The 113,511-nt window shown below is 62.2% G+C and carries 108 protein-coding genes and 1 pseudogene (1 of these 109 only partly in view); 36 read left to right on the top strand and 73 right to left on the bottom strand.

Annotated elements, in window-relative coordinates; all coding sequences use genetic code 11:
* The 7 genes from glyS to AC1RLZ_RS05320 form a co-directional block, all read right to left on the bottom strand.
* On the bottom strand, nt 1-1,920 hold the 5' portion of the coding sequence (gene glyS, locus AC1RLZ_RS05350; protein WP_493187767.1) for a glycine--tRNA ligase subunit beta. The gene continues 339 nt to the left of window position 1, outside the view; only the first 1,920 of its 2,259 coding nucleotides appear in the window; the start codon lies at nt 1,918-1,920; its stop codon lies off the left edge, out of view.
* Nucleotides 1,920-2,357 (bottom strand): endonuclease domain-containing protein, encoded by a 438-nt coding sequence (locus AC1RLZ_RS05345; protein WP_493187766.1) that lies wholly within the window; start codon nt 2,355-2,357, stop codon nt 1,920-1,922. Before AC1RLZ_RS05345 ends, glyS begins: the two co-directional genes overlap by 1 nt.
* Nucleotides 2,358-2,410: 53 nt before the next feature.
* Nucleotides 2,411-3,352 carry a glycine--tRNA ligase subunit alpha gene (locus AC1RLZ_RS05340; RefSeq protein ID WP_371421726.1) on the bottom strand — a complete coding sequence of 314 codons (942 nt, stop codon included), beginning with the start codon at nt 3,350-3,352 and terminating at the stop codon, nt 2,411-2,413.
* Between the two features lie 436 nt (nt 3,353-3,788).
* Nucleotides 3,789-3,980 (bottom strand): hypothetical protein, encoded by a 192-nt coding sequence (locus AC1RLZ_RS05335; protein WP_493188000.1) that lies wholly within the window; start codon nt 3,978-3,980, stop codon nt 3,789-3,791.
* 108 nt (nt 3,981-4,088) lie between these two features.
* Nucleotides 4,089-4,973, bottom strand: a complete 885-nt coding sequence (locus tag AC1RLZ_RS05330; RefSeq protein WP_493187765.1) for a S49 family peptidase — start codon at nt 4,971-4,973, stop codon at nt 4,089-4,091.
* 236 nt (nt 4,974-5,209) lie between these two features.
* Nucleotides 5,210-5,974, bottom strand: a complete 765-nt coding sequence (locus tag AC1RLZ_RS05325) for a tRNA1(Val) (adenine(37)-N6)-methyltransferase (RefSeq protein ID WP_493187764.1) — start codon at nt 5,972-5,974, stop codon at nt 5,210-5,212.
* Between the two features lie 4 nt (nt 5,975-5,978).
* Nucleotides 5,979-6,206: a putative signal transducing protein gene (locus AC1RLZ_RS05320; RefSeq protein ID WP_371421729.1), complete on the bottom strand. Its 228-nt coding sequence runs from the start codon at nt 6,204-6,206 to the stop codon at nt 5,979-5,981.
* Nucleotides 6,207-6,431: 225 nt separating this feature from the next.
* Between AC1RLZ_RS05320 and AC1RLZ_RS05315 the strand changes: the two genes are divergently transcribed.
* On the top strand, nt 6,432-7,442 hold the full coding sequence (locus AC1RLZ_RS05315; RefSeq protein WP_371421730.1) for a polyprenyl synthetase family protein: 1,011 nt from the start codon (nt 6,432-6,434) through the stop codon (nt 7,440-7,442).
* 175 nt (nt 7,443-7,617) lie between these two features.
* Here AC1RLZ_RS05315 and AC1RLZ_RS05310 read toward each other — a convergent pair whose 3' ends face one another.
* The gene (locus AC1RLZ_RS05310) at nt 7,618-8,463 is read right to left on the bottom strand and encodes an alpha/beta hydrolase (protein WP_493187763.1); all 846 of its coding nucleotides are present in this window, start codon (nt 8,461-8,463) and stop codon (nt 7,618-7,620) included.
* Between the two features lie 148 nt (nt 8,464-8,611).
* Between AC1RLZ_RS05310 and AC1RLZ_RS05305 the strand changes: the two genes are divergently transcribed.
* From AC1RLZ_RS05305 to AC1RLZ_RS05295, 3 genes are all read left to right on the top strand, one after another.
* Nucleotides 8,612-10,036, top strand: a complete 1,425-nt coding sequence (locus AC1RLZ_RS05305) for an amidase (protein WP_493187762.1) — start codon at nt 8,612-8,614, stop codon at nt 10,034-10,036.
* A 307-nt stretch (nt 10,037-10,343) separates the two neighbouring features.
* A complete protein-coding gene (locus AC1RLZ_RS05300; RefSeq protein WP_493187999.1) occupies nt 10,344-11,678 on the top strand; it encodes an MFS transporter in 1,335 nt (444 codons plus the stop codon).
* A gap of 30 nt (nt 11,679-11,708) precedes the next feature.
* On the top strand, nt 11,709-12,386 hold the full coding sequence (locus AC1RLZ_RS05295) for a sulfite oxidase-like oxidoreductase (RefSeq protein ID WP_493187761.1): 678 nt from the start codon (nt 11,709-11,711) through the stop codon (nt 12,384-12,386).
* 89 nt (nt 12,387-12,475) lie between these two features.
* On the opposite strand, the gene AC1RLZ_RS05290 is transcribed toward AC1RLZ_RS05295, so the two are convergent.
* The 4 genes from AC1RLZ_RS05290 to AC1RLZ_RS05275 form a co-directional block, all read right to left on the bottom strand.
* Nucleotides 12,476-13,042 carry a DUF2478 domain-containing protein gene (locus tag AC1RLZ_RS05290; RefSeq protein ID WP_493187760.1) on the bottom strand — a complete coding sequence of 189 codons (567 nt, stop codon included), beginning with the start codon at nt 13,040-13,042 and terminating at the stop codon, nt 12,476-12,478.
* 139 nt (nt 13,043-13,181) lie between these two features.
* Nucleotides 13,182-13,556, bottom strand: a complete 375-nt coding sequence (locus AC1RLZ_RS05285; protein WP_493187759.1) for a winged helix-turn-helix domain-containing protein — start codon at nt 13,554-13,556, stop codon at nt 13,182-13,184.
* 278 nt (nt 13,557-13,834) lie between these two features.
* Nucleotides 13,835-14,434, bottom strand: coding sequence for an NAD(P)H:quinone oxidoreductase (gene wrbA, locus AC1RLZ_RS05280; RefSeq protein ID WP_493187758.1), 600 nt, complete (start codon nt 14,432-14,434; stop codon nt 13,835-13,837).
* Nucleotides 14,435-14,500: 66 nt separating this feature from the next.
* Nucleotides 14,501-15,199, bottom strand: a complete 699-nt coding sequence (locus AC1RLZ_RS05275) for a pirin family protein (protein WP_493187757.1) — start codon at nt 15,197-15,199, stop codon at nt 14,501-14,503.
* Between the two features lie 118 nt (nt 15,200-15,317).
* Here AC1RLZ_RS05275 and AC1RLZ_RS05270 point away from each other — a divergent pair, with 118 nt between their 5' ends.
* Nucleotides 15,318-16,244 (top strand): LysR family transcriptional regulator, encoded by a 927-nt coding sequence (locus AC1RLZ_RS05270; protein ID WP_371421738.1) that lies wholly within the window; start codon nt 15,318-15,320, stop codon nt 16,242-16,244.
* Here AC1RLZ_RS05270 and AC1RLZ_RS05265 read toward each other — a convergent pair.
* A complete protein-coding gene (locus tag AC1RLZ_RS05265; protein WP_493187756.1) occupies nt 16,241-17,332 on the bottom strand; it encodes a glycosyltransferase family 4 protein in 1,092 nt (363 codons plus the stop codon). The genes AC1RLZ_RS05270 and AC1RLZ_RS05265 overlap by 4 nt on opposite strands.
* A gap of 398 nt (nt 17,333-17,730) precedes the next feature.
* Between AC1RLZ_RS05265 and AC1RLZ_RS05260 the strand changes: the two genes are divergently transcribed.
* Nucleotides 17,731-18,699 (top strand): ABC transporter substrate-binding protein, encoded by a 969-nt coding sequence (locus AC1RLZ_RS05260; protein WP_493187755.1) that lies wholly within the window; start codon nt 17,731-17,733, stop codon nt 18,697-18,699.
* A gap of 25 nt (nt 18,700-18,724) precedes the next feature.
* On the opposite strand, the gene AC1RLZ_RS05255 is transcribed toward AC1RLZ_RS05260, so the two are convergent.
* The 4 genes from AC1RLZ_RS05255 to AC1RLZ_RS05240 are packed head-to-tail and all read right to left on the bottom strand — an operon-like array spanning nt 18,725 to nt 22,366.
* On the bottom strand, nt 18,725-19,621 hold the full coding sequence (locus tag AC1RLZ_RS05255) for an efflux RND transporter periplasmic adaptor subunit (protein WP_493187754.1): 897 nt from the start codon (nt 19,619-19,621) through the stop codon (nt 18,725-18,727).
* On the bottom strand, nt 19,618-19,827 hold the full coding sequence (locus AC1RLZ_RS05250) for a DUF1656 domain-containing protein (RefSeq protein WP_371421742.1): 210 nt from the start codon (nt 19,825-19,827) through the stop codon (nt 19,618-19,620). Before AC1RLZ_RS05250 ends, AC1RLZ_RS05255 begins: the two co-directional genes overlap by 4 nt.
* Nucleotides 19,824-21,890 (bottom strand): FUSC family protein, encoded by a 2,067-nt coding sequence (locus tag AC1RLZ_RS05245; protein WP_493187753.1) that lies wholly within the window; start codon nt 21,888-21,890, stop codon nt 19,824-19,826. The genes AC1RLZ_RS05250 and AC1RLZ_RS05245 overlap by 4 nt, the downstream gene beginning before the upstream one ends.
* Entirely contained in the window at nt 21,887-22,366 is a 480-nt protein-coding gene (locus AC1RLZ_RS05240) for a MarR family winged helix-turn-helix transcriptional regulator (protein ID WP_371421744.1), read from the bottom strand. The genes AC1RLZ_RS05245 and AC1RLZ_RS05240 overlap by 4 nt, the downstream gene beginning before the upstream one ends.
* 308 nt (nt 22,367-22,674) lie before the next feature.
* On the opposite strand from AC1RLZ_RS05240, the gene AC1RLZ_RS05235 reads away from it, so the two are divergent.
* The gene (locus AC1RLZ_RS05235; protein WP_371421745.1) at nt 22,675-23,430 is read left to right on the top strand and encodes a P-loop NTPase family protein; all 756 of its coding nucleotides are present in this window, start codon (nt 22,675-22,677) and stop codon (nt 23,428-23,430) included.
* A 48-nt stretch (nt 23,431-23,478) separates the two neighbouring features.
* Nucleotides 23,479-24,147: a hypothetical protein gene (locus AC1RLZ_RS05230; protein WP_493187752.1), complete on the top strand. Its 669-nt coding sequence runs from the start codon at nt 23,479-23,481 to the stop codon at nt 24,145-24,147.
* A gap of 42 nt (nt 24,148-24,189) precedes the next feature.
* On the opposite strand, the gene AC1RLZ_RS05225 is transcribed toward AC1RLZ_RS05230, so the two are convergent.
* The 9 genes from AC1RLZ_RS05225 to petA form a co-directional block, all read right to left on the bottom strand.
* The gene (locus tag AC1RLZ_RS05225; RefSeq protein WP_493187751.1) at nt 24,190-24,735 is read right to left on the bottom strand and encodes an adenine phosphoribosyltransferase; all 546 of its coding nucleotides are present in this window, start codon (nt 24,733-24,735) and stop codon (nt 24,190-24,192) included.
* Between the two features lie 28 nt (nt 24,736-24,763).
* On the bottom strand, nt 24,764-26,926 hold the full coding sequence (locus tag AC1RLZ_RS05220) for an anthranilate synthase component I (protein WP_493187750.1): 2,163 nt from the start codon (nt 26,924-26,926) through the stop codon (nt 24,764-24,766).
* A 207-nt stretch (nt 26,927-27,133) separates the two neighbouring features.
* Nucleotides 27,134-27,613 (bottom strand): GNAT family N-acetyltransferase, encoded by a 480-nt coding sequence (locus AC1RLZ_RS05215; protein ID WP_493187749.1) that lies wholly within the window; start codon nt 27,611-27,613, stop codon nt 27,134-27,136.
* Between the two features lie 61 nt (nt 27,614-27,674).
* Entirely contained in the window at nt 27,675-28,349 is a 675-nt protein-coding gene (locus tag AC1RLZ_RS05210) for a dienelactone hydrolase family protein (protein WP_493187748.1), read from the bottom strand.
* Between the two features lie 49 nt (nt 28,350-28,398).
* Nucleotides 28,399-29,676 carry a flavin-containing monooxygenase gene (locus tag AC1RLZ_RS05205; RefSeq protein WP_493187747.1) on the bottom strand — a complete coding sequence of 426 codons (1,278 nt, stop codon included), beginning with the start codon at nt 29,674-29,676 and terminating at the stop codon, nt 28,399-28,401.
* Nucleotides 29,673-30,641, bottom strand: coding sequence for an SDR family oxidoreductase (locus AC1RLZ_RS05200; RefSeq protein WP_493187746.1), 969 nt, complete (start codon nt 30,639-30,641; stop codon nt 29,673-29,675). The genes AC1RLZ_RS05205 and AC1RLZ_RS05200 overlap by 4 nt, the downstream gene beginning before the upstream one ends.
* Nucleotides 30,638-31,567 (bottom strand): bile acid:sodium symporter family protein, encoded by a 930-nt coding sequence (locus AC1RLZ_RS05195; protein ID WP_493187745.1) that lies wholly within the window; start codon nt 31,565-31,567, stop codon nt 30,638-30,640. The genes AC1RLZ_RS05200 and AC1RLZ_RS05195 overlap by 4 nt, the downstream gene beginning before the upstream one ends.
* Before the next feature lie 169 nt (nt 31,568-31,736).
* Nucleotides 31,737-33,806, bottom strand: a complete 2,070-nt coding sequence (locus AC1RLZ_RS05190; RefSeq protein ID WP_493187744.1) for a cytochrome c1 — start codon at nt 33,804-33,806, stop codon at nt 31,737-31,739.
* 69 nt (nt 33,807-33,875) lie between these two features.
* Nucleotides 33,876-34,403 (bottom strand): ubiquinol-cytochrome c reductase iron-sulfur subunit, encoded by a 528-nt coding sequence (gene petA, locus AC1RLZ_RS05185; protein ID WP_116661343.1) that lies wholly within the window; start codon nt 34,401-34,403, stop codon nt 33,876-33,878.
* Between the two features lie 693 nt (nt 34,404-35,096).
* Here petA and AC1RLZ_RS05180 point away from each other — a divergent pair.
* Nucleotides 35,097-35,258, top strand: a pseudogene (locus tag AC1RLZ_RS05180) (PepSY domain-containing protein); the annotation flags it as partial.
* A gap of 86 nt (nt 35,259-35,344) precedes the next feature.
* A complete protein-coding gene (locus AC1RLZ_RS05175; protein ID WP_493187743.1) occupies nt 35,345-35,794 on the top strand; it encodes a tRNA (cytidine(34)-2'-O)-methyltransferase in 450 nt (149 codons plus the stop codon).
* Here AC1RLZ_RS05175 and AC1RLZ_RS05170 read toward each other — a convergent pair whose 3' ends face one another.
* A complete protein-coding gene (locus AC1RLZ_RS05170) occupies nt 35,795-36,337 on the bottom strand; it encodes a hypothetical protein (RefSeq protein WP_493187742.1) in 543 nt (180 codons plus the stop codon). It abuts the gene before it with no gap.
* A 191-nt stretch (nt 36,338-36,528) separates the two neighbouring features.
* Here AC1RLZ_RS05170 and queE point away from each other — a divergent pair, with 191 nt between their 5' ends.
* The 4 genes from queE to AC1RLZ_RS05150 all read left to right on the top strand — a co-directional run bounded on the left by queE (nt 36,529) and on the right by AC1RLZ_RS05150 (nt 38,682).
* On the top strand, nt 36,529-37,161 hold the full coding sequence (gene queE, locus AC1RLZ_RS05165; protein ID WP_493187741.1) for a 7-carboxy-7-deazaguanine synthase: 633 nt from the start codon (nt 36,529-36,531) through the stop codon (nt 37,159-37,161).
* Nucleotides 37,162-37,192: 31 nt separating this feature from the next.
* Complete coding sequence (locus AC1RLZ_RS05160; protein ID WP_493187740.1) at nt 37,193-37,558, top strand: 6-pyruvoyl trahydropterin synthase family protein; 366 nt, start codon at nt 37,193-37,195, stop codon at nt 37,556-37,558.
* Between the two features lie 67 nt (nt 37,559-37,625).
* Entirely contained in the window at nt 37,626-38,348 is a 723-nt protein-coding gene (locus tag AC1RLZ_RS05155; protein WP_493187739.1) for an aspartate/glutamate racemase family protein, read from the top strand.
* 82 nt (nt 38,349-38,430) lie between these two features.
* Complete coding sequence (locus tag AC1RLZ_RS05150; protein ID WP_371421760.1) at nt 38,431-38,682, top strand: YodC family protein; 252 nt, start codon at nt 38,431-38,433, stop codon at nt 38,680-38,682.
* A gap of 47 nt (nt 38,683-38,729) precedes the next feature.
* Here the strand turns inward: AC1RLZ_RS05150 and AC1RLZ_RS05145 are convergent, their stop codons facing one another.
* Genes AC1RLZ_RS05145 through AC1RLZ_RS05125 form a run of 5 tightly spaced genes read right to left on the bottom strand, consistent with a single transcriptional unit; the run spans nt 38,730 to nt 42,430 of the window.
* Nucleotides 38,730-39,593 (bottom strand): serine hydrolase domain-containing protein, encoded by an 864-nt coding sequence (locus AC1RLZ_RS05145; protein WP_493187738.1) that lies wholly within the window; start codon nt 39,591-39,593, stop codon nt 38,730-38,732.
* 14 nt (nt 39,594-39,607) lie between these two features.
* Nucleotides 39,608-40,861 carry a CCA tRNA nucleotidyltransferase gene (locus AC1RLZ_RS05140; RefSeq protein ID WP_493187737.1) on the bottom strand — a complete coding sequence of 418 codons (1,254 nt, stop codon included), beginning with the start codon at nt 40,859-40,861 and terminating at the stop codon, nt 39,608-39,610.
* Nucleotides 40,858-41,121 carry a DUF6111 family protein gene (locus AC1RLZ_RS05135; protein WP_493187736.1) on the bottom strand — a complete coding sequence of 88 codons (264 nt, stop codon included), beginning with the start codon at nt 41,119-41,121 and terminating at the stop codon, nt 40,858-40,860. Before AC1RLZ_RS05135 ends, AC1RLZ_RS05140 begins: the two co-directional genes overlap by 4 nt.
* Nucleotides 41,118-41,783, bottom strand: a complete 666-nt coding sequence (locus AC1RLZ_RS05130; RefSeq protein WP_493187998.1) for a CoA pyrophosphatase — start codon at nt 41,781-41,783, stop codon at nt 41,118-41,120. The genes AC1RLZ_RS05135 and AC1RLZ_RS05130 overlap by 4 nt, the downstream gene beginning before the upstream one ends.
* Nucleotides 41,784-41,818: 35 nt before the next feature.
* The gene (locus tag AC1RLZ_RS05125) at nt 41,819-42,430 is read right to left on the bottom strand and encodes a DUF1285 domain-containing protein (RefSeq protein ID WP_493187997.1); all 612 of its coding nucleotides are present in this window, start codon (nt 42,428-42,430) and stop codon (nt 41,819-41,821) included.
* A 247-nt stretch (nt 42,431-42,677) separates the two neighbouring features.
* Here AC1RLZ_RS05125 and AC1RLZ_RS05120 point away from each other — a divergent pair, with 247 nt between their 5' ends.
* The 4 genes from AC1RLZ_RS05120 to AC1RLZ_RS05105 are packed head-to-tail and all read left to right on the top strand — an operon-like array spanning nt 42,678 to nt 49,512.
* Nucleotides 42,678-43,682 (top strand): AAA family ATPase, encoded by a 1,005-nt coding sequence (locus AC1RLZ_RS05120; protein WP_493187735.1) that lies wholly within the window; start codon nt 42,678-42,680, stop codon nt 43,680-43,682.
* Nucleotides 43,682-44,626, top strand: a complete 945-nt coding sequence (locus AC1RLZ_RS05115; RefSeq protein ID WP_493187734.1) for a DUF58 domain-containing protein — start codon at nt 43,682-43,684, stop codon at nt 44,624-44,626. Before AC1RLZ_RS05120 ends, AC1RLZ_RS05115 begins: the two co-directional genes overlap by 1 nt.
* Nucleotides 44,626-47,439 (top strand): DUF4159 domain-containing protein, encoded by a 2,814-nt coding sequence (locus tag AC1RLZ_RS05110; protein ID WP_493187996.1) that lies wholly within the window; start codon nt 44,626-44,628, stop codon nt 47,437-47,439. Before AC1RLZ_RS05115 ends, AC1RLZ_RS05110 begins: the two co-directional genes overlap by 1 nt.
* Before the next feature lie 9 nt (nt 47,440-47,448).
* Nucleotides 47,449-49,512: a hypothetical protein gene (locus tag AC1RLZ_RS05105; protein ID WP_493187733.1), complete on the top strand. Its 2,064-nt coding sequence runs from the start codon at nt 47,449-47,451 to the stop codon at nt 49,510-49,512.
* Nucleotides 49,513-49,534: 22 nt separating this feature from the next.
* Here AC1RLZ_RS05105 and AC1RLZ_RS05100 read toward each other — a convergent pair whose 3' ends face one another.
* Nucleotides 49,535-50,521, bottom strand: coding sequence for a Bug family tripartite tricarboxylate transporter substrate binding protein (locus AC1RLZ_RS05100; RefSeq protein WP_493187732.1), 987 nt, complete (start codon nt 50,519-50,521; stop codon nt 49,535-49,537).
* Nucleotides 50,518-52,236: an FAD-dependent oxidoreductase gene (locus AC1RLZ_RS05095; RefSeq protein WP_493187731.1), complete on the bottom strand. Its 1,719-nt coding sequence runs from the start codon at nt 52,234-52,236 to the stop codon at nt 50,518-50,520. The genes AC1RLZ_RS05100 and AC1RLZ_RS05095 overlap by 4 nt, the downstream gene beginning before the upstream one ends.
* Before the next feature lie 101 nt (nt 52,237-52,337).
* Here AC1RLZ_RS05095 and AC1RLZ_RS05090 point away from each other — a divergent pair, with 101 nt between their 5' ends.
* The 3 genes from AC1RLZ_RS05090 (at nt 52,338) to AC1RLZ_RS05080 (ending at nt 56,322) form a co-directional block, all read left to right on the top strand.
* A complete protein-coding gene (locus AC1RLZ_RS05090; protein WP_493187730.1) occupies nt 52,338-53,264 on the top strand; it encodes a LysR family transcriptional regulator in 927 nt (308 codons plus the stop codon).
* Nucleotides 53,265-53,465: 201 nt separating this feature from the next.
* A complete protein-coding gene (locus tag AC1RLZ_RS05085; protein WP_493187729.1) occupies nt 53,466-53,843 on the top strand; it encodes a DUF2946 family protein in 378 nt (125 codons plus the stop codon).
* A gap of 124 nt (nt 53,844-53,967) precedes the next feature.
* A complete protein-coding gene (locus AC1RLZ_RS05080) occupies nt 53,968-56,322 on the top strand; it encodes a TonB-dependent receptor (RefSeq protein ID WP_493187728.1) in 2,355 nt (784 codons plus the stop codon).
* A 74-nt stretch (nt 56,323-56,396) separates the two neighbouring features.
* Here the strand turns inward: AC1RLZ_RS05080 and AC1RLZ_RS05075 are convergent, their stop codons facing one another.
* Together AC1RLZ_RS05075 and AC1RLZ_RS05070 are read right to left on the bottom strand one after the other, a co-directional pair.
* On the bottom strand, nt 56,397-56,909 hold the full coding sequence (locus tag AC1RLZ_RS05075; protein ID WP_371421773.1) for a GNAT family N-acetyltransferase: 513 nt from the start codon (nt 56,907-56,909) through the stop codon (nt 56,397-56,399).
* Between the two features lie 57 nt (nt 56,910-56,966).
* Nucleotides 56,967-57,455, bottom strand: a complete 489-nt coding sequence (locus tag AC1RLZ_RS05070; protein ID WP_493187727.1) for an NUDIX domain-containing protein — start codon at nt 57,453-57,455, stop codon at nt 56,967-56,969.
* Between the two features lie 138 nt (nt 57,456-57,593).
* Between AC1RLZ_RS05070 and AC1RLZ_RS05065 the strand changes: the two genes are divergently transcribed.
* Complete coding sequence (locus tag AC1RLZ_RS05065; RefSeq protein ID WP_371421775.1) at nt 57,594-58,475, top strand: metallophosphoesterase family protein; 882 nt, start codon at nt 57,594-57,596, stop codon at nt 58,473-58,475.
* A gap of 102 nt (nt 58,476-58,577) precedes the next feature.
* Here AC1RLZ_RS05065 and AC1RLZ_RS05060 read toward each other — a convergent pair whose 3' ends face one another.
* The gene (locus tag AC1RLZ_RS05060; RefSeq protein WP_493187995.1) at nt 58,578-59,084 is read right to left on the bottom strand and encodes a hypothetical protein; all 507 of its coding nucleotides are present in this window, start codon (nt 59,082-59,084) and stop codon (nt 58,578-58,580) included.
* A gap of 295 nt (nt 59,085-59,379) precedes the next feature.
* Entirely contained in the window at nt 59,380-59,589 is a 210-nt protein-coding gene (locus AC1RLZ_RS05055; protein ID WP_371421776.1) for a DUF4170 domain-containing protein, read from the bottom strand.
* 212 nt (nt 59,590-59,801) lie between these two features.
* Between AC1RLZ_RS05055 and AC1RLZ_RS05050 the strand changes: the two genes are divergently transcribed.
* The 5 genes from AC1RLZ_RS05050 (at nt 59,802) to AC1RLZ_RS05030 (ending at nt 65,441) form a co-directional block, all read left to right on the top strand.
* Complete coding sequence (locus AC1RLZ_RS05050) at nt 59,802-61,247, top strand: helix-turn-helix domain-containing protein (protein ID WP_493187726.1); 1,446 nt, start codon at nt 59,802-59,804, stop codon at nt 61,245-61,247.
* A gap of 46 nt (nt 61,248-61,293) precedes the next feature.
* Nucleotides 61,294-62,193: an HNH endonuclease gene (locus AC1RLZ_RS05045; protein WP_493187725.1), complete on the top strand. Its 900-nt coding sequence runs from the start codon at nt 61,294-61,296 to the stop codon at nt 62,191-62,193.
* A gap of 60 nt (nt 62,194-62,253) precedes the next feature.
* Nucleotides 62,254-63,489, top strand: a complete 1,236-nt coding sequence (locus AC1RLZ_RS05040; protein ID WP_493187724.1) for a lytic murein transglycosylase — start codon at nt 62,254-62,256, stop codon at nt 63,487-63,489.
* A 168-nt stretch (nt 63,490-63,657) separates the two neighbouring features.
* The gene (locus tag AC1RLZ_RS05035; RefSeq protein ID WP_371421779.1) at nt 63,658-64,161 is read left to right on the top strand and encodes a DUF1993 domain-containing protein; all 504 of its coding nucleotides are present in this window, start codon (nt 63,658-63,660) and stop codon (nt 64,159-64,161) included.
* A gap of 179 nt (nt 64,162-64,340) precedes the next feature.
* Entirely contained in the window at nt 64,341-65,441 is a 1,101-nt protein-coding gene (locus tag AC1RLZ_RS05030) for an alkene reductase (protein WP_493187723.1), read from the top strand.
* 215 nt (nt 65,442-65,656) lie between these two features.
* Here AC1RLZ_RS05030 and AC1RLZ_RS05025 read toward each other — a convergent pair whose 3' ends face one another.
* The 3 genes from AC1RLZ_RS05025 to AC1RLZ_RS05015 form a co-directional block, all read right to left on the bottom strand.
* Nucleotides 65,657-66,640, bottom strand: coding sequence for a Bug family tripartite tricarboxylate transporter substrate binding protein (locus AC1RLZ_RS05025; protein WP_493187722.1), 984 nt, complete (start codon nt 66,638-66,640; stop codon nt 65,657-65,659).
* Nucleotides 66,641-66,706: 66 nt separating this feature from the next.
* On the bottom strand, nt 66,707-67,609 hold the full coding sequence (locus tag AC1RLZ_RS05020) for an NAD(P)-dependent oxidoreductase (protein WP_493187721.1): 903 nt from the start codon (nt 67,607-67,609) through the stop codon (nt 66,707-66,709).
* A gap of 39 nt (nt 67,610-67,648) precedes the next feature.
* Nucleotides 67,649-68,263, bottom strand: a complete 615-nt coding sequence (locus tag AC1RLZ_RS05015; protein ID WP_493187720.1) for an RraA family protein — start codon at nt 68,261-68,263, stop codon at nt 67,649-67,651.
* 167 nt (nt 68,264-68,430) lie between these two features.
* Here AC1RLZ_RS05015 and AC1RLZ_RS05010 point away from each other — a divergent pair, with 167 nt between their 5' ends.
* A complete protein-coding gene (locus tag AC1RLZ_RS05010) occupies nt 68,431-69,108 on the top strand; it encodes a GntR family transcriptional regulator (RefSeq protein ID WP_493187719.1) in 678 nt (225 codons plus the stop codon).
* 105 nt (nt 69,109-69,213) lie between these two features.
* On the opposite strand, the gene AC1RLZ_RS05005 is transcribed toward AC1RLZ_RS05010, so the two are convergent.
* The 20 genes from AC1RLZ_RS05005 to AC1RLZ_RS04910 all read right to left on the bottom strand — a co-directional run bounded on the left by AC1RLZ_RS05005 (nt 69,214) and on the right by AC1RLZ_RS04910 (nt 93,586).
* Nucleotides 69,214-71,007, bottom strand: a complete 1,794-nt coding sequence (locus AC1RLZ_RS05005) for an ABC transporter substrate-binding protein (RefSeq protein WP_493187718.1) — start codon at nt 71,005-71,007, stop codon at nt 69,214-69,216.
* Between the two features lie 62 nt (nt 71,008-71,069).
* Complete coding sequence (locus tag AC1RLZ_RS05000) at nt 71,070-71,399, bottom strand: DUF2160 domain-containing protein (protein WP_371421782.1); 330 nt, start codon at nt 71,397-71,399, stop codon at nt 71,070-71,072.
* Nucleotides 71,400-71,408: 9 nt separating this feature from the next.
* Nucleotides 71,409-72,215: a carbohydrate ABC transporter permease gene (locus tag AC1RLZ_RS04995; protein ID WP_493187717.1), complete on the bottom strand. Its 807-nt coding sequence runs from the start codon at nt 72,213-72,215 to the stop codon at nt 71,409-71,411.
* Nucleotides 72,215-73,117 carry a carbohydrate ABC transporter permease gene (locus AC1RLZ_RS04990; protein WP_493187716.1) on the bottom strand — a complete coding sequence of 301 codons (903 nt, stop codon included), beginning with the start codon at nt 73,115-73,117 and terminating at the stop codon, nt 72,215-72,217. The genes AC1RLZ_RS04995 and AC1RLZ_RS04990 overlap by 1 nt, the downstream gene beginning before the upstream one ends.
* Nucleotides 73,117-74,202, bottom strand: a complete 1,086-nt coding sequence (locus tag AC1RLZ_RS04985) for an ABC transporter ATP-binding protein (protein ID WP_371421785.1) — start codon at nt 74,200-74,202, stop codon at nt 73,117-73,119. Before AC1RLZ_RS04985 ends, AC1RLZ_RS04990 begins: the two co-directional genes overlap by 1 nt.
* Nucleotide 74,203: 1 nt before the next feature.
* The gene (locus AC1RLZ_RS04980) at nt 74,204-75,292 is read right to left on the bottom strand and encodes an ABC transporter ATP-binding protein (RefSeq protein WP_493187715.1); all 1,089 of its coding nucleotides are present in this window, start codon (nt 75,290-75,292) and stop codon (nt 74,204-74,206) included.
* A complete protein-coding gene (glpD, locus tag AC1RLZ_RS04975; RefSeq protein WP_493187714.1) occupies nt 75,289-76,833 on the bottom strand; it encodes a glycerol-3-phosphate dehydrogenase in 1,545 nt (514 codons plus the stop codon). The genes AC1RLZ_RS04980 and glpD overlap by 4 nt, the downstream gene beginning before the upstream one ends.
* Before the next feature lie 138 nt (nt 76,834-76,971).
* Nucleotides 76,972-77,790 (bottom strand): DeoR/GlpR family DNA-binding transcription regulator, encoded by an 819-nt coding sequence (locus AC1RLZ_RS04970; protein WP_371421788.1) that lies wholly within the window; start codon nt 77,788-77,790, stop codon nt 76,972-76,974.
* A gap of 73 nt (nt 77,791-77,863) precedes the next feature.
* Nucleotides 77,864-78,061 carry a hypothetical protein gene (locus tag AC1RLZ_RS04965; protein WP_493187713.1) on the bottom strand — a complete coding sequence of 66 codons (198 nt, stop codon included), beginning with the start codon at nt 78,059-78,061 and terminating at the stop codon, nt 77,864-77,866.
* An 85-nt stretch (nt 78,062-78,146) separates the two neighbouring features.
* Nucleotides 78,147-78,578 (bottom strand): acyl-CoA thioesterase, encoded by a 432-nt coding sequence (locus tag AC1RLZ_RS04960; protein ID WP_493187712.1) that lies wholly within the window; start codon nt 78,576-78,578, stop codon nt 78,147-78,149.
* 27 nt (nt 78,579-78,605) lie between these two features.
* Entirely contained in the window at nt 78,606-80,702 is a 2,097-nt protein-coding gene (locus AC1RLZ_RS04955; RefSeq protein ID WP_493187711.1) for a 3-hydroxyacyl-CoA dehydrogenase NAD-binding domain-containing protein, read from the bottom strand.
* 7 nt (nt 80,703-80,709) lie between these two features.
* A complete protein-coding gene (locus AC1RLZ_RS04950; protein WP_493187710.1) occupies nt 80,710-81,993 on the bottom strand; it encodes an acetyl-CoA C-acetyltransferase in 1,284 nt (427 codons plus the stop codon).
* A gap of 13 nt (nt 81,994-82,006) precedes the next feature.
* Complete coding sequence (locus AC1RLZ_RS04945; RefSeq protein ID WP_493187709.1) at nt 82,007-84,283, bottom strand: acyl-CoA dehydrogenase; 2,277 nt, start codon at nt 84,281-84,283, stop codon at nt 82,007-82,009.
* A gap of 237 nt (nt 84,284-84,520) precedes the next feature.
* Nucleotides 84,521-85,144, bottom strand: a complete 624-nt coding sequence (locus AC1RLZ_RS04940) for a flavin reductase family protein (protein WP_371421794.1) — start codon at nt 85,142-85,144, stop codon at nt 84,521-84,523.
* 35 nt (nt 85,145-85,179) lie between these two features.
* Nucleotides 85,180-85,779: a TetR/AcrR family transcriptional regulator gene (locus AC1RLZ_RS04935; RefSeq protein ID WP_371421795.1), complete on the bottom strand. Its 600-nt coding sequence runs from the start codon at nt 85,777-85,779 to the stop codon at nt 85,180-85,182.
* 19 nt (nt 85,780-85,798) lie between these two features.
* Complete coding sequence (locus AC1RLZ_RS04930) at nt 85,799-88,939, bottom strand: efflux RND transporter permease subunit (RefSeq protein WP_493187708.1); 3,141 nt, start codon at nt 88,937-88,939, stop codon at nt 85,799-85,801.
* Nucleotides 88,940-88,966: 27 nt separating this feature from the next.
* Nucleotides 88,967-90,073: an efflux RND transporter periplasmic adaptor subunit gene (locus tag AC1RLZ_RS04925; protein ID WP_493187707.1), complete on the bottom strand. Its 1,107-nt coding sequence runs from the start codon at nt 90,071-90,073 to the stop codon at nt 88,967-88,969.
* Nucleotides 90,074-90,184: 111 nt separating this feature from the next.
* Nucleotides 90,185-91,531 (bottom strand): MFS transporter, encoded by a 1,347-nt coding sequence (locus AC1RLZ_RS04920; protein ID WP_493187706.1) that lies wholly within the window; start codon nt 91,529-91,531, stop codon nt 90,185-90,187.
* Between the two features lie 115 nt (nt 91,532-91,646).
* Nucleotides 91,647-92,228 carry a TetR family transcriptional regulator C-terminal domain-containing protein gene (locus AC1RLZ_RS04915; protein ID WP_371421921.1) on the bottom strand — a complete coding sequence of 194 codons (582 nt, stop codon included), beginning with the start codon at nt 92,226-92,228 and terminating at the stop codon, nt 91,647-91,649.
* Between the two features lie 104 nt (nt 92,229-92,332).
* A complete protein-coding gene (locus AC1RLZ_RS04910) occupies nt 92,333-93,586 on the bottom strand; it encodes an Hsp70 family protein (protein ID WP_493187705.1) in 1,254 nt (417 codons plus the stop codon).
* 239 nt (nt 93,587-93,825) lie between these two features.
* Between AC1RLZ_RS04910 and AC1RLZ_RS04905 the strand changes: the two genes are divergently transcribed.
* On the top strand, nt 93,826-96,168 hold the full coding sequence (locus tag AC1RLZ_RS04905) for a Tex family protein (RefSeq protein WP_493187704.1): 2,343 nt from the start codon (nt 93,826-93,828) through the stop codon (nt 96,166-96,168).
* A 53-nt stretch (nt 96,169-96,221) separates the two neighbouring features.
* Here AC1RLZ_RS04905 and AC1RLZ_RS04900 read toward each other — a convergent pair whose 3' ends face one another.
* Nucleotides 96,222-97,403: an amidase gene (locus AC1RLZ_RS04900; RefSeq protein ID WP_493187703.1), complete on the bottom strand. Its 1,182-nt coding sequence runs from the start codon at nt 97,401-97,403 to the stop codon at nt 96,222-96,224.
* Nucleotides 97,404-97,435: 32 nt separating this feature from the next.
* On the bottom strand, nt 97,436-98,671 hold the full coding sequence (locus AC1RLZ_RS04895; RefSeq protein ID WP_493187702.1) for an amidohydrolase family protein: 1,236 nt from the start codon (nt 98,669-98,671) through the stop codon (nt 97,436-97,438).
* A gap of 268 nt (nt 98,672-98,939) precedes the next feature.
* Between AC1RLZ_RS04895 and AC1RLZ_RS04890 the strand changes: the two genes are divergently transcribed.
* Nucleotides 98,940-99,371 carry a nuclear transport factor 2 family protein gene (locus tag AC1RLZ_RS04890; protein ID WP_493187701.1) on the top strand — a complete coding sequence of 144 codons (432 nt, stop codon included), beginning with the start codon at nt 98,940-98,942 and terminating at the stop codon, nt 99,369-99,371.
* 53 nt (nt 99,372-99,424) lie between these two features.
* Here AC1RLZ_RS04890 and AC1RLZ_RS04885 read toward each other — a convergent pair whose 3' ends face one another.
* The 5 genes from AC1RLZ_RS04885 to AC1RLZ_RS04865 form a co-directional block, all read right to left on the bottom strand.
* Nucleotides 99,425-100,384 carry a Bug family tripartite tricarboxylate transporter substrate binding protein gene (locus AC1RLZ_RS04885; protein WP_493187700.1) on the bottom strand — a complete coding sequence of 320 codons (960 nt, stop codon included), beginning with the start codon at nt 100,382-100,384 and terminating at the stop codon, nt 99,425-99,427.
* A gap of 175 nt (nt 100,385-100,559) precedes the next feature.
* Nucleotides 100,560-101,525, bottom strand: a complete 966-nt coding sequence (locus AC1RLZ_RS04880) for a Bug family tripartite tricarboxylate transporter substrate binding protein (RefSeq protein WP_493187699.1) — start codon at nt 101,523-101,525, stop codon at nt 100,560-100,562.
* Between the two features lie 79 nt (nt 101,526-101,604).
* Nucleotides 101,605-102,954 carry a hemolysin family protein gene (locus AC1RLZ_RS04875; protein WP_493187698.1) on the bottom strand — a complete coding sequence of 450 codons (1,350 nt, stop codon included), beginning with the start codon at nt 102,952-102,954 and terminating at the stop codon, nt 101,605-101,607.
* Nucleotides 102,955-103,009: 55 nt separating this feature from the next.
* The gene (gene aroB, locus AC1RLZ_RS04870) at nt 103,010-104,152 is read right to left on the bottom strand and encodes a 3-dehydroquinate synthase (protein ID WP_493187697.1); all 1,143 of its coding nucleotides are present in this window, start codon (nt 104,150-104,152) and stop codon (nt 103,010-103,012) included.
* Nucleotides 104,149-104,790, bottom strand: a complete 642-nt coding sequence (locus AC1RLZ_RS04865; RefSeq protein WP_371421994.1) for a shikimate kinase — start codon at nt 104,788-104,790, stop codon at nt 104,149-104,151. The genes aroB and AC1RLZ_RS04865 overlap by 4 nt, the downstream gene beginning before the upstream one ends.
* A gap of 175 nt (nt 104,791-104,965) precedes the next feature.
* Between AC1RLZ_RS04865 and AC1RLZ_RS04860 the strand changes: the two genes are divergently transcribed.
* Nucleotides 104,966-105,112 (top strand): histidine kinase, encoded by a 147-nt coding sequence (locus AC1RLZ_RS04860; RefSeq protein ID WP_092139789.1) that lies wholly within the window; start codon nt 104,966-104,968, stop codon nt 105,110-105,112.
* On the opposite strand, the gene AC1RLZ_RS04855 is transcribed toward AC1RLZ_RS04860, so the two are convergent.
* Nucleotides 105,102-105,680 carry a TetR/AcrR family transcriptional regulator gene (locus AC1RLZ_RS04855; RefSeq protein ID WP_493187696.1) on the bottom strand — a complete coding sequence of 193 codons (579 nt, stop codon included), beginning with the start codon at nt 105,678-105,680 and terminating at the stop codon, nt 105,102-105,104. The genes AC1RLZ_RS04860 and AC1RLZ_RS04855 overlap by 11 nt on opposite strands.
* 100 nt (nt 105,681-105,780) lie before the next feature.
* Here AC1RLZ_RS04855 and AC1RLZ_RS04850 point away from each other — a divergent pair, with 100 nt between their 5' ends.
* The 3 genes from AC1RLZ_RS04850 to xerD all read left to right on the top strand — a co-directional run bounded on the left by AC1RLZ_RS04850 (nt 105,781) and on the right by xerD (nt 108,302).
* Complete coding sequence (locus AC1RLZ_RS04850) at nt 105,781-106,821, top strand: SDR family oxidoreductase (protein WP_493187695.1); 1,041 nt, start codon at nt 105,781-105,783, stop codon at nt 106,819-106,821.
* Nucleotides 106,822-106,853: 32 nt separating this feature from the next.
* The gene (locus tag AC1RLZ_RS04845; protein ID WP_493187694.1) at nt 106,854-107,273 is read left to right on the top strand and encodes a nuclear transport factor 2 family protein; all 420 of its coding nucleotides are present in this window, start codon (nt 106,854-106,856) and stop codon (nt 107,271-107,273) included.
* 75 nt (nt 107,274-107,348) lie between these two features.
* Nucleotides 107,349-108,302, top strand: coding sequence for a site-specific tyrosine recombinase XerD (gene xerD, locus AC1RLZ_RS04840; protein ID WP_493187693.1), 954 nt, complete (start codon nt 107,349-107,351; stop codon nt 108,300-108,302).
* Nucleotides 108,303-108,305: 3 nt separating this feature from the next.
* Here xerD and AC1RLZ_RS04835 read toward each other — a convergent pair whose 3' ends face one another.
* Nucleotides 108,306-109,088: a class I SAM-dependent methyltransferase gene (locus AC1RLZ_RS04835; protein WP_371421935.1), complete on the bottom strand. Its 783-nt coding sequence runs from the start codon at nt 109,086-109,088 to the stop codon at nt 108,306-108,308.
* Nucleotides 109,089-109,213: 125 nt separating this feature from the next.
* Between AC1RLZ_RS04835 and gloB the strand changes: the two genes are divergently transcribed.
* Both gloB and AC1RLZ_RS04825 read left to right on the top strand, forming a co-directional pair.
* Nucleotides 109,214-109,981: a hydroxyacylglutathione hydrolase gene (gene gloB / locus AC1RLZ_RS04830; protein WP_493187692.1), complete on the top strand. Its 768-nt coding sequence runs from the start codon at nt 109,214-109,216 to the stop codon at nt 109,979-109,981.
* Nucleotides 109,981-110,415 (top strand): cupin domain-containing protein, encoded by a 435-nt coding sequence (locus AC1RLZ_RS04825; protein ID WP_493187691.1) that lies wholly within the window; start codon nt 109,981-109,983, stop codon nt 110,413-110,415. Before gloB ends, AC1RLZ_RS04825 begins: the two co-directional genes overlap by 1 nt.
* Here the strand turns inward: AC1RLZ_RS04825 and yddG are convergent.
* The 3 genes from yddG to AC1RLZ_RS04810 form a co-directional block, all read right to left on the bottom strand.
* Nucleotides 110,412-111,272, bottom strand: coding sequence for an aromatic amino acid exporter YddG (gene yddG, locus AC1RLZ_RS04820; RefSeq protein WP_493187690.1), 861 nt, complete (start codon nt 111,270-111,272; stop codon nt 110,412-110,414). The two genes, AC1RLZ_RS04825 and yddG, sit on opposite strands and share 4 nt — an antisense overlap.
* Before the next feature lie 33 nt (nt 111,273-111,305).
* Nucleotides 111,306-112,031: an acetoacetyl-CoA reductase gene (gene phbB / locus AC1RLZ_RS04815; RefSeq protein WP_493187689.1), complete on the bottom strand. Its 726-nt coding sequence runs from the start codon at nt 112,029-112,031 to the stop codon at nt 111,306-111,308.
* A 202-nt stretch (nt 112,032-112,233) separates the two neighbouring features.
* Nucleotides 112,234-113,412: an acetyl-CoA C-acetyltransferase gene (locus AC1RLZ_RS04810; protein WP_068732966.1), complete on the bottom strand. Its 1,179-nt coding sequence runs from the start codon at nt 113,410-113,412 to the stop codon at nt 112,234-112,236.
* Nucleotides 113,413-113,511: the final 99 nt, after the last annotated feature.

Here is a 113,511-nt window from a genome sequence, read left to right as displayed (position 1 = left end):
GCCGGCGAGCAGGTTCTTGCCGTCATCGCTGTCGAGAAACTTGCCGAGCGCGTCGACGCGGCGGACCACCATCAACAGATCGTCCTGCCCACCGAGCGCAAACACTGCATCGACGAGATCGTGACGCGCGCCCTGATCGCGGAGCTGGACTTTGAGACGATCGGCGAAGAAGGCGAGGAGATCGTTGATACCCGCGCCGAGGCTTTTCTTTACTTCGTCACGGATGGCACCTTTGCCATCCGTAGCTTTCAGCTCTGAGTAACGTGTGACTACGTTTTCCACTTCAGTGAAATCGGACCCAGCCGCTTCCAACTCGTCTTCAAACTTCAACCGTAACTCCGCAACTCTCATGATGCGATTCATCATGATTTTCCCCGAAACGGTTGCGGTGGCAGCAGCTAAAGTTTGATGAAGCTGGATGCGCAGGTTGTTCTCAACGATCAATCGGATCACGCCAAGCGCTGCACGACGCAGCGCGAATGGGTCCTTCGAACCTGTAGGCTTCTCGTCCATGGCCCAAAAGCTGGCGAGCGTATCCAGTTTATCGGCAAGGCCCACCGCGACGCTCACCGGATCAGTCGGCACGCTGTCGCCAGCGCCTTGCGGCTTCCAATGCTCCTCACTCGCGGCAGCAACAGCGGCATCCTCGCGCTGTGCCAGCGCGTAATACTTGCCCATCAGGCCCTGCAGCTCAGGGAATTCGCCGACGACTTCGGTCAGCAAGTCCGCCTTCGCAAGCTTTGCGGCGCGTGCCGTCTTAACCGGATCCGCGCCGACCAGCGGAGCGATTTCGGCAGCAAGTTTTTCAATGCGCTTGATCCGTTCCGCCTGGGTGCCGAGCTTTTCGTGAAACACGATCTGCTCGAACTTCGGCAGCCGGTCTTCCAGCTTCGTCTTGAGATCCGTCTCGTAGAAGAACTTCGCATCCGACAGGCGCGCGCGGATGACGCGCTCGTTGCCGGCGACGATCGCGGCGCCGCCATCGCTGGCTTCGATATTGGCGGTGATGATGAACTTGTTGGTGAGCTTCCCGGTCTTGGGATCGCGGACCACGAAGCATTTCTGGTTGGCGCGAATCGTGGCGCGGATCACCTCGTCCGGGATCGACAGAAACTCCTGGTCAAACGACCCCATCAGCACCACCGGCCATTCGACCAGCCCCGCCACTTCGTCAAGCAGCGCGGGGTCCTCGACCAGTTCATAGCCCTGCGCGAAAGTAAGCTGTCGCGCGTCGGCAAGAATGATCTCCTTGCGGCGCTCGGAATCGAGCACGACTTTCGCGGCCTGCAGCTTCGCCACGTAATCGTCGAAACGGCGCACCTGGATCGCATCAGGCGCGAGGAAGCGATGGCCGTAAGTGGTCTGGCCGACGCTGACGCCGCTGAGGTCGAACTGCACCACTTCCGGTTCTTCGGTCTCGATGCCGAAGGTCGCAACGATGGAATGCAGCGGGCGCACCCAGGTCAGCGCGCTGGATTTCGCGGAAGCCGCACCCCAGCGCATCTGTTTCGGCCACGGGAAGGTGCGGATGATGATCGGCAGGATCTCGGCCAGCACATCGACCGTCGGCTTGCCCGGCTTTTCCGTCAGCGCGATATAGAAATCGCCCTTGGGGTCGCGCTGGATCTTGGCTTCATCCAGCGAAGCGAGGCCGGTGGCCTTCAGAAAACCCTGGATCGCGGCTTCGGCGCCGCCGACGCGCGGTCCCTTGCGCTCCTGCTTGAGGTCCGACTGGCGTGCAGGGATGCCGTGCACGGTCAGCGTCAGACGACGCGGCGTCGCAAAGGCCTTCGCGCCTTCATAGACGAGGCCTTCGGCCACCAGACGATCGGTGACCATGCGGCGCAGGTCTTCCGCCGCCTTGGCCTGCATGCGGGCGGGGATTTCTTCGGAGAACAGTTCGAGGAGAAGATCAGGCATTACTGGTTCTCCCCATGGGAAGACTTACCCTCCCCTGGAGGGGGGGGAGGGTCGCCCGCCTCTTGCGGGCGGGGTGGGGTGACAGCGGTCATGTTATGGATAACTTCCAGCACAGCGTCGGTCCTGCTCATCACGTCATTGTTCCAAAATCGTATCACTCGGTAACCTTCGCACTGCAGCCAGTGCGTGCGGCTTTCGTCGCGGGCAAGCCCCTCGTCGTCGCCGTGTTGCGAACCATCGACCTCGATAATCAGCCGCGCCGCGAGGCAGGCGAAATCGGCGATATAGGGTCCAATCACAACCTGCCGTCTGAAATGGCTTCCCTTCACATCGAGTCTTCGCAAATGTCGCCAGAGAATTTGCTCGGCGACCGTCGTATTTTCGCGCAGCCGTTTCGCGCTTTGGCGTTTGAAGTCGCTGATGGGCCGCTTGACCATATCGCTACCGCTGTCACCCCACCCCGCCCGCAAGATGCGGCCGACCCTCCCCCTCAAGGGGAGGGTAAAGAAGAACCGGCTTCGGTATGCACCCATGCTTCGCCGCAGGCCTTGGCGAGATCGCGGACGCGCATGATATAGCTCTGGCGTTCGGTGACCGAGATCACGCCGCGCGCATCGAGCAGATTGAAAACGTGGCTGGCCTTAATGCACTGGTCATAGGCCGGCAGCGCCATCAGGTGCGCCTCGCGCTTGCCGTCTTTCCAGCCTGCGTCGAGATACTTCTTGCAGGCGCCCTCGGCCATCTTGAATTGCTCAAACAGCATCGCGGTATCGGCATGTTCGAAATTGTGCCGCGAATATTCCTGCTCGGCCTGCAGGAAGACGTCGCCATAGGTCACCTTGTCGGCGCCGTCACGGCCGTTGAAGTTGAGATCGTAGACGCGGTCGACGCCCTGCACATACATTGCGAGGCGTTCGAGGCCGTAGGTCAGCTCGCCCGCCACCGGTGCGCATTCGACACCGGCAACCTGCTGGAAATAGGTGAACTGGCTGACTTCCATGCCGTCGCACCAGCATTCCCAGCCGAGACCCCAGGCGCCCAGTGTCGGGCTTTCCCAGTCGTCCTCGACGAAACGCACGTCATGCAAGGCGGTGTCGATCCCGATGGCTTTCAGCGACTGCAGATAGAGGTCCTGCAGGTTCGCCGGCGACGGCTTCATGATCACCTGGAACTGGTAATAATGCTGCAGCCGGTTCGGGTTCTCGCCATAGCGGCCGTCCTTCGGCCGGCGCGACGGCTGCACATAGGCGGCCTTCCAGGGCTTCGGCCCCAGCGCGCGCAGCGTGGTGGCGGGATGGAAGGTGCCGGCGCCCATTTCCATGTCATAGGGCTGCAGGATCACGCAGCCCTGCTCGGCCCAAAACCGCTGCAGAGCGAGAATGAAGCCCTGGAACGAGCGTTCCGGGCGCATGTGCGGAGGCAAGGAATCCATGGAGACCATAAGGGTGTTTTCTGGGCCGTTTTGAAGGATTCGCCCAAGGTTTAAGGATTCGCCAAAGGATTGAGGCGGATCGGAGCGCGCGGACCGTATCGGCGCGGCCCCCCGGAATCAAGGCAATGCGGCCCGATTTGGCGGTAACCGGCGGGTAACCGCACCGGCAGATGGCCCGATCAGGTGGGCCAGTCGTTAAGTCCTGCGCGCTATTCTGGTGGCATCGGTGGGAACGAACCCGGTCGTCGGGACTTGCCTCATCGAAAGGCCCGAAACGACGCAAGTCGCACGGGCCGGAGACCTCCAAGTCTTCAAGTTGTCCAAACGTCCAGGGCCAAGGGACCTCCAAGCCTGAAAGCCCAACTTTGTCGCCGGCCTCAAGGACGTGCCCCGTCCTCGGGCCGGCGCAAATGTTTTGGAACCCAGCCTATGGCGGCTAGCCCGGCCGATATGCGCCGGTAACGGGATCGCGGCGCAGGGTCGGGACATCCGCGGTCCCGCTGCGTTCGGCCACCCGCGCCTGGCGGGCTTCTTCCAGTTCGTGATTGATCCGCTTGGCGGTTCGGTAAGCCCAGCGGACGACGGCTGCGCTCCCGAGCGCGCCTGCGAGTGCGACCAGCGGCGGCATCTGACGATTCCTGTCGTTCATCTCAAGCCCCCTCCCAATAGTCTTGCGCAACTGCCGGTTTCCCGCAATTGGCTTTTGCGACGCCAAATGCCGCGGAACCGCGACCCGTTAAAAGCCGTATTTGGACCACAGCGCGCGCGTCTCCAATGCCGAGATCAATTGCTCCGGCAATCCAGACAGCCCCTCCATCGAAAGCTGCGAACCCGCTCCCGGTTTGCGGCCGAGTAGACTGGACAGCATGCCCGAGGGCTGCGCGATCACCGGCATCTGCACCTTGTCGCCATAGCGGGCACGCAACACCGAGCGCAGATCGCCGATGGCATCGCTGAGACCGAGCGCGATCGATTTTTCGCCGGCCCAGTATTCGCCGGAGAACAGCACCTCCTCGGCGCCCTTCAACCGGGCACCGCGGCTCTCCTTCACGAGGTTGATGAAGATCGCGTGGATCTCGCGCTGGAGCGATTTCAGCCGCGCCACATCATCGGGATCTTCCGGCAGGAACGGATCGAGCATCGCCTTGTGCTCACCCGCCGTATAGAGACGCCGCTCGACACCGATCTTCTTGATCAATTCCTGAAAACCGAAGGTGCCGCCGACAACGCCGATCGAGCCGACGATGGACGATGGATCGACAAAAATTTCGTCGCCCGCGCAGGCGATCATATAACCGCCGGACGCCGCGACATCCTCGACGAAGGCATATACGGGAAGTTTCTTCTCGGCCGCGAGCTGGCGGATGCGCAGATAGATCTGCCGCGACTGGACCGGCGAGCCGCCCGGCGAATTGATCACCAACGCTACAGCCTTTGCATTCTTGGTCGCAAATGCCTTGTCAAGCAGCTTTGCGACACCTGCAAGCGACAATCCCGGACGCAGCGGCGTCACCGCACCGATCGTGCCGGACAGACGCACGACCGGGACCACTGCGGAAGCGCGACGGAAACGCGCAGGCAGCAGCCTTGTGATCGCCGTTTTCAGATTGGATTCGCTCATTCGAATTTCCTCGAGATTAACCAACTTTTATCACGCTGCTGTCATTGAACCGAGAGACGCTTCCAGCGTTGGGAAACCATAACAGGCCGCAGCGCCACAGCGGGAAGAAGACATGAAAATCTATCTGCTGATGCTGATTATCGGGACCCTGCTCACGGCGATCCACTTCACATCGACGCCGCAGAAACGTTCCGAAACAGCTCCTCAATAAACCAACACGCTGACTGCGGCATCGCCTAGAGCGACGCCCAGGATAAAGCCACCTGCCCGGCCAGCACCTGCCGGATATGGAGGTCGGGCGCGCCATTCGCATCCCGCAGCGAGATGCCCGGCTCAATTGCCGCAGGCGCACGGCCACCCTTCACAGCCCGTACCAGCACCCTGATCGCCGGCATTGCCGTGTCACCATACACCGGCATGATCGCGACGCTGCCGAAGCCGCGATCCAGCGCGGCCAGCACATCGGCCAGACCATCCGCACGCCAGATCAGCGTCAGCACGCCGCCCGATTTCAGCAGGCGGCGCGCCGCGTGAACCCATGTCGGCAACGTGTCTTCCGTCGCAACATGGGCGATCCCACGCGATTTGTTCGGCGAGGCGCGGTGGCGCGCGGGATCGTTGAAGGGCGGATTCATCAGCACCCCATCGGCGCTGTCTTGCGGCAAGCCTGCGGCAGCGAAGATATCCGCGCTGGCAGCGATATCGAGCGTGACGACATCCGCCGCAATACCGTTCGCCGCGGCGTTTTCCTTTGCCAGTTCAGCAAGTTGCGGATCGATTTCAACCAGTGTCAGGGACACGCCAGAGACCCGTCTGGCCAGCGCCAACCCCGCCGTCCCGACGCCCGAGCCGAAATCGACGACCTTGTCACCGTCCTGCGCCGAGGTTGCGGCGGCCAGCAAAATCGCGTCATGGCCGGCGCGATGACCCGATTTCGGCTGCCGCAGCCGCAATTGGCCGCCCAGGAAGCCGTCTTCCGTTGTCACGATCGCGTCAGCCATCACTTCAGTCCTGCACCCGCAGCTCGTGGGCCAGCCCGGCATCGGTCAGCACGCGGCGCGCCTGCGCGTCATCGTCCTCATGGACGAGAATCCGGCGCGGGATGATGCCCAGCGATCCCTCGATCACGCTCATATTCTGGTCCAGCACCAGATGGTGGATATTCGCGCCGTCGAGCAGCGCACCCACCGCCGAAACCAGCACCACATCGTTCGTCCGCATGATTTCGCGCAATTGGAGGTCGCTCCCTGTCAGTAGCCGGGTATGTATCTGGGGGAAGTCAAGGTTCCGATGCCCTTGCCGCGCCGCTGCGCAGTTTCTATTGTGCAGTCGCGGTCAATTCAGCAGATGGGGACACCTGTTTTCAACGTGAATTCGCCCTATTTGGACATAAGCGCTGCCGGTGCCGCCCTTTTTTTGCGGTCCGACGAAGCGCCCTCGTAATTCGGAGACCCCAGCGTGGCGGTGATTGTTCCCTTCGAGAGTCACGCGACAGCGTCGATCGACCAGTTGGTCAGCCTTGTCGCCTCTGACATGGAGCGCGTCAATGCGACGATCCTGTCGCGGACCGGCTCGGAAGTCACCATGATCCCCGAGGTCGCCAATCACCTGATCTCCTCGGGCGGCAAGCGCCTGCGTCCGATGCTGACACTCGCGATGGCCAACCTCACCGGCTACACCGGCGATGGCCATATCAAGCTCGCAGCCTCCGTGGAATTCATGCACACCGCGACGCTGCTGCATGACGACGTGGTCGACCAGAGCGAACTGCGCCGTGGCAAGCTGTCGGCGCGGATGCTGTGGGGCAATGAGGCCAGCGTGCTGGTCGGCGACTTCCTGCTAGGCCAGGCGTTCCGCATGATGGTCGAAGTCGGCTCGCTGCGCGCGCTGGACATTCTCTCTTCGGCTGCTGCGACCATCGCCGAAGGCGAAGTGATGCAGCTCGCCGCCGCCAAGAACACCGCCACCACCGAAGACGAATATCTCGCCGTCATCCGTGGCAAGACCGCCGAGCTGTTTGCTGCCGCCTGCGAAGTCGGCCCGGTGATCGCCAACCGTCCGAAGGCCGAACAGACCGCGTGCCGCTCGGTCGGCATGAATCTCGGCATCGCCTTCCAGCTCATCGACGACGTGCTCGACTACGGCGGCAAGGCCGCCAAGCTCGGCAAGAATGTCGGCGACGATTTCCGCGAGGGCAAGATCACCCTGCCCGTGGTGCTTGCCTTCCGCCGCGGCAACGACGCCGAACGCGAATTCTGGATCAAGGCGCTGGAGCGCGGCGAGATCGGCGAAGGCGATCTCGACCACGCCATCGGCCTGATGACCAAGCACCGCGCACTGGAAGACACCATCAATCGCGCCCAGCATTACGGCGCCATGGCGGTGGACGCGCTGGCGCTGTTCCCGCAGTCGCCGATGAAGACCGCGCTGGAGCAGGTCGTTGCGTTCTGTCTGGCACGGACGCATTGAGATCGAGTGTTGCTCACACTCCGCCCTCATGGTGAGGAGCGCGGTCTCCGGCGGTGCGCTTGCTCCGCCGCCTCGCGCGTCTCGAACCATGAATTAGCCGGGCTCCAGAGTGTGCCGCCATCCTTCGAGACGCACGCCTTCGGCGTGCTCCTCGGGATGAGGATTGAGTGTTCGGCTAAATCCGCGCCAGCAATTCCTTGATCAGCGTCGTGATCCGCCCCGTCGGGGATTCCAGTTCTTTCATGATCGAGAAGTGATCCGCGCCCGGGATTTCCTCATAGCTCACCGGCAGGCCATGCTGCACGCGATGCACCGCGAGGTCCGCCGTCTGCTGGCGCAGGATCGGTAATTCGCCGCCGCCGACCACCAGCGTCAGCGGCTTGTTCGGGCCGCCATCCTGCATCAGCGGCGACTGGCGCTTCGACATGGCTTCATCGAGCTTCAGTTTCTCGTTGAGATAGGACGCGCGGATCGGTTCGAGATCGTAGATGCCGGAGATCGCCACGCCGCCTTTCACCTTCGGATGCGACAAAGTCGTCGCGGTGAGATGGCCGCCGGCGGACCAGCCGGAGACCACGATACGGTTCGGATCGCCGCCGAGCGACGGCAGTTTTTCGGCGAGCGCATCGACGCCCGCGTGCATCTCGGCGACGATCTCGTCCAGCGTGGCATCCGGCGCCAGCGTGTAGCCGATCGCGGCGACGTTGATGCCATGGGCGATTGGGCCGGCGGCGAAGCAGGTGAAGAAATCCTTCGAGCGCATCTGCCAGTAGCCGCCATGGATCAGCAGCAGCACCGGCCCGCCCTCGGCGGCCTTGATGAAATCGAACCTGTTGCGCTCGCGCGGGCCGTAAGCAACGTCGAGATGCGCGGGATACTTCGCCTTCATGGCGTCGGAGCGCCGGCCCCAACCTGCAGTGATATCGGCGCTACCCACAACGGCGGTCGAGTTGTTCAGGCCGGCATCGAGCTGCTCGCGCGACATCGCGCGCCAGTTGGAATCGCCGAAAGGCTTACTCATGGTTGCATCCCTGCATTGTGTGAGGCGACTTGGGTTAAGGAGATTTGGCCTGCGGGTCCCATTTATCCAGAAAATGGTCTACACGGCTACGTCGGGATCGACATCCCAAGCATACGAATTGCTCTGCATCCGAAAATTGGAGACGTGCGTGGCCCCTCAGCAAGACCTTATCAAAGCAACGGCCTGCGCCGTGGTCGATCAACTCAATGCAGGGACCGTGACGCCACTCGATCTGCTCGACGTTCTGGAAGCGCGCATCAAGGAAGTCGACGGCCAGGTCAATGCGCTGCCGATCCTGTGTTTCGATCGCGCGCGCGACGCTGCGAAAGAGCTGATGAAGAAGCCGCTCGGCGAACGCGGCATCCTCGCCGGCCTGCCGGTGCCGATCAAGGATCTCACAGCAGTTGCCGGCGTGCGCACCACGCAGGGATCGCCGATCTTCAAGGACGTGGTGCCGACCAAGTCCAACGTGCTGGTCGAACGCCTCGAAGAAAACGGCGGCGTGATCTACGCAAAATCCAACACGCCTGAATTCGGCGCAGGTGCCAACACGTTCAACGAAGTGTTCGGCGCCACGCTGAACCCCTGGGACCTGTCCAAGTCCGCGGCCGGCTCGTCCGGCGGCGCCGCGGCAGCACTTGCCAGCGGCACGGCCTGGATTGCCCATGGCTCCGACATGGGCGGCTCGCTGCGCAACCCCGCCAGCTTCTGCGGCATCGTCGGCCTGCGCCCGAGCATCGGCCGCGTCGCCACGACGCCATCGGTGGCGCTGGGGCGGACGCTCAGCGTGCAGGGCCCCATGGCCCGCACCGTCGAGGATCTCGCGCTGATGCTTGACGCCATGAGCGGCGAATTTGCTGGCGATCCGCTCTCGATCCCGCTGCTGCCGGCCTCATTCCGCTCGGCGGTCCGCGCCGGCACCAAGCCGAAGCGCATCGCCTATTCACCGGATCTCGGCATCACCCCGGTAGATCCGGAAGTCGCCGCCATCACCCGCAAGGCAGCCGAAGCCTTCGCCGACGCAGGCGTCATCGTCGAGGAAGCGCATCCCGATCTCAGGGAAGCACACGAGTGCTTCCACGTGCTGCGCGCCTACGACTTCGCGCTCTCCAAGGCAGTCTTGCTGCGCGACAAGCGCGATATGCTCAAGCCGGAAGTGATCTGGAATATCGAAGAAGGCCTCAAGCTCAAGGTCAGCGACCTCGAACGCGCCGAAGGCCAGCGCATCGCGATGATGGCGCGGGCCTACGAGTTCTTCCAGACCTACGACCTGCTGCTGTGCCCGGCGACCATCACACCGCCATTCCCGATCGAGCAGCGCTATCTCGCCGAATGCAACGGCACCACATTCGACAACTACGTGCAGTGGCTTGGCATCGTCTATGCGATCACGCTGACCTGCTGCCCGGCGCTGTCGATGCCATGCGGCTTCACCTCAAAGGGTCTGCCGGTCGGATTGCAGGTCGTAGGCCCGCCGCGCGGCGAAGCCTCGCTGCTCGCCGGCGCACGGGTGCTGGAAGACATTCTGGGCCTGCGTGATTCCACGCCGATCGATCCGCGCCCGGCGACGTAACGAAACGCTGTCACGGCCGGGCCGCAGCGCGAAGCAAGGCTTCGCGTGCTGACCCGGCCATCATCGTTAGTCTGCCGTTCTCAGTGGACGGATGTCCGGGCCACGTCAGGGAATGATCGACCCTGCGGCCCGCCCTTCATTCGACTTTCGTCGATAGTGCGCCGCAACAATTCCACGATATCGCGACATTGCGCCGCAGGCTGCCTGTGCTACAGGCAATCGGAGGTTCTTTTGCCACCAACAATGCATTCCGCGGCATTGGCTTTTCGTGCCGCGCGTGGCAACGGAGCTTTTCATTTCACGGAATATGAGGCTTTACGTGGCTGAACAATTTGCACCCCCGGCGGACGGCAAACTCCACTTCGACGATGCGAAAAAACGGATCAAGGCGATCTTCATCGGCTCGATGGGCAATCTCGTCGAATGGTATGACTTCTACGCCTACACGGCCTTCGCCTTGTATTTCGCCCCGGCCTTCTTCCCGAACAGCGACCCCGTCGTGCAGCAGCTCAATGCGGCGGTGCTGTTCGCCGCCACCTTCCTGATGCGGCCGCTCGGCGGCTGGCTGTTCGGCTATCTCGCCGACACCTATGGCCGTCGTATATCGCTGACGATCTCGGTCCTGTGCATGTGCTTCGGCTCGCTGATCATCGCCTGCACGCCGACCTATGCCACCATCGGCATCGCGGCACCGATCCTGCTCGCGCTCGCGCGTATCATCGAAGGCCTCAGCCTCGGCGGCGAATATGGCGCCAGCGCTACCTATCTCTCGGAAGTTGCCGATCCCAACCATCGCGGCTTCTATTCGAGCTTTCAGTACGTCACCCTGATCGGCGGCCAATTGACCGCGATCATCGTGCTCCTGCTGCTGCAGAAGGTGTTCCTCACCGAGCAGGAGCTGAAGGACTGGGGCTGGCGCATTCCGTTCGTGATCGGCGCGGGTCTTGCGGTCTTCACTGCCGTGATGCGCCGCGACATGCACGAGACTGACCAGTTCGTCGAGGCCAAGAAGCAGGCCAAGCCGATGGGTTCGCTGCGCGCGCTGATGGCCTATCCGCGCGAATTGCTGCTGGTTGTCGGCCTCACCGCCGGCGGCACCGCAGCGTTCTATACCTTCACCACCTATATGCAGACCTTCGTGAAGCTCTCGGTCGGCCTCACCGCGGACCAGACCACGACGGTGATCTTCGGTACGCTGGTGTTCGCCTGCCTGCTGCAGCCGATCTATGGCGCGATCTCCGACCGCATCGGCCGCAAGCCGCTGCTGATTTTCTTCGGCGTTGCCGGCACGCTCAGCACGGTGCCGATCCTCACCACGCTGCAGACCACCAAGTCGCCGTTCACCGCATTCCTGCTGATCTGTGGCGCCTGGGTGTTCGTGGCGGGCTATACCTCGATCAACGCCGTGGTAAAGGCCGAACTGTTCCCGACCAATATCCGCGCCCTTGGCGTCGGCGTGCCTTATGCGCTGACGGTATCAATCTTCGGCGGTACGGCGCCGGCGATCGCGCTGTACTTCAAGCAGATCGGTCATGAACAGTGGTTCTACTATTATCTGTCGGGCATGATCTTCCTGTCCCTGCTGATTTACGCCACCATGCGCGACACCAAGCACAAGTCGGCGATGCACCGTCACGAGTGACGACAACGATTTAGCGAAGGAGCGTCAGCCATGACCGAGGACCACACCCCGCCGGATTCCAAGCTGACCGAATCCAAGCTGACCCAATCCAAACAGCGCTGGGCGCGCGAGGGCCGGTTTCTCACCGGCGAGGTTGCGCGCCCAGGAGAACAGCGGCTTCCACCCGGCCAGCACCTGACCCAGGACTGGCCGGTGCTGGATCTGGGCATCACGCCCGACATCCCCCGCGAGCGCTGGCGCCTCGATGTCTACGGCGCCGTCGAGACGCCGCTGTTCTGGGATTTCGCGCTGTTTTCCGCGCAGCCGCAATCGACCTTCATCTCCGACATTCATTGCGTCACCACCTGGTCGCGTTACGACAACCAGTGGGAGGGACTCTCGACGCGCGCGCTGCTGGATGCCTGCCAGCCGAAGCCCGAGGCCCGCTTCGTCGTGCTGGAATCCCATGACGGCTACACCACGAACCTGTCACTGGAAGACTTCGCTGCCGAAGACGCGCTGCTGGCGCACTCCTGGCAGGGCATGCCGATCGAGCGCGACCACGGCGGCCCGGTGCGCGTGATCGTGCCTCATCTGTATTTTTGGAAGAGTGCCAAGTGGCTCCAGCGCATCCAATTCGTCGGCGATGACAAGCCCGGCTATTGGGAAGTGCGCGGCTACCACAACCGCGGCGATCCCTGGCAAGAGCAGCGGTATTCGGACGACTGACAGCGACGCGTTGATGGAAACGTGATCGCACATGATGCTCTCGCAGTGATGCCGCGACAGCTCGCTTGCTAAGGCTATGAAGGGAAATTCTACTTCAGCACTTCGCAAACGCTGCGATGATCCTGACGCATCCGTCCCTCGGTGCGGCAAGAGACTTTCGCCCACCAGCCGTCGAGCGACTCGCGATCGCAATGCAGCTTCACGCTCATGCCATCGGCAAATTCGATCCATTCGGCGAAGCGATGCGACGGCACCGCGATGACCACCGGGATGTCGCTCGAGAGCGCGCGCTCGATCAGATAAGCGAGCCCCTTGCCCTCGCGCTCCTGCTTGCCGAACCGGTTGATGATGACGAGATCGGCGCCCTCGTCGATGGCGTCGGCAACCTGCGTGCCCGCATCGAGCAATTGTCCAACATCGAGCTTGCAGCCCTTGGCGCCGGGACCGAGATCCTGAAACAGCCGCACTTGCGCACCGGTATGCAGCATGACCGCGGTCAGCTTCGGCACGTCGAATTCGCGATGCCCGAGTTGCACCAATCCGACGGCGCGAACGCCCTGCTTGCTCAGATCCGCCGCGAAGGCGCGCAGCACCGCGTCGGGGTCCTGATCCTTGTCATAGACCAGCGCAGCCAGATCGCATTGGGAATCGAACATTGCAGGTTCCGGTTCAGCCATCAGGCAGCACAAGGCGCTCGCGATCCTATGCTGTAATGGGCGTATTCAAAAGCCTGATCAGGGCGCGGTCTCGGTATATTTATCCGGATATAGCGCTAGTTCCCGCCCGGTTGCGAGCCTAGAATCTGCGCTTCTTGCCGATATCGCCCTTCAGCGCCAGCAACTCCTTGCGCGCAGCGGTGGTCGCAGCGTTTTCGATGCCACGATAGCGCTTGACGAGGGTCAGGCCGAATGGCGTGAGGATAGCTCCGCCGCCATTCTTGCCGCCGGTCTGTCGCTCGACGGCGGGCTGCCCGCAGATCCGGTTGAGTTCATCGACCAGATCCCAGGCGCGCTTGTAGGACATCGCCATGGCGCGGCCGGCGGCCGAAATCGAACCGGTGACATGAATATGTTCGAGAAGCTGGATCTTGCCCGGTCCGATCCGTCCCTCGGGATCGAGGTCGATGCGGATACTGAGGGCTGGCGCGAGCGGGCTGGCTGGTTTGGACATGGTCGAAGTTTACGTTCCCGGACGCAACCTTGCCAGTCCAACAATCAAGGAACGTTTCAACCTTGGCCGCATTCGGGGCAGACGACTTCGCCCCTGGTCACATGCGCGATGCCGCGACAAACCCATTTCCGGGCTATCGCGTGCAGCGGCCGCCGGGCCAACTGATAGATGAAATACATATCGAGCATGATGACATGAGATCCGTTCGTCAGGCCATAGATGGGGCGGCGCCCTGCAATCAGAACGCCGCCTTTATCTGGTCAGCTATCTCTTTTTAGTTAGCCATGCAGCTTCTTGGCGGTCTCGGCGATCACCTTGCCCTGATAACGGGCACCGGCCAGCTCGTTGGCCGAAGGCTGGCGGCTACCATCACCACCGGTCAATGTGGTCGCGCCGTAAGGCGAGCCGCCGGTGACTTCATCGAGTTTCATCTGGCCCTGGAAGCCGTAGTTGAGGCCGACGATGGTCATGCCGAAATGCAGCAGGTTGGTGATGATGGAGAACAGCGTGGTTTCCTGGCCACCGTGCTGGGTCGCGGTCGCCGTGAAGGCACCACCGACCTTGCCGTGCAGCGCGCCCTTCATCCACAGGCCACCGGCCTGATCGAGGAAGTTGGCCATCTGCGAGGACATGCGGCCGAAGCGGGTGCCGGTGCCGACGATGATCGCGTCGTAGTTGGCGAGATCGTTGATGGTCGCGACCGGCGCCGCCTGGTCCATCTTGTAGTAGGACGCCTTGGCGACGTCGTCGGGCACCAGTTCAGGCACGCGCTTGATGTCGACGGTAGCGCCAGCTTCGCGGGCACCTTCGGCCACGGCATTGGCCATCGCTTCGATATGGCCGTAAGCCGAATAATACAGAACGAGTACTTTGGTCATAGTCAGTCTCCGTTGGATTGGGATGAGTAGGTCGGGTTGATGATTGATCGGTGCCTTTGACTTGCGTCAGGCGGCGTCCACCAGCACGAGTTCGGAATCTTCCAGCGCCGTGATCGTGACGTTGGCTTCATCGCGGATAGCGACGCCGTCGCGGGCGTTGACGCGAATGCCGTTGATCTCGATCGCGCCGGCAGCCGGCACGAGGTAGCCGTTACGCGAACTACCCAGCGGATATTGCGCGGTCTCACCGGCCTTCAGCGTGGTCGCCAGCACCCGGGCGTCAGCCCGGATAGGCAGTGCCCCGGCGTCGTCCTTGAAGCCGCTGGCAATGGTGACGAACTGGCCAGAGCGATCGGCCTTCGGAAACGGCTTGGCGCCCCAGCACGGCTGGCCCCCCGTTTGCGTCGGCTCGATCCAGATCTGGAAGATCCGCGTGGTCGATGCCTCCAGATTGTATTCAGAGTGCCGGATGCCCGAGCCCGCACTCATCACCTGGACGTCGCCAGCCTCGGTGCGGCCCGTGTTGCCCAGACTGTCCTGATGCGTGATCGCGCCTTCGCGGACATAGGTAATGATTTCCATGTTCGCGTGCGGATGCGCCGGGAAACCGCTGTTTGGCGCGATCTCGTCGTCGTTCCAGACGCGGAGGCTGCCGTGCCCCATGTTTTCCGGGTCATAGTGGCTGCCGAATGAGAAATGGTGCTTGGCCTTGAGCCAGCCGTGGTCGGCGCCGCCGAGTTTGTCGAACGGTCTGAGGTCGATCATGACGAAATCCTCATCTGGTTACTTGCGTTTGATGCATTTGCATCCGGGGCCTCTGGATATGCTCTCCCAGATGGGGCATAAATAGAAATGATGGAAACTCATCGTTTCGGATTTTGAGATGTCAAAACTTCCCGACTTCGAGGCGCTGGCGATTTTCGCCAAGGTGGTCGAACTGCGGTCCTTCGCGGCGGCGGCGACCGAGCTCACCCTGTCCAAGGCGACTGTCTCCAAGGCGGTGAGCCGGCTGGAGGACCGCCTGGGCGCGCGACTGTTCAACCGGACCTCGCGGCGTCTGGCACTGACCGACGCCGGCAAGACGCTCGCGGTGAAGGCAACGCAGCTTTTGGCCGATGGCGAGGCGGCGGAGAACGAGGCGCTGGCGCAATCGGCGACACCGCGCGGGCTGGTACGGCTGGCCGTGCCGATGACCTATGGCACCAATACGGTGGCCCATCTGCTGCCGGAGTTCCTCGCCCAATATCCGGAAGTCTCCATCGACCTCAGCCTCAGCGACGCGACCGTCGACCTGATCGGCGAAGGCTTCGATGCCGCGATCCGCATCGCGTCATTGCCGGACTCATCGCTTATCGCGCGGCGGCTGCGTCCGGTGAAGCGCCACATTGTGGCGGCGCCGTCCTATTTCGCAAAATATGGCCGGCCGACGCATCCCATGCATCTCGCCGACCACAAATGCTTTGGCTACACCTATCTCTCGACCCCCGGCGTCTGGCACTTCACCAACGCGGTCGGCGAGCAGGCCAGCGTTCGGCCCGCCGGGCCGCTCCGCGTCAACAATGGCGAGGCGCTGCTGCCGGCGATGATCGCCGGATTGGGGATCGGCGACCTGCCTGATTTCATTGTCGGCGACGCATTGGCGAGCGGCGCGCTGGAAGCCGTGTTGCAGGACTGGTCGCTGTCGTCGAGCGGCGTCTATCTCGTCACGCCTCCGGGAGGCCCGCGCCCTGCCCGTGTTGAAGTGCTGCTGGAATTTCTTGCTGACAAACTCGCCATCACCGGCAAGCGCACACGCAAACCGTCAGGCTAGCCCGCCTTCATCATCTGCCCGTAGATGCCGAAATACTGGTCGCGCATATTGGCGATATCGAATTCGGTGACGAAATCCTTCGCCGTCCTTGCGATCTTCGCAGCAAGATCGGGCTGCGCCGCAAGCGCCACGATCTTGTCGGCGAGATCCTCGGCGGATCCGACCTTGAACTTGATACCGTTCGAGCCGTCCACCAGCAGTTCGGCCGGGCCATCGACATCCGCGGCGATGACGGGCAGGCCGACGGCCATGGCTTCGAGCAGCACCAGCCCGAAACCTTCGAAACGCGATGGCAGAACGAAGATATCGGCCTCGTCCAGCGGGCGGCGCACATCGGTGCGCCCGCACAGGAAGCGAACACGATCGGCAACATTCTCCGCGATCGCCTGCGCCTTCAAACTCAGGAGGGTCGACTCGTCGCCCTCCGGCGGGCTGCCGACGAAATCGCAGCGAATGTCGAGCCCGCGCGTGACGCAGAGGCTGACCGCCTTGATCAGAAGGTCCTGGCCCTTCTGTTTCGGATAGATGCGGGCCACGTTGATCAGCCGCAGCGGGGAGCCGAAGCGACGTTGCCGCGCCACTCTATCGAATGTCGCCAGCGGAATGCCGTTATGCACCTTAAACAGGCGTTTCAATTTGACAGATTCGCATTCACGCTCGACCGCAGCCGAGATTGCGATATTCCAATCGACGAACCGCTGATGCAGCCGAAGCTTCACGCGGTCCCACGCGTTCACGAGGCCGGTATTGTGAATGGTGTAGCCGACACTCATCGGACGATACAGTTTACTCAACATGGCGAAGTGCTTGGCGCCGCTGTCATGCGCATGGATGACACGAACATCGTGACGGCGGATGATGTTGAGTAGACTTAGAATGACACGTGGATTGCGGTTTCCGGGTGGACGCTTGAGAAAGTAGACCGGGTGCCCCGTCGCGGAGAGCTCGGCAGCGAGGTCGGGATGGAAAAAGTCGTTGATGACGACGAAAACCTGCGGAATGTCCTCTCCCGGCGTGCAACTGGCAGCGAAATTGATCAGCAATCGTTCGGACCCGCCAACGGTCAGCGACGAAATCAATTGAAGCACACAACCCACTTTGAAATGCTCCCGGCCCGAATGCCGGGCGACTTCCAAATCCGTCACATCCCAAACGGCCCGATGGCGAAATAGCGCCAGGCTTTTTGTCTGTTGGGAGTAATCCATTCCCTATTTCGGCTGATGCTCATGGCTATTCTGCGGCGCGCCAAAAGCGCCGCGGAAGCGAATTCTGGCGGAAAGACGGCAGAGTTGCGCTGGAATGCGCACGCAGGTTGTGCAGTGGCGCCAAAGCACATCGGATTTCGAGAAAGCGCAAAACTTCCACGCCATTTGCGGCAACGATGCATTCGTTGCTTTCGCTCGATGATATTCAGTCAGCCATTTCATTGACGAAAAACGCACTGCACGTAGCTTTGATGCACGCCATTGCATCAGAGAAAATGACCATGACCACCGCCTCCCCTACCCGACGTTTGCTATCAACGCTCATCGCGACCGCCTTCAGCGCAGCGCTTGCTACGTCCGCTTTCGCTGCCGATCAAATCACACTGCGCGTCGGCGATCAGAAGGGTGGCAATCGTTCGCTGCTGGAAGCGGCCGGACTCACCAAGGACCTGCCCTACAAGATCCAGTGGTCGGAATTCCCTGCGGCCGCGCCGATCCTCGAAGCCATCAATGCGGGTGCGCTCGATATCGGTCACACCGGCGATCTCGCTTTCCTTACGGTCTATGCCAACGGCTCGCCTATCAAGGCGATCGGCGGTGTCCGCGCCAATGCCGATACGCAGGCGATCCTCGTGCGCAACGACTCGCCCATCAAGACCGCGGCCGATCTCAAGGGCAAGCGCCTCGCCGGCACGCGCGGCGGCTGGGGCCAGTTCCTGATCGACGCCACGCTGGAGAAGGCCGGCTACAAGATCACCGACGCGACCTTCGCGCCGCTCGGTCCCGTCGACGCCAAGATTGCGCTGGTCGCGGGCTCCATCGATGGCTGGGCGGTGTGGGAGCCCTATGTCTCTTACGCCGTGCTGAAGGACAACGCCCGCGTTGTCGCCGATGGCGCCGGACTCACGCCGACGCTCACCTTCATCATCGCATCCGACCAGGCCATCGCCACCAAGCGCGAAGCGGTCGCCGACTTCCTGCGGCGCCTCGACAAGGCGCGTAACTGGTCGCGCGCGCATATCGAAGACTATGCGAAGAATACCGCCGAGCTGACCAAACTGCCGGAAGACGTGCTTGTGCGTGCCTATAAGGCACAAGACACGCGGCCGATCGCCATCGACGATGGCGTGGTCAAGGAATTCCAGGAAGCGTCCGACCGCGCCACACGCTACGGGATTCTGTCGAAGCAGGTCGATGTCAGCAAGGCGGTCGATCGCAGCTTCACGCAGGCGGCGCCGGCCTCGAACTAGCCGAAGACGACCTGGCGAAGGTTTCTCAATTTACCTTCGCCAGCGTCGTCACTGCACGCGGCAAGATCTCCACCGTCGCCGTACGTCCTGCGACCAGCATCGTGCCTGCCGGTACCGGATCCAGCGCGATGCGCACCGGCACGCGCTGGGCCAGACGGACCCAGCTGAAAGTCGGGGTCACATTGGCGAGCAGGTTGCTGCCCTCTGCGCGGTCGCGGTCCTCGATACCAGCGGCGACGCTCTCGACATGGCCGGTGAGCTTGGCGGCATCACCCATCAGGTGAATGTGGACGGAATCGCCGACGTGAATACGCGACAGTTTGGTCTCTTCGAAGTAGCCATCGACATGCAGGCTTGACGTATCGACCAGCGCCATCACGCCCTTGCCCGCGGTGACATATGTACCCGGCCGCAGATCCATGTTGGAGATCACGCCCGAGACCGGTGCATGGACCTCGCTGCGATCGAGATTGAGCTGTGCCACCGCCTGATCGGCAACGGCCTGATCCAGTGATGCCTTGGCGAGGAGTTGTGTCGCCAGCACCTGCTCCTTCTTCTGCTGCGACACAGCCGCGGTAGTGAGATCGTTGTAACGCTTCAGATCGAGATCGGCCTGCTCAAGGCTGGCCTTGCGACCGGCCACAACCGCCTCGGCCTGCTGCAGCGCCAGTCCGAAACGCGCGCGGTCGATCCGCATGATGACGTCGCCGCGGGCCACCTTCTGATTGTCCTTCACCAGAATTTCGGTGACGAAGCCGGAGACATCCGGCGCTAGGGTGACCACATCGGCGCGGACGCGGCCGTCGCGGGTCCAGGGCGCATCCATGTAATAGACCCAGAGATAGTGCCCCACCGCGAGCGCAGCGACAACGGCCAACGCTGTGACGGCGAAACGACGAACAAAACTCACAGCGTTTTTCATGACAGCAATCCGGAGGATAAATAGACCACGCCGCCCAGCAGGCAGACATACAGAGCAAGATCGAACAGCGCGCGGTGCCAGACATAGCGATAGAGGCCCGAGCGCTCGATCAGCGGGCGCAGCAACGCGCCGATGGCGTAAGTGATGACCAGCCACAGCATCAGCGATGGCATCAGCACGCCGAACAGATCGATTTCATATCTCATGCGGCCGCACTCCCCGCGCGAAGGCCCGGTTCGGGCAGATAGGCGGGGGCCGCCGGAAACAGACCACGGCGAATGCCGACAAGTCCGATCAACGCGTCCGCGCGCCCTGCCCCGCGCTCGCCCATGGCTTCCGACAGCGCGTGATCGACCTTCGCCAGCAGCGGTTCCGGCATCGCGCCGCCATTGTAGCTGCGGAAACTCACGGCAAGCTCATCCAGCATCGCGTCCATTGCGCTGAGCGTCGGCAGCGACAGGTGATGACGGGCACGACGCAGATCGACGATATTCAGCCCGACCCGCAACTCGCGCAGGTTGTCGACCATGCGCAGCTCGGAGTCTTTCAGCGCCGTCAGCCGTGGCGCGAGCAGACCGATGCGATTCAGCATCAAGCCGGCAAAGGCTGCGCGGTCGCGGTTGCCGCGCCGCTCGGCGGCCTGCGCGATGGCAATCCAGCCGCGCCGCATCAAGCGCTTCACGCTCCATTCGGAGCCCACCGACCGGATCAGCTGGATCGAAATGACGGACAGTTCGGTACCGACGAAGAAAGCCACGCTGGAATTGGCGAAACTTGCGAAGTCGGCATTGTAAGTCGTCTGCAACGCCATCAGCGTCGCGGTATTCGCCGCCAGCAGCATGCCGATGAAGAAGGTGGCGGGACGCGCGATCAGATAGCCGAACAGCAGGAACGACGGCGCCAGCACGGCGACCAGCACTTCGACATCGGTGATGGCCGGCAGGATCGCGAACAGATAGAGCGCGATGATGACCATCGCGACCAGGGTCCATTTGGCAAAGCCGCGCAACCCGACCGCGGGATCATCCATGCCGGCGAAGAACGAGCAACCGATAGCGGCCATGGTCGGCGCTGTCGCGCCGTCGGTCCAGCCGGTGGCGATCCAGAATGCGCAGCAGACCAGGATCGTAACGAATACGCCTGCTGCGGACCACAGCGCCATGCCGTGATCGACATGCCGCACCGGGGCCACCCCGGCTTCGGCCTGAAAGGCGAGTTTTGCGCCCGGCGGGCGACCGCCCTCGGCGATCGCCCGATTGAGGACCCGGCAATCCGCGGAAATATCGACGAGTTCGCGCATCCGGATCAGGAGGCTGGCGATCATGATCTCGTTCCATGACGAGGACGCACTCAGCTTCGGTTGCTGGGCGGCAATCATGCTGCGCAGCCGCTCGGCAGGTTCGCGGTCGGTCCCGTTGTCGGCAATCCAGGCGGAGACGTCCTCGATCAACGCCATCAGGTGCGGGTAGGTCGCCCGCGCGTCCTCGTCCAGCGCATCGATACGATCACCCATGGATGACAGCAGCGGCAGCAATGTCAGCATCCGCGTCCGCAGCGCGTGCATCCAGCGCGAGATCGCGCGGCCGCCGAGCCGATCATAGGCCAGATGATCGGCCAGCGTATCGATATCGACGGCATCGGCCGCAAGCTTCAGGCGCAGATCGTGCGTTGCGGGATCGGAGCTGCGACCGGCCAGTACCTCTTGCGTGAGCTTGCGCGCGCCGGCCAGCCACGTATCGACCCGCGAGGCAACGGCAGGGCCGACGCTGCGCGGCAGCAGGATGGTGGAGACAAGCGTCGCGCAAAGAATACCGACAATGATCTCCTCGCTCCGCGCGACAGCCGTATCGAAAATGGCGGCGGGTTCATTGACCGAGGGAAAGCTGATCAGCGCACAGGTATAGCCCGCGAGCATGAACATGTAGCTGCGCGGTGTCCTGTCCAGCAGCGACACATAGAGGCAAAAGCCGACCCACAGCGCGATGGCGAGGCTCAGCAGTTCCGGCGAATTGACCAGGTTCGGCACCAGTACGACGCTGGCAGAGGCGCCGACCAGAGTGCCAATCACACGAAACAGCGCTTTCGAACGCGTGGCGCCGGCCAGTGGCTGCGACGCGATATAGACCGTGGCCAGCGCCCAATAGGGTCGCGGCAGATCCATCGCAAAACCAATCAGCAGCGCCATCATGCCGGCAATGAAGGTTTTCACAGAGAAGACGATATCGGCGTGGCGGACGAGAAACGGTGGCTGGACAGCAGCGGAGGTCATGGCAGCGCGTCTGCCTCCTCGGCGGCCTCAAACAGGCGACTGGCCGATTGCTCGATCCGTCCGAGGACATCGAAAGCAACCGCGAGTTCGTCCGGCGGGATGCCCTTCATCAGGTCAGCGCGTAGCCGGCGCATGACCCGCCTGACCTCCTCCGCCTTGGCTTCGCCCAGCGGCGTCAGATGCAGCATCTTGGCGCGGCGATCGGTCGGGTCCTCGCGGCGCTCGACCAGCCCTTCCGCGGCAAGCAGATCGATCAGCCGGACGACCGATGGTCCCTCAAGCCCGATTTCATCGGCGAGCACGCCCTGCCGCACATGCTCGCGTCCGGCGCGGGACAGGATCAGCAGCGGATGTGCGGTGGCTTCAGACAGGCCATGCGCCGACAGGGTCTGGTCAGCCTTGCGGCGCCAGACCCGTGCCAGTCGCGCAACCAGCAGGCCCAGCTCGGCCTGGATATGCGCTTGGGAGTGGGGCATGAAAATTAGATAGGACCCTATCGATTAGGCTGCAATCTATTTTGTGCATCGCATCAGTCACGGTGTGGTGAGCGCCGCGGGGCGCCCCGGGACCTGCAGGCCCGGCGCGGGGAGGCTCTCATGTGGGAAACAGCGCCGACAGCGAGATATTGCGAATTTCCCAATGATTTCCGTGGGCCATATCTTTCAGCGATTGAAATCCCCCTTGTTTCTGCCATGTTCGCGCCCAAAGCAGGCATCGGGTAGTGTTCTCAAGCGCGCGAATCTTCATCGCGCCGATGCTCCATTGAAAGCGGCAAAGGAATTCCATGGCGAAGCCAGCAGTGATTGTCGTCGGTGCGGACAAGGGTGGGGTCGGCAAGACCACGGTTTCGCGGACGGTTCTGGATTATTTCAGCGCCAACAACGTTCCGACGCGGGCTTTCGACACTGAAGCGCCCCGCGGCACGCTGAAGCGGTTCCATTCCGACATCACCGAGATCGTCGACATGACGACCACGGCCGACCAGATGAAGATCTTCGATACGCTCAACGCCGTGTCGCCCTCGGTGACCGTGATCGACGTCCGCGCAGGCCTGTTGTCCCGGGCGCTGGCCGATTTACGCGACATCGGCTTCCTCGATGCCGCCAAATCGGGCCAGATCACCTTCGCGGTATTTCACATCCTCGGCCCGTCGATCGCCTCGCTGGACGAAATCGCAGAAACCGCCGGCTTCATGGACGGCGCCAAGTATTTCCTGGTGAAGAACTTCATCAACAACACCAGCTTCTTCGAATGGGATCAGGCGACCTACAACTCGTATTTCCACCGCATCAAGGGCGCCACCGAAATCACCATCCCGAAGCTGAACGAAATGGCCTATGAGCAGGTCGAGGTCTCCAGCGTGCCGTTCCTGAAATTCGTGGCCAACAAGGGTCCGCAGGACGAGGCCGCAAATTACTCGTTCGTGCTGCGCGGCTATGTCCGGCACTGGCTCGCCAATGTCTGGAGCGAGTTCGATCGCATCAAGCTGACCGACATCGTCCACGACAAGCCCGGGGCCCGCAGCCCCGGCGAGAAGTAAGTCCATTTAACGATTGGAGCGGCGTCGGATTCGCCTGATATTACGCCGATGCGACGCACGCCCGTTTATATTATCTGCTCGACGCGACCGATGGTCGGCAAGACCCTCCTCGCGCGCCTGTTGTGCGAATTCCTGAAATTGCAGCGCGGCGACGTCACCGGTTTCGATGTCAGCCTCAAGGAACCATCGCTGCTGGATTTCCTGCCGAAACTGACCGAGACTGCCGACGTCAATGACACGTTCGGCAAGATGTCGCTGATGGACCGGCTCATCGTCAATGACGACATGGCCAAGGTGATCGACCTTGGCTATCACGCCTTCGACGAATTCTTCAAAATGACCGGCGAGATCGGTTTCGCCAAGGAAGCCGCCCGCCGCGGCGTGGCGCCCATCGTCTTCTTCATGGGCGACAGCGACCGGGCCTCGGCCCGCGCCTATGAAATGCTGCGGCAGCAGTTCGCGCACAACTCGCTCTATGTGGTCGACAACGAACACGTGCTGCGCGGCGAAATTCCGGTCGCACTGGCGCAAGGCCGCATGCTGCGCATCGCGGCACTGCCGCCGTTCCTCAAGACCTATATCGACCGGCTGAATTTCTCCTTCACCGGCTATCTGCGTTCGGAACAGGATTCATCCACCGAACTGCATCAGTGGATCCGGACAAACTATTTCAGCTTTCGGGAGATCGAGCTGGGGCTGTTGCTGCAGGGGTTGTGAGTTCTCCCCTCTCCCCGCTTGCGGGGAGAGGTCAAGAAAAGGTCAATGCCCGTCGAACGTCATCAACGTCCGCACCGGCACATTCATCGCCCGCAGCTTCGCCGCGCCGCCGAGATCCGGCAGGTCGATGATGAAACAGGCGGCCATCACCTCGGCACCGATCTGGCGCATCAGTTTCACCGCGCCTTCGGCCGTGCCGCCAGTGGCGATGAGGTCATCGACCAGGATCACGCGCTCGCCGGGCTTGATGGCATCGGCATGCACTTCCATTTCGTCGATGCCGTATTCCAGCGAATAGGCAATCCGCACGGTCGTATGCGGCAGCTTGCCCTTCTTGCGGATCGGCACGAAGCCGGCCGAAAGCTGATGCGCCACAGCACCACCGATGATGAAGCCCCGCGCCTCCATGCCGGCAACCTTGTCGATCTTCAGCCCCGCCCAGGGCTGCACCAGCTCGTCCACCGCGCGGCGAAACGAGCGCGCATCACCAAGCAGCGTGGTGATGTCGCGAAACAGGATACCCGGCCTCGGGTAATCCGGAATGGTACGGACGGAGGCTTTGAGATCGTGTTCGAGTTCGGGTGTCATCAGGGTCTTTCAGTTCTTCGGGTGGAGATCAGTTGGGGCGTTGCCCCAACCGAAATGCGTTTTCGACAATACGTAAGCCGACCTCGCCACCAAGCGACATCAGCGATTCCGGGTGAAACTGCACACCGCCGACCGGCAGTGTCTTGTGCTCGATGGCCATGGCGACGCCGTCCTCGGTGCTCGCCGTCACGGTGAGCACATCGGGCATGCTGCCCTGCTCGACGAACAGCGAGTGATAGCGGCCGATGACGATCTCGTTGGGCAGGCCGTTCATTAATTGTCCGCCCCTCACCTGCACGCGCGAAGGCCGGCCATGGGCCGGCTGCGCAAGCTGGCCGAGCACACCGCCGAAATATTCGCCAATTGCCTGCACGCCCAGGCAGACGCCGAACACCGGCAGTTTCTTTTCGAGCGCGGTATCGATCGTCCTGCCGATGCCGAAATCCGCCGGACGGCCCGGCCCCGGTGACAGCACCAAAAGGTCAAAACTCTCGCGGTTGAGCACGGTCTGCGCATGCACATGCCGGACAACGCTGACGGTCGCGCCGACCTGGCGGAAATAATCCGCCAGCATATGCACGAAGCTGTCGTCGTGATCGATCAGCAGCACTTTCTTGCCGGACCCGGATGCATCCGGTGCGAAGGCCGACAGCCGCTTCGGCGGATCGCCGCGTAGCGCCTGGAACAGTGCCGCCGCCTTGGTCTGGCACTCTTTCTCTTCGGCGACGGGATCCGAATCGAACAGCAGCGTCGCACCGACGCGGACTTCGGCGAGACCATCCTTCATGCGGATCGTGCGGATGGTGATGCCGGTATTGATGCCGCCGTCGAAGGACACGGCGCCGATGGCGCCGGCATACCAGCGCCGCGACGAGCGTTCGTTATCTTCGACGAACTGCATCGCCCATAATTTCGGTGCACCAGTCACCGTCACCGCCCAGGCATGGGTGAGGAACGCATCGAGCGCGTCAAATCCAGGACGCAGCATGCCTTCGACATGATCGACAGTGTGGAACAGTTTCGAATAGGTCTCGATCTGCCGCCGCGCGAGCACCTTGATGGTGCCGGGCACGCAGACGCGTGCCTTGTCGTTGCGATCGACGTCGGTGCACATGTTGAGCTCGAATTCGTCTTTCTCCGAATTCAGGAGCTGCCGTATCTGCTCGGCATCGCCGATGGCGTCGACGCCGCGCGCAATGGTGCCGGAGATCGGACAGGTCTCGACCCGGCGGCCATCGGAACGCACGAACATCTCGGGCGAGGCGGCGACGAGAAATTCGCCATCGCCGAGATTCATCAGCGCGCCATAGGGCGAGGGATTGATGACACACAGCCGCTGGAACACTTCGGCGGGAGAACGATCGCAGGGTTCGGCGAAGAGCTGCCCGGGCACGGCCTCGAACAGATCGCCGCGCGCGAAGGCGGCGCGGGCATTCTCCACCGTGCGCTGATATTCGCCGGGCGCATGATCGGCAAATCCCTGGCGCGGCGCCTTGTTGTAACCGCTGTCGGGCGTGTCACGCGGCAGGCCCTCGGTCGAGCGATCCTTCCACGTGAAGTCATAGGACATGAGCACGCCGCGGCCGGTGGCGCGATCATAGGCCAGTAGTGTGTCGGGCAGATACAGCACGATGTCGCGCTGATCGGCTTCGCGGGCGCGCTTCTGCTTCAGGTCTTCCATCTGGAACACGAGATCATAGGCGAAGGCGCCGTAGAGGCCGAGCATGGAATCATCAGACGAGAATAGTTGCGCGACCATGTCGCGCACCAGCGACATCACACTGGCGCGGCGCGTGCGCTGATCTTCCTCGACGGGCGCCTCGCCGCGGATGATGTGACCCTTGAGCTTCGACATCGTCCGCCCGTCAAGCGCAATGCAGGGATCCTGCAGCGTGTCGGCGAGGAAGGCGATCAACACCTGGCCGCGCTTGTTCAGCGCCGTCAGTGTAAAATACGTCCCGGTGGTCTCGAGGAGCAGCGGCGGATCGGCAAAGCCGAGATCGAAGCTCTCATAGCGCCCGGGGACGGTGGTGCCCGACGACAGCACCACGCCGCGGCGCTGGTCGAGCCGGACGATCAGATCGTCCAGCGCGGCGCCGCCGGTGAAATAGTCGACATGGCGCGCCACGGAGAGACCCGCGCGGGTCTTGTAGGCGCTGTCAGCGGGAAGCGAAAAAACAGTCCTGTTCATGGTGTCCTCTTAGGAAACGTGCCGGAGGGGGCGCCACACAGGACAAACAAGCAAAGGCCGTCGCACTGCGATGGCGGCCTTCGACGATTGTAAATAAGCAAATCGCACCGACCACCTCTTCAGGAGGTGCGCCACCAACGACGGCTGTTGCGGACAGGGGTGCTCATGGGCGGCAAATCACCATGGCCGGGCCGGAAGGTCAAGGGACTAGACGGCCTTCGGCCGCCCCCGAACGAATACCGTCAATTTGAGTGCCCCGACGCCGTCCTCGATCGGGGTCCAGCCAATGCTCTCGTACCAGGCCCCACGGGGCGGAGCAGCACAGAGATAGACCCGGGCATGACCACGGGAGAAAGCCTCCAGGCAGGCCCGTTCGATCAGGACCGGGGCGATGCCCTGCCCGCGCGCCTCCGGTTCGGTCCAGACCGCGGCGACCCAGGGCGTATATTGCGGACGTTCATCAAGGTCAGAAACCAGCAGCGAGGCCATCCCGAGAAAGGCCGATTCGCGATGGGCTACCAGCGCGATCGGCAGGCCAGTGCCCGCCATGTTTTCGCGCAGCCGTTCGACAATATAGGCCTCGGGGACGCCATGGCGCTTCCACCATGCCTGCCAGATGCGATCAGCGACGGTGTCGAAAAATTCCGGCGCGTGGCGCAGATCGGAAATCGTGAAGTCGGGTGCCATGGTCTCTATCCTGGCACCCGACCTATCCGGTCGTCCCGGCCGCATCAAGCGGGGTGGATGATCAAGCGAGATGCTTCTTGAAGAACGCCGTGGCGCGGCCCCAGGCCAGCTCGGCGGCTTCGCGGTCATGCACGCTGACACGCTGTTCGTTGACGAAAGCATGGTCGGCGTCATAGCGGAAGAACTCGGCCGACTTGCCGGCCGCCTTGAGGCCGGCCTCGAAGGCATCGACCACGGCCGGCGTGCACCAGTCGTCGCGATTGGCGAAGTGGCCCTGCAGCGGCACCTGCACGTCGGCGGGCTTGGCGGCCTGCTCCGGGGGGATGCCGTAGAATGCAACGGCGGCCTTCAATTCGGGAATCTTGCACGAACCGATGATGGTCACCGCGCCACCGAGGCAGAAGCCGGTCAGGCCAACCTTGGCCCCGTTGCGCGACAGATACTGCGCGGCGCCGCGCACCGTCTGCGTGGTCGCATCCATGAAATCCAGCGAGTTCATCTCTTTGCCGGCGGCGTCCGTGTCGTGATAGGGCACGACCACGCCGTTATAGAGATCAGGCGCCAGCGCATCGAAGCCGGCCAGCGCGAGGCGATCAGCCAGGCCCTTGATCTGCTCCTGCAGGCCCCACCATTCCTGGATCACGACGACGCCGGGCGCATTGCCGGCCTGGGCATTGGCGAGATAACCCTTGGCTTCCTTGCCGTCCGGCCGCTTGAAACTGATCGATGTTCCCATGATGTCCTCCGCTGGAATGGTTCGGGGCAACTTATAGACCCCTCCCGTGTCAACTCAACCGGGCCAGCGCACGCTGCAGGTCTCGCTTGTAGGTCAGAAAATCGACAAACAGTCCGTGTTCGCCGCCGTCCCGCCGTGGCGGTTGCGCGAACCATTGCGTGATCTCCTGCCGCAGCGCTGCTGCCGCATCCGGCCGCGCGGCCTTGGCCGCGAGATAGGCTGCGATCACGCGGGCCTGCAATGCACGCCCTTCCCAGCCCACGCCTGCGCCTTCCAGCAACCCCGCCACATACAGGCCGTTATCCTCCGACGGAAACATGTTCATGAACAGCCTGGGCGCACCGATCACGTCCTGCCAATCGAGTGCACGGAGATCGCCGAGGAACGGAAACGTGATCCGGTAGCCGGTCGCAAGCAATACCAGATCGACCTCGTCGCAGCGGCCATCGGCAAACACGACCAACTTGCCGTTGAATTCGCGGACCGGCTTGCGCAAACCGACATCGCCCTGGCCGAGATGCTGCAGCACCAGCGAATTGACGATCGGCGTGCGGTCATAGAGGCGGTGCTGTGGCTTCGGCAGGCCGAAGCGCTCCGGCGCGCCGACGATGAAGCGCAGAATCGGCTCGTGCAGCCTTGAGCGCAGGTTCTTCGGAATGATGAAGCGCTTCGGCTTGTGATTGCCTTCATCCGCCGGCTTGCCGGCGAGAAACTTCGGCACGAAATGATTGCCGCCGCGCACGCTCCACAACACCTTATCCGCGCGATGGATCGCATCGACGACAATGTCACAGCCGGTATTGCCCATGCCCACCACCAGCACGCGCTGGCCGGCGAAGATATCGGCGGTCTTGTAGTCCTTGGCATGCATCAGTGAGCCATCAAAGGTGCCCGACGTTTTGGGGGTCAGGGGATCACTGAGATGACCATTGGCGATGATGACGCCGGCATAGTCTGCCGACGTGCCGTCGCTGAAAGCAGCGTGCCATCCACTTTCCTGCCGCGTCATGCTGCGCACGCCGGTGTTGAAGCGGATCAATGGATAGAGATCGAAATGCCGGGCATAGCTCTGCAGATAATCCAGCACCTGACGATGTCCGGGATAGGCCGGCCAGTCCTCCGGCATTGGGAAATCCGCAAAGGCCGTGGTGCGCTTCGACGAGATCAGATGCGTCGAGGCATAGACCGCACTCGGCGCCGCGCCATACAGCCACTGCCCGCCGACATCGGCGTTCTGCTCGACGGCTTCCACAGCATGGCCAGCGGCCTTCAGGCTCTGGATTGCGGCAAGACCTGCGGGACCGGCGCCGATGACGAGGAAAGTCATGACATCGGCTCCCGACGCTCGTCGCGATAGCGTTCGAACACGGAGCGCGCATCGAGCTGCGGTGAGTAGCCGAATTCAGACTTGAGGCGCGTATTGTCGAGCACCGGGCGATACTGGATGAATTTCACGTTCTGAGGCGTCAACTTCGTCAGGCCGAGCATATGGAGCAACCACAGTGCGCCCTTCATCACCGCGGGCGGAATCGGAACGAATGGCTTGCCATTGAGCCCTGCGATCTCCCGCAGGCTGAGCGTACCGTCGCCGGCGAGATTATAGATCCCGTCTCTGCCGGTGCGTACGGCCTGCGCCAGGGCGGCCACCACATCGCGATCAGCGATCAGCGAGAATGGCGTTGCAGTGCCGCTCAGACCGGTCACGACGGGGCGCTCGAACAGGGCAGTGATCTGATTGTTCGTGGTCGGCCCAAGCACCGTGCAAGGGCGGAACACGGTCTGCCGCAGTTGCGGATGATCTTGCCGCCATCGCGCCAGCATCTCCTCGACCTCACGCTTGTTACGTGCATAAGGGAAATCCTCGTTACCGCGCAGCGGATCGGTCTCGCGCAACGGGACGGGATTCTCGGCGTGATAGCCATAGGCCGCGCCGCTCGATGTGACGATGAGGTGGTCCACACCAGCCGCGAGACAGGCTTCCAGCACATTGCGCGTGCCCAGCACATCGATCTCATAGTCGCGCCGGTCGTCGCCTCCGACGGCAACGACCGAGGCGAGATGCACAACGGTGCGTGGCTTCACGCGGGCGATGACATCCTTCAAGGCGGGATCTCGGATGTCGCCCTGCTCGTAGGCAATGCCGTCGAGCCGCTGTTGCGGCGGCACCTCGCGCAGGTCGAGCGCTGTCACCGGCCCGTCGCCATCGGCCGCGAGTGGGCGCAGCAAAGCGCTGCCGATGAAGCCTGCCGCGCCGGTGATCAGAACGCCGCTATTCGCCATCACGTCGCTCATGCCGCACCTTCAATGCGTGCCGGATGCGGGTGGCGCCGTTTCCACCAGCCCGCCAGCGCCCAACCGGAGACGAGGTGCCAGACTCCCCAGCCAGCGGCGACCAGCGCAGCCCCGCCAAGCCCGTCGAATTGCGTGAGGATCAGCGCCAGCCCCAGACCGGAATTATGCATGCTGACTTCGATGGTCAGCGCGCGGGTGTCGTAGTCGCTGAGCCCAAGGATTTTCGCGACGCCCCAGCCGAGCGCCACCGCGATGGCGTTATGCAGCACCACGAACGGCAATACGGATGTCGAGAACACCGAGATGTAGCGCCAGTTGGTGATCGTTGCCGCAAGAATAAAGCCGATCAGAAAAACAAAGGACAGGATCTGCAGCGGCCGGCGCAGACGGTCTGCCAACACCGGCAGATGACGCACCGTGAGCAAACCGGCAACCATCGGCACGCCGAGCAGCAGCACGGTCGATCCGATAAACGAGACGGGATCGACGCTCACCTGGCGCAGCAGTGCCGCGGTTTGTGGATTGAGCCCGGCCCAGAACAGGATGTTCAACGGCGTCGTGACGGACGCGAGCAGGCTGGAGATGCCGGTCATCGACACCGACAGCGCGGTGTTGCCGCGCGCCATATGGGTGATGAGGTTAGAGATGTTGCCGCCGGGACAGGCCGCCACCACCATCATGCCAAGCGCGATGGAGGGCTGCGGCTTCAACACCATGGTGATCGCCCATGTGACCGCCGGCAGCAGGATCAGTTGCGCGGCGAGCCCCGCGAGCGGCGCCGCCGGACGTCGGAACACATCGACGAAATCGGCGACGCGAAGATCGAGCGCGACGCCATACATGATCAGCGCCAGCACGATGCCGAGCGCCATCTGGCCACTTGGACTGATGTTCAACAGAATATCGTCGATTGCCGCGCCCGCCATCCATCCCCCCGATGAGCGTGGATATCCGTGACGCTCACCGAGCCCGCGTCTCCCGCCTTTGCACAAAGCTTAGTCAACGGTTCCTCGAGAATCCATGGTCCGGGCGCGCACAGGCTGAAAACAAAAAAGGGCCCCATCAGGGGCCCTTTTGAAAGAATGTTTGCGATGCTCAGTGAGCGTTGGCCCAGACCTTCTTCTTCGTGAAGTACATCAGGCCGGCAAAGATGAGCAGGAACACCATCACCTGCAGGCCGATCCGCTTGCGGGCCTCGAGATGCGGTTCTGCCGTCCACATCAGGAAGGTCGCGACGTCCTTGGCGTAGTTCTCGACCTTCTGCGGGGTGCCGTCATCATACGTCACCTGATCGTCGGAGATCGGCTTCGGCATCTTGATGGCGTGGCCGGGGAAGTACTTATTGTAATACGCACCCTGCGGCAACGCGAAATCCTTCGGCGCCGGATCGACATAGCCCTGCAGCAGCGCGTCGATATAGTTCGGGCCCTTCTCCTGGAACTGGGTGAAGAAGTCGAACACGAATTGCGGGAAGCCGCGGTCATAGTTGCGCGCCTTGGCCATCAACGAGAGGTCCGGCGGATAGGCACCGCCATTGGCCGCACGCGCCGCGTTCTCGTTCGGGAACGGCTTCGGGAACGGATCTGCGAGCCGGCCGGGACGCTCGAACATGTCGCCGGCGTCGTTCGGACCATCCTGCACCTTGACCTCGGATGCGACTGCCTGCGCCTGTGCTGCCGTGAAACCGGGGCCGCCCTCATCCGCAAGGTTGCGGAAGTGCATCAGGTTCATCGAGTGGCAGGTGGAGCAGACTTCCTTGTAGACCTTGTAGCCACGCTGCAAGGCGCCACGATCGAACTTGCCAAACGGGCCGGCAAACGACCAGTTCAGCGACGGCGGCGTTGGGCCGCCATGTTCATCGGCCGCCTTGGCGCTGTCCATGCCGCCAGCGATCAGGCCACCGGCGAGAACCAGCGCGACAATCGCGGACGCAGCCTTCCTGCCGTATTTCGCCAGCACATCGTCGGCGATCGAGTTCGGTATCGCACGCGGCGTCTCGATACGGCTGAGGATCGGCAGAACGATCAGGAAGTAGGCGAAGTAGCAGAACGTCAGCACGCGGCCGGCGATGATGTAGATGCCTTCCGCAGGCTTGCCGCCGAGCCAGCCGAGCAGGACAGCCACCACGACGAACATCCAGAAGAACTGCTTGGCCAGCGGCCGATACTTCGACGACTTGGTCTTGGCGGTATCGAGCCAGGGCAGGAAGGCCAGCACGATAATCGCCGAGAACATCGCGATGACGCCGCCGAGCTTGCTCGGGATCGAGCGCAGGATGGCATAGAACGGCAGATAGTACCATTCCGGCACGATGTGCGCGGGCGTCACGCCCGGATTGGCCATGATGTAATTATCGGGATCGCCGAGATAGTTCGGGATGTAGAACACGAACCAGGCATAGAAGATCATGAAGCAGACCATGCCGAAACCATCCTTGATGGTCGCGTAGGGCGTGAACGGCACGGTATCCTTCTCGGTCTTCGGCTCGACGCCGGCCGGGTTGTTCTGACCGGCGACATGAAGCGCCCAGACGTGCAGCACGACGACACCCGCGATCACGAAGGGCAGCAGGTAGTGCAGCGAGAAGAAGCGGTTCAGCGTCGGATTACCGACCGAATAGCCGCCCCACAGCAGCGTCACGATGCTCTCGCCCACATAGGGAATCGCCGAGAACAGGTTGGTGATGACGGTGGCGCCCCAGAAGCTCATCTGGCCCCACGGCAGCACGTAGCCCATGAAGCCGGTCGCCATCATCAGGAGATAGATGATCACGCCAAGGATCCAGAGGATTTCGCGCGGTGCCTTGTAAGAACCGTAATACAGGCCGCGCAGCATGTGGATGTAGACGGCGATGAAGAACATCGATGCGCCGTTGGAGTGCAGGTAGCGCAACAGCCAGCCGTAATTCACATCGCGGACGATGCTCTCGACCGAGTTGAAGGCCATGTCCACATGCGGCGTATAGTGCATCGCCAGGATCACGCCGGTGACGATCTGCACGCCGAGCATGAAGGACAGGATGCCGCCGAACGTCCACCAGTAATTCAGGTTACGCGGTGTCGGATAGGCAATGAACGAGGAATGGACGAGGCCGATAATTGGCAGACGCTTTTCAATCCACTGCAAAGCGGGATTGGTCGGCTGGTAAGTGGATGGTCCGCTCATGATGCGATCCTGAGAAAAGAAGAAACGTTATCGGCGCGAGTTCGGAGAGATCCCAAAGGGCTCACAAACTCAGCCAATCTTGATCTTGCTGTCAGAGACGAAGGCGTAAGGCGGGATCGGCAGGTTGAGCGGCGCGGGCCCCTGGCGGATGCGGCCGGAGGAATCGTATTGCGATCCATGGCACGGACAGAAGAAGCCGTCGTAATTGCCCTCATGGGCGATCGGGATACAGCCCAGATGGGTGCAGATGCCGATGACCACGAGCCATTGGTCGTGGCCTTCCTTGACGCGGGCCTGGTCGGTCTGCGGATCGGGCAGGCTCGCCACCGGCACGGCGCGTGCCTCGTCGATCTGCTTCTTGGTGCGGTTCATGATGTAAATCGGCTTGCCGCGCCAGAACACCTTGATGTCCTGCCCCTCGGCGATGGGGGCCAGATCGACCTCGATCGGCGCACCCGCCGCGATGGTCGAAGCATCTGGATTCATTTGAGAAATCAGCGGCCACACGGCGGCTGCGGCGCCCACAGCAGCCACTGCCCCTGTGGCCACGAACAAGAAATCACGGCGCGTGTGTTCCGCCGAAGACGTTGTCGTCACGATCCCAACCCTTTCTTATCTGCAGCCGGCTTTGACACCCCCGGTCACGCCTTTGCGTTGACCTGGAGCAAAAACCGACGCCCGCGATTCTCCCCACGGCGGCAGAGGACCACTTATCCTTGCCTAACAGGCAGAACACGCAGTCCAGAATCGTTCTATTGGCACCCTTGGTGCGGCAGTGCAAGCCTACGATCGGTGAAGCAAGATGCGATGCACCACAGAATCAGCGCCTTTCCGCGCGGCGGATAATTCGGCGCGTCGTGACGATCAGAAATGGCTGTCCGGCTGGCGGCGGGACAGACGATCGCGATTCGCCGTCGATCGCGCCACGCCGATTTTCCTGACACCTCGCGCGCGACGATTCGTGACGGCCGGGCAAACAGCAGCAATTCATGACTGCGAATAATTCTGCGTCGTTTCGGCAACAAATCGCGCTCAAGTCGCGCGTTTGAAGACGTTCTAAGCTCCTAATTCTATTCTCATTCTTCGACTGCGCTAAATCGATGGCCTCCAAATCTTACCGGTAATGGGCTGGTCTAACTGAGGCATCGCAGCGTCATGACAACACCACATCTCATCGAATCGGATCGACAATCCGGCTTCAGGCAGATCAAGACCCAGGACGCGCAGACCCTGACCCAGGCCCTGCGCTACACCGCGGGTGCCAATGGCAATGGCGGTTCCGACACCCGCCTGGGTCTGCCCGGCCGCATCCTGATTTCTGCGATGGGGCTCGTGGTGGCGGCACTCTCGGTGACCGGTGTCGTGATCTGGTGGCGCAAGCGCCGCGCCCGCGTGAAGGTGCGCGAGACGACCGAAGCACGTTCGAACACACGACTGGCGCCGGCGGAGTAGATCCACCGGCCTTGTCCGGCTGCAGGTCAGGCGCTATCGCCTGAATCGGGCCACGTCGATCGCGATGCGGCCGGAGAAAGTCCGCCGTGCGTATCGCCCTCTACCAGCCCGACATCCCGCAGAACACCGGCACCATCCTGCGGCTTTGCGCCTGCCTCGACGTTGAGGCGCATATCATCGAGCCTGCGGGTTTCCCGAATTCGGATCGGCACTTCCGCCGCGCGGGCATGGACTATCTCGATCAGGTGTCGATCATCCGGCACGATTCATGGCGGCATTTCGAAGAGTGGCGCCGTGAGGCCGGTCATCGGTTGGCGCTGTTCACCACCAGGGGCGCGGTACCGTATCTCGAACACCGCTATGACCCCAATGACATCCTGATGTTCGGGCGTGAATCCGCCGGCGTGCCCGACGACGTCGCAGCAGCGGCCGATACGCATTTGGTGATTCCGATGCGCCAGGATCTGCGCTCGATCAATCTGGCGATGACCGTGGCCATGGCGCTCGGAGAGGCGCTGCGGCAGGTGCGCGGGTGACTACCGCCCGCTCGGCACGCGTGTGGCGATGTAGTCCTTGCCCTTTGCCGTGAATGTCTCGCGGATGATGAATCCATCCGCTGGCGACATCGGACCGATCGGCACCGGCCCGGTCGGCATGATCAGCGTGGCATTGCCGCCGACGAAGATCAGCAGGTGGCGGCGTTCGGCCAGCAGCTTCTCCGACCAGGCGATCACGCCGGAATAGATCGGCTCTTTCTGCCAGGCGAAAGGCGAGCCTGGATCGACCTGGCCATAGATGAAGCCGGTGGTCGGATAGACCGAAAACACGATTTTGGAGTTTTCCGGCTTCCAGGACTCCGGCATCTCGTCGTCCTGGATCCAGACGCAATCGAACGCGCGGCACTGCTGCGGCCGGGTGTCGTAAATCTTGCAACCCTGCGCGATCGCGCAGTGCTTGCACCACTTGCCGGCCGGCTTGGCGAGGTCGTCGATGCGATAGACCTTGCAGCACATGGTGCAGGTCCCGCACGTACGCGTGTTGGCGGCAGTACTGCCGGATGTGACGAGCGAGGGCTGCATGGTATCCAGGTGCGACAATCTGACGTGATGTTGCCGACCTTTGGCTGCAGCAGCCCGACATCGCAATTGACATGTCGGTGATCGGCCGGGACATCCACGGCCCAGCCGTGCTAAGAGCCGCCGCTTACCCCATATGGAACCAAGACGTGGCCCGAGCCGGATCGGGCATGCCGGTTTAGAGAGCTGAAACAGTGAGTTACGCGGTCAAAGAGATTTTCCTGACGTTGCAGGGCGAAGGCGCCCATGCCGGCCGCGCGTCCGTATTCTGCAGGTTTTCCGGCTGCAATCTCTGGACCGGCCGGGAGCAGGACCGCGCGGAGGCCACCTGCCAGTTTTGCGACACCGATTTCGTCGGCATGGACGGCACGCTGGGCGGCCGCTACCCCACCGCCGACAAGCTCGCCGACACCATCGCCGCGCAATGGGTGGGACCGTCCGATAACCGCTATGTGGTGCTGACCGGTGGGGAGCCTTTGCTGCAGGTGGATGCCGAACTGATCGATGCGCTGCATGATCGTGGCTTCGAGATCGGCGTCGAGACCAACGGCACCGTGGCGCCGCCCGTAGGCATCGACTGGATCTGCGTCAGTCCGAAGGCCGGCGCAGAACTGGTGGTGCGCAGCGGGCACGAATTGAAGCTGGTCTATCCGCAGGCGGCAGCAATGCCGGAAAAGTTCGAAAACCTCACCTTCGAGCGGTTCTCATTGCAGCCGATGGACGGGCCGGACGCCGTCAGCAATACCGCCCACGCAGTGGACTACTGCCTGCGCCACCCGCAATGGCGGCTGAGCGTGCAGACACACAAGACACTCGGGATCCGCTAAGGACCCGAACTTCTAAGGACGACGACTTCCTATGTGGGAACTGACCAAATCGTTTCGCTTCGAGGCGGCGCATGCGCTGTCTCACACCACGCTCGGTGAAGTGAGCCAGGAAATTCATGGCCACTCCTTCCGTGCCGAAGTGACCATTCGCGGCGTGCCCGATCCCGTGACCGGCATGGTGATGGATCTCGGCCTGCTCGACCTCCAACTCGACGAGTTGCGCAAGACGCTCGACCACAAGTTTCTCAACAAGATCGAAGCGATCGGCATTCCGACGCTGGAAAATCTCTCGCGCTTCATCTGGGACCGCGTCGCCGACAAGGGCCCGGTGGTCCGGGTCGGCGTGTTTCGCGACAGTTGCAACGAGAGTTGCGTGTATTTCGGGCCGAAGGGCTGAGTTACCAACGCTGGCTCTTTCGCGCGGGTAATGATTGGATGCGTGGTCATCATGAAAGTTGCATGACGTGCGCATCCTGCTGATCAATCCCAACACCACCGAGAGTGTCACCACGCTGGTCAAACGGCATGTCGAAGTCATCGCCGGTGATGCCGCGACCTTTGTGCCGGTGACCGGCCGGTTCGGCGCCCGCTATATTTCGACGCGCGCCTCTGCAGCCATCGCAGGCCATGCGGCGCTCGACGCCTATGCTTCTCATGGCGCCGGCTGCGATGCGGTCTATCTCGCCTGCTTCGGCGATCCTGGCTTGCTGGCGCTGCGCGAAATTGCGGACGTTCCCGTGGTCGGCATGGCCGAAGCGTCCTGCATCGAGGCCTCCAGACGCGGGCGTTTCGCCATCGTTACCGGCGGCGCGCTCTGGGAACCGATGCTCCGGGAATTCGTCGGGAGCATTGGCTTGGCCGGCAAGCTTGCCAAAGTCCGCACCATCGCACCGACCGGCGGCGAGATCGCGCGAAATCCCGATGCAGCCCTGGCCGCACTTGCCCAAGCTTGCACCGATTGCGCCACGCAGGATGGTGCCGAGGTCGTGATCCTCGGCGGCGCGGCACTGGCCGGCCTTGCGTCTCGTATCCAGGCCGACGTGCCGGTACCCGTCTTGTGTTCCGTCGAAACCGGCACGCGTGCCGTGATCGCCGCAGCAGCGAAAGGTCTCGACAGCAGCCCGCCGCCTGCGCTGGAGAGTGTCGGTCTCGGCGCGGAACTCACAAAACTGCTTCAACAAAAATAGCTCGTGGAAACATCCCCGTGTTCGGCCTGTCATGACGCAGAGCTAGACTCAGCGCGCGTCAAACATTTTTCGGGAGCCGACCATGGAATTGAAATCAGGCGATGTCGTTATGCTGAAGTCGGGCGGTTGCCCGCTGACCGTGGCCGATGTTGACGGCGACAACATCGAATGCATCTGGCTGGGCGAGGAAGGCGATTTGTTCCGCGAGACCCTTCCGCGTGCCGTGCTCGAACTCGCCCTCGTCATCCCGCATGACGACGAAGACGAGAGCGAAGACGACGAAGCTGAAGAACACGACGACGAAGAAGAAGAGCACAAGAGCAAGGTGGCCTGATCAGGCCATCCGCCGCCGGGCGCAAATGTCCGGCGGCGGCTTGTTGCTCATCTTTGCAGACCGAGTTTGAACGCATCCGCCTCGATATTGCCTGCAGCACCGTCGATCGCGAAGACCGCAGCGGTTGTTTGTCCATGTTCGGGACAATGATAGACGGCAATGCCGCTGCCCGGACCTCCGCCAGTATGCCCGACCACGCGCAAACTGTTGACTGCGGTTCCGGTCATGACGCCCAGGCCGTAAGCTGCATGGTGCCACGGACGCCCGGCGCCGGGATCGCCAACTGCGATCCCGTGACACATCTCGTCGCGCAGGCCAGCAGGCAGCAAGTCCGTCGTCATCAACCGGTGCAATAGTGTTGCGGCATCCCGCAATCTCCCGATCGCCAACCCATGATAGACCCAGCGCGGATCGTAGGACTGCGCATTACCCATCCGCACATCGGCGAGATCGACACGATGACTGGCGATGCGCGGCCCGACTACGCCGAGCGGTTCGAACAACCGGTGCCGCATCAGCGGGTCGAGTGTCAGTCCGCTCACGCATTCGAGATGTCGCCGGACGAGCAGATAGCCGACATTCGAATAGGCGAAATGGCCCGGTTCAATTCCGGCATGCAGTACGGAAACTGAGTGCAGCAGCCGGTCGACCGGCCACGCATCCTCGTTGGCGGCAACCGCCGCATGATAGGCGGGAAATGAACCATAATCCGCCAAACCTGCGCGGTGCTGCAGCAAATGGCGGAGCGTGAAGGTCTGGCCTGGCAGCCTATCATCCAGAGCGAACTGACCATCACGCACCATTGTCAGTGCCGTGGCGGCAATCAGCGTCTTGGTGAAACTCCACCACGGCACAACGACGTCGGCATCATCGCTGATATCGGCAGAACCGGGGCGAATGACATGCTTCATGGTGCCGTCGGGACTTAGAGCTGATGGTCGTGCTTGAACCGCGCGATGGTCTGATCGGCGATCACCGTCATCACATCGACCTCCATCGGAAAATCCAGCGCGAGCCAGGCATCTTCCGCCAGCGCCAGCACATGGCCGAGCGCCGGCCCCTTGGCGATGCCGCGCGCCATGAAGTCGGCGGCCTTGAGCGGAAAGACCGGCGGGGTCCACCGCTCCGGCAGGGTCACGAGCGCCTTCCAGGCCTCGCTGTCGGCATCGCGGCCAGCGCGGGCCCAGGCCAGCATCATCCGGTTGCGATAACGGGTTTCGCCGAGCCGATAGAGTCGCCGCCGGGCGTGGGATTCGTCCATACCCTTCAGCCGCCACCAGCGATGGCCCATCGAATCCAGAGCCTTGGTTTCGTCATTGGATAGACGCAGCTTTTGCGCAAGCCGACGCGCGTCTTCGGTGACGGCCACGCCAAGCGCGCCAAGCCTCAGAATCGCATCCGGTTTTAGCCCCAACGCCTGCTCGATGGCGATCATTGCGGCGAACGGTCCCTTGTAAGTGACACCGCCCACGATCCGCAGCATCAGGCCGGCATCGACCATCGCATCCACCGCCGCGAAGGCGCCATCGGCTACTAGCAGCTTCGTCATTTCCATCCGCACGCGCTCGGCCGACAGTCCGGCAATGCCATCGCGGCCGCGAATGCTGGCGAGATAGCCTTCGCGATCCGGCGCCCCGGCGCCATAGGCGGCATGAATGCGGAAGAAGCGGAGAATGCGCAGATAGTCTTCGGCAATGCGCCGGTCGGGATCCCCGATAAAGCGGACACGCCGTGCATCGAGATCGACGAGACCGCCGACATGGTCATGCACCATACCGTCAATCGATGCCGACAAGCCGTTCATGGTGAAGTCGCGGCGCTCCGCATCGCGCTTCCAGTCGCGCCCGAACGCCACCTTGGCCTTGCGGCCGAAGGTCTCGACGTCTTCGCGCAAGGTCGTCACCTCGAACGGCGCGCCATCGACCACCAGTGTCACCGTGCCGTGCTCGATGCCGGTCGGCACGCTCTTGATGCCAGCCGCCTTGGCACGGCGGATCACTTCGTCGGGCAAGGCCGTCGTGGCTATATCGATTTCGCCCACAGGCAATTTCATCAGAGCGTTGCGCACGGCGCCGCCGACCACGCGGGCTTCCTCGCCATTGCCATTAAGCAGCGCCAGCACCTGCCCGGACGGTCCTGACGTGAGCCACGGCGCGTCGTGCAGTTTACGCATGCTCATTTTTCAACCCCGGGGACGAGCTTGCCGTTCTCGATATGCGCGGGGACATAGGTCGATCCCGGCGACGCGCCGGAAAATTGCGCCAGCAGCACGAGGCTCACGATCACCAGCACGGAGGCGGCGATGGCGAGCTTGATCATCACCGGCATCGGCCATGATGATTTCAACGCCACGCCGTTCTTGGTGGCGAACAGAAACAACGCGTAGAGCCCGAACGGAATCAGAAAGATGCCGACTTCGGTCAGAACCGGACGGATCATGTCAGCACGATCCGTTCATATAGCACGCGCAGAATGCCTGCAGTGGCACCCCAGATATAACGTTCGGCGAACGGCATCGCGTAATAAGACCGTTCCATGCCCCGGAATTCCTTGCTGTGCAGCTGATGATTGGCGGGGTCCATCAGGAACGCCAGCGGCACCTCGAAGGCGCTTTCGACTTCGTTCTCGTTGATCGTCAGATCGAAGCCCGGCTTCACCCGCGCCAGCGTCGGCAGGATGCGAAAGCCGAAGCCGGTCGCATAGAGATCGAGATAGCCGATCGGCTCGACGAAGGAGCGATCGAGACCGACTTCCTCCTCGGCCTCGCGCAGCGCGGCGTCCAGCGGCGAGGCATCGCTCGGATCGATCTTGCCACCGGGAAACGAGATCTGTCCGGCATGATCGTTGAGATGCGCGGAGCGCTGCGTGAGCAGCACGGTCGGCTGTTCGTGTTCGACGATGCCGATCAGGACCGCGGCCGGGCGGATCGGCCGCTCCTGCGCCACGATCTGGATCATGCGGTCGTTGCCGGCATCGCCGGTGACGGGAATGATGCTGGCGTCGGTGAGCCCCTCGGGCACATCGAAATTCAGGCGTGCCTTCGCCCGCTTGAAAAACTCAACTGAACCGATATCCGCGGCATCCGCGTCGGTCTTCAGCATCGGCTCATTGGCCCGGCTCACTTCAATCGGCTCACTTATGTAGCTTCCCTGACCTGCTCCGCATCGGCCATGGCGAAAAACGCGCCCGCGGAGGCGATGCCGAACATCGCGGTACCATCGACCATTCGCTCCTCCCCCATGTCAACCAGATCGTAATAGATCGCCCGCGTCACCTTGGCCCACAAGTCGCCACGCACATGCAGATACGGCGTCAGCCCGCCGTCCCCGGCCATCTTGAATCGCAACTGGTGCTCGCTGTCACACGTCACCCAATCGTCGACATTGGTGCGAAACTTCAACACCCTGCTGCCAGCGTTCTGCTCCTTGAGCATCTCGACAGCGAGAAAAGGAACATCATCGACGGTGATGCCGACCTTCTCTACCGGGGTCACGAGAAAGTGCTTGCCGTCCTCACGCTTCAGGATCGTTGAGAACAGCCGCACCAAAGCGGGCCGGCCGATCGGCGTGCCCAAATAGAACCACGTACCATCGCTGGCGATTCGCATGTCGAGATCGCCGCAGAATGGCGGATTCCACAGATGCACGGGCGGCAGGCCCTTGTCCGCTTTACCGCCGCCTGCAGCATCGCGCGCCGCAGTGGTCAGGCCATCCAGCCCCTGATTTGCGATCTGCCCTTGCTTCGCCATTGTTTGCCCTGACTTTACCACTGCCATTTGGCACGATTGGTGCACGTATTGAAACGTGTGATGTGACAATCCAACTCGCCATAACGTGATGCAGTTCATACCCGCATCCCGATATTGTGGGGATAGTTTAATTCAACAAATACATGGCCTTCGCTTAAGTTTAGCATCAGGTCCATGAAATACTAAGATGGCATGGCGACAATGCAGCGGCGTTCTTTCGGGCGCCGTTCACCCGAAGGAGCAATGGATGGCTGGCGCTGACAGTGTCGAGAAAATCGAAGACGTGATTGTCCGCTCCGCGGAACAGGTGGCCGGCCAGATGCGCGCTGCCAAGGAAGCGATCTCCACTGTCATCTTCGGCCAGGAACGCGTCGTCGAAAACACACTGGTGACGATCCTCTCCGGCGGCCATGCGCTGCTGATCGGCGTCCCCGGTCTCGCCAAGACCAAGCTGGTGGAAACGCTGGGCGTCACGCTCGGCCTCGATGCCAAGCGCATCCAGTTCACCCCCGACCTGATGCCATCAGACATTCTGGGCGCCGAAGTGCTGGACGAGAGCGTCGCCGGCAAGCGCTCGTTCCGCTTCATCTCCGGGCCGGTGTTCGCGCAGCTCCTGATGGCCGACGAAATCAACCGCGCCAGCCCGCGCACGCAATCCGCGCTGCTGCAGGCGATGCAGGAACAGCACATCACCGTGGCCGGTGCGCGGCACGACCTGCCGAAGCCGTTCCATGTGCTGGCCACGCAGAACCCGCTGGAACAGGAAGGCACCTATCCGCTGCCCGAAGCGCAGCTCGATCGCTTCCTGATGGAAATCGACGTCGATTATCCGGATCGCGATGCCGAGCGCCGCATCCTGTTTGAAACCACCGGTGCCGAGGAAACCATCGCCAAGGCCGCAGTGACTGCCGACACGCTGATCACAGCACAACGGCTGGTGCGCCGCCTGCCGGTCGGCGACAGCGTCGTCGAAGCGATCCTGACACTGGTGCGCTCCGCGCGTCCGGGACCGGACGCCGGCGACGCCAGCAAGCTCATCGCATGGGGTCCCGGCCCGCGCGCCTCGCAATCGCTGATGCTGGCAGTGCGTGCGCGCGCGTTGCTCGATGGCCGCCTCGCGCCCTCGATCGACGACGTACTCGACCTCGCCGAACCGATCCTGAAGCATCGTATGGCGCTGACCTTCACGGCGCGTGCCGAAGGCCGCACGGTCGCCGATGTGATCCGTCAGCTCAAATCGCGGATCGGTTGATGGCCGTAGTGCCGGATCACGCCACGCAGGAGATCATCGCAGTCCGCCGCGCCGATGGCGAAAGCCGTACGCTTGCTGCATCGCTGCCGCGTCTGGTGCTGGAGGCCCGGCGCATTGCTGCGACCGTCATCCATGGCCTGCATGGCCGGCGCCGCGCCGGCCATGGCGAAAGCTTCTGGCAGTATCGTCGTTTCGTCTCCGGCGAGCCGTCGCAGAATGTGGACTGGCGCCGTTCGGCGCGCGACGACCATTTGTATGTCCGCGAGCAGGAATGGGAAGCCGCACACACTGTCTGGCTGTGGCCGGACCGTTCGCTGTCGATGGCCTTTGCCTCCAAGGGCGCGCGCGACAGCAAGCTCGAACGCGCGCTGATCGTCACCTTCGCGCTAGCCGAATTGCTGGTCGCCGGCGGCGAGCGTGTCGGCGTGCCCGGCCTGATGAATCCGACCTCCAGCCGCAGCGTCATCGACAAGATGGCGCAGGCGATGCTGCACGACACCACCAACCGCGCCAGCCTGCCGCCATCCTTCGTGCCGTCGGCGCTGGCCGAGATCGTGGTGCTCGGCGACTTCTGGTCGCCAATGCAGGAGATCAAGGAGATGCTCGCTGGTCTGTCATCGTCCGGCGCGCATGGCGCGCTGGTGCAGATCGTCGATCCCGCGGAAGAAAGCTTTCCTTATTCCGGCCGCGTCGAATTCGTCGAGCCGGAAAGCGGCAATGTCATCACCGCCGGCCGTGCACAGACCTGGACCGAGGATTATGTGGCACGAGTCGCCGCGCATCGCGAGGAAATCCGCGCCGAGACGGGCAAGCTCGGCTGGCTGTTCTCGACACACACCACCAGCCGCTCGGCGGCTGAGCTGCTGCTGTTCCTGCATGGCGGCATGATGGTCAACAAATCTGCTGGCGGCGGCGTCATGGTCAAGGCAGGACGTTCAACATGATCGGTGGCTTCCCGCTCGCCTTCGCCCAACCGCTGCTGCTGCTCGGCCTGATCAGTCTTCCCGTGCTGTGGTGGCTGCTGCGCGTGATGCCGCCGCGTCCGCAGCGCATCGCATTTCCGCCGACACGTTTGTTGTTCGACATCACGCCCAAGGAAGAGACCCCGTCGCGCTCGCCATGGTGGCTGACGCTGCTGCGCCTGCTGGCTGCGGCGCTCATCATCTTCGCCGCCGCCGGCCCAATCTGGAATCCGCAAACCGGCACCGCCGGCAGTAACGCACCGCTGACCATCCTGCTCGATGACGGCTGGAGTGCTGCGGCGAGCTGGGATGCACGCGTCAAGGCCGCAGACGAGCTGATCGCCAATGCCGACAGCAATCGCCGCGGCGTGGCCCTTGTTCCGCTGTCGGAGCCGAACCGCGACATCACAATGCTGCCCGGCGGCACTGCGCGCGTCGCACTGCGCCAGCTCTCGCCGAAACCTTACGCGATCGACCGCGTCGATACGCTGCCGGCGCTGGAGCGCTTCCTGAAAGCCACCGGCGACAGCGAAATCGTCTGGCTCTCGGACGGCGTCGACACCGGCCGCGGTGCGGAATTCGCGCAGGGCCTTGGAAAGACCATCGGCGACCGCACGCTGACCATCTATGACGGCGGCGCCACGCCGGCCCATGCGCTGGTGGCAGCAGAAAATGCTGCGGCCAAGATGACCGTGAAGGTACTGCGCGCCAATAGCGGCGGCCCCGATGGGGGCGTGGTGCGCGGCCTCGACCAGAAGGGATCGCCGGTCGGCGAGGCCAAGTTCCTGTTCACGCCGAATCATCGCGAGACCGAGGCCTCTTTCGATCTGCCGGTCGAACTGCGCAACGACATCGCAAGACTCGAAATCACCGGGGAGCGCTCGGCCGGAGCCGTGCAACTGCTCGACAAGCGCTGGCGCCGCCGCGCCATCGGCATCGTCTCAGGCGCCACCAGCGACACCGCGCAGCCACTGCTGGCCTCGACCTTCTATCTGACCCGCGCACTCGCGCCATTCGCCGATATACGGCTCGGCGATCGCGGCGCGCCGCAGCAGGCAATCACGCAATTCCTCGACCAGAAACTACCGATGATCGTGCTGGCCGATGTCGGCACGCTGTCGCCGGAAATCCGCGAGCGTCTGAATGCCTGGATCGATGCGGGCGGTGTACTCGTACGCTTCGCCGGCCCGCGCCTCGCGCAGGGCGATGACGATCTCGTCCCGGTGAAACTGCGCCGCGGCGACCGTAGCCTCGGCGGCAGCCTGACTTGGGAGAAGCCGCAACATCTGGCGTCCTTCGCCGCCGATGGCCCATTCGCCGGCCTCCCTGTGCCGAAAGACGTTACCGTGAACCGTCAGGTGCTGGCCGAGCCGAATGCAGCACTGGCCTCGAAGAGCTGGGCCTCGCTGGTCGACGGCACACCGCTGGTCACAGGCGAGCGCCGTGGCAAAGGTCTTGTGACGCTATTCCATGTCAGCGCCGATATGCGCTGGTCGGACCTGCCGTTGTCTGGCACCTTCGTCGAGATGCTGCGCAGGGTCGTCGATATCTCCGGCTACACGTCCACGCCCGGCGCAGGTGTTGCCGGCGAGACCGGCGCAGAGACGGTTGCGCCGCTGCGTACGCTGGACGGCTTCGGTACCTTCACCCCGCCACCATCGACGGCCAAGCCGCTCGCCGCTGACTATCGTGACCGTGCCACGCTCGACCACCCGCCGGGCTTCTATGGTCCTGCCGATGGTCCGCTGGCGGTGAATGCGCTGGCATCAGCCGATCGCATCGGCCCGATCGATTTCTCAGGCCTGAAGGCCAACCGCGCCAGCTATACCAATGCCGAACCGCGCGACCTCCGTGGCATCCTGCTCTCCACTGCTCTGGCCCTGTTTCTGGTGGACGCGATCATCGTCGCACTGCTCGGCGGCGCCATCGCGTCGATGTTCCGGCGCCGCGCCGTCTCGACCGTCCTTGCCGTGGCGCTCGCGCTCGGCACCGTGATGGGTGCACCGGCGCCATCGCGTGCCGATCGGGCCAGCGACGATTTCGCTGTCAAAGCAGTGTCGCAGACTCGGCTCGCTTACGTCGTCACCGGGAATGCCGATGTCGACTCGATCGTGAAATCGGGCATGACCGGGCTGACGCTGTTCCTCGCACAGCGCACAGCGCTGGAAGCCGGCGAGCCGGTCGGCGTCGACCCATCGCGCGACGAATTGTCGTTCTTCCCGCTGATCTACTGGCCGATCATTCCCGGCGCCGCCAAGCCGCCGCAGGATGCCATCAACCGCATTGACGCTTACATGAAACAAGGCGGCACGGTGCTGTTCGACACCCGCGATGCCATCGAAGCGCCGCCCGGACCGAATGGCGAATCGCAGACGCCGGGCATGCTGACGCTGCGCAACATCCTCTCCTCGCTCGATGTGCCCGAGCTCGAGCCGGTGCCGCGCGAACACGTGCTGACCAAGACCTTCTATCTGCTGCGCGACTTCCCCGGCCGTTTCAATTCCGGCCCGACCTGGGTCGAGACGCTGCCGCGCGACGACGGCGACGACGCTGCCTCGCGTCCGGCCCGCGGCGGTGACGGTGTGTCGCCTATCATCATCACCTCGAACGATCTCGCCGGTGCCTGGGCGATGCGCCCCGACGGCCAGCCGATGCTGCCGCTGACACCCGGCGAACCGCGCCAGCGCGAATTCGCATTCCGCGCCGGCGTCAACATCGTGATGTATACGCTGACCGGCAACTACAAGGCCGACCAGGTGCACGCGCCGGCGCTCATCGAACGTCTCGGACAATAGGAGCGCGACATGCAATACGGCATCGCGTTTACGCCTCTCGTCCCGACCATCGTGCTGTGGATCGGCCTCGCCGCCATCGTGGCGATCGCTGCGCTGCTGTTGTTTGGCCGCGCGCGCGGCGCTGCCGTGCGTGTGGCCGCATTGGCGCTGATCCTGCTGGCGCTCGCCAATCCATCCTTCACTCGCGAGGAGCGAGAGCCGCTGTCCTCGGTGGCCGCTGTCGTCATCGACAAGAGCCCGAGCCAGAGTTTCGGCGAGCGCACGAAAGAGACCGAGGAAGCACAGAAGCAGCTCATCGACCGGCTGAAGCAGGTCAAAGGCCTCGAGGTCCGTGTCGTCGAAGCCGGACAGGCGGATGGTGAGACCGACGGCACCAAATTATTCGGCGCGCTGTCCTCCGCGCTCTCCGATGTCCCGACCGATCGCGTCGCCGGCGCGTTCCTGATCACCGATGGCCGTGTCCACGACATTCCGGCCAACCTCGCCGGCCTCGGCTTCAATGCACCGATGCATGCGCTGATCACCGGCCGCAAAGACGAGCGTGATCGCCGCATTGCCATCACCGCCGCCCCGCGCTTCGGCATTGTCGGCCAGTCACAACGCGTCACGTTTCGCCTGGACGATCAGGGCGCCACCGGCGAGCGCGCCCGCGTCGCCATCCGCCGCGACGGCGATACGCTGAGCGAACGCACGGTGCTGTCGGGCCAGACCGTCAGTATCGATATCGACATCAAACATGCCGGCCCGAACATCGTCGAGATCGAGGCCTCGCCGCTCGACAACGAACTCACGCTGGTCAACAACCGCGCGGTGATCGCCATCGACGGCGTTCGCGACAAGCTCCGCGTGCTCCTGGTCTCCGGCGAGCCGCATTCCGGCGAACGCACATGGCGCAACCTGCTGAAGTCCGACGCCTCGATCGACCTTGTCCACTTCACGATCCTGCGTCCGCCGGAGAAGCAGGACGGCACGCCGATCAACGAGCTGTCGCTGATTGCGTTTCCGACCCGCGAACTGTTTCAGCAGAAGATTCACGAATTCCAGCTGATCATCTTCGATCGCTATGCCCGCCAGGGCGTGCTGCCGATCGCCTATTTCGACAATATCGCACGCTATGTCCGCGCCGGCGGCGCGGTGCTGGTCTCAGCCGGTCCCGATTACGCATCGAACACCTCGATCTGGCGCACGCCGCTGGATTCGGTGCTGCCCGCCGAACCCGTCGGGGTCAGCGAGAAGCCGTTCTATGCGCATCTCAGCGATATCGGTAAGCGCCACCCGGTGACACGCGGTCTTGAAGGCTCCAATTCCGAGCCGCCGAAATGGAGCCGCTTCTTCCGCACTGTCGAGACCCGCAACACCACCACGCCGCCCGTCATGACCGGCGCCGATGGCCAGCCGCTGCTGCTGCTCTCGCGCTCCGGCGAAGGCCGCGTCGCCCTGCTGCTGTCGGATCATATCTGGCTGTGGGCGCGAGGCTATGAAGGCGGCGGCCCGCATCTCGATCTGCTTCGCCGCATGTCGCATTGGCTGATGAAGCAGCCGGACCTCGACGAGGAAGCGCTGAAGCTGCAGAGCCAGGGCAAGGATCTCGTCGTGCAGCGCCAGACCATGGGCGATACGGTGCAGCCGGTGACCGTCACCTCTCCATCCGGCAAGACCCGCGAACTGACGCTATCGGCCGGCGAGCCCGGCCTGTGGCGCGCGACCACGCCGGCCGATGAGCTCGGCCTGTGGCAGGCCACCGACGGCACGTTGAAGGCGCTGATCAATGTCGGCCCGATCAACCCGAAGGAATTTTCGGAAGTCACCTCGACCACCGAGATGCTGAAGCCGCTGGCACAGGCCAGCGGCGGCGATGCCCGCCGCATCAATGAAGGCTCGGGCGTCGAGTTGCCGCGTATCGTTCCGGTGCGCTCGTCGACGGTGTTCCGCGGCGACGGCTGGATGGGCGTGCACATGCGCGATGCCAATGTGGTCCGCGGCGTCGGCGTTCTGCCGATGTTTGCCGGCCTGATCGGGCTGTTGCTGCTGCTCGGCGCATTCGCTGCGACGTGGCTCCGGGAGAGCCGGTAATACGAAGCAATAGCGGCGCGGGTCATTGCGCCGCGAGGTTCATCTCCCGCATGAGACGCCCCCATTTGGCGCTTTCCGAGCGGATATAGGCGGCGAAGGCTTCCGGCGTCATTGGTGCCGGCTGCGCACCGATCGTCCGCAGCTTCTCGATCACGTCCGGATCTCCCAGAGCCTTGACGAATGCGGCGTTCAAGCGCGTCACGATGTCGCCAGGTGTCGCAGCGGGAGCGACGAGGCCGAACCAGCCCGTCGATTCAAACCCGGCAATACCTTGCTCATCGAGTGTGGGTACTTCGGGAAGGAACGGCACGCGCTTGGCGCTGGTGACGCCGAGTGGTTTCAGTCGGCCGGCACGGATCAATTCCAACGAACTGGGGATGTCCAGCACCGCGAGCGGAATATGCCCGGCAAGGACATCGGTCACCGCAGGCCCTGTGCCCCGATAGGGAACCAGAGTCAGTTTGACATTCGTTGTTTGGAGAAACAGCGCAGCCGTCATGTGCATCACGGTGCCGTTGCCGCCATATCCCACCGATAGTTGCCCGGGCTTTGCAGCAGCAGCCGCAAGCGCCTCTTTCAGCGTGGCAAATGCGGCGTCAGGCGCTGCGACCAGCACAAACGGGATATCGGTAAGCAGCGTAATCGGTGCCAGATCCTTGATCGGATCGAAAGACGTCGACGGGCTAATGTGAGGGTTGATGGTCAATGCGCCTGCCGGCGCCACGCCGAGCGTGTAGCCGTCGGGCTTGGCCTGCGCCACGGCCTGCATGCCGATATTGCCGCCCGCGCCGCCACGATTTTCGACAATGAAGCCCTGCTTCAGATCTGCGGCGATGATCGGTTCAAGCGCGCGAATAAAGATGTCGGCGCTGCCGCCTGGCGGAAAGGTGACGACAATCTTGATGAGTTGGTCAGGATACGCGGCCCACACAGGCGTCCTCGTACCGACCACGATCGAACTGGCCGCGCCCGCAAGCAACATCCTGCGGGTAGGAGCGAATACGGTCATGCGATTGCTCCCGAAACAGTATGCGAAGCCGAGCTTTCGTGTGGGGCTGCACTCCGATGAGCAGACACGGCTCTGCCAGTAATGAGTTCGATCAATGCTGCGGGATCCGACGGAGGGAGACGGCCACGCCAGGCGATATGCTGATCTGGCCGCACCAGCAGCAGTGTTTCATCGGGTTGCCCTGCATCGGCCTCCGCGATTGACAGATCGATCAGCGTCAGAGGAACTCCGTTGCGACGCGCGGCTTCGCTGAGCGCAGTCACGTCGCAGGTCGGATCGTAGCGCAACAGTGTATAGCCGGGCCCCATCGCGTCAAAGATCGAGCGGCCATCGCTTAGCCAGACATGCGGCATCCGCGCGCCCGGCGCCGTCGAAGGTTCAAAGTCCCCCATCGTATAGGCCGGCGGTCCCTCGCCATCATAGGCGATAACCGGCGACTGATCGTAAAAATAGCCGAAGTTGAGTCCCGCGCAACAATACTGCTTCACGTTCAGATCGTAGGCGGCACGGCCGACCGCGGCACGCGCCGCTGCACCCGCTTCGCTGTCTTCCTCGATCACCGCAGGTACTGCGCCGCGCTGGCTGATGCTGGCCAGCGCATGCTCCATAGCAAACCGCGACACCTGATCGGTGATCGGCTGACGTTCGGCCGCATAGGCATCGAGCAGACCAACATCAGCCCAGCCGTTGAGATGCGCTGCGAGCATCCAACTGAGCGAAACTGCATCGGCGATACCGGCATTCATTCCGTAGCCGGCATAAGGCATCCAGAGATGCGCGGCATCCCCGCAGATGAAGGCGCGACGGTCGCGGAAGCGATCGGCGACGAGACGACGCCCGACCCAGTCTTCTTTGCTGACGATCTTGTAATTGAAATCAGGCCCGACGCCCAGAATTGTACGGATAGACCAGTCGCGATCGACCGAATCGAATTCCGGCTCGTCCGGTTTGAGGTGATTGTGGATCAGCCACCGGTCATGCCCGTCGATGGCAACGACAGTGCCGGTACGTCGCGGATTGAGCGCCAGCACCATCCAGGCCGGTGTGTGCGGCTGCATCAGGATCTTCAGATTCGGCGCATCGATAAGGGTCGACTGAACGCGCTGGATCGCAGGCGTGCCGACGAAAGACGCGCCGATCAGCTTGCGCGTCAGCGAGCGACCGCCATCGCATCCAATGAGGAATTTGGCACGAATGGTGAAGGATCGGTCCTCGTCGAGCGCGCGAGCGTTGACCGAGACACCCGATATATCCTGATCGAAATGCACCATCTCGGTGCGGGACAGAATGGTAATCCTGGGATTGGCGGCAGCGTTCGCAAACAAGACAGGTTCCAGATAGATCTGATTGATGCGGTGCGGCGGCTCGGGTGTCGGCCACCACGTGTCGGGTCCATCCGTTGCGGTGTAGCGCGTCGCGCGCGACGGAATGACGATCCGGCTGAGTTCGATGCCCGTTGCGGTCGTGCGATACGAACAATCGTTGGGAAAGTCGGGCGGCAGACCGGCGTCGCGGATCTGGGCCACGATGCCGAGCCGACGAAAAACCTCCATCGACCGCGCCGAAACATGATTGCATTTGACATTGGGCGGCTCGCCGGCGTGCCGGGTCTCGAGCACGATCACGTCTATCCCTCTGGATGCGAGATCGAGGGCAGCGGTGAGACCCACAGGTCCTGCGCCGACAATAACGACGGATGTCTCATAGTCTTGCATGGCTCGCTCCCTCGACCGCGTCTGCGCGCGTTACGTTGAAGCTAGCCACAACTCTTGATAAGAGAAGTCGCTTTTCCAGTATTGATTGATAAGATTACCTCATGAATATCACCCTTCGCCAACTGGAAGCACTGGTCGCGGTCAGCCGTACGGGCTCGATGACGCGCGCAGCTCAAGAACTTCACATCACCCAGGCCGCGGTCAGCCTGCTGCTCCGCCAACTTGAATTGCAGCTGGGCCTGCCAATGTTCGATCGCACGACACGGTCGTGTATACCGACCGCAGCCGGACGCGACGCAGTCCGAGCTGCAGAGCGTATGTTGGGCGACGCGCTCAGCCTCACGCGTCAGATGCGCAGCCTGTCGGAAGCACGGAGCGGCACAGTCGTCTTCGTCGCATCGGCCGGTGCAGCCTCCGCGCTCATGCCGGCAGTGCTCGCGACATTCCGCACCGCTTATCCCGACGTTGATGTCATCATGCGCGATGTCGCATCCGATCAGCTTGTAAGCGCGCTGCTCGCGTCAGACGCCGAATTCGCCATCGGCAGCGTGGATGGCCCGGTACCCGAGGTGACGCTGACGCCTCTGGTGAGAGGACGTCTCAGCGCCATCGGCTGGCCTGGTTGTCCGATCGCAGCAATGCAAACGCTATCGTGGGATGAACTTGCTGATCTGCCGACCATTGCGATGCATCGCGACACGCTGATCCGCGCACAGATCGACAGACGGTTGGGGCGCGACGGCAAGGTGCTGACCCCGACCCATGAAGTATCCCTCATCAACACGGCGCTCTCGATGACGGCGAAGGGCATCGGCTATGCGATCCTGCCCTCCTATATGATGCCGACCGAGCAATATCCGGGCCTGATCGCTTTCCAGCTCGTGCGACCGGCGATCACGCGGCAACTGTCCTGGATTCAGCAAACCGGTCGCAGCCTGTCACCCGCAGCGTTGCGGTTTCAGAAGACGACGGCGCATGTACTGGCCAGCGCACACGCGACGGCCATTGCAAGGCGCCCGACGGTGTAACGCACATTTGCGATGTCTCTTGTCATCGGCGATTGACCAACATCGATCGACGCCAAGCGTTGCCGTAATCCCACAGCCTGCCGGGTTTCTGTGTCCGGAGATGACTGACCGTTGACACCCGGCCACCTGCTACGCGATGTTACAATATAACATCGGCGCTGGTGGACCTCTCCGCCGCCCGATGCGGGGCGGCCTGTCGGCATGAAGTGGTTTCGGACGAATATCAGGAATGGGGCAAAGCTGGCGCTGTTCGCGCTGGCAGTGCAGCTTATTCTGTCGTTCGGCCATGTCCATGGCGGGACGGTGCATGCGGCCCCTCTCGACGCAACCATCGCGCGCGCGGCCAGCGCTGCAGCGCAGACGCCGGCCACCTCCGATACCGACCACCATCATCGCGCGACCGATCCCTGCGCGATCTGTGCCGTCATGGCGATGGCGGGCACGGCGTTGTTCGCCACGCCGCCGGTTCTTTTGCTGCCGCGGGCCACCGTCTTGCTGCAGCGGATCACCGAAGCCGAATTTGACCATCTCGACGCCATCAGCGGCGCGTCGCAGCCGCGCGGCCCTCCTGCATCCTGACACGCCATTTGACGATCGCCGCCGCGAATTCCTCGCGAACGGCGTAACCGAAGTCAGATTCGCGGTACCGCGAGTTCCGGCCCAAGCGCACAGACCGCGCAGCCGGTGAAGTCAGGACAAATCTATGTCGATTCAATTCAAGCGCGCCCTCCTGCTCGGCACATCCGCCGTCGTGGGACTGAGCTGCCTCCCGCCATCCGCGCTGGCGCAGACGCAGCTCCCCCCCGTGGAAGTCACCGCGCCGAGCCCGATCGTGCGCCGCAAGCCGGTGCCGTCGCGCACCGCACATACCCATGTCACGCGCCCCGCGCCGAACCGCAATGCTGCCCCGGTGCCCGTTGAAGCGGAGCCTGTTGTACAAGCCCAGCAGGGCGAACTCCCGATCGTCACCGATCAGTTCGCCACCGTTACCGTGGTGCCGAATGACGAAATCCGCCGCTCCGGCGCCTCGACGCTCGGCGACCTCCTCGCCAACAAGCCCGGCATCACCGGCTCCGGCTACGCGCCGGGCGCGTCGAGCCGGCCGATCATCAGGGGCCTCGACGTCAATCGCGTCGGCATTGTTGAGAACGGCATTGGCAGTAACGGCGCATCCGATCTCGGCGAAGATCATTTCGTACCCGTCGATCCATTTGCCACCAATCAGGTTGAGGTGATCCGCGGCCCGGCGACGCTGCGCTACGGCTCGCAATCGATCGGCGGCGTGGTCAGCGCGTCGAACAATCGGATCCCCGATGCGCTGCCGAACTGCGCCGTGGCAGCGCCGTTCCAGAGCTACGGCATGCCGGCGAAGGCGCCGGCCGCCGGTCTCGCGGCGCCGGGCTGCATGAATGCCGAAGTCCGCACCTCGTTCAGTTCGGTGGATCGCGGTGTTGATGGCGGCATCCTGCTCGATGCCGGCGGCGGCAATGTCGCCGTCCATGCCGACGTCTATGGCCGCAAGGCCGGCGACTACAACGTACCGAGCTATCCCTATGCCGAGCCCGGCCTTGCCTTCAACGGCAAGCAGCCGAATTCGTCGAACCAGTCGGCTGGCGCCTCGGTCGGAGGATCGTATTTCTTCACCGGCGGTTACATCGGCGCGGCGATCACGCAGAACAACACGACCTATCGCATTCCGGGCGCTGAAGGCGCGCAGGTCGGCACCCGTATCGCCGGTCAGCAAACCAAATTCACGGCCAAGGGCGAATATCGCCCGGACGCCGCGGCAATCGAAGCGATCCGCTTCTGGGTCGGCGCGACCAACTACAAGCACAACGAGGTCGGCCTTGCCGACGCCAGCGACCTCTTGTCCGACGGCGTGCGCCAGACCTTCACCAACAAGGAGCAGGAAGGCCGGCTCGAAGTGCAGATGATGCCCTTCAACGCGCGCTTCGCCACGATCACCTCGGCCTTCGGCCTGCAGGTCAATCATCAGGAACTGACGGCACCGAGCCCCGATGACATCGGCAGTCCTCTCAATGGTCTGTGGGATCCGAACAAGAACACAAGGGTTGCGGGCTACAGCTTCAACGAATTCAAGTTCACCGAGACCACGAAGGCCCAGATCGCGGGCCGCATCGAGCATGTCGAGCTGTCGGGCACGACGCCTTCATCGATCCCGAACGAGTTCGATCTCAATGCCGATCCCGGCGCCATCGGGCCGGCCGTTGGCCGTAATCTCACCTTCACGCCAAAGAGCGGAAGCATCGGCCTGATCCAGGATCTGCCATGGTATGGGCTCTCCGCCAGCGTCACCGCGCAATATACCGAGCGAGCGCCGAAGCCCGCTGAACTGTTCTCCCGCGGCGGACATGATGCGACCGAGACTTTCGATATCGGCAATCCCAATCTCGGTATCGAGACGGCGAAGTCGGTCGAACTCGGCCTGCGCCGCGCTGCCGGCCCGTTCCGCTTCGAGCTCACCGGCTACTACACGCAGTATAACGGCTTCATCTATCGTCGCCTGACCGGCAACACCTGCGGAGATGGCGTCTGCCAGGCCGGCCTCGGCCTCGAACTGAACCAGGCGATCTATTCGCAGCGTGACGCCACCTTCCGCGGCGGTGAATTCCAGAGCCAGCTCGATGTTGCGCAGATCTATGGGGGCACATGGGGCATCGAGACCCAGGCCGACATCGTCCGCGCGACCTTCAGCGACGGCACCAATGTGCCGCGTATCCCGCCGGTGCGTGCCGGCGGCGGCCTGTTCTGGCGCGATGCCAACTGGTTCGCCCGCGTGAACCTGCTGCATGCCTTCGCGCAGAACGACATCGCCCCGATCGCGGAAACGCCGACATCGGGCTACAATCTGCTGAAGGCGGAACTGAGCTACAAGACGCTGCTCGATCCGCGCATCTACGGCGCCAAGGAAATGACCCTCGGCGTTGTCGGCAACAATCTGCTCAACGAAAACATTCGCAATGCGGTGTCCTATAACAAGGACAACGTGCTTCAGCCCGGGCTGAATGTGCGGGCTTTTGCGAGTGTGAAGTTCTAGAGCAACCTGCACTCGTCATTCCGGGATGCGGCGACTTCGGCGCAAACCCGGAATGACAGTGCTTGGTGGAGAAGTTACTTCGCCGCGTCCCAGTCCGGCCGCACAGCGCCCGCAAGACCCGCAGCGGCTCCTGCCACCAGCTCCAGAACCAGCAGCCGGTTCTGATCGACGGGACCGGGCATGGTCACATTGCCCTTCGGGATCGCCTTGAACCCGACCCGGCGGTAATAGGGCTCGTCGCCAACCAGCACGATGAGCTTGTGGCCCTTCTTGCGCGCATCCTCGATGGCGCGATCCAGCAGCTTGCGGCCGACGCCGCGGCTGCGGAACGGCGGCTCGACGGTCAGCGGACCGAGCAGCAATGCCGGCGTATCGCCCACACAGATCGGCAATTGCCGGACCGAGCCGACGAGCAGCGTGCCAATCCGTGCCGTGAAGGACAGATCGAGTAGATGGCTGACATGTTCACGCAGCCGGTAGGCTGACAGCACGTAGCGGCCCGGGCCGAAGGTGCGGGCATGCAGCCGCTCGATGATCTGGGCGTCATTGGCGGTTTCCGCCAGGATGGTCAGAGAAAGGTCATTCATGTCGGGAGGCGGGATAGCATTTGGCGGGCGCGCGGTCCATTGCCCGGGCGGACGGGATCAGACCCGCCAGGTGGCGCTGATCGGCCTGCCGTCGAAGATCTCGGCCAGCCGCATCCGGGTGCCCTCCGTGGTATCGTGAGGCAGGGCATCGAGGGCGAAGAAGCCGGCTTCGGCGATTTCGCGATTGGGCTCGGGCAACCGGTCCTGCCGGAACTGCCTGACCACATAGACCGCCACATGGTCGCGGATTGAGACATGGCTGTTGAGAAACACGCCATGCAGAACCGGCTCGCCGGTGAGTTCGATACGGCCTTCTTCGCGCAGCTCCATGTCCAGCGCCTCGCGAAAGGTCTGGCCAACCTCGACGCCGCCGCCGGGCAGATACCAGCCGGTGACATACGTATGCCGGACCAGAAACACGCGATTGGCGTCGTCGAGCACCACGGCGCGGACACCCAGGGTCATGCCGCGCGCGAAGCGGAAATAGAGATGCACGCATTTGCGCAGGATCGGCTCCAGCCGTTGCCGCAACGTCGGTGAGGTCATCGCGGCAAATTCCTGGCTGGCGACACGGTGGGTGCTTGCGTCATATGCCCCACCTTGCCAAAACATGCAGGGATTTCACAGGCATGAGGGCGCATTGAGCCGGCTTGTTCACACACGCGCAGGGGCGGATCGCTTCCTATGACGGCCTTCACCCTCGCGCATCTGTCCGATCCGCATGTTCCGCCGATGCCGGAGCCGCAATGGCGCGAGCTCCTGGGGCAGCGCGTGCTTGGTTACCTGAACTGGCGGCGCAACCGGCACCTGATCCACCGCCGCGATATGCTGGATGTCATCGTCAGCGACATGCAGGCGCAGCAGCCGGACCATATCGCCGTGACCGGCGATCTCGTGAACCTCGCATTGGCAGCGGAATTCCCGCGCGCACGGCGCTGGATCGAAAGCGTGGGCACGCCCGATCATGTCTCGCTGGTCCCCGGCAATCACGACGCCTATGTGCGCGGAGCGGCGCAGCGCTTTGCCGAAACCTTTGGCGATTACATGCGTAGTGACGATACCGCGAAGACGCGCTTTCCATTCCTGCGCATCCGCGGTCCGCTGGCGCTGATCGGCGTGTCATCCAGTGTGCCGACCGCGCCCTTCATGGCCACAGGCTGGCTCAGGCCGGAGCAGCATGACGAGCTCGATCGCATGCTTGCGGCGCTCGCGGACGCACATCTGTTTCGTGTGCTGCTGATCCATCATCCGCTGCGCTCACAGCATTGGCAAAAGCGCTTGACGGATTCCGACACGCTGCAGGCGCTGCTGAAACGCCATGGCGTCGAACTGATCCTGCACGGCCACGACCACATTCATTCGACCATGTGGTTCGACGGCCCGCAGCGGCGCATTCCCGCTATCGGCGTGCCGTCGGCGTCATCCATCGCACACGGCCGCAAGCCGGCGGCGGCGTATAATCTGTTCGCCATCGAACGCGACGGCGAACGCTGGCGCTGCGAACAGACGGTGCGCGGGTTCGGCGATGGCAACATGGTGCATGAGATCAAGCGGGTGATGCTGTAACCCCGCTCTCTCCACGTCATTGCGAGCGAGGCGATCCAGTTCTTGCTTTGTTTGCGGCTTTCTGGATTGCCGCGTCGCTTCGCTCCTCGCAATGACGAGCGACTAGTGTCCGCGCACGGATACTAACAACGCCAGGGCAAATAACCCTGCGATGCCGACTACAATGCCAAACAGGAACGGCCAGAATCTGCTGCGCGGTTTCTTCACCAGTGTCGGCACAAGCGGCGGCCACGTTGTCACCATCGCATGTTCGCGTTCGATCATGCGGCGCGCGACATAGTCGGTCACGGCCTTCACGATGACCGGAATATCATGAGCCTCCGCCAGCACCACGCGGCCATGGCGGGTGTCCTGCACGAAGCGATATATGCGCTTGTCGCGTCCCATCGCGACATGGGCGACCATGTCAATCCACAGCCGCGGCGTGTCGCCCTGGCTGACGCCCCGGTCGAACATCTCGATGCCATCAGGAATCTCGGCAAACAGTGGATCGAGCGCCTCGTTGAGTATCTCGAGGCGCGCCACTTCGGCATCCCGCAATTCGACGACCACACCGGTGCGATCGGCTGCCTCGATACGGGCCTTGCGCAGGGCGTCGCGCAGACGCATCGGCTTGGCTTCCTCGACAGGCTTCGTCCCGTTACTCGCCACGCTGGACCTCTTTCTGGCTGCCTCAAGCGCGGCAGCCGCCGACATTAAGCTATCAGCTACCATAAGTGCCGGAAAGGCCGTTTGTTTCCAGCTACTTGCACCCCGAACGCACCAACGGCCCCACCCGGTTGCCCGGATGAGGCCGTTGATTTCCTTGGACGTTTTCTTATGCGGCAAACCAGGGACAGGCTTGAGACAATCCAGCGGCCGTAACGCCCGCTGGCGATGTCAGCCTCAAGCGACCTTGTCAGTCTCAGGCGACCTGGCGGCTCGGCTCTTCGACGATGGAAAAGCGGACGCCGGCACGGTGGCGATTCTCTTCAGACACGATCTTCCAGGCCTCTTCGGCCTGCTTGCGCGTCTTGAACGGACCCTGCACCTGGGCCGAGCCTTCGACCAGCTTGTGGAAGTTCATCGAACCGAACTCGCCGCCGATGACCCAGAAATTGCTACCGTGTGACATGTCGTGCTCCTGTTCTATCTTTCAAATCGACATTCGTGACATGCGATGCATTCACCGTGTAAGGAGATAACTCCATATCGGCCAAATCCACCAGATAGCTTGCGTTTGAATGGTGATGTGATGTAACATCGCGACTTGTAATAAATGTCATTTTGTCAATTTTGTCACAAATACCAGCCGAGGCGGCGACTCGGAACCAGGAATTGACGCGTATGGCGGGCGAGTCGGGCAAGAAACTGTTCGTGGGACCGCGCTTCCGGCGTATCCGGCAGCAACAGGGGCTGTCCCAAACCCAGATGGCCGAAGGTCTCGGGATTTCGCCTAGTTACATCAATTTGATCGAGCGCAACCAGCGGCCGGTCACCGCGCAACTCCTGTTGCGGCTGGCTGAAACCTACGACCTCGATCTGCGCGACCTCGCGACTGCGGATGAGGATCGTTTCTTTGCAGAGCTGAACGAGATCTTTTCCGATCCGCTGTTTCGCCAGATCGATTTGCCGAAGCAGGAATTGCGCGACCTTGCCGAACTTTGTCCCGGCGTCACGCATTCGTTGCAGCGGCTCTATGCAGCCTATACCGAAGCGCGGCGCGGCGAGACCATGGTGGCGGCGCAGATGGCCGATCGCCAAGAGGGCGCGCAGTTCGAGGCCAATCCGATCGAGCGCGTGCGCGACCTTATCGAGGCCAACCGCAACTACTTTCCCGAACTCGAAACGGTGGCCGAGGGCCTGCGCGACGAAATCAGCGTGCCGTCGCAGGATCTGTTTGCGGCGCTGAGCACGCGGCTGCGTGACAAATATTCGATCGTCACCCGCATCATGCCGGTGGACGTCATGCGCGAAACGTTAAGGCGGTTCGACCGGCATCGCCGGCAATTGTTGATCTCGGAAATGGTCGATGCACCCGGCCGCGCGTTTCAGGTCGCGTTCCAGATCGGCCTCGTCGAGTGTTCGTCCAATTTCGAAAGCATCATCGGCCGCGCCGGACCGCTCGACGACACGCCGCGCCGGCTCTATCGCATCACGCTGGCGAACTACTTCGCCGCCGCCGTGCTGATGCCTTACGGCGCGTTTCATGCCGCGGCAGAAGCGTTGAGCTACGACGTGCAGGTGCTCGGCCAGCGTTTCAATGTCGGCTTCGAGCAAATCTGCCATCGCCTGACCACGCTGCAGCGGCCGAACGCGCGCGGCGTGCCGTTCTTCATGCTGCGCGTCGACAATGCCGGTAACGTCTCGAAGCGGTTCTCGTCCGGCACCTTCCCGTTTTCGAAATTTGGCGGCACCTGCCCGCTATGGAACGTGCACTCGACCTTCGACACGCCGGACCGCCTGCTGAGCCAGGTGATCGAACTGCCCGATGGCAGCCGCTACTTTTCGCTGGCGCAGACGCTGCGCCGGCCCGCGGCGCCGCATCCCCAGCCGCAACCGCGCTTCGCCATCGGCCTCGGCTGCGAGATCCGCCACGCCGGCAAGCTCGTCTATTCCGCAGGCCTCGATCTGGAAAAAACCGAGGGGACGCCGATCGGCGTGAACTGCCGCCTCTGCGAACGCGAGAACTGCAGCCAACGCGCCGAGGCGCCGATCACGCGCAGCCTGATCCTGGACGAGAACACGCGGCGGGTGTCGAGTTTTGCGTTTAGTAATGCGCGAGAGTTGTAACTCATAACGATCTGGGCATAGGGAAAAGCCATGCTATACAGACCGCATGGGATTTGGGGTCTTCATTCATCGTACGGATTCGATCTACGACGACAGCCCGGCTGAGCAGTATCAATTTCCCAGCCAGTATCTTAGTCGCGCGGAGAACTTCGTTGGCGATTGGATCGTTTATTATGAACCACGTAAGGTCGAAGCGACGCGTGGTTACTTTGCCATTGCCAAAGTTCAGCAGATCATCCCCGATCCTTCAGCAGCGAGTATGTACCTCGCGTTAATCGAGCCATCGAGCTATCTCGAATTTGGGACCCCAGTTCCATTTTCCGACACTGACGGCGTCGTTGAACGCGGGGTCCTCAATGAGCAGGGGCGGATTTCAGGACGAGCCCAGTCGGCAGTTCGTCCAATAAACCCTAGCGATTTCGAACGTATTATTACGCGCGGGCTAGATGAGACCGTTCAGATCCTACCAAGAATTGGTGACATCGCGTCGCCTCCCCATCTCAATGAGGAGCAAGCCCCCTTCCAATTCGAAGAAACGCGAGATCGCCTGAGCTTCCTTACCTCAAGAACTGTGCGGGATCGGACTTTTCGCCGCGTTATCCTTGATGCTTACGACCGACGCTGCGCAGTAACCGGACTGAAGTTGATCAATGGTGGCGGTCGGGCAGAAGTCGACGCGGCTCACATCCGACCGGTCGAAGCGAATGGCCCAGATATCATCAACAACGGAATCGCTCTTTCGGGCACAGCTCACTGGATGTTTGATCGTGGGTTAATCAGCCTTTCGGACAATCTCGAAATCATGATTTCGCGCCACGTGAATGACTTTGAGAGCGTGCGCGCTCTTGTGAATAAAAACGGTCGTGCACTTCCACCTCAGCGAGCGTCTCAGCGCCCGCATCCGCATTTCCTAAGTTGGCATCGCGATCATTGTTTTAAGCAATAGCCGTTGTAAGACGTGGATGCCCAGGTCAAGCCCGGGCATGACGTGGAGAGAGGACTGCTCATGCTGCGAATATCGGTGTTGAAGCAAGTTGCGGCAGTCGTCGCGGTCTTGACTGCTACTACTCTCTCCCCCCCTGCCTCCGCCCAACGCGGCGCGTCCTGCCATGGCGGCCAGAGTTTCGATCAATTCCTCGCCGGACTGAAACAGCAGGCCGTCACTGCCGGCGTATCGCAGCGCGCGATGGCGGAGGCCTCGCCTTACCTCGTCTACGACCAGGGCATCGTCAATCGCGACCGTGGGCAGCGCGTATTCGGGCAGTTGTTCACGCAGTTCGCCGGACGCATGGCCGCGGACTACCGAATGCAGAACGGGCAGCTCAAGATCAAGCAGAACGCCGCAGCCTTTGCGCGTGCAGAGAAAGAGTATGGCGTACCGCCAGCGGTCATCGCCGCGTTCTGGGCGCTGGAGAGCGATTTCGGCGTGCAGATGGGCAATCTGCAGACGCTGCGTTCACTGGTCTCGCTAGCCTATGACTGCCGGCGCTCGAAGATGTTTCAGGACGAGACCATCGCCGCGCTGAAGATCATCGATCGCGGCGACTTGTCGCCGGCGGAGATGATCGGATCATGGGCCGGCGAGCTCGGCCAGACGCAATTCCTGCCGACGCATTACTTCAACTATGCCGTAGACTATGACGGCGACGGCCATCGCAATTTGCTGCGCAGCCCCGCCGACGTGATCGGCTCCACCGCCCACTATATTTCCACCGGCCTGAAATGGCGGCGCGGCGAACCGTGGTTGCAGGAGGTGCGGGTCACCGACAACGTGCCGTGGGATCAGGCCGATCTCACCATCCAGTTGTCGCGCGCCAAATGGGCGTCATTCGGCGTCTCCTATCCCGACGGGCGGCCACTGCCGAATGACAGCATGCCGGCATCGCTGCTGCTGCCGATGGGACGGTACGGCCCCGCCTTCCTCGCTTACGCTAATTTCGCCGCCTATACGGAATGGAACAACTCGCTGATCTATTCGACCACCGCGGCCTATCTCGCCACCCGCATCAATGGCGCATCCAAGATGCGGCAACCCTCCGCCCCCGTCGCGCAGCTGTCACATCCCGAATTGCGCGAGCTGCAGCAACTGCTGGCAAAGCGCGGCTTCAATGTCGGCAAGATCGACGGCATCCTCGGCCAGCAGAGCCGCACGGCCGTCAAAGCCATGCAGGTCAAATTCGGCCTGCCGGCGGATTCCTGGCCTACGGCCGAGTTACTCGCTGCATTGAGATCCGGGCGCTAAGTCTGATCCGAGAAACGGTATCCACTTATCGGGACGGTGCTCGAAATTTCTTCTCTTTTGTGAGGCCGCGGCGGTTGAATTCGGCTGGCTGCGCCCCAAGTCCATGCAGCAGCATCTTTTTCGAAACCCGCCGCTGTGCCTCGAAACACATCACAAAAGAGCATCCACATGCCGTTCTATGATTCTGTCGTGCCCGCCTATCTGCAGATGCTGGGCAGCTTGTCCGCGAGCCTGAAAAAGGCCGAAGCCTATGCTGCCGCAAGGAAGATCGAGCCCGGCGTCCTGCTCGGCACACGGCTCTTCCCGGACATGCTTCCGCTGAGCCGGCAGGTCCAGCTCTCCTGCGATTTCGCCACCAAGGGCAGCGCGCGCCTCTCGGGCAGCGAAGTGCCGGCGGTACCGGACACCGAGACGACCTTCGATGAATTGCAGGCGCGCATCACCAGAACCGTCGATTACCTGAAGAACTACAAGCCCGCCCAATTCGACGGCGGCGAAACCCGGGAGATCACCTTCCCCACCGGCCCCGGCAAGACCACCACCATGTCAGGCCAGGAATTCCTCACCAGCTTCTCGCTGCCAAGCTTCTATTTCCACGTCACCACCGCCCACGGCATCCTGCGGATGTGCGGTATCGATGTGGGCAAGCGCGACTTCCTCGGCGCGCAGTAAGACGCGTGATCGCCACAGGATAATCGACTGCCGACGGCACGATGGAGAGATCATGATCATTCAATTCACCATCGCCACGACTGCTTTATTCTGAACAGAAAACGCGCAGCACAGAGGCATTGCCAAGGCGCTGCGCGATGCCCAATTCGATCTCGTCCTTCATCGACTGGAAAACTTACATGAGCACGTCCAAACTGTTTGAACCCTATAAACTCGGCAACATCACACTTTCGAACCGCACCGCTATGGCGCCGCTGACGCGCAATCGTGCGATCGAGGGCTTCGTGCCGAACCCGCTCGCCGTCGATTACTACAGCCAGCGCGCCAGCGCCGGCCTCCTGATCACCGAGGCCAGCCAAATCTCCCAGCAGGGTCAGGGCTATCAGGACACGCCCGGCATCTACACGAAGGAGCAGGTCGCCGGCTGGCAGAAGGTGACCGATGCAGTTCACGCCAAGGGCGGCCACATCTTCATCCAGCTCTGGCATGTCGGCCGCATCTCGCATACCAGCCTGCAGCCGAATGGCGGCGCGCCAGTCTCGGCTTCGGCGATCGCCGCCAAGACCAAGACCTTCGTCAACAACACCTTCACCGACGTCTCCGAGCCGCGTGCGCTCGAGCTCGCCGAAATCCCCGGCCTGATTGATGACTACAAGCGCGCCGCTAGGAATGCGGTCGAGGCCGGTTTCGACGGCGTCGAGATTCATGCTGCCAATGGCTATCTGCTCGAGCAGTTCGCACGCAACTCGACCAACAAGCGCACGGATGCCTATGGCGGCTCGCTGGAGAACCGCGCCAGGCTGATCCTCGAAGTGGCTCAGGCCGTGAGCAGGGAAATCGGCGGCGCCAGGACCGGCATCCGCATCTCGCCGGTGACGCCGGCCAATGACGCCGCCATCGACAGCGATGCGCAAAAGCTGTTCGATTACATCACCGACGGGCTCAGCGCCGAGAAGCTGGTCTATCTCCATGTCGTCGAAGGCGCGACCGGCGGCCCGCGTGACAATGCACCGTTCGATTACGCCAGCCTGCGCAAACGCTTCAAGGGTACCTATATCGCCAATAACGGCTTTGATCTCGCGCTGGCCAACAAGGTGCTCGCTGCTGACGCAGCCGATCTGATCGCCTTCGGCAAGCCTTTCATCTCGAACCCGGATCTGGTCGAGCGCCTGAAGTCCGGCGCGCCACTCAACGATGCCGACAAGGCGACGTTCTATGGCGGCGGCGCGAAGGGCTACACGGATTATCCGGTGCTGAGCGCGAAGCAGGCGGCGGAGTGAGCACGCCGTTATCCAGAGATACGGCGCTCAATCGGCTAGCATGACACGCTGCTTTTCCACAGAAGGCAGAATGTGAGCGTCAAACAGACCCCTCGCCTCAAGACCCTCTGGCTCAGAGATCCCGGATTGGGGATCGCTGAGCCAGCTCATCTGTGAGTTCAATCAGGCGTTTTCGCCAATCATGGATGCGACGGCAGAACCGACCAGGCATCGTCTCACTCAGCCTTGGCTCCGGTCTCCTGGACGATCTTGGCCCATCGGGTCGCCTCGGCTTGCATGTAGTCGGCATAGTCTTTGTCAGTCCCGCCAAGTACGATCGAGCCGAGCTCGACGAGGCGTTTTTTCACCTCGGGTGACTGCAATGTTCTTTCCAATGCACTCGACAGTTTCTTGGTCACATCCTTCGGTGTGTCGGCTGGAACGAGAAGCCCTTGCCAGGCACCGATATCCATTGTCTGCAATCCAAATGCTTCGCGCATGGTAGGGACATTGGGGAGTTGAGGAACGCGCTGGGCGTGGGTAACGGCAACCGCTTTCAACGACCCACTTTCCAGATGCGAGGAGATTTCGTTGATGGGCAGGAACATGAACTGCACGGAGCCGCCGAGCATATCCGTAATTGCCGGTGCGCTACCGCGATACGCGATATGAGCAGCCTTCGTTCCCGTCTCCTTGAGGAAAAGTGCGCCGGCAAGGTGAAGCAGCGCGCCGCGCCCCGACGAGGCGTAGTTCACCTTGCCATCTTGCTCCTTGAGCCAGGCGACCAGTTCGACAGGATTGGTTGTGGGGACTGATTTGCCGACGACCAACACGAGCGGAATCGTTGCGGTCAGCGAGATCGGTTCGAAGTCCTTCGCCTGAAATCCCGGATTCGCATAGACCGAAGGCGCAAGTGCGACTGCCGAGGTCGCATAGAAAATGGAATACCCGTCCGGGGCCGACTTCTTTGCCTCGACTGCGCCGAGGTTTCCTCCGGCGCCGCCCTTGTTCTCGATGACAATCGAACCGCCGAGTTCGGCGCCGAGCTTTTGACCGACGATGCGGGCATTGATGTCTGCCGAGCCGCCGGGAGCAAAGGCGACAATCATCCGCACCGGGCGCGTCGGATAGTCGTCCGCTGCGTGCAGGGGGGATTGAGCGAAGGTCACAACTGCCGTGACGCCGATCAGACGCCGGGCAATATCCGTAAGTTTGGTCATGTCGATTTTCCTCCCCAGGAACTGGATTGACCGTCTCGCTCTAACGAAGATCGGCCGGTCTGACGGTCAAACCGCTTTCATCTTGGCTGCGATAGCGTCGATCGCTGCCTTGTAGTCACGCGGTTCGATACCCTTGCAATCATCCTTGAGCCCGAGCTCGGCCTTCCATCGCAGTCGCGCGGCGACGGCACGCGCCATGACGGGCTCGATACCAGCGTCCGCCACTGCTTCCGTCGACATTTCGAGTTCTTCCGCTCGTCGTTTGGCGTGGATAACACCGGACGGAATCAGGCTCTCCACCGTATCCATCCATGGCCGCGCCAGGGTCTTTGATGCAGAGGCGAGAACGATCTCGTCGATGCCATAATGGCGAGCTGCGAGAAGCATCTCGTCCGTCAGCGCTTCGATACCCTTGATCAGTACCGAGCGAAGAATCTTGATCCCCGAAGCTCGGCCGAGCTCACCGCCGACGAATTCGATCCGCATTCCCCACGGATTGAGCAGATCGCGCACGCGCTGGCCGGCCGGGCCGCTCGACAGGATCGGCATCGCATATCCGTTTTTCGGCGTGCCCTCGATCGAGGCGTCGCCGATCAATGCGCCGGTGGCCGCCAGGCGCTGTGCTACACCAATCTTGATTTTTGGCGTCGCGGAAGCGAAGTCGACGAAGGTGTGGCGCGATGTCAGACACGGCACGAATGCGGCAGCGCTTTCGAGCGACACCGATCCCGGCGTTACGCTGACGATCACATCGGCTGCGTCGGCAAGTTCCCGATTCGAGCGGACCAGCGTGACCCCGGCTTCTTCGGCCCGTCGCTGCATCAGGCCACTGTACGGACCATCGAACGCGTATTTGTCGTAGCAATGTATCGCGCTGAGCCCCGCCTTGCGAAGCCCTGCACCGAGCGTACTTCCGATCTCGCCATAACCGACGAGACCGAGCCTGAACTGAACACCGGCTTCCGCCATCGTTTCCTCCCTGAAGCCGCGCTTTTTGTCGCTGGCCAGTTACTTGGCGTATGCACCTTTGTATGTGCCGTCCCGAACGCTCTGCAGGATCATCTCTTCCTTATCCGCCTGAGCCTGCACCGCCTTCAGAAGATCGCTGGCAACGGACGGCGAAAACGCGACGACTCCGTCCTCGTCACCGACGACGATGTCGCCCGGATTGACGACCATGCCGCCAATCGAGACGGGGATATTCATTGCGCCGGGACCGTTCTTGTAAGGGCCGCGATGAATGGCCGCGCGCGCGAAGACAGGGAAGTCCGAATTGGAAAGGATAGCTGCGTCGCGTACGGCGCCGTCGATCACCAAACCAGCCGCGCCCCGCGTTTGGGCAATCAAAGCCATGATCTCGCCGACCAGTGCCCGGCTTGTGTCGCCACCGCCATCGATAACCAGAACGTCACCCGGCTGAAACAGATCGAGCGCCTGATGGATCGTGCGGTTGTCACCGGATGCCGTTTTGATCGTGAAGGCCACGCCGGACATCGCGCCGCCGCGGTGGAAATGGCGGAGGCCTACTGCACCAGGCAGACGATCGAGATTATCGCTGATCAAGGCCGTCGGCGTCGCGCTGAACAGCGCTGCAATGTCCTTTGCGGAGGCTGATGCCTGCATATGTTTTCTCCCTTGGGATAGAATGTACAAAAAAAGTACAATATGTCAATTAGCGCGCTTAATTTCCGAAAATTCATAATTTTTCATACGAAAAACAAACAATTCTGTTTCCGCGGGGCTTTGCTCTAAATGGTTTGGGTGAACAGTTTTCGGGGTAGGACGCCTGGATGGGACGAGGGCAAGACAAAGCGTACGATATCTTGCGGCAACGCCTGGTGGGCGGGCACTACTTGCCGGGATTTCATCTGCGTGAGGAAGCACTGGCCCTGGAGTTCGATGTCAGCCGGACGCCCATACGTGCTGCGCTCAAGCGGCTCGTCGAGGATGGCCTAGCGACCGCAGATGCCGGTCAAGGCGTCCATGTCGCGACCTGGAGCGAGGCGGATATTGAAGAGACCTTCCGGATCCGCATTCTGCTGGAACCGCATGCTGCAGAACTCGCAGTTCAGCGCGGTGGCGACGCACTCGTCGCGCGTCTCGAGGCCTGCAACGCGGCAATGGAGCGAGCAATCTCACAGCGCGGAGCTGTCGCGATCATTCAGGAAACAAATCGAGATTTTCACCAGACATTGCTGGAATTCTCCGGAGCTCCGCGCCTGCGGGCAATCCTTCAGCCGATGATCGACATGCCCATCGTTGTACGGTCTTTCTTTCTCTACTCTCCCGACGAGTTGACGCAGAGCCTCAATCATCATCGCGACATTACATTTGCGGCACGCACAAGGGACGGCTTGCTCGGTATGAATGCGATGCAATTGCATCTACGGATGTCCCATGCGCGAGTGCTGCGCCACCGCCAGGAAATGTCCGCCGGTGCTCATCAGCATCCTCCCGAGAATGGCTGATACTTCGCTCCCGCCCGCCGCTGACCAAGGCCAGCAGAGTAACGGATCACCCAAAGAAAAGGCCGGGATCGCTCCCGGCCTTTTTTGTTGCTCAGAAAACTCGTTTTAGTTCGAAGCGCGTTTCTGCGGAGGCGATGCTGGCCACGACTTGATCAGGGTGTCGTAGTCCACCGTCTCGCCCTTCGGCTTCTCGTTCGCCAGCTTGCGCTGGGGCGCGATATTGCCGTCCTTGGCGGACTTCGCGTACCAGAACTCGGCGGTTTCCTTCTTGTTCAGCTTCGGTCCGCATTCGCCCTGAACCTTGGATCGTTCAAGACGTTCGAGCACCGAATCCTGCGCTGCAGCCAGCGAGTCCATCGCCTGCTGCGGGGTCTTCGCACCGGACGACGCATCGCCGATGTTCTGCCACCACAACTGTGCCAGCTTCGGATAATCCGGGATGTTGTTGCCGGTCGGCGACCACTGCACGCGGGCTGGCGAGCGATAGAACTCGATCAGACCACCGAGCTTCGGTGCACGTTCGGTGAACGACTTGTCCCAGATGTCGGACTCACGAATGAAGGTGAGACCGACATGGCTCTTCTTCAGGCTCACCGATTTGGAGGCGATGAACTGCAGATAGAGCCAGGCTGCCTTGCGGCGATCCGCCGGAGTCGACTTCAGAAGCGTGGCTGAACCCACGTCCTGGTAGCCGAGCTTCATGCCTTCCTTCCAGTACGCACCATGCGGCGAAGGAGCCATGCGCCACTTCGGCGTACCATCGGCATTCATGACCGGCAGGCCGGGCTTCACCATATCGGCGGTGAAGGCGGTGTACCAGAACATCTGCTGCGCGATGTTGCCTTGTGCCGGCACCGGACCCGACTCCGAGAAGGTCATGCCCTGCGCCTGCGGCGGAGCATATTTCTTCATCCAGTCGAGATACTTGACGATCGAATAGACAGCAGCCGGACCGTTGGTGTCACCGCCACGCTCGACGGAGGAACCGACCGGGCGGCAGCCTTCCATGCGGATACCCCATTCATCGACGGGGAGGCCGTTCGGAAGACCTTTGTCGCCATTGCCGGCCATGGACAGCCAGGCGTCGGTGAAGCGCCAGCCGAGCGAGGGATCCTTCTTGCCGTAGTCCATGTGGCCATAGACCTTGACGCCGTTGATCTCCTTGATGTCGTTGGTGAAGAACTCGGCAATATCTTCATAGGCCGACCAGTTCACGGGAACGCCGAGATCGTAGCCATACTTGGCCTTGAACTTCGCCTTGTAGTCAGGATTGGTGAACCAGTCGTACCGGAACCAATACAAGTTCGCGAACTGCTGGTCGGGCAGTTGATACATTTTCTTGTCGGGCGCGGTGGTGAAGGACGTGCCGATGAAATCCTTCACGTCCAGCATCGGATCGGTGACGTCCTTGCCCTCGCCGGTCATGTAATCCGACAGCGCGATGGTCTGGCCGTAGCGGAAATGCGTGCCGATCAGATCTGAGTCGTTGATCCAGCCGTCATACACATTCTTGCCGGACTGCATCTGGGTCTGCAGCTTTTCGACCACGTCGCCTTCCTGGATCAGGTCGTGCTTGAGCTTGATCCCGGTGATTTCGGAGAACGCCTTGGCCAGCGTCTTGGATTCATATTCGTGCGTCGTCAGGGTTTCGGAGACGACGTTGATCTCCATGCCCTTGAACGGCTCGGCGGCCTTGGCGAACCACTGCATTTCCTTCAGCTGCTCTGCCTTCGACAGCGTCGACGGCTGGAATTCGCTGTCGATCCACTTTTGCGCCGTAGCGTCGTCGGCCTTCACGGGCAGAGCCAGCGTCACGGTCGCAGCGATCAGCGCTATGGCGCTGGTCATCATGATGGCGCGCGTCGATCCACGCCTGGTGAGTGTCGTCAGTTGTCTCATCGTGTCCTCCCTCGTTTATGTTTCAGACCCGGATTGATCCCGCGTCTGACCTTCCTCACTCGTCAGACGGTGCGAAAAATTGCCACCGCCGAGACCAGCGAAATCAATGTCGCGAACCACAGGTTCGAGATTTCAAGACCTTCCTCGCCGATCGGCAGCGTTGCGATTGGATCGCTGCCGACAAAGCCGATCCACAACAGGTGGATGACCGCCGCCGCGATCAGCGACAGGAACAACCGGTCGCCGCGCGTGGTGGGAATGCGCAGGATGCCGATGCGCTCGGCTTCGGGATAGGCAACCGCGAGCCACGTCATCGTGGCCAGCGTAATCGCCAGCAGTGCGAAGAAGATCGCGGTCGGCGGCGTCCAGGCCATCCATGCGATGTTTTCCATGACGACCTCCTAGACTCTGCCGAGCGCGAAGCCGCGCGCGATATAATTGCGGACGAACCAGATGACGAGGGCACCGGGAATGATGGTCAGCACGCCGGCGGCGGCGAGCAGGCCCCAGTCCATGCCGGAGGCCGACACGGTGCGCGTCATCACCGCGGAGATCGGCTTGGCATTCACCGAGGTCAGCGTGCGCGCGAGCAGCAATTCGACCCATGAGAACATGAAGCAGAAGAAGGCAGCGACGCCGATGCCCGATGCGATCAGCGGCACCAGAATCTTCACGAAGAACTTCGGAAACGAATAGCCATCGAGAAACGCCGTCTCGTCGATCTCGCGCGGCACGCCCGAGACGAAACCTTCGAGGATCCAGACTGCGAGGGGCACGTTGAACAGGCAATGCGCCAGCGCCACGGCCCACGGCGTGTCGAACAGGCCGATCGCCGAATAGAGATTGAAGAACGGCAGCGCGAACACCGCGGGCGGCGCCATCCGATTCGACAGCAGCCAGAAGAATAGGTGCTTGTCGCCGAGGAATCGATAGCGCGAGAACGCATAGGCCGCGGGCAGCGCAAAGGAGATCGACAGGATGGTGTTGATGATGACGTATTTCAGCGAATTGATGTAGCCGGAATACCAGCTCTCGTCGGTGAAGATCCGGGTGTAATTTGCCAGCGTCGGCGCATGCGGCCACAGCGTCATGGTCGAGACGATTTCGCCATTGGTCTTGAAGCTCATATTGACGAGCCAGTAGATCGGCAACAGCAGGAAGATCAGGAACAGCATCAGGATAATGCGGCGACCGGGAATCGTATGCATCAGACCGCTCCCTCGCGCTTGGTGTGATCGACGCCGACATTGGTCATCACGGTGTAGAACACCCAGCACACGATCAGCACGATGATGTTGTACACCAGCGACAGCGCCGCGGCCTTGCCAAGATCGAACTGGCCGAGCGCGATCTTGACCAGTTCGATGGAGACGAAGGTGGTCGAATTTCCGGGTCCGCCGCCGGTGACCACGAAGGGCTCGGTATAGATCATGAAACTGTCCATGAAGCGCAGCAGCACGCCGATCAGCAGCACGCGGTTGAGCTTCGGCAGCTGGATAGCCCGGAAAACTGCCCAGCGTGACGCACCGTCGATCTGTGCTGCCTGGTAATAGGCATCGGGGATCGATTTCAAGCCCGCATAACACAGCAGCGCAACGAGGCTGGTCCAGTGCCAGACGTCCATGACGATGACGGTCGCCCAGGCATCGAACTCATTCGATACGTAATTATAGTCGATGCCCATGTGATTGAGCGTGTAGCCGAGCAGGCCAATGTCGGGACGGCCGAAGATCTGCCAGATGGTGCCGACCACGTTCCATGGAATCAAAAGCGGCAGCGCGAGGATCACAAGGCAGGCTGCGACGCGCCAGCCGTCACGCGGCATCGACAGCGCGACCAGAATGCCGAGCGGCACTTCGATGGCGAGGATGATCGCGGAGAACGCCAGATTGCGCAGCAGCGACGCGAAGAAGCGCCCGCCGAGATCGCTGGAGGGATCGAGCAATTCCTTGAACCAGCCGACACCGTTCCAGAAGAACTGGTTATTGCCGAAGGTATCCTGCATCGAATAGTTCACCACCGTCATTAGCGGAAGTACGGCGGAGAATGCCACGATCAGGAACACTGGCAGTACCAGGAACCAGGCTTTTTGGTTGACTGTCTTGTCCATCACGCGGCCCCTTCGACGAGACGGCTATTGGCATAAACGTGCACCCGCGACGGATCGAACACCAGCCCGACATCACCGCCGGAGACAGAAAATCCGGCGGGCACGCGCGCGGCAACCTTCACGCCGCCAATGCGCACCCGCGCGAAGCTGATGCGACCGAGATCGTCGATGCGCTCGACCTGCGCCCTGAGCAAGCCCGGCGCGGGCGCCGCAACATGGACGAATTCGGGGCGAATGCCGATTTCGATTGTCGCGCCCGCTGGCATCTGATCGTAGCTGCCATTGAGCGCGATGACATGACCGCCAATGCGTGCCTCGCGGCCACTGACCTCGGCGGGCACTATATTCATGCCGGGCGATCCGATGAAATAGCCGACAAACGTATGCGCCGGCTTGTCGAACAATTCCTGCGGCGTGCCGGACTGCACGACGCGGCCGTCATGCATCACCACCACCGTATCGGCAAATGTCAGCGCTTCCGTCTGATCGTGGGTCACATAAATCATGGTCAGATCCAGCGCGCGGTGCAGCGCCTTCAACTTCGATCGCAATTCCCATTTCAGATGCGGATCGATCACCGTGAGCGGCTCATCGAACAGCACGGCGGCGACATCGGAGCGCACAAGACCGCGCCCCAGCGAAATCTTCTGCTTGGCGTCCGGCGTCAGCCGCGTCGCCTTGCGGTTCAAATACGGCGTGAGGTCGAGCAGTCCGGCGATTTCTTTCACGCGGGCGTCGATCTGCGCGCGCGGCACGCCGCGATTCTTCAGCGGAAATGCGAGATTCTCGCCGACGGTCATGGTGTCGTAGATGACGGGAAACTGGAACACCTGCGCGATGTTGCGCTTCTGGGTCGACAGCGGCGTGACGTCCTTGCCGTCGAAGAGGATCTGGCCGCGCGACGGCGTGACGATACCGGAGATCAGGTTCAGCAACGTCGTCTTGCCGCAGCCGCTTGGTCCGAGCAGCGCATAGGCGCCGCCCTGCCGCCACGTCATCGAGATGGGCTTCAGTGCAAAAGATTCCGGATCGGCATCGTTGCCGCTGTAGGATTGCGCGAGATCGACGAGATCGATGCGGGCCATGTTACGCTCCCTGCGCCATGTTGGGAGCGGCGACCAGACGATCGCTACCATCGAAGACGAACAGATTTTCAGGATCGAGCACGGCGTCGAGCATGTGGCCGGGCTCGAATTCATGCACACCCTGCAGCACCGCAACCCAATTGGCAGCATCACGCTTCAGATGGACGAAGCTTTCCGACCCGGTGATTTCGGTGACCGTCACTTCCGCCGGAAATGCATGCCGTCCGGCAAGACCACTGGCGACTTCGAGCTGATGCGCGCGGAAGCCAACGCGATAGCTGCCGTCGGCGAGGTTGGCATAGAGCCCGCTGGCGGGCGCCGTCGCACCGCCGGCATACTGCACGTTGCCGTTCTTCTTCTCGATCGCAACAAGATTGAGCGGTGGGTCGGAGAATACCTCGGCGGCCTTGAGGGTCTCCGGATGCCGATAGACTTTCGAAGTCCGGCCGACCTGCAGGATCTGGCCTTCCCACAGGCACACGGTGCTGCCGCCCAACAGGAGCGCTTCCGATGGCTCGGTGGTCGCGTAAACGAAGATCGCGCCTGAGGCCTCGAAAATCTTCGGCAGTTCGGTGCGCAGCTCTTCGCGGAGCTTGTAATCGAGATTGGCGAGCGGCTCGTCGAGCAGCACGAGATCGGCGCCCTTGACCAGGGCCCGGGCAATCGCCGTGCGCTGCTGCTGGCCACCGGAGAGCTGCAGCGGCGTGCGTTTCAGATAGGGCTCGAGCTTGAGCAGCGCCGCGGCCTCGTGCACGCGGGTTTCAATCTCGGCTTTAGGCTTGCCCTGCACGCGCAGCGGCGACGCGATGTTCTCATACACCGTCAGCGACGGGTAATTGATGAACTGCTGATAGACCATTGCCACCGAGCGCTTGCGGATGTCGATGCCAGTGACGTTCTTGCCATCGACCAGCACGCGGCCCTGCACCGGCTTGTCGAGCCCGGCCAGCAATCGCATGATCGAGGTCTTGCCGGCCAATGTCGGCCCGAGCAGCACATTCAGGGTGCCACGCTCCAGTGTCAGCGAGACGTCACGGATCGTCGTGACGCCATCCACCATCTGCGAGACGTGATCGAGCGCAACGCTCATGACCGCGCTCCCGCTTCACGCATCGAACCGGCAGGCTGGGTGCGATTCGCCTGCAGCCATTGATCGAGCGCCGCGATCTCACCCTTCGACAGGCGCAGGCCCAGTTTGGAACGGCGCCAGACGATATCCTCGGCGCTGACGGCCCATTCATTGGCCACGAGATAGCGCACTTCCCGCTCGGTGAGCGTTGCACCAAAGGCCTGACCGAGATCGGCCGCGGACTTCGCGACGCCCAGCATCTTCGCGGCGCGCGTGCCATAGGCATGCGCCAATCGGTTGGCATGCGTCCGCGTGAGGAACGGATAGTCGCGCAACAGTTCTGCGATCAGCGCATCGACCGCGGAGACATCGAAATCGCCCCCGGGCAGCGAGGCGCCCGCCGTCCAGCCTTCCCTGGCCTTGGTGCCCTTGAGATAAGGCGCGAGCTTCTGCAAGGCTTCTTCGGCGAGGCGGCGATAGGTCGTGATCTTACCGCCATAAATCGACAGCAGCGGTAGTCCGCCAGGCACATCGAGCTCGAACACATAATCGCGCGTTGCCGCCTTGGCCTCATTGGCGCCGTCGTCATAGAGCGGACGGACACCGGAATAGGTCCACACCACGTCTTCGGCGAGCACGGGCCTGGCGAGATATTCGCTCACCGACTTGCAGAGATAGTTGATCTCATCGGCGGAGATTTTCACGTCGGCGGGATCCCCGTGATAGTCGATATCGGTGGTGCCAATCAGGGTGAAATCGTCCTGATAGGGAATCGCAAACACGATACGACCATCAGCATTCTGGAAGATATAGGCGCGGTCGTGGGCGTAGAGCTTCGGCACCACGATATGCGAACCCTGCACCAGACGGACTTTCGCCTTTGCATTGACGCCGGCGCCGACCGCCAGAACATTCTCGACCCACGGGCCGCCGGCATTGACCAGCGCGCGCGCGCTGATGGTTGAACGTTCGCCCGTTGACGTGTCCTGCACCGTGACCTGCCACAGGCCATCGGCCTGTCGAATCTCGGTCGCGCGTGTGCGCGTCCGGATCACAGCGCCACGATCGGCCGCATCACGGGCGGTCAGCACCACGAGGCGGGCGTCATCGACGAAACAATCGGAATATTCGAAACCGCGGGTGAAGCGGCCGGGAGCCAGCGGCTTGCCGGTCTCGTCTTTGGTGAGATCGAGCGTACGGGTGGCCGGAAGAAGTTTTCGGCCGCCGATATAGTCGTACAGGAACAGACCGAGCCGCAGCAGCCAGGCCGGACGCAACCCTGCATGATGCGGCAGCACAAAGCGCAGCGGACGGATGATATGCGGCGCGATCTGCCAGAGGATTTCGCGCTCAAGCAGCGCGTGGCGAACCAGTTTGAAGTCGTAATATTCGAGGTAGCGCAGGCCGCCATGGATAAGCTTGGTCGACCAGGACGACGTCCCGCTGGCCAGATCGTTCATCTCGCAGAGGAAGACGGAATTGCCGCGGCCGACAGCATCGCGGGCGATACCGCAGCCGTTCACACCGCCACCAATGATTGCAAGGTCGTAGATCTGACCCACCCCGTCTCCCCTCCTGCGCCAATCGTCTGGCGCCTTCCTTCGGACGCGCCATCTTCACTTTCAGCGATTTGGCTTTCGCTTTTCATTAAAGCACAACAAAAAGCGAAAGCAACTGGCGTTTTCGGGGTCTGAACAGCTCTAAAGCGGGGTCGGTTCCGGTTCCAGATCGTCGGAATCATCCGCCGACCCCGGTAAAGCCGCGATCACCTTGACGCCCCGGCTCCGGCAGATCTCCTGCAAGGACGGCGGCAACGGCACGTCGGTCACGAAGGTCTGGACCTGGCTGATATGGGCGATGCGAACGGCGGCCGAGCGCCGCAATTTGGTCGAATCGCACACCAGCATGACGCTGCGGGCATTGGCGATGATCGCCTGCGCCGCCTGCACCTCGCGATAGTCGAAGTCGAGGAGCGCGCCCTCCTCGTCGATTGCCGAGGCGCCGATGATGGCGTAATCGACCTTGAACTGGCCGATCAGCTTGATCGCCGTGGAGCCGATCACCGCGCCATCGGAGCGACGCACGGTGCCACCGGCCACGATCACCTCTATATGCGGATGCCGATACAGCATCATCGCGACATTGAGGTTGTTGGTGATGACCAGCAGGTTTTCGTGATTGGTCAGCGCGCTCGCCACTTCCTCGGTCGTGGTGCCGATATTGATGAATAGCGACGAGCCGTTGGGAATCTGTGCGGCGGCGGCGACCCCGATCGCCTTCTTCTCTTCGGCAGCCACGAAGCGCCGCGCTTCATAGGCAAGGTTCTCCACACCGGACGCGACAATGGCGCCGCCGTGAATACGCGTCAGCAGCCGCTGGTCGCAGAGATCGTTGAGATCCTTGCGGATGGTCTGTGCGGACACCTCGAACCGGCGCACGAGGTCGTCGACCATCACGCGACCGAAGGCGCGCGCATGGTTCAGGATTTCGGATTGGCGATGGGTCAGGCCAGCAGTCACAACAGCACCTCGGAGCGAACGATTCCATGGTGCGGTTGTTGGCGGCGATGGTCAACGCGGCAATGCAGCGTCGTTAAGCCGTCGCGGTCGTCTGAGCACCCTGCGCGGCGAACTGGAAGGCGGCACGTTCGGCTTCACGCGCATTGCGAAACAGCTGGCCTTCCATAGGGTTGAAACGATGAGACGCGGCGAAGAACCGGTAGCCGTCGGGATCGCGAACGACGATACCGGCAGCCTGCGACGAGACTTCGATGATGTAAGTGTCTGACATGGCGGCCCCCACGCGATAGGCGAAGCATATTCCGGGCCATTAACCTGGAAGGGGGGATTTCGTTCCCGCGTCAGACTGGAATCGTTCAGGTCGCAATCGTCGCGTCGGGGCGCTTGATCGGTTGCGGGCGGCCGGCCTCGTCGATGGACACGAAGGTGAAATTGCCATCTGTGACCAGGATCGGGGCGCTTTCGTTGCGGCGCAGAACCCAGGCCTCGATATGCACCGTCAGCGAGGTGCGGCCCATGCGTACCAGCTCAGCATGCACCGAGACGACATCGCCGACATGAACGGCCTTGCGGAAGGTCATCGCCTCGATAGCGACCGTGACGGTGCGCGTCTTGGCTACTTTCGCGGCGAAGATACCGCCGCCAAGATCCATCTGGCTGAGTAGCCAGCCGCCAAAAATATCGCCATTGGCATTGGTATCCGCCGGCATCGCCACCGTGCGGATGGTAAGATCGCCTGTCGGTTCCGCATCCAGCCCCGTCACTGGCTGCGTCTTTGATTCATTCATCTGCAAAGCCTGCCGTAAATTGCGTCATCATTTAAAGGTCTCCCAGCCGGCATCCGGCGCGAAGCGATCACCGAATCTTGCAGCCAGCGTTCGCAGCGTAGCGGTGATATTCTCGGTTCCGCGCGTCCGCGCATAGTTCAGCGGGCCGCCGCGGAACGGGGCATAGCCGGTGCCGAAGATCATTGCGCCATCGACTACATCGGGATTGTCAACGATGCCCTCGCGGAGACAGGCGACGCAGACATTGGACATCGGCAGCACCAGGCGATCGATCATCTCCTGCGTCGGCCGCGCCATGGCAACTGCGCTGGAACTCTTCTCGGCCTTGCCGTCACGCCACGTATAGAAGCCCTTGCCGGTCTTCTTGCCGAGCTCGCCCTTGTTGACCTTCTCGCGCAACCAGGCCGGCGTCGGCGGCAGCAGGTCGCCGAACCTGGAGCGCAGCATGTCGCCGACCGCGAGGCAGATGTCGAGACCGACCTGATCGGCCAGTTCAATGGGTCCCATCGGCATGCCGAACTGCTCCGCGGCGGCGTCGATGGTTTCCTTGTCGACCTTGTCCTCCATCAGCATCATCGCCTCGAGCATGTAAGGCGTCAGCGCACGATTGACGAGGAAGCCGGGCGAACTCTTCACCGGCAGCGGCAGGCGATCGATGGCGCCGACAAAGGCCGTGGCCTTCCTCAGCATCTCCGCATCGACGCCGTCATGGCTGATGACTTCGACGAGCTGCAGACGCGATACCGGATTGAAGAAGTGCAGGCCAAGCAACCGCTCCGGCCTGGCGAGCGTGCTGCGCAGATCCTGCAGCGGGATGCTCGACGTGTTGGTGGCGAGAATTGCATCCGGCTTCATGCGCGGCTCGATACCGGCATAGACTTTTTGCTTCAGCTCGAGCTTCTCCGACACCGCCTCGATGATCAGGTCGGCGTTGCGGACCCCCTCGCCGTCCATATCGGGGATCAGGCGATCCAGCGTGTCGCGCTGGTCGGTGCGCTTGCGGATAATCTTGCTGTAGAGATCGGCGGCGCGCCTGATCGCACCGGCGATCGGCTCGGGCTTCATGTCGGCCAGCGTCACGCGCATGTCCTGATGCGCGCACCAGGCGGCGATGTCGCCGCCCATGGCGCCGGCGCCGATCACATGAACATGCTTGATTGTATTGCCGTCGCCGGCGAGCTTCTTCATCTGCTCGCGCAGGAAGAACACGCGGATCAGGTTCTGCGCCGTTGGCGTCACCATCAGCCGGGCAAAGGACGCCTTCTCGGCGTTCAACATCGCGGCACGGTCGCCGCCATGTTTCTCCCACAGATCAATCAGCGCGTAAGGCGCGGGATAATGTTCGCGCGGCGCTGCTTTCCCGGCCTCCGCCACCATGCGCGAGGCAAGAATGCCGCGCACCGGCGAGAAATTCATGATCGGGATCAACGGACTCGGCTTGGCGCGCTTGAGCTTGCCGAACACCGCATCGCGCACGGCGTTGCGGACATGGCGCTCCTCGGTCACCGCATCGACAAGACCGATCGCTTTCGCCTTGCGGGAATCGATGGTCTTGCCGGTCAGCATCAGCGGCATCGCCTGCATCGGACCCACCAGATCCGTCAAGCGCGCTGTGCCGCCGAGGCCGGGATGCAGGCCGAGCATGACTTCCGGGAAACCGAAGCGTGCACCATCTATAGCGATACGCATCTGGCAGGCCAGCGCCACTTCGAGACCGCCGCCGAGGCAGAAGCCGTGGATCACGGCCACCGTCGGAATCTTCAGCGCCTCGAAGCGATCGATCACCGCATGAGCGCGGCTGATCTGCGTTTCCACTTCCAATGGGTCGCTGGCGCCGCGAAATTCATTGACGTCGGCGCCGGCGATGAAGCCGGAAGGTTTGGCCGAACGGATCACGATGCCGGTCGGGCGCTGGGCTTCCAGCGCATTCAGCACCTGATCGAATTCTTCCAGCACCACAGCCGACAGCGTATTGGCGCTGGCGTCGGCGCGATCAAACAACAGCCATGCGATGCCCTCGGCATCGCGCGTCAGCTTAAAGTGGCGATAGGCGCCTGATGGGTCGGGAGCCGGCCCGAGTTCCAGCACGCGATCCCCAAGAACGTCCATGATCTTGCTGTCCATGACGCCCTCACACCGTCTCGATCAACATCGCACCACCGAGGCCGCCGCCGATACATTCGGTAGCGATTCCCCGTTTGGTGCCGAGCCGCTTCATCGCATTGACGAGATGCAGCACAATGCGGTTGCCTGACGTGCCGACGGGGTGGCCGAGGCTGATCGCACCGCCATCGACATTGAGCCTGGCGCGATCGATCTCGCCGGCAGCGCCATCGAGGCCGAGCACTTCGCGGCAGAATTTCTCGTCCTTCCAGGCGGCGAGACAGCCGAGAACCTGCGTCGCGAAGGCTTCGTTCAATTCCCAGGTCTCGATGTCCTGAATCGTCATGTTGTTGCGCTTGAGGAGGTCGTTCGACGACAACACCGGACCGAGCCCCATAATCGACGGATCGAGCGCCGACCACTGGCTATCGACGATCACAGCCTTCGGCGTGAGACCATGTTTTGCTACCGCTTCTTCGGACGCAAGGATCGTCCATGATGCGCCATCGGTGATCTGCGAGGAATTTCCGGCAGTGACCTGCCCCCAGGGACGTTCGAATACCGGCTTCAGTGTTGCGAGCTTGTCGACCGACGAATCCGCACGGACGCCGTCATCGCGGTCGTAGAAATTGCCCTTGCGATCGAAGGCGGTCTCGACTTCGCCCTTCAGCCAACCCTGTTCCTGCGCATGGGCAAGGCGCTTGTGGCTTTCGACGGCATAGGCATCGGCCTGCGCGCGCGTGATGCCGAACAAATGCCCAACCTTTTCGGCGGTCTGGCCCATATTGAGGTCGGTGATCGGATCGGTAAGCCCGCGTTCGAGGCCGATGACCGGCTTGAAATAAGCCGGCCGCGCCTTGGCGATCGCCGCCACCTTGCCGAGCACACCCTTGGCCATAGCAAGCCCGGCGAACCAGCGCACGCCGTTCTGCGGCCACACCAGTGGCGCGTGGCTGAGCGCCTCGGCACCACCGGCGAGAATCAGATCGGCATTGCCTTCGCGGATATAGCGATAGCCGGTATCGATCGACTGCATGCCGGAGCCGCAATTGATCTGCACGGTGAAGGCGACCATCGCCTCGCCCATGCCAAGCCGAAGCGCGGCGACGCGCGCCGGGTTCATCTCGTCGGCAATGACATTGACGCAGCCGAGGATCACCTGATCGAAGGCATCCGGTGCAAATGGCTGCCGCGCCAACAGCGGGCGGCCACATTGAACAGCAAGATCGACAGGAGTGAAGGGGCCGGGGCCGCTGCGCGCTTTCAGGAACGGCGTGCGGCTGCCATCCACGATATAGACTGGTCTTGTCATGAGAGTCTTGCCATCAGCTTGCTGCCCGCTGCTCACCAAGTTCCTGGAAGAACTGGTGCACGTTATCGGACTTCTTATAGCCGGGCGACAGCTCTTCCGGCGCAAAGTGATCGACCTCGATCACCAGCTTGACGGCTTCCTGTGCGGCGGCGAGCTTTTCGCCCTCGGCCTGAGTGATAACGCCCTGTGCCACTGCATCCTTCCAGTTCTTGAGCTTTGCCGTGCGGATGCGCTTGGCAATATCGTCACTCGATGTCACCAGTTTGAACGCCTTCTCCAGCCGCGCCAGCCCGCGATCGTCGTCAACATGCGAAAGGTCTGGCGTCAGGCGATCGCGCGTCGCCGACGGCTCCAGGATCATCTGGGCACAGCGATGCACCACACGGTCCGACGGGCCGAGGACCGAGGCGCCATAGGGCTGCACCACGAATTTCAGGATCGCGGCAACGAAGCGGTTCGGCAGATTGGCCAAAATCTCCGCCAAGCGGTTCTCGATGGTCTTGAAGCCGGATGCCATGCACCATTCGAGCGCCGGCAGATCGTCCTGCTGACGGCCTTCGTCCTCCCAGCGTTTCAGGGCTGCGGACAGCAGATACAATTCAGAGAGAATGTCGCCAAACCGCGCCGACAGCATTTCCTTGCGCTTCAGCGCGCCACCGAGCGTCAGTAGCGCCATATCGGCACACAAAGCGAAGGCCGAGGAATAACGCGAGAGCTGGCGATAGAACTGCGTGGCATCGCCCGCATCCGGTGCCGGCGCGAACATTCCGCCGGTCCAGCTACGCCCCCATGCGCGGAACAGCGTGGTGACGCTGTGGCCAACATGTTTCCAGAACGCGGTATCGAAGGCGTCGAGGCCCTTTGTCTTGTCGGGTTCGCTGAGCGCATTCATTTCGTCGAGCAGATAGGGATGCGCACGGATGGCACCCTGCCCGAATACGATGAGATTGCGTGTCAGGATGTTGGCGCCTTCCACCGTGATGCCGACCGGCACTGCACGATAGAGATTGCCCATATAGTTTTGGGGGCCGTCGATCACTGCCTTGCCGCCATGGATATCCATCGCATCGTCAATGGCGAGGCGCATACGTTCGGTGGCGTGCAGTTTCATGATGCCGGAGATCACAGCCGGGTGGCGGCCTTCGTTGAGCGCCGCGGATGTCAACCGACGTGCCGCATCGAGCAGATAGGCCGTGCCGGCGATGCGGGCGAGCGGCTCCTCGATACCCTCGAACTTGCTGATCGAGATGTTGAACTGCTCGCGAATGCGGGCATAGGCACCAGTCGTCCGGGCTGCATAGGCGGCGCCGGCCGCCGACAACGACGGCAATGAGATGCCACGGCCGGCGGCGAGCGCCGACATCAGCATCTTCCAGCCCTGACCAAGCCGCTCTTCGCCGCCGATGATGTAGTCGAGCGGAATGAACACGTCGCGGCCCCAGTTCGGGCCGTTCTGGAACACCTGCATCGACGGCAGATGACGCTGGCCGATCTCGACGCCCGGAAGGTCATGCGGGATCAACGCAACCGTGATGCCAAGCTCGTCCTGATTGCCGACGAGATGATCGGGATCATAGGCCTTGAAGGCGAGACCGATCAGCGTCGCGACCGGGCCGAGCGTGATATAGCGCTTGTGCCAGTTGAGGCGCAGGCCCAGAACCTCCTGGCCTTCGAACGTGCCCTTGCAGATGATGCCGCTGTCGATCATCGAGGCCGCGTCGGAGCCCGCTTCCGGGCTGGTGAGGCCGAAACAGGGAATGTCGCGTCCATCGGCGAGGCGCGGCAGCCAGCGCTGGCGCTGCGCGTCGGTGCCAAATTTCATCAGCAATTCGCCGGGGCCGAGCGAGTTGGGCACCATCACGGTGACGGCGGCGACCACCGAACGCGACGAAATCTTCCTGACGACTTCGGAATGCGCATAGGGCGAAAAACCGAGGCCGCCGAACTCCTTCGGAATGATCATGCCGAAGAACTTTTCTCGCTTGATGAACTCCCAGACTTCCGGCGGCAGATCGCGTAATTCCCAATTGATCTTCCAGTCGTCGATCATCTCGCAGAGACGATCCACAGGCCCGGTCATGAAAGCCTGCTCTTCAGCCGTCAGCGTCGCGGGCTTCACGGCGAGCAGCTTGGCCCAGTCCGGATTGCCGGTGAACAGGTCCGCATCCCACCAGACGTCGCCGGCTTCCAGTGCCTCGCGCTCGGTATCGGACATTTTCGGCAAGACGCCCTTGGCCCAACCGAAGATCGGCTTGGTGAGGTAATCGCGGCGCAAGCTGGACGAGCTCATGGAGGCTTCCTCTCGATCACGGCGACCGGCAATCCGGGCGGACAGCGGGCGCCAAAAGGCAGACGCTCTTAGCGGGACGGTGTTGGTGTCACCTTAGCTTTCGCATTGAAATTTAAGCGAAAATCGGACAGCATCGAGCCATCATTAACGGCAGGATACCGCAACGGTTCCCGAAAGGCGATTTTCCACCGCGTGACCAGTGGTCGCGCGACCGAAACGCCGAAAGAACAGATAGCCTCAGTCCGGGCGGGCCATCTCGAACATGGCGTCCTGCTTGATATGGAAGTAGTCGCCGCGGCGGCCGGCGCGCAGGATCGGGCCGGCGAGCGCGGTCTGGTACACGCCATCCACAATCAGGGTCTTGTCGATATGCACGGCGACCACCTCACCCATGGTGAGGAAGGCGTTGGCCGAGGCACCGTTCGCGCCCTTGAGCTCGATGACCTGGGTGACCTTGCACTCGAACGCGACCCGGGCTTCGCCGACCCGGGGCACATTGACCAGCTTGCTCGGCACCGGCGTCAGACCGGCAAGCTCGAATTCATCCACTTCCGGGCCAACACTCGCGGACGTCGCGTTCATCTGCTTGGCCAGATCCATGGTGGCCAGATTCCAGACGAATTCCTTTGTCGCCTGCATGTTGCGGGCGGAATCCTTGAGGCCGATGCTGGAGAAGCCGATCAGCGGCGGGGTGTAGTTGAAGGCGTTGAAGAAGCTGTAGGGCGCCAGATTGACATGGCCGTTGGCATCCCGCGAGGACACCCAACCGATCGGGCGCGGGCCGATGATGGCATTGAAGGGATCGTGTTTGAGGCCGTGGCCGTTGGCGGGCTCGTAGGAATGCAGATCGAATGCGGTCACGCGAAGATCCCCTGAATTGACGTCAGGGAGATCGTCTAGACCCGCGGTGCCAGCCCGGCAAGAACGAAGTCGATCATCTGGTCCAGGGTCGGGCCCGGCTTCTCGGCGCATTGCGCGATCATCTGCGGGTGGAAATACCGCAGCATCGCCGTGCACGTGCACATGGCGGCCAGTTCGACGTCAGGGGCATGAAATTCGCCCTTGGCGGCGCCATCCGCGATAACGCCACCGATGGTGCCGGTGATCCGCTCCATATGGGCCGTGCAAACCTCCCAACTCTCTTCCATGGCGATGGCGACCATCTCATGCAGCTTGGCATCGCCGACATAGCGCTCGGCGTTCATCTGATGGATCGTCGTCAGCAACTCACGAAGTCGTTGCGCCGCCGGCTCCGGGTTGGCAACGATCACCCCGGCGGCCTCTTCGACTTCCCCCATCAGCCGCTGCGCGACGGCAGAAATGATCGACTTCTTCGAATCGAAGAAGCGATAGACATTCGCTGGCGACATCCGCAGCACCTTGGCGATATCAGCCACGGTGGTCTTCTGGTAGCCGATTTCACGAAACAGCTTTTCCGCGACCACAACGATGCGGCCCCGCATATCGGCTTCAACGTGATCAGAAATCAGAGTCATCTCGGACAGCAGTCTTCAATTATTCGGCAGCAAGCGGAAAGGCCTGTTGCTTGTCGTGATGTTGCGGTGCGTGATGATCGACATCCTCACCCGATCCGCGTTCATCCAGGCTCTTGCGAAACCATAGCGCATAGAGACCCGGGAGATACAACAACGTCAAGAACGTCGCCACAAACAATCCACCCATGATGGTGACCGCCATCGGGCCCCAGAAGGCCGAACGCGACAGCGGGATCATCGCCAGGATGGCCGCCAGCGCGGTCAGGATGACCGGACGCGCACGGCGCACGGTCGCCTCGATGATGGCTTCGCGGCGGGTCAGGCCGTGCTGCACGTCGGTTTCGATCTGATCCACCAGAATGACGGCGTTGCGCATGATCATGCCCGCCAGCGCAATCAGGCCGAGCAGTGCCACGAAGCCGAACGGCTTGTTGGCAATGTTCAGCGCCAAAGAGGCACCGACGATGCCGAGCGGCGCCGTCAGGAACACCAGGATCAGCCGCGAGAAGCTCTGCAGCTGCACCATCAGTAGCGTCAGCATGATGATCATCATCAGCGGAAACAGCACGGCGATAGAGGCATTGCCCTTGCTGGATTCTTCCACCGCGCCGCCGATCTCGATGCGGTAGGCCGGCTGCAGGCTGTCGCGGATTTGCTGCAGTTGCGGCCAGATCTGGTTGGTGACATCCGGCGGCTGCACGCCATCGACGACGTCGCCACGTACGGTGATCGCCATGTCGCGGTTACGGCGCCAGAGGATCGGCTCTTCATGGGCGTATTCGATCTTCGCCACCTGCGACAGCGGCACCGGGACGCCGTTGCGCGACATGATGGTGAGATCGCCCACACGGCCGAGGTCGAGACGCTCCGAGGGCACGGCACGGGCGACGACGCCAACCTTCTCGATCCCGTCACGCACGGTCGTGACCGAGGCGCCGGAGATCAGCATGGCGAGGGATTGTGACAGCTCCTGCGGCGTCAGGCCGAGCGCACGGGCGCGGTCCTGGTCAACCACCAACCTGAGAGACGGCGTCTGCTCGTTCCAGTCGAGCTGCGGATCGACCATGTTCTTGTTGGCGCGCATCACTTCGCGCACTCTGTAAGCGATATCGCGCACGGTCGCGGTATCCGGCCCGATGACGCGGAACTGGACGGGGAAACCGACCGGCGGACCGAAATTGAAGCGATCGACACGCACGCGCGCTTCCGGGAGCTGGCCATCGGCGACGGCCTTCTCGATCTTGGACTTGATGCGCTCGCGTGCCTCGACATCCTTGGACACGATCACGATCTCGGCGAAGGCCTCGTTCGGGAGTTGCGGATTAAGGCCGAGCCAGAAGCGCGGCGAGCCACGGCCGACATAGGCCGTATAGGTGGCGATGTCCTTGTCGTCCTTGAGCAGCTTCTCGGCGTCCTTGACGGCCTTTTCGGTTACGCCGAATGCCGTACCTTCCGGCAGACGCAACTGCAGGAACAGTTCGGGGCGTTCAGACAGCGGGAAGAACTGCTGCTGGACATGGCCGAAGCCGACAATGGCCGCAATGAAGATACCGACGGTGGCAGCCACCACTTTGACGCGGTGCGTGACGCACCACTGCACGACGCTGCGCAGACTGCGATAAATGCGCGTCTCATAGACCGCATGCGGATCGTAATTGGCCTTGCCGTGAGCAGCAAAGTTCGGCAGCAGCTTGACGCCGATATAGGGCGTGAAGATCACCGCGACGAACCATGAAGCGATCAGCGCAATCGCGACCACCCAGAAGATGCCACCGGCATATTCGCCGACTGCGGAATTGGCGAAGCCGATCGGCAGGAAGCCGACGGCCGTGATGAGCGTGCCGGTTAGCATCGGAAACGCCGTCGACTCCCAGGCAAAGGACGCCGCGCGCACGCGGTCCCAGCCCTGCTCCATTTTCACCACCATCATCTCGACCGCAATGATCGCGTCGTCGACAAGGAGGCCGAGCGCGATGATCAACGCGCCTAACGTGATTCGATGCAGGTCCATGCCCATCGCGTTCATGACCATGAAGACGATACCAAGCACCAGCGGCACCGACAGCGCCACCACGATGCCGGTGCGCCAGCCGAGCGCCAGGAAGCTGACAAACAGCACGATCGCGAGCGCCTCGACGAACGAGTGCGTGAATTCGCCAACGGCATGTTCGACCACCAGCGGCTGGTCGGCAATCTGCTCGACATTGATGCCCTGCGGGACGGCGACCATGAACTCGTTCTTGGCCTTGTCGACGTCCTTGCCGAGTTCGAGAATGTTGGCGCCATTCGCTGTGACCACACCGATGCCGAGTGCGTACTGGCCCTTCTGCCGGACCTTGAAATCCGGCGGATCGACGAAGCCGTGGCTCACCGTCGCGATATCTCCGAGGCGGAACGTGCGTCCGTTGCTCTCCACCGGCGTTTCCGCGACAGTCTTCACGCCATCGAGCGCACCGGTGACGCGCAGCGGCACGCGTTGCGATGAGGTTTCAACCGTGCCGGCCGGCTGGATCGCATTCTGCTTGGCGAGCGAGTCGAACAGCGTCTGCGGCGTGATACCGAGCGTCGCCAGCTTGGCGTGGGAGAATTCGACGAAGATGCGTTCGTCCTGGGTGCCGTAAAGATTGACCTTGGTGACGCCCTTCACCTTCAACAGGCGCTGGCGCAGGCCTTCGGCAACTTTCTTCAACTGCGCGAAATCAGCGCCGTCGCCTGTCATCATGTAGAGAATGGAGTCGACGTCGCTGAACTCGTCATTGACCGTCGGCCCGATCAGATTGGCCGGCAGACTGCCCTGCACGTCAGCGAGCTTCTTGCGCAGCAGATAGAACAGAAACGGCACGTCCTTGGCAGGTGCGTTGTCCTTGAACGTGACCTGCAGCGCCGTGAAGTTCGGCTTCGAATAGGTTTGCACCTTGTCGAAGTAAGGCAGCTCCTGCATCTTTTTCTCGATGGGATCTGCAACTTGCTCCTGCATTTCCTTGGCCGTCGCGCCCGGCCAGATCGCCGTCACGTTGACGACCTTCACCGTGAAGGACGGGTCTTCGGCGCGGCCAAGTTTCTCGTAGGAGATGAAACCACCAACACCGAGCGCGATGATCAGAAACAGGATCAGCGCGGGATGAGCGACGGCCCAGGCGGAGAGGTTGAAGCGATGCATCGACTTCGTCCTTTGAATGCGAGCGTCTTAAAACGACAATGCGGAGACGACGTGGACCTTCAGCGCAGGATCCAGTTTCTGCACCCCGAGCGTCACGATCTTGGCACCTTCATCGACGCCACCTGAGATGATGACATCGTTGCTCTCATAGGACTTCACCTTGACGGGCTGCAGCGCGACGTCGCCCGATGCGCTCACAACATAGAGCGACGGATTGTTGCCCTGGCTGAACAGTGCAGAGAGCGGCACGCGCGCAACGCGTTCGGTGGCGGGATCGGAGAGTGTCAGCGTTGCCGTCATGCCGAGCGACACCTTGTCGTCGGCCTCGGGCAGCGAGAACTTGGCGAGATAAGTGCGCGTCGCGGTGTCGGCATTGGGCGCGAGTTCACGCAGCTTGGCGGCATATTGCTTGCCAGGCTCGGACCACAGCGTCACGCTGGCGTCGCCTTCCTTGGCACGGCCAACCAGCGTTTCCGGAACGGAGACCACCGCCTCCTTCTCGCCGAAACGCGCGACACGGATGGCGGCCTGCCCGGCTGCAACGACCTGACCGGCATCGACCAGCGTGGCAGTGACAACACCGCGGGTGTCGGCGATCAGCGTCGCATAAGAGAGGCTGTTCTTGGTGAGCTCGACGGAGCGCTCGGCGCGGTTGAGGCGGGCACGTGCCTCGTCGCCCGACGCCTTGGCCTGATCGAGCTGCGCCTGGGTGGACCAGCCTTTGGCGCGCAGTTCGGTGGCGCGGCCTTCAGCGGCACTGGCATTGGCCAGTACACCGGTCGCCGCATTGAGTTCGGCCACGGCCTGCTCGGCCTGCAGCTTCAGGTCGACCTCGTCGAGCGTGGCTAGGGGCTGGCCGATCTCGACGGTCTGGCCGACTTCAACAAGGCGCTTGGCGACCTTGCCGGTCACCCGGAAACCCATATCGGTCTCGATCCGCGGGCGGATGGTGCCGACGAAACTGCGCTGTGGCGATTCCGGCTCGTAATGCACCGTCGCAACCAGCACAGGACGGGTCGGCTTGGCTTCAGCCTCGGTCTTCTTGCCGCATCCAGCCAGAAAAAGGGCCGGGATCAGCAGGAGTGCGGCGGCGAATGGCTTGCGGGAAGCGATGACTTTGGTTTGGCCGAGCATCACGAGCGTCCTTCGAATGAATGTTCGAAGGAGGTTAAGCCTGACTACTGACAAATGTCAATATTCGTCAGTGGTCACGATTTCGACAGATTGCCGCACCGCATCACGACCTTATTTCACCCGGGCCGGTTTGCCGGCGGCTGCGAACTCCGTTGCTGTCCCGTGATTACCGACCAGCACTAGGATTCCGGCCACCAGCGGCATAGCCGCTAGGACCAGAAGCCCGGTCGAGGTGCTGCCAGTTAGTTCCTTGACCCAGCCGATCAGATACGGACCGCCGAAGCCGGCGAGATTGCCGATCGAATTGATCAGCGCGATGGCGCCGGCTGCGGCCGTGCCGCTCAGCCACGCAGTTGGCAGCGTCCAGAACAGAGCAAAGGTGCAGAACACGCCGATCGCAGCGACCGTCAGCGCAACCATGGTCAGGGTCGGATTGGTGGAGATGCCGGACAACGCGAGCGCCACGGCGGTCAGCAGCAACGGTAAGCCGACATGCCAGACGCGCTCGCGGGTCTGGTCGGAATGCTGAGCCCACAGCACCATGGCGATGGAGCCGAACAGATAGGGGATCGCCGTAACGAAACCGGTCTGCAGGTTGGTGAAGCCGAACGCCTTCACGATCTGCGGCAGCCAGAACTGCATGCCATATAGGGCGCCGACGAAGCCGAAATAGATCACACTCAGCGTCAACACTTTCGGCGACAACAGCGCCTGCCCCAGCGTCATGCCGTGCATGCTCTCCTTGGCAAGACGTTCGCCTTCCAGTTTGTCGGAGAGCCACATCTTCTGTTCGGGCTTCAGCCATCCAGCCTTCTCGGGCTTGTCAGTGAGGTAGAACCAGGTGACGACGCCAAGAATGACCGAAGGAATGCCCTCGATGATAAACAGCCACTGCCATCCCTTGAGGCCCATGACGCCGTCGAGCCCCAGCAACATGCCGGAGATCGGCGCGCCAATCACCGTGGATACGGGCACCGCGATCGCAAAGGCCGCGAGGAAGCGCGCGCGATATTCGGCCGGAAACCAGTAAGTGAGATAGAGGATAATGCCGGGGAAGAAGCCGGCCTCAGCGACACCGAGCAGGAAACGCAGCGAGTAGAAGCTCCATGGACCGCTAACCAGAGCCATCAGCGCGGAGATGATGCCCCAGCTCACCATGATGCGCGCGATCCAGCGGCTGGCACCGAATTTCTCCAGCGCGATATTGCTGGGAACCTCGAAGATGAAATAGCCGATGAAGAAGATGCCGGCGCCCCAGGCGAACACCGTCGGCGAGAAATTCAGCTCGGCATTCATGGTCAGTGCCGCGAAGCCAAGATTGACGCGATCGAGATAGGCCAGGAAATAGGCCAGCACCAGAAACGGGATCAGCCGCCACGAAATGGCACGGATGGTCGAGGTTTCGATGTCGGATTTCGCGCTGCGCGTGGCGCGTGCGCCGACGGCGGTCTGGCTCATGGTTCACTCCCGGTCGTTTGTTCTCGGCCACGGCCTCTGCGGGCCGCGCTGTCATGTCGCACGGTTTAGCGAAAGAGCCGGGGAGCGGCAATGTCTGTGCAGAGCAGCAATCCGCTCAGCGCAGTACCTGCGTGAACAGCACCTGCGCAAAGCGCTCGATCGGCGCCGGGCTGCGCTCGGCTTTCGACAGCAGGTTGGCGCCCTGGAGTGAGGAGACGATGAAACCCGCAACCTCCGCGCATTTGAAGTCAGCCGGCAGCTCGCCGGCTTTCACAGCAGAGGTCAGGCATTCGGCGATACTCTGCTGAACATCGGCGAAGATCGTCAATAATCGGCTACGAATGAGATCGCTGTGGTCGCTCGCTTCGGCCGTGAAGTTGCCGAACAGGCAACCATTGCACATCTGGTCTTCGGTCAGCCGGGCCACATTGGCATCGATATAGGCGCGCAACCGCGCCAACGGGGACAAGCCTTCATTGCGCAGCGTCTGCGCCATCAGCTCGCGGCCCTTGGCGAAATAGAGATCGATGATCTCGAGGCCGAATTCTTCCTTGGAGGTAAAGTGATTGGTGAAAGTACCCTGCGGCACGCCCGCGGCATGCACGATGTCGCGAACACTGGCCCCCGCATAGCCGCGCGCATGCACGACCTTCAGTCCTGCAGTGAGAATCCTGTCGCGATTCGAGAGCTTCGCCATGGGCCTAATATGGCTGCGCCAGGCGCTGGATCAAGCGACCGCCGTGCATGGGCCCAAGCATTCGGCCCCTATATTCAGTCTTGATATTCAGCGAACCCGAGCGTCTAGCCCTGCCCGTAGCGCCGGGCCGCCTCGACGGTCAGGCCCTTGCCGACGGCCCCGAATGTGTCGCCATCGATGGCACGGGCGACAGGCAGCGCTGCCGTGATCGCCTTGCGGACATGGGCGAGCTGTACCGAACCGCCGGTCAGGAACACGGCATCGATCGCTTCGGGCTTCAGTCCGGCCTGGTTCAGGCAGATCTTGATCCGCGCGGTGATCCGATCGGCAAGCAATTGGGTATGGCTGACGAGTTCCTTGCGGGCGACGCCGGCAGCCAGACCCGGCTCGATCCAGTCGAGTGCGATGCTCGACTTCGGCTTGTCGGACAGGCCGATCTTTGCGCCCTCGACTTCCATCGCCAGCGTATGGCCGCGCTGTTCGTCCAGTACGCGCACGAGGCGATCCAGCAACTCGGGCTGCTGGGCCTCATAGCGCACCTGCTTGACCTCGTTCACGACCCTGGAATCGTACATCCGGTTGATGCTCGACCAGGTCGCAAGATCGTGGAAATAGCCCGACGGCACATCGAGCCCGGCACGCTTCATCGCCGAGCGATAGCCCAGCAGCGGCATGATCACGCCAAGGCTGAGATGCCTGTCGAAATCGGTGCCGCCGATGCGCACGCCGTCATTGGCAAGAATGTCGCCTTTGCGATCGGCATGGCGATGCCGCTCGGGCGAAAGACGCACGATGGAGAAGTCCGATGTACCGCCGCCGATATCGGCGATCAGCGCGATCTCCTCCGAATTGATCTGACGCTCATAGTCCAGCGCCGCGGCGATCGGCTCGAACTGGAACGTGACGTCCTCGAATCCGACGTCTTTCGCGATGGCGCGCAGCGTGTCTTCGGCCTTGGCATCGCCCGCCGGATTGTCATCGACAAAATGGACGGGACGGCCATGGACGACCTGGCGAAGTTCAAGCCCTGTGGCCTGTTCCGCACGCCGCTTCACCGCGCCAAGATAATAGGCGATGACATTGCGGAAGCTGACGCGCTCGCGGCCGACGCGCGTGGTCTCGTCGATCAGCGAGGTGCCGAGCACGGATTTGAGACTGCGCATCAGGCGGCCAGGCGCCCCCTCCACATAGGCCTCAATCGCCTTGCGGCCGATGAACGCGCCGGTATCGGCCTTGTAGAAGATCGCACTCGGAATTGTGACATGATGGTCTTCGAGCGCCGCCAGCACCGGAACATCATTGATGACGGTACCGAGCGTCGTGTTCGACGTTCCAAAATCCAGACCACAAACCGACATTGCCGCTCCCGAAAGGAACGTCCGTCTACACAGTTCGCAAGCTACGATCCAGCGTTATATTTTTGCACAGCCGCACTGTCCGGAAGCGCGTCAAACACTGGAATTTTCGAAGCAAAACAACGTGATCCACAGAACAATCGACTGCGTTCGGCGGGGTTGATGAATCGTGCGGCGTCGGTCCATAAGCGTTTTGCGACGGCGGTATGACCCGCCACAGAATTTCGAAGGAATCTCCACGCGTGGCAAACATCAATAAGAAGATCGCAGACGAACTTGGCGTGCGCGAACAACAGGTCGCGGCGACGGTAGAGCTGCTCAACGGCGGCGCGACGGTGCCGTTCGTTGCGCGCTACCGCAAGGAAATCACCGGCGGTCTCGATGACGCACAACTGCGCACGCTGGAAGAGCGCCTGACTTATCTGCGGGAGCTCGAAGAACGCCGCCTCGTGATTCTGGAATCGGTGCGCGAACAGGGCAAGCTCGACGCCGCGCTGGAAGCAGCGATCATGACCGCCGACACCAAGGGCCGTCTCGAAGACATCTATTTGCCGTTCAAACCGAAGCGCCGCACCAAGGCCGAGATCGCCAAGGAAGCCGGCCTTGAGCCGCTGTCGGAACTGTTGCTGACGGAGCCGCAGAACGATCCGAAGAAAGTCGCAGAAGCTTTCGTCAATGCCGAGAAATCGGTCGCCGATGTTGCCGCGGCACTCGACGGCGCCCGCGCCATTCTCGTTGAGCGTTTCGCCGAGGACGCCGACCTGATCGGCGCGCTACGCGAGCAGATGTGGTCGAATGGCCTGATGGCCTCGACAGTGCGGACCGGCAAGAAGACCGAAGGCGAGAAGTTCAAGGACTATTTTGAATTCAGCGAGCCGCTGCACAAGCTGCCGTCCCATCGCATTCTCGCGCTGTTTCGCGGCGAGAAGGAAGAGATCCTCGATCTCGCAATGCAGCCCGAGCCGGTGCCGGCGACGCCTGCCCCCACCACCACACCGAGTTCTTATGAACTGAAGATCATGAATCGCTTCGGCGTCTCCGATCAGGGCCGCCCCGGCGACAAGTGGTTGATCGAAACCACGCGCTGGGCCTGGCGCACCAAGATCCAGGTCCATCTCAACATCGACCTGCGTATGCGGCTGTGGACTGCGGCGGAAGAAGAAGGCGTCCGCGTGTTCGCGTCGAACCTGCGCGACCTGCTGCTCGCAGCTCCCGCCGGCGCACGCGTCACCATGGGCCTCGATCCCGGCTTTCGCTCCGGCGTGAAAACCGCAATCATCGACGCCACCGGTAAAGTCGTTGCGACGACCACGATCTATCCGCATGAGCCGCAGCGCCAATGGGATGCTTCGCTCGCGACGCTCGGCAAGCTTGCCGTGCAGCACAAGGTCGACCTGATTGCCATTGGCAACGGCACCGCGTCGCGCGAGACCGACAAGCTGGCAATGGACCTGGTCAAGCTGCTGCCGGATTTGAAGATGTCGAAGATCGTGGTGTCGGAAGCCGGCGCATCGGTCTATTCGGCCTCTGCCTTTGCCTCCGAAGAACTGCCAGAGCTCGACGTGACGCTGCGCGGCGCCGTCTCGATCGCACGCCGCCTGCAGGATCCGCTGGCCGAACTGGTGAAGATCGATCCCAAGGCGATTGGCGTCGGCCAGTATCAGCACGATCTTGGTGAGAGCAAGCTGGCGCGATCGCTCGATGCGGTGGTGGAAGACTGCGTGAACGGCGTCGGCGTGGACGTGAATACGGCATCGGCGCCGCTGCTGGCACGCGTGTCCGGCATCGGAACCGGATTGGCACAGAGCATCGTGCAGCACCGCGATGCCAACGGCCCGTTCAAGTCACGCAAGGCGCTGAAGGAGGTGCCGCGGCTTGGCCCGAAAGCGTTCGAACAATGCGCAGGCTTCCTGCGCATCAATGACGGCGAGGATCCGCTCGACAAATCCGGCGTGCATCCGGAAGCCTATCCGCTGGTGCGCAAGATACTCGAAGCCACCAAGAGCGACATCAAGGCGCTGATCGGAAATGCCGAGATCCTGCGCAAGGTGCAGCCGAAGGCTTTCGTCGATGACACGTTCGGCCTGCCGACGGTGACCGACATCCTGAAAGAGCTCGAAAAGCCCGGCCGCGATCCCCGCCCCGCCTTCAAGGCCGCGGTGTTCATGGAAGGCGTCGAGAAGCTCAGCGACCTCAAGCCCGGCATGGTGCTCGAAGGGACCGTCACCAACGTCGCGGCCTTCGGCGCATTCGTCGATATCGGCGTGCATCAGGACGGCCTCGTGCACATCTCGGCGATGTCGAAGACCTTCATCAAGGATCCGCGCGAAGTCGTGAAGTCAGGCGACATCGTCAAGGTGAAGGTGCTGGAGGTCGAAGTCGCCCGCAAGCGCATCGCCCTAACGCTGCGCATGGATGACCCCGTCGGTGCCAAGGCCGACCGCCCGCAAGCCGATCGCGGTCCGCGCTTCAACGAGCGTCAGATGACGTCGCGTGCGCCCGCCGCCAAGCAGGACGGCGGTGGCGGTGCGTTTGCCGAGGCGTTGCGCCGCGCGGCCGAAAAGGGCGCGGGCAAAGCGAAGTAGTCTTGCTTAACCTCTCCCCGCATTGCGGGGAGAGGGAGCTCACGGCCGGTGCGTTACGTCGCTTTCTCCAACTCCACAGCCAGCGCCAGAATATCCTCGTCGCAATCACGGCCGCCCATGATCGACAGTCCGATCGGGCAATCGTCGAGCTTCGCCACAGGCAATGACACCTGCGGCGTCCCGGCATGGCCGGACACACAAAGCAGTTCGATCGCGCGGGCGCGGAACACGTCGAGTGTCGCATCCGGCGTGTTGCGCAGCGGCGCAATGCCCGGCGCGGTCGGCAACAGCATGACCGTATCGGCGGTCAGCAGCGACAATACCCTTTCAACAATGGCCTTGCGCATCGCGCGCGCGGCGGCGATCTCCGCCGGATCGAGCACCGCCGCTGCCGCGAAGCGCTCCTTGACGCCGGGGCCGAGTTTCGGCTGGGTGGCCTTGATCCACTCGCCTTGGGCAGCCCAGGCTTCTTCCGACTGAACAACGCGAAAGGTGTTGCGCCAGGCACTGAGCTCACCGCCTGCGACATCCACCTCCTCGCTCGCGCCAACCAGCGCCTTGATGCGATCGACCGACGGCTGCAGCAGGTTGCGAACCTTCTCGTCGACGGCCCTGAACAGGTCGCTTGCGATCAGAACCTTCTTCACCCGGCGCGGAGCACGCGCCTTGTCGAGCAGCACCTTGCCCACCTCGACCATTAATTCCGGCGTGCGCGCGAACCAGCCAACCGTGTCGTAGCTCGGCGCCAGCGGCACCGCGCCGTCGAGCGGAATACGGCCGTGTGTCGTGCGAATGCCATAGATGCCGCAATAGCTCGCGGGCAAACGTACCGAACCTCCGGTATCGGAGCCGATGGCGAAGTCGACGAGGCCACCCGCGGTCGCCGCGGCCGAGCCGCTGGACGATCCGCCGGGAATGCGGCCGGGCGCGGCGGGATTGATCGGCGTGCCATAATGCGCGTTCTCGCCGTTGAGGCTCCAGGCCAGTTCATCGGTATGCGTCTTGCCGACCAGCTTCGCGCCGGCATTCAGCAACCGATCCACGATCGGCGTCGACTTTGTCGGCACGGGATGTGTCGCCAGCCATTCCGGGCTGCCGGCGCCGGTCGGCACATTGGCGAGATCGAAGAAATCCTTCAGTGCAAAGGTCAAACCTGCGAGAGGCCCCTCGGTCGTCGTCTGCACTTCGATGTGGCCATGATCCACAAAGGCATTGAGCGTGTCATTGATCGGCATCGAAGTCTCCGTACGGCAAAAGGACGCCCTCTTCAGCTGGGCTTGAGCAGACTGGCAGCCGGCTTGATGAAGGTCCTGATCCCGCTCTTGAACCCGAACAGCGGCTGCGCGATCTCGCATACCGCCTCTGCCTTAGTCTCGCAATCGAGCACCACGAGATCGGCGGGATTGCCGACGGCGATGCCGTAATGCTTCAGGTTGAGCAGCTTCGCCGATGCTGACGTCACGAGGTCGAGACACCCGGCGAGACCGTCGATGGCGCCGACCTGCAGCACATTGGCATAGAGATTGACCATGCGGATCAGTGAGACATCGCCGAACGGCGTGAACGGATTCAGCACGTTGTTGGTGGAGATATTGGCGTTCACGCCCATTGCACGCAGTCTGTGCGCCGATGTCACCCCGCGCGGCACGTTGTGGTCGCTGTCGCGGCCGGTCAAAAACAGGTCGGTCGCGGGCAGCACCGTGACCGCAACGCCCGCATCCGCGAGCCGCTTCGCCGCCGCCTCGAAATCCGCGGGCGGCATCGCCGACAGCTTCGTGGCATGGCCGATGGCGACACGGCCGCCCCAGCCGGCCGCTTCCGTCATGCGGCAGACTTCTTCGTAATCGGACCGTGTGGGATTGAGATCGAAATCGAGATGGAAATCGATATCGACGCCGAACTCCTGCGCGATAGCGAATATCCTAGCGATCTGGCCGTTCGAATCCTTGTCGATATAGGGCACGCCGCCGATCAGATCGGCGCCCTCCCTCATTGCCTGTAACAGGACATCCTCGCAGCCGGGATCGTCGAGCAATCCCTCCTGCGGAAACACGCAAAGCTGCAGATCGATCGCCCAGGCGTAATCCTGCTTCAGCTTCTTCAGCGCGCGAAAGCTGGTCAACCCGATCCGTGGATCGACTTCCACATGGGTGCGCATGCGATTGGTGCCGTGCTTGATCGCCTTCTCCAGCGTCTTCGATCCGCGCGCGTAAACGTCCTCTTCGGTGAAGTCGCGCTTGGCCCTGGCGACTTCGCTGATCACCTCCGCGAGCGTACCGTTCGCGCAATTGCAGCGGCCGAGAAGGCAGGATTTGTCGAGATGGATATGCGTCTCAACGAAGCCCGGCACGAGCAACCGCCCGCCAAGATCCTGATCCGGCGCCACGCCGCGCGGCAGGCCGATCTCGATGGCCTCGAACCGCCCGCCGCGAATGCCGATATCCACCGGACCATCGGGCCCGTCGGCAATGCGCGCGTTGCGCAGGATGAGGTCGAAGGTCATGGAAGGACTCCTGAAGAGGCCACGCCACCGATCGGGACGCAGCGAAAGCATAAGCACGGGCAAGCAAGGCATATGCCAAGGCGCATGCGATCCAAACCGGTATTAACTATCTGAAATTACATTAATATCCTCAAAAAATCCTTCAGCGAGCGCCCAATAATCAGTCGTCGCGCACAAAAATTGTATACGATCTGATACATCTACCGAATACAATTCCGGCACCGGTTTTGCTATGATGGCATCAGCATCTGTCCGCAGGAGAAACCCGATGTCGCAATCCCCCACCGCGCTTGCGCCCGCTACCGATGAAACCACTCAGGCCGCCGACCTCGTCGAGCGGTTTCTCGTCGCCTCGATGGTGCCGGATCCGGAAACTGCCGGTACCTTCATGGCGGCCGACGTCGCGATCACCTTCACCGGCGGACGCAAGTTCAAGCATCCGCGCGATGCCACCGCGTTCAACGCCATGCGCTACAAATGGGTGAAGAAGAAGATGGAGCGCACGGATGTGTCGCCCGGGAATGGCGAGACTATCGTCTACAATACCGGAACGCTCTACGGCGAATGGCATGACGGCACGGCGTTCGAAGGCAATCGCTATGTCGATCGCTTCGTGGTGCGCGACGGCAAGATCGTGAAGATGGATGTCTGGAACGACAGCGCCGAACGCATTCTCGTGCGCATGGACATCGAGGCTTAATCAGCTTCGTTTTGTCGAAAGGGCCCTCGCAATGACGAGGAGCCCTTGTCGCCTTACTTCACGTTCTTCAGCAACTCGACATTGGCAACGACTTCCTTCGCGACGAGGTCGTCCATCGCTTTCGGCTCCATCGGCATAGGCTCGACGCCGATCTTCTTCAGCGCTGCCTGCATCTCCGGCTTGGCCAGAACCTTGACGCCGGCATCATGCATCTTGCTGACGATCTCGGGCGGCGTCTTGGACGGCACGAACACGCCGATCCAGCTTTCGCTGACGCCATCCTTCAGACCGACTTCGGTCATCGACGGCACGTCGGGCAGTTCATTGCTCCGCTTGTCGGTCGAGACGACGAGCGCACGAACCTGCCCTTCCCTGATGAGGGGTAGCGCCGTGGCAGCCGGGCAAAAGTAAAAATCGATGCGGCCACCGAGAATGTCGGCGATCACTTCAGGGCCGCCGCGATATGGCACGTGGGTCGCCTCGAAATTGGCAGCGAGACGGAATTTCTCGGCGCTGATATGTACGGCGCTGCCGACACCGACCGAACCGAAATTGATCTGCGATCCCTTCACCTTCGCATCCTTCAGGAAATCATCCACCGTCTTCCAGGGCCGTTCCTTCGGAATGATCATGATTTGCGGGCTGGAGCCGATCATGATGACGGACGACAGGTCTTTCGACGTGTCATAGGGCAGGTTTGGAAAGATCGCCGGCGTGATCGCCAGCGCCGAGGAATGCGCCAGGATGCTGTAGCCGTCCGGCTCCGCCTTTGCCACCGCGTTAGTGCCGATCGAGCCACCGCCGCCGACGCGGTTTTCGACCACGATGGTCTGGCCGAGTTCAGGGCCAAGGCGCTCGAAGAATATCCGCGGCACCACATCGGTGGCGCTGCCGGGGCCAAACGGAATGGTGGCCTTGATCAACCGGGTCGGCCAGTTGCTTTCGGCCTGCGCCGCGACAGACGACAACAGCACACCGGCGAGGACACACGACCACCGCACAAACTTATTCATACCTTGCTCCAACAATACCATTCGACGGCAATGGCGGCCCAATGATCGGGCCAATCGCGGCAACGAAGCAAGTTTCGGACCGTTTGAAGCCTAAAACAACGCCCAAACGCGCGGTGATCCAGACCAGACAAAGGACAACACCGGCCTCACCATACGGGCAAGGCCGGCAGTCTGCCTACTTGGCCGCCACCTCGCCCTTGAGCAACACCTTGTTGTCAGCGATCTCCTTGACGAGCAGAGCATCCATCTCGGATGACTTCATGGGCATCGGCTCGACGCCGATCTTCTTCAGCGAAGCCTGCATGTCGACCGTATTCAGCACCTTGATGCCGGTCACATAGAGTTTTTCGATGATCTCTGGCGGAGTCTTCGACGGGACAAACACACCGAACCAGATCGAACTATCTGCATTCTTGAGACCTGCATCGATCGGCGTCGGTACCTCCGGCAGATCCCGCACCCGGGTCGGCGTCGATACCACCAGCGCGCGGACCTGACCTTCGCGAATGAGCGGGAGTGCCGTGGCGAGCGGGCAGAAATAGAAGTCGATGCGGCCGCCGATGATGTCCGTGATGACTTCAGAGCCCCCGCGATAGGGGATGTGCGTGGCCTCGAAATCGGCGGCGGCGCGGAATTTTTCCGAACTGATATGCACGGCACTGCCGACGCCCACCGACCCATAATTGATCACCGTGCCTCTGGTCCTTGCAGCGGCCAGGAAATCCTGAATCGTCTTCCATGGCCGCTCGTTGGGCACGATCATCACATTGGCCGCATAGCCAATCATCAGCACCGAGGACAGCTCCTTCGTGGTGTCGTAGTTGAGGTTGGGAAAGATCGCCGGCGCGATGGAGATGGCGTTGGTCTGCGACAGCAGCGTGTAGCCGTCCGGATCGCTCTTCGCGACGGCGCCGGTGCCCACCGAGCCACCGGCGCCCACCCGATTCTCAATCACGATCGGCTGCCCCAGCTCCACGCTCAGCCTCTCGAAAAAGAGGCGCGGGACCACGTCGCCCGCACTGCCGGCGCCGAATGGATTGACGGCCCTAATCGGCTTCGTCGGCCAGTTGGTGTCAGCCTGCGCAGCGCTGCACATCAACACACCCGCCAGCACACACGACAATCGCCAGGACTTGTTCATCGCTCGCTCCAGTTGCGCCATTCGATGCGAATGGCAGCTCATGGAGTAAAGCAAAAGCAAGAACTGGACCGGCGAGGACCTAGAACGACGTCCCGGCCCGCGGCTTTTTCTCCGGCACTTCCGGCTCGGTCGGCACCGGTCCGATGCGCAGCGCTGTGATGCGGTTGCGCTCACGGCGCAGCACGCGGAAGCGGAAGTTGTAGAAGGTGAAGCTCTGCCCGCGTTCGGGGATGGAGCGTGCTTCGTGAATGACGAGGCCGGCCACCGTTGTCGCTTCGTCGTCCGGCAAATGCCAATCCATGGCACGGTTGAGATCGCGGATCGGTACCGAACCATCGACGACGACTGAGCCATCCGCCTGGTTACGCACACCAGCCACGACCACGTCATGCTCGTCAGCGATGTCGCCAACGATTTCTTCCAGCAAGTCTTCCAGCGTCACCATGCCTTCGACTTCGCCATATTCGTCGACGACGAGGGCAAAGTGGGTCTTGCGGCGACGAAATGCTTTCAACTGATCCGACAGCGGCCGCATTTCCGGAACGAACCACGGCGGCAGCGCGATGCTGGCGACGTCGATCTTGGCGGTATCGCCATCGACGGCGCGGATCGCGCGCAGCAGATCCTTGGCGTGCAGCACACCGATGATGTTTTCCGGCTTCTCGCGCCAAAGGGGAATGCGGGTATATTCGGTGGCCAGCACCTCGCGCACCAGCTCTTCCGACGGCAGGTCCGCATTGAGCGTCACCATCGCCGTGCGATGAACCATGACGTCGGACACCGCGAGATCGCCGAAGCGAAACACGTTCTGGATATATTCGGCCTCGCCCGACGCGATGCCGCCATGTTCCGCAGACTCGCCGACCAGGCCTTCGATCTCCACACCGGTGAGGATCTCATGCGGTGATGCTTCCTGCACGCCGAGCAGCGCCAGTGTGCCGCGCGACGCCGCATTGAGCAGCCAGTTCAGCGGATAGAACAGGATATAGGACGCATAGAGCGGATAGGCGATCCATTGCGACACTGGCTCCGGCTGGCGGATCGCCAATGTCTTCGGCACCTGCTCGCCGATCACAATATGCAGCGAGGAGAAAACAAGGAAGCCGGTGAGGAAGGAGGTAAAGTGCAGCGCCGATTCCGAGAGGCCGAGCGGATCGAGCACCGGCTTCAGCAGCGCGGCGACCGTGGGCTCGCCGACCCAGCCAAGGCCGAGAGAGGCCATTGTGATGCCGAGCTGGCAGCAGGCCAGATAGGCTTCGATATTGCCCATCATGCCCTGCAGCAGGCGCGCGCCGAAGCGGTTCTGCTCGACCATGCTCTTGACGCGGAAGCCGCGGCTTTTGACCAGCGCGAACTCAGCCGCCACGTAAAACGCGTTGGCGGCGAGCAGGAAGATCGCGATCAGCAGATTGACGGTAATCGAATTCATGAAAGTCCTGCGACGGCGCCGGCTTTGGTAGTTCCCAAACCGGACGCGGTCAGTTCTATCCCGTCAGCTTCCGATGCAGAAAGGCGCGAACAGTCGCGGGATCGACATCGCTGGCGATCACGGCCTGGCCGACGGCCTCCAGCAGAATGAAGGTGAGCTTGCCGCGCTTCACCTTCTTGTCCTGCGCCATCAGCGCCATCAGCGTGTCCGCATCCGCAAGGCCTTCCTGCGCGAAGCCGGCAATGTCCTCCAGCTTCGTCGGCAGCCCCACATCGGCGAGATGGTGCTGCACGCGGGTCGCATCGCTCTCTGAGATCATGCCGAGCTGCGCCGACAGTTGCGCGGCCAGCACCATGCCGACCGACACGCCCTCGCCATGGAACAGCCGGTCCGAGTAGCCGGTCACCGCTTCCAGCGCATGCCCGAAGGTATGACCGAGATTGAGCAACGCGCGCTCGCCGTTCTCGCGCTCGTCGCGCGACACGACACCGGCCTTGGCGCGGCAGGAGGTGGCAATGGCGTGTTCGCGCGCTGCACCGCCGCGCATGACCTCGGCATGATTGGCTTCCAGCCAGGTGAAGAACTGGTGATCGCCGAGCACACCGTATTTGGCGACTTCCGCATAGCCCGAACGAAATTGCCGTGGCGACAGCGTATCGAGGACCGCCGTATCGGCCACAACAAGCACCGGCTGATGGAACGCGCCGAGCAGATTCTTCCCCTGCGGCGAGTTGATTCCGGTCTTGCCGCCGACGGAGGAATCGACCTGCGCCAGCAGCGATGTCGGCACCTGCACGAAATCCACACCACGGCGCACGATCGCTGCGGCAAAGCCGGCGAGATCGCCGACCACGCCGCCACCCAGCGCTATGACGAGATCGTTGCGCTCGATCTTCGCTGCGATCAGGGCTTCGGAGACTTTTTCGAGTCCGGCATAGCTCTTCGAGCTCTCGCCTTCGTCGACGACAATGTGCGAGGTCGGAATATCTGCCGCCGCGAGCGACGCTTCGGTCGCCGCCAACCAGTGCTTGGCAACGGTCTTGTCGGTCACGATCGCAGTTCGCACGCCCGGCCGCAGCCTGGCGATGCGCGCACCGAGCGACGGCAGCACGTTGCGGCCGATGACGATGTCATAGGCACGGTCGGCCAATGCGACATCCACAGTAATCGGCTCGGAATGCTTTAAGGGCGCAGTCATAGTTGAGAACTCAAGGGATCGCCTGTCGGTTCGGAAATGGCGGAGGCCGCGTGCGGGCGGAACAGATGTTCATGCAGCGCGATGATGCTTTCATCTACGATCTTCTCATGCGGCACGTCGCGCGAATCGATCGTGATGTCGGTCTGCTCGTAGAACGGATGCCGCGCCTCGATCAGCCGCGCGATGGTGGCGGCGGGATCCGCGGTCTTCAGCAGCGGCCGGTTTTCCCGGCGCCGGACCCGACGCAGGATCACGTCGGCATCGGCCTTCAGCCACAGCGAGATCGCCTTGTCGCGGATCTTCTGGCGAGTGTCCTCACGCAGGAAGGCGCCACCACCGGTCGCCAGCAGGATCGGTCCACTGTCCAACAGCCGGGCGATCACCCGCGCCTCACCGTCGCGGAAATGCGGTTCGCCGTGGACTTCGAAAATGTCGGGGATCGACATCCCGGCCGCCGCCTCGATCTCGTTGTCCGCGTCGACAAAAGGCAGCCGCAGTCGCGTCGCCATGCGCCGGCCAATGGTCGATTTGCCCGCCCCCATCATGCCCACCAGCACGACCGAGCGCTTTCCCAGCGCCGCGACGATGGCGGCCTCCTGGGATGCGCTGGCAATCGCCGGCAAGATGGTCTCGGACATCAAAAACACCTGCAAAATCAGTGAGCGACAAGGGATCGCAGAGGTTTGCCGCATTCCGGTCACCTATACTACCCCCAGCGCCAGCGTTGCCAGTACCTCTTGCAGTCTGTATCCGAACGGGGTGACCGCCTCAGGCGGAACGAATCGTCCCATTTCGCCGCCGAGTTCCCGAATCATGCCCAGCCTGTTCCGCTTTTTGACAGTCGTCGCGGTGATCGGCGGCGTGGTCTATGGCGTGATCTTCGCGCTGGCCAATTTCGTCAATCCGAAGCCACGGGATATGACGGTCACCATCCAGCCGGATAAATTTCTCAAGAAATAGCCGTGCGCAGCAGGCGCATGAAGAGCTGCATGTCCTCCGCGAATTTCGGACCAGCCCCCTCCGCGTGCTTGATGCCATCGATCGCGGCGACAATGACGCCCGCAACATCGGCTGGTCTGGCTTGCAGTGAGCCGAGGCTAATCCTGCCCGCGGTTTCCGCATCACTCAGCGCTTGCGCCAGAAGGGCTATCAGTCTGGCCCGCGCGGCAAGCGTTATATCCTTGGCCAGAGCCATGTTCGCGTCGAACAGTTCAGTCGCATCCGGACTGCCGACGAAGGGCGCAATGAGTTCACGCTGAAACACGGCTACCGCCGTTTCGATGCGACTGAACACGTCGCCCGCGCCGGCAAGCGCTGCTTCGACTTCCCGCATCGTCCGGGCGTGGGCCCGGATCGATCCTGCTCTGAACAATTCTTCCTTGCTGTTGAAGCTCAGATAGAGCGACGCCCGCGAAATTCCCGCCGCGCGCGCAATATCGGCCATCGACGCCTTGCGAAAACCGTGACGGACGAACACCGGCAAAGCGGCATCCAGAATGTGATCGGATTTGGCGTCTCGTTCGCTCATTCAGACAGATTGACAGTTCATGTCCAATGCGTCAAAAGACGATTAGACATAATTAGTCCATCTGTCTAATCGATATATCCTATAGAGGTCAGGAGCGAACATGCATTCAGGATTGGCCGACAATCGAGGGGTCACCGTTCTCGTCACAGGCATCGGCGGCTTTCTGGGCGGGCATGTCGCCCGGCAACTACTGGCCAACGGCTACTCCGTCCGCGGTAGCGTTCGTCGCATGAGCGGCTGCGACAGGATCGCCAAGCAAATCTGTGCGGCGCCGACGGACTCGCTTTCGCTCAGTTTCGTCGAAGCCGACCTCTGCTCCGATATCGGATGGGATGCCGCCGTCGCAGGCTGTCGCTACGTCATCCACGCAGCATCGCCGTTTCCGGCAGACCTTCCGAAGGATGAAAACGAACTGATCCAACCCGCGCGGGACGGCGCGTTGCGTGTACTACGTGCCGCACATCATGCAGGCGTGACGCGAGTGGTGCTGACCTCCTCGATTGCGGCCACCAATCACGGGAGTGGCAAGGCGCCGTATACCGAAGAGAACTGGACCGATCCGAGGGGCAAGCGGGCCACGCCCTATTACAAATCCAAAACGCTGGCCGAACGGGCGGCATGGGCCTTTTCCGCACAAACCGGGCTGGATCTCGCCGTTATCAATCCCGGGATCATTTTCGGACCTCTGTTGGGTCCGGACTACGGCACGTCGATCGGGCTGGTTCAACAGATGATGAGCGGCAAGCTCAAACGTGTGCCGCGCTTCGGCGTCGCAGCAGTCGATGTCCGCGATGTGGCTGACGCGCATATCCGGGCGATGACCCATCCGGATGCGTCAGGTCAGCGCTTCATCGCAGCGGAGCAGTTTCTGTGGATGCGCGACATGGCGGCCGTACTGGCGCGGTCATTTCCGAACTATGCGCCGGCTCTGCCCTCGGGCGAAGTGCCAAACTGGATGATCAAGGCGATGGCGCCGTTCAGTGCGCGGTCGCGCATGATCGTCCACGAACTCGACGTCGATCTGAGCGTCAGTGCCGCCAAGGCGAAGCGGACGCTCGACTGGCAACCACGGCCGGCCGAAGAGGCCATTCGCGCCAGCGCGCAAAGCCTGATCGACCACGGGCTGCTCGCGACCTCCTGAATTCTCACACCTCACAACAACGGAACCAGCCCATGACCTCTTCCATCGTTGATCCGAAAGAGCATCCGAACGCGGACGCCATCCGCGGCGTCGAACGCGCGCGGCTTCGTGCGCTTGTGAGCGCCGACATCGGAGCGGCAGAGCCACTGCACGCCGCAGACTTCCAGTTGATCACGCCGATCGGCGCAGCGCTATCAAAAGCCGAATATCTCGGCGCCGTTGCAGGCGGCCACATCAAATATCTGACATGGACGCCGGGTGACATCACCGTGCGGCTGTATGGCACCAGCGCCGTGATCCGATATCGCGCTCGCATTGAGGTCGTGTTCGGAGGCCATAAGGTGCCGCCCGGCGACTATTGGCACACCGACGCTTATGAAATGCGCGACGGGCATTGGATGGTGGTCTGGTCGCAAGCCACATCGATAACCCCACTCGCCTGCCCCTTATAAAAACTGCGCGTGCTCCAGGCTGCTGCAGCGGACGAAAACCGCTGCTGCAGCCCGGATCATGGGTTATGATGGCACATGACCACTTCCTCCGACGCCAAGCTCTCCAACCTGTTCCTCGACATGCTCGCCGCCGAACAGGGCGCCGGCGTGAACACGCTCGACGCCTATCGCCGCGACCTGGAGGACTTCTCCGAATTCGCTGCCGGCGCGAAATCCAGTTTTGCCGGTGCCGACACCCAGTTGCTGCGCGATTACCTGGAAGACCTCGACGAGCGCGGCTTCAAATCGACCACGGTGGCGCGGCGCCTCTCCGCAATACGACATCTGTTTCGCTTTCTGCTCAGCGAAAAAATCCGTACCGACGACCCCGCCGCCATCCTGTCGGGCCCCAAGCGCGGCCGCAGCCTGCCCAAGGTGCTGTCGATCGCCGATGTCGACCGCATGCTGGTGCAGGCGCGAAGCCAGGCACAGAACGTCGAGGCCTCGGCCCAGCAACGACTGCGCGATGCCCGGCTCTACTGCTTGCTTGAAGTCCTCTACGCCACCGGGCTTCGCGTCTCCGAGCTGGTCTCGCTACCGCTCACGGCGGCGCGGCGCGATGCGCGGATGATCGTGGTGCGCGGCAAGGGCAACAAGGAGCGGCTGGTACCGCTCAATGAAACTGCCAAACAGGCAATGGCCGAATATCTCGCCGCGATGGCTGAACTGCAGAAGATCCAACCTAAAAAGGGGGCCGCCTCGAAATGGCTGTTTCCGTCTTTCGGCGAGAGCGGCCACCTCACCCGGCAGCATTTCGCGCGCGATCTGAAAGAACTCGCCGCAGTATCCGGCATCGCGCCGCGGCTGGTCTCGCCGCACGTGCTGCGCCACGCCTTTGCCAGTCATCTGCTGCATAACGGCGCCGATCTTCGCATTGTGCAGACGCTGCTCGGCCACACCGATATTTCGACGACGCAGATCTACACCCATGTGGTGGAAGAGCGGCTGAAGAGCCTGGTCCGCGACCTGCATCCGCTGGCTGAGAAATAGCGCTCAGCGCGGCAGCGGCTCCGCATCGCCGATACCGTCGGCCTCATCGTCGCGCCGCATCCCTGAGGTCGGCACCAGCACCGGCTGCAGCGCCGGAATCAGCCGCGAGCGCTCGCGCTTGGCGGGGATCGCGCGATAGACCTGTTTGGTGGCTTCAACGATATGCACGCCGGCAAAGGGCATCGACAGCGCCGCGCCTATCCGCTCCCAAGCCATCGCCGAGCGCAGGAACCAGCCCATGCCTACGGGCGGCATGAATAGCGCCTCGCTCCATGCCGTCGGCGTAAACCAGGTCTGCCGCAGCAATTGCGTGATCTGCGAGCGTGAATAGGGGCGGCCGTGGCCGAACGGGGTCGAGTCGGTGCGGGTCCAGACACCCCGGCGATTCGGAATCACCGCCATCATCCGCCCGGATGGCGCGAGCACGCGCCAGACCTCGCGGAGCAGACCTTCCGGATCATCGGACATTTCCAGCGCATGAACCAGAATGATGCGATCGACGGCCGCATCCTGCAGCGGCAGCGAGAATTCATCCACAAGTGTGGCCAGCGCGGGCTTTGCCGTCGGCCATTTCAACACGCCCTGCGCCGCCGGCATGAAGGCGATGCACCGTTCGGAATTCTCCCGGAACAGGCCGAGATACGGCGTGGGGTAACCCAGACCGAGCACGCGCAGGCCTTCGGCGTCCGGCCAATGCGCCTGGATGCCGCGATTGATCAGCCGCCGCGCGACGATGCCAAGGCGGCGCGAATAAAAATCCCGGAGATCGATCACATCGATGGTCATGATGGCTTTCTAACACGTCACGACGCGCTACGATCCCCCGAATCGCGCATTGCCCGGGAAGCGTTAACGCCATATGTCAGAAATGCCGTTGACGGTTACCGGACGATTTGAATTACGGAGATATCATGGCTGCTGAAATTCGTGTCTTCCCCTGCCTGTCCGACAATTTCGGCTACCTGATTCATGATCCGCAGAGCCTGAAGACCGCTGCGATAGACGCGCCGGAGGCCGGCCCGATCATGAAGGTGCTGCAGCGCGAAGGCTGGAAGCTCACAGATATTCTGGTGACGCATCACCATGCGGACCATGTCGGCGGCATCGCCGAGCTGAAGAAAACCTATGGCTGCCGGGTCACCGCACCGCACGATCAGGGCACGGCAATTCCCGAAGTCGACGTCCGCGTCGCCGAAGGCGATACGGTGCAGGTCGGCGCGCTCACCGCGCGGGTGTTCGAGACCCCCGGCCACACCCTCGACCATATCTGCTATGTGTTCGACAGCGAGCTGGCGCTGTTCTCGGCCGACACGCTGTTTTCGGGCGGCTGCGGCCGGGTATTCGAAGGCACCTATCCGATGATGTGGCAATCGCTGAAGAAGCTGCGCACATTGCCTGACGACTACCGTGTCTATTGCGGCCACGAATACACCACGGCCAACGTCAAATTTTGCCTCGGCATCGATGCCAATAACGAAGCACTGAAGGCCCGCGCCGACGAAGTGGCGCAGCTGCGTGCTGTCAACAAGCCGACCATTCCGGTGCTGCTCGGGCTTGAGAAGAAGACCAACGTGTTCCTGCGCGCCGATGATCCAGCCATCGCCGCCGCCGTGCGCCTCAAGGGCTACAGCGAGGACGACGTGTTCGCCGAGTTGCGCGAACGCAAGAACAAGTCCTGATGGCGACCAGGACACCAACTGCGGCCGAGATCATCGCGACGCTCGGCCTGCAGCCGCATCCCGAAGGCGGACACTATCGCGAGACATTTCGCGACAGTCGCGTGGACGCCAGCGGGCGGGCGGCCTCCACGGCGATCTATTTTCTGCTGACGCGTGGCGAACGCTCGCACTGGCACCGCATCGATGCCGTCGAGATCTGGCACTATCATGCTGGCGCTCCGCTCACGCTGGAAATCGCCGACGACGCCGGCCAGCGCACGATCACGCTTGGGCCGGACGTTGTTGCAGATCAACAGCCGCAAGGCATCGTGCCGCCACACGCCTGGCAGGCTGCCGCAACCACCGGCGACTGGACGCTGGTGGGGTGCACCGTTGCGCCGGGATTCGATTTTGCGACATTCGAGCTGGCACCGAAAGACTGGACACCAGCCTAACCACGCTTCCAGATCATATCCTTCGCCGCGATCAAGCCGCCGCCTGCAATCAGCGCGGCCGCGACCGCAATATTCGCGCTCGCCTGCGCGAATCCAGCGAGGATCAGGAACGACGTCGACAGCAGTGGCGTCGCGTAGGACGCGGCACCCAGCACACGGATGTCGCCGCGCTTCATGCCGATATCCCATGCGAAGAATGCGGCACCGACGGGACCGACACCCAGCGCAGTGATCGCCGCCCATGCCAGCGGCCCCGACGGCCACGCGGTACCCTCCGTAAAGAGGTGCACGGCGAAGGCCAGAAACGCGGCCGCGGCGCAATTGCGCACAACGGCGTCGGTCGGCACCTCCCTGAGACGGCGCGACAGTACCGAGTAGCCTGCCCAGACGAAGGCCGCAGCCAGAGCCGCAACAAAACCTGCCACCTGGGATGACGACGCCACGAGATTGAGGTTTCCGGCCAGTAACAACACGGTACCGACCAGCCCGAGCAATGCACCGATCACGTGATGAGCGCGCAGGTGTTCGCCCGGCAGCAGCGAGGAAAACAGCACGATGAGCAGCGGCCACAGATAATTCAGGAGGCCTGCTTCGGCAGGCGGCGCCAGACGCAACGCCACGAAATACAGGGCGTGGTAGCCGAACAGGCCGCCCACGCCGATCAGTGATGCGCGCCATGGCTGGTTGAACATCAGTGCGGACGGCCGTACGACCAGGCTCGCCACGACACCAATCGCGAACGTCATCGCCATCAACTGAAACGGCGGGATTGTCCCCGTCGCCACCGTCAGGACAGATAGCAGAGACCACATCAATATGGCTGTAAGGCCGATCAGGGTGGCGGTGCGAGGCGTCATCGATCCAGTCTATGTTGGACGACGCCTAGCACATCACGCGTGATATTGCCCGCCATTGATGGTCATCGTCGAGCCCGTCACGAAGCCGGACTCATCGGCGGCCAGGAACACGACGGCACGCGCGATTTCCTCGGGCTCGCCGAGGCGATTGACCGGGATCTGCGGCAGGATGTTCTTCTCAAGCACGTCCTTCGGCACCGCCTGCACCATTTCGGTGTTGATGTAGCCGGGGCAGATCACATTCACCGTGATGCCGAGCTTGGCATTCTCCAGCGCCAGCGCCTTGGTGAAGCCGATGTCGCCGGCCTTGGCCGCGGAATAATTGACCTGGCCAAACTGGCCCTTCTGCCCGTTGATCGATGAAATGTTGATGACGCGGCCGAACTTGCGCGACCGCATGCCCTCAATCACCTGTCGGGTCACGTTGAACAGCGAACCAAGATTGGTGTTCACCACCTTGTTCCACTGCTCTGGCGTCATCTTGTGGAAGGCGCCATCCATGGTGATGCCGGCATTATTGACCAGCACATCGACCGGCCCGAGTTCGGCCTCGACCTTCTTCACGCCTTCGGCGCTGGCTTCGAAGGAAGCCACATCCCATTTGAAAACGGGAATGCCGGTCTCGCTCTTGAATTTCTCGGCGGCGGCATCGTTGCCGGCATAGCTCGCGGCAACCTTGTATCCCGCAGTCTTCAACGCCTTGCTGATCGCAGCGCCAATTCCTCGTGTTCCCCCGGTCACCAATGCTACGCGCGGCATGATCGATCCTCCACCAATCTCTTTTGTTGTTATAGCTTCGAATTAATCCGGCGATACGAAGAACATCAAGCAGAATTGGAGCATCAACTGAAAATGCCCGGCGCGAAGCGCCGGGCATTTTGTTGTAGCAGCGTGTGCAGTGCACGCGCGAGCCGATGTTTTCGGCACGCGACGCGCAAGAATTTTGCGCCGCGCGTAAGGATTAGTCGCGTGCAATGCACATCGCGATGCCCATGCCGCCACCGATGCACAGCGTGGCAAGGCCCTTCTTCGCGTCGCGCTTTTCCATCTCGTGCAGCAACGTGACCAGCACGCGTGCGCCGGACGCACCTACCGGGTGACCGATCGCGATGGCGCCGCCATTGACGTTAACCTTCGACGTATCCCAGCCGAGGTCCTTGTTCACGGCGCAGGCCTGCGCAGCGAAAGCCTCGTTGGCTTCGATCAGGTCGAGATCGTTGATGGTCCAGCCGGCCTTCTTGAGCGCAGCGCGCGATGCGGGGATCGGGCCTGTGCCCATGATCTTCGGATCGACGCCGGCCTGGCCCCACGACACGATGCGCGCGAGCGGCTTGAGGCCTTCCTTGGCGGCCTGCTTGGCGGTCATCAGCACCACGGCAGCAGCGCCGTCATTGATGCCCGATGCGCTGCCTGCGGTGACGGTACCGTCCTTCTCGAAGGCCGGGCGCAGCTTGGCCATCGCCTCGATGGTGGCGCCGTGACGCGGATATTCGTCGCTGTCGACCACGGTGTCGCCCTTGCGGCCCTTGATGGTGACCGGGACGATCTCGTCCTTGAACTTGCCGGCCTTCTGCGCAGCTTCCGCCTTCTGCTGCGACGCCACAGCGAACTCGTCCTGCTGCTGGCGCGTGATCTGGTACTGCTTCGCCACGTTTTCGGCGGTGTTGCCCATGTGATAGCCGTTGAAGGCATCCCACAGACCGTCCTTGATCATGGTATCGACGAATTCCACCGGACCCATCTTCACGCCGCCGCGCAGATACTGCGCATGGGGGGCCATGCTCATGGATTCCTGACCGCCGGCAACGACGATTTCCGAATCACCATTGAGCAGCGCCTGATACCCGAGCGCGACCGTGCGCAGGCCGGAGCCGCACAGCATGTTGACGCCCCAGGCCGACGTTTCCACCGGAAGGCCGGCAGCGATCGACGCCTGACGCGCGGGGTTCTGGCCCTGCGCCGCAGTGAGGATCTGACCCATGATGACTTCGGAGACGCGCGCGGGATCGATCTTGCCGCGCTCAAGCGCTGCCTTGATGGCAATGGCGCCGAGATCGTGCGCCGGCATGGTCGCGAAAGCGCCGTTGAAGCTGCCGACTGGTGTGCGGGCAGCGCTGACGATGACGACATCGTCTGACATGGACATCTCCTGTTGTTGAGGTTTTTCGACGGTCAGAGCCAGAATGGCGGGGCCCGCGTTGCGAACTATCCTGTTAACTGAGGAATGGACTGTCAATTG

Source organism: Tardiphaga sp. GW822-FHT04G09 (assembly GCF_058800725.1).
This window is presented reverse-complemented; position numbering and strand designations above follow the sequence as displayed.

Coding starts and splice junctions, on each gene's coding strand:
- AC1RLZ_RS04900 (WP_493187703.1), bottom strand. CDS start 97,403: ATGCCGATCAATGACACGCTCAATGCCTTTGTGGATCATGGCCACATC.
- AC1RLZ_RS05210 (WP_493187748.1), bottom strand. CDS start 28,349: ATGGGAACATCGATCAGTTTCAAGCGGCCGGACGGCAAGGAAGCCAAG.
- AC1RLZ_RS05195 (WP_493187745.1), bottom strand. CDS start 31,567: ATGGCGGGCGCGGCAATCGACGATATTCTGTTGAACATCAGTCCAAGT.
- AC1RLZ_RS05340 (WP_371421726.1), bottom strand. CDS start 3,352: ATGGATTCCTTGCCTCCGCACATGCGCCCGGAACGCTCGTTCCAGGGC.
- AC1RLZ_RS04835 (WP_371421935.1), bottom strand. CDS start 109,088: ATGACCATCGATGTGATCGATCTCCGGGATTTTTATTCGCGCCGCCTT.
- AC1RLZ_RS04865 (WP_371421994.1), bottom strand. CDS start 104,790: ATGTCCGAGACCATCTTGCCGGCGATTGCCAGCGCATCCCAGGAGGCC.
- AC1RLZ_RS05260 (WP_493187755.1), top strand. CDS start 17,731: ATGACCACCGCCTCCCCTACCCGACGTTTGCTATCAACGCTCATCGCG.
- AC1RLZ_RS04945 (WP_493187709.1), bottom strand. CDS start 84,283: ATGAGCTCGTCCAGCTTGCGCCGCGATTACCTCACCAAGCCGATCTTC.
- AC1RLZ_RS04890 (WP_493187701.1), top strand. CDS start 98,940: ATGTCGCAATCCCCCACCGCGCTTGCGCCCGCTACCGATGAAACCACT.
- AC1RLZ_RS05310 (WP_493187763.1), bottom strand. CDS start 8,463: ATGAGTAAGCCTTTCGGCGATTCCAACTGGCGCGCGATGTCGCGCGAG.
- AC1RLZ_RS05060 (WP_493187995.1), bottom strand. CDS start 59,084: ATGCGTCTGCGCGACGCCCTGCGCAAGGCCCGTATCGAGGCAGCCGAT.
- AC1RLZ_RS05290 (WP_493187760.1), bottom strand. CDS start 13,042: ATGTTCGATTCCCAATGCGATCTGGCTGCGCTGGTCTATGACAAGGAT.
- xerD (WP_493187693.1), top strand. CDS start 107,349: ATGACCACTTCCTCCGACGCCAAGCTCTCCAACCTGTTCCTCGACATG.
- AC1RLZ_RS04885 (WP_493187700.1), bottom strand. CDS start 100,384: ATGAATAAGTTTGTGCGGTGGTCGTGTGTCCTCGCCGGTGTGCTGTTG.
- AC1RLZ_RS05125 (WP_493187997.1), bottom strand. CDS start 42,430: ATGGCGAAGCAAGGGCAGATCGCAAATCAGGGGCTGGATGGCCTGACC.
- AC1RLZ_RS05020 (WP_493187721.1), bottom strand. CDS start 67,609: ATGGCGGAAGCCGGTGTTCAGTTCAGGCTCGGTCTCGTCGGTTATGGC.
- AC1RLZ_RS05150 (WP_371421760.1), top strand. CDS start 38,431: ATGGAATTGAAATCAGGCGATGTCGTTATGCTGAAGTCGGGCGGTTGC.
- AC1RLZ_RS05015 (WP_493187720.1), bottom strand. CDS start 68,263: ATGCAGGCATCAGCCTCCGCAAAGGACATTGCAGCGCTGTTCAGCGCG.
- AC1RLZ_RS05005 (WP_493187718.1), bottom strand. CDS start 71,007: ATGAGACAACTGACGACACTCACCAGGCGTGGATCGACGCGCGCCATC.
- AC1RLZ_RS05000 (WP_371421782.1), bottom strand. CDS start 71,399: ATGGAAAACATCGCATGGATGGCCTGGACGCCGCCGACCGCGATCTTC.
- AC1RLZ_RS05270 (WP_371421738.1), top strand. CDS start 15,318: ATGTCAAAACTTCCCGACTTCGAGGCGCTGGCGATTTTCGCCAAGGTG.
- AC1RLZ_RS05225 (WP_493187751.1), bottom strand. CDS start 24,735: ATGACACCCGAACTCGAACACGATCTCAAAGCCTCCGTCCGTACCATT.
- AC1RLZ_RS04930 (WP_493187708.1), bottom strand. CDS start 88,939: ATGCATCGCTTCAACCTCTCCGCCTGGGCCGTCGCTCATCCCGCGCTG.
- AC1RLZ_RS04995 (WP_493187717.1), bottom strand. CDS start 72,215: ATGCATACGATTCCCGGTCGCCGCATTATCCTGATGCTGTTCCTGATC.
- AC1RLZ_RS05160 (WP_493187740.1), top strand. CDS start 37,193: ATGTGGGAACTGACCAAATCGTTTCGCTTCGAGGCGGCGCATGCGCTG.
- AC1RLZ_RS05055 (WP_371421776.1), bottom strand. CDS start 59,589: ATGTCACACGGTAGCAATTTCTGGGTCATCGGCGGCGAGTTCGGTTCG.
- AC1RLZ_RS04875 (WP_493187698.1), bottom strand. CDS start 102,954: ATGAATTCGATTACCGTCAATCTGCTGATCGCGATCTTCCTGCTCGCC.
- AC1RLZ_RS05045 (WP_493187725.1), top strand. CDS start 61,294: ATGGGATTTGGGGTCTTCATTCATCGTACGGATTCGATCTACGACGAC.
- AC1RLZ_RS05255 (WP_493187754.1), bottom strand. CDS start 19,621: ATGAAAAACGCTGTGAGTTTTGTTCGTCGTTTCGCCGTCACAGCGTTG.
- AC1RLZ_RS05085 (WP_493187729.1), top strand. CDS start 53,466: ATGAAGTGGTTTCGGACGAATATCAGGAATGGGGCAAAGCTGGCGCTG.
- AC1RLZ_RS05130 (WP_493187998.1), bottom strand. CDS start 41,783: ATGCTGAAGACCGACGCGGATGCCGCGGATATCGGTTCAGTTGAGTTT.
- AC1RLZ_RS05095 (WP_493187731.1), bottom strand. CDS start 52,236: ATGCAAGACTATGAGACATCCGTCGTTATTGTCGGCGCAGGACCTGTG.
- AC1RLZ_RS04990 (WP_493187716.1), bottom strand. CDS start 73,117: ATGGACAAGACAGTCAACCAAAAAGCCTGGTTCCTGGTACTGCCAGTG.
- AC1RLZ_RS04920 (WP_493187706.1), bottom strand. CDS start 91,531: ATGAGCCAGACCGCCGTCGGCGCACGCGCCACGCGCAGCGCGAAATCC.
- AC1RLZ_RS05285 (WP_493187759.1), bottom strand. CDS start 13,556: ATGTCCAAACCAGCCAGCCCGCTCGCGCCAGCCCTCAGTATCCGCATC.
- AC1RLZ_RS04910 (WP_493187705.1), bottom strand. CDS start 93,586: ATGTCGGTTTGTGGTCTGGATTTTGGAACGTCGAACACGACGCTCGGT.
- AC1RLZ_RS04915 (WP_371421921.1), bottom strand. CDS start 92,228: ATGGCGAAGCTCTCGAATCGCGACAGGATTCTCACTGCAGGACTGAAG.
- AC1RLZ_RS05235 (WP_371421745.1), top strand. CDS start 22,675: ATGGCGAAGCCAGCAGTGATTGTCGTCGGTGCGGACAAGGGTGGGGTC.
- phbB (WP_493187689.1), bottom strand. CDS start 112,031: ATGCCGCGCGTAGCATTGGTGACCGGGGGAACACGAGGAATTGGCGCT.
- AC1RLZ_RS05230 (WP_493187752.1), top strand. CDS start 23,479: ATGCGACGCACGCCCGTTTATATTATCTGCTCGACGCGACCGATGGTC.
- AC1RLZ_RS04955 (WP_493187711.1), bottom strand. CDS start 80,702: ATGGACAGCAAGATCATGGACGTTCTTGGGGATCGCGTGCTGGAACTC.
- AC1RLZ_RS05250 (WP_371421742.1), bottom strand. CDS start 19,827: ATGAGATATGAAATCGATCTGTTCGGCGTGCTGATGCCATCGCTGATG.
- AC1RLZ_RS05325 (WP_493187764.1), bottom strand. CDS start 5,974: ATGGCTGACGCGATCGTGACAACGGAAGACGGCTTCCTGGGCGGCCAA.
- AC1RLZ_RS04935 (WP_371421795.1), bottom strand. CDS start 85,779: ATGACTCTGATTTCTGATCACGTTGAAGCCGATATGCGGGGCCGCATC.
- AC1RLZ_RS05035 (WP_371421779.1), top strand. CDS start 63,658: ATGCCGTTCTATGATTCTGTCGTGCCCGCCTATCTGCAGATGCTGGGC.
- AC1RLZ_RS04985 (WP_371421785.1), bottom strand. CDS start 74,202: ATGGCCCGCATCGATCTCGTCGATCTCGCGCAATCCTACAGCGGCAAC.
- AC1RLZ_RS05220 (WP_493187750.1), bottom strand. CDS start 26,926: ATGAACAGGACTGTTTTTTCGCTTCCCGCTGACAGCGCCTACAAGACC.
- AC1RLZ_RS05240 (WP_371421744.1), bottom strand. CDS start 22,366: ATGCCCCACTCCCAAGCGCATATCCAGGCCGAGCTGGGCCTGCTGGTT.
- AC1RLZ_RS05030 (WP_493187723.1), top strand. CDS start 64,341: ATGAGCACGTCCAAACTGTTTGAACCCTATAAACTCGGCAACATCACA.
- AC1RLZ_RS04860 (WP_092139789.1), top strand. CDS start 104,966: ATGCCCAGCCTGTTCCGCTTTTTGACAGTCGTCGCGGTGATCGGCGGC.
- AC1RLZ_RS05075 (WP_371421773.1), bottom strand. CDS start 56,909: ATGAATGACCTTTCTCTGACCATCCTGGCGGAAACCGCCAATGACGCC.
- AC1RLZ_RS04980 (WP_493187715.1), bottom strand. CDS start 75,292: ATGAGCGTTGCGCTCGATCACGTCTCGCAGATGGTGGATGGCGTCACG.
- AC1RLZ_RS05205 (WP_493187747.1), bottom strand. CDS start 29,676: ATGACTTTCCTCGTCATCGGCGCCGGTCCCGCAGGTCTTGCCGCAATC.
- AC1RLZ_RS05200 (WP_493187746.1), bottom strand. CDS start 30,641: ATGAGCGACGTGATGGCGAATAGCGGCGTTCTGATCACCGGCGCGGCA.
- AC1RLZ_RS05145 (WP_493187738.1), bottom strand. CDS start 39,593: ATGAAGCATGTCATTCGCCCCGGTTCTGCCGATATCAGCGATGATGCC.
- AC1RLZ_RS05090 (WP_493187730.1), top strand. CDS start 52,338: ATGAATATCACCCTTCGCCAACTGGAAGCACTGGTCGCGGTCAGCCGT.
- AC1RLZ_RS05300 (WP_493187999.1), top strand. CDS start 10,344: ATGAGGCTTTACGTGGCTGAACAATTTGCACCCCCGGCGGACGGCAAA.
- AC1RLZ_RS04895 (WP_493187702.1), bottom strand. CDS start 98,671: ATGACCTTCGACCTCATCCTGCGCAACGCGCGCATTGCCGACGGGCCC.
- AC1RLZ_RS05140 (WP_493187737.1), bottom strand. CDS start 40,861: ATGAGCATGCGTAAACTGCACGACGCGCCGTGGCTCACGTCAGGACCG.
- AC1RLZ_RS05065 (WP_371421775.1), top strand. CDS start 57,594: ATGACGGCCTTCACCCTCGCGCATCTGTCCGATCCGCATGTTCCGCCG.
- AC1RLZ_RS04855 (WP_493187696.1), bottom strand. CDS start 105,680: ATGAGCGAACGAGACGCCAAATCCGATCACATTCTGGATGCCGCTTTG.
- AC1RLZ_RS05245 (WP_493187753.1), bottom strand. CDS start 21,890: ATGACCTCCGCTGCTGTCCAGCCACCGTTTCTCGTCCGCCACGCCGAT.
- AC1RLZ_RS04960 (WP_493187712.1), bottom strand. CDS start 78,578: ATGAATGAATCAAAGACGCAGCCAGTGACGGGGCTGGATGCGGAACCG.
- AC1RLZ_RS04950 (WP_493187710.1), bottom strand. CDS start 81,993: ATGACAAGACCAGTCTATATCGTGGATGGCAGCCGCACGCCGTTCCTG.
- AC1RLZ_RS05170 (WP_493187742.1), bottom strand. CDS start 36,337: ATGCAGCCCTCGCTCGTCACATCCGGCAGTACTGCCGCCAACACGCGT.
- AC1RLZ_RS05335 (WP_493188000.1), bottom strand. CDS start 3,980: ATGCCGCCGCTGGTCGCACTCGCAGGCGCGCTCGGGAGCGCAGCCGTC.
- aroB (WP_493187697.1), bottom strand. CDS start 104,152: ATGACTGCGCCCTTAAAGCATTCCGAGCCGATTACTGTGGATGTCGCA.
- AC1RLZ_RS04965 (WP_493187713.1), bottom strand. CDS start 78,061: ATGTCAGACACTTACATCATCGAAGTCTCGTCGCAGGCTGCCGGTATC.
- AC1RLZ_RS05100 (WP_493187732.1), bottom strand. CDS start 50,521: ATGACCGTATTCGCTCCTACCCGCAGGATGTTGCTTGCGGGCGCGGCC.
- AC1RLZ_RS05080 (WP_493187728.1), top strand. CDS start 53,968: ATGTCGATTCAATTCAAGCGCGCCCTCCTGCTCGGCACATCCGCCGTC.
- AC1RLZ_RS05010 (WP_493187719.1), top strand. CDS start 68,431: ATGGGACGAGGGCAAGACAAAGCGTACGATATCTTGCGGCAACGCCTG.
- AC1RLZ_RS05115 (WP_493187734.1), top strand. CDS start 43,682: ATGGCCGTAGTGCCGGATCACGCCACGCAGGAGATCATCGCAGTCCGC.
- AC1RLZ_RS05050 (WP_493187726.1), top strand. CDS start 59,802: ATGGCGGGCGAGTCGGGCAAGAAACTGTTCGTGGGACCGCGCTTCCGG.
- wrbA (WP_493187758.1), bottom strand. CDS start 14,434: ATGACCAAAGTACTCGTTCTGTATTATTCGGCTTACGGCCATATCGAA.
- AC1RLZ_RS04825 (WP_493187691.1), top strand. CDS start 109,981: ATGGCGACCAGGACACCAACTGCGGCCGAGATCATCGCGACGCTCGGC.
- AC1RLZ_RS05345 (WP_493187766.1), bottom strand. CDS start 2,357: ATGGTCAAGCGGCCCATCAGCGACTTCAAACGCCAAAGCGCGAAACGG.
- AC1RLZ_RS05275 (WP_493187757.1), bottom strand. CDS start 15,199: ATGATCGACCTCAGACCGTTCGACAAACTCGGCGGCGCCGACCACGGC.
- AC1RLZ_RS05190 (WP_493187744.1), bottom strand. CDS start 33,806: ATGAGCGGACCATCCACTTACCAGCCGACCAATCCCGCTTTGCAGTGG.
- AC1RLZ_RS04810 (WP_068732966.1), bottom strand. CDS start 113,412: ATGTCAGACGATGTCGTCATCGTCAGCGCTGCCCGCACACCAGTCGGC.
- AC1RLZ_RS05070 (WP_493187727.1), bottom strand. CDS start 57,455: ATGACCTCACCGACGTTGCGGCAACGGCTGGAGCCGATCCTGCGCAAA.
- AC1RLZ_RS05040 (WP_493187724.1), top strand. CDS start 62,254: ATGCTGCGAATATCGGTGTTGAAGCAAGTTGCGGCAGTCGTCGCGGTC.
- AC1RLZ_RS04850 (WP_493187695.1), top strand. CDS start 105,781: ATGCATTCAGGATTGGCCGACAATCGAGGGGTCACCGTTCTCGTCACA.
- AC1RLZ_RS04845 (WP_493187694.1), top strand. CDS start 106,854: ATGACCTCTTCCATCGTTGATCCGAAAGAGCATCCGAACGCGGACGCC.
- AC1RLZ_RS05120 (WP_493187735.1), top strand. CDS start 42,678: ATGGCTGGCGCTGACAGTGTCGAGAAAATCGAAGACGTGATTGTCCGC.
- AC1RLZ_RS04880 (WP_493187699.1), bottom strand. CDS start 101,525: ATGAACAAGTCCTGGCGATTGTCGTGTGTGCTGGCGGGTGTGTTGATG.
- yddG (WP_493187690.1), bottom strand. CDS start 111,272: ATGACGCCTCGCACCGCCACCCTGATCGGCCTTACAGCCATATTGATG.
- gloB (WP_493187692.1), top strand. CDS start 109,214: ATGGCTGCTGAAATTCGTGTCTTCCCCTGCCTGTCCGACAATTTCGGC.
- AC1RLZ_RS05215 (WP_493187749.1), bottom strand. CDS start 27,613: ATGGCACCCGACTTCACGATTTCCGATCTGCGCCACGCGCCGGAATTT.
- AC1RLZ_RS05025 (WP_493187722.1), bottom strand. CDS start 66,640: ATGACCAAACTTACGGATATTGCCCGGCGTCTGATCGGCGTCACGGCA.
- AC1RLZ_RS05330 (WP_493187765.1), bottom strand. CDS start 4,973: ATGAGCGAATCCAATCTGAAAACGGCGATCACAAGGCTGCTGCCTGCG.
- AC1RLZ_RS05135 (WP_493187736.1), bottom strand. CDS start 41,121: ATGATCCGTCCGGTTCTGACCGAAGTCGGCATCTTTCTGATTCCGTTC.
- AC1RLZ_RS05105 (WP_493187733.1), top strand. CDS start 47,449: ATGCAATACGGCATCGCGTTTACGCCTCTCGTCCCGACCATCGTGCTG.
- AC1RLZ_RS04925 (WP_493187707.1), bottom strand. CDS start 90,073: ATGCTCGGCCAAACCAAAGTCATCGCTTCCCGCAAGCCATTCGCCGCC.
- AC1RLZ_RS05295 (WP_493187761.1), top strand. CDS start 11,709: ATGACCGAGGACCACACCCCGCCGGATTCCAAGCTGACCGAATCCAAG.